The sequence below is a fragment of the Brevibacillus sp. YAE8 genome (assembly GCF_057543335.1).
Map to the genome: position 1 here is coordinate 284362 of NZ_BAAIYG010000003.1, position 113458 is coordinate 397819.

At 54.3% G+C, this 113458-nt stretch carries 115 protein-coding genes, 4 pseudogenes, 1 riboswitch and 3 other annotated features (2 of these 123 running past the window's edge); of the genes and pseudogenes, 40 read left to right on the plus strand and 79 right to left on the minus strand.

Translation table 11 applies throughout. The features are described 5' to 3' along the window. Positions 1 to 233: the start of a stalk domain-containing protein gene (locus tag AC27IT_RS06840; protein ID WP_025843704.1), read on the minus strand. The gene continues 1636 nt to the left of window position 1, outside the view; 233 of the gene's 1869 nt are visible here — the first part of the coding sequence; its start codon is at positions 231 to 233; the stop codon falls past the left edge of the window. A gap of 181 nt (positions 234 to 414) precedes the next feature. Continuing rightward, positions 415 to 1377, minus strand: coding sequence for a helix-turn-helix transcriptional regulator (locus AC27IT_RS06845; RefSeq protein ID WP_005827190.1), 963 nt, complete (start codon positions 1375 to 1377; stop codon positions 415 to 417). 146 nt (positions 1378 to 1523) lie between these two features. On the opposite strand from AC27IT_RS06845, the gene modA reads away from it, so the two are divergent. The 3 genes from modA to AC27IT_RS06860 are packed head-to-tail and all read left to right on the plus strand — an operon-like array spanning position 1524 to position 3762. Next, positions 1524 to 2336, plus strand: a complete 813-nt coding sequence (modA, locus tag AC27IT_RS06850; RefSeq protein ID WP_025843703.1) for a molybdate ABC transporter substrate-binding protein — start codon at positions 1524 to 1526, stop codon at positions 2334 to 2336. A 22-nt stretch (positions 2337 to 2358) separates the two neighbouring features. After that, positions 2359 to 3042, plus strand: coding sequence for a molybdate ABC transporter permease subunit (gene modB, locus AC27IT_RS06855; protein ID WP_005827184.1), 684 nt, complete (start codon positions 2359 to 2361; stop codon positions 3040 to 3042). A gap of 15 nt (positions 3043 to 3057) precedes the next feature. Continuing rightward, positions 3058 to 3762, plus strand: a complete 705-nt coding sequence (locus tag AC27IT_RS06860; protein WP_005827182.1) for a sulfate/molybdate ABC transporter ATP-binding protein — start codon at positions 3058 to 3060, stop codon at positions 3760 to 3762. Between the two features lie 90 nt (positions 3763 to 3852). Here AC27IT_RS06860 and AC27IT_RS06865 read toward each other — a convergent pair whose 3' ends face one another. Both AC27IT_RS06865 and AC27IT_RS06870 read right to left on the minus strand, forming a co-directional pair. Continuing rightward, complete coding sequence (locus tag AC27IT_RS06865) at positions 3853 to 4617, minus strand: LamB/YcsF family protein (protein WP_005827181.1); 765 nt, start codon at positions 4615 to 4617, stop codon at positions 3853 to 3855. Positions 4618 to 4777: 160 nt separating this feature from the next. Next, positions 4778 to 5122, minus strand: coding sequence for a YlbG family protein (locus tag AC27IT_RS06870; RefSeq protein WP_025843702.1), 345 nt, complete (start codon positions 5120 to 5122; stop codon positions 4778 to 4780). Positions 5123 to 5199: 77 nt separating this feature from the next. Here AC27IT_RS06870 and AC27IT_RS06875 point away from each other — a divergent pair, with 77 nt between their 5' ends. Next, positions 5200 to 5529, plus strand: a complete 330-nt coding sequence (locus AC27IT_RS06875; RefSeq protein WP_005827177.1) for a hypothetical protein — start codon at positions 5200 to 5202, stop codon at positions 5527 to 5529. 14 nt (positions 5530 to 5543) lie between these two features. On the opposite strand, the gene AC27IT_RS06880 is transcribed toward AC27IT_RS06875, so the two are convergent. Both AC27IT_RS06880 and AC27IT_RS06885 read right to left on the minus strand, forming a co-directional pair. Further along, the gene (locus tag AC27IT_RS06880; protein WP_005827176.1) at positions 5544 to 5999 is read right to left on the minus strand and encodes a YlbF/YmcA family competence regulator; all 456 of its coding nucleotides are present in this window, start codon (positions 5997 to 5999) and stop codon (positions 5544 to 5546) included. Positions 6000 to 6071: 72 nt separating this feature from the next. Continuing rightward, positions 6072 to 7985 (minus strand): hypothetical protein, encoded by a 1914-nt coding sequence (locus AC27IT_RS06885; protein ID WP_283859128.1) that lies wholly within the window; start codon positions 7983 to 7985, stop codon positions 6072 to 6074. A gap of 61 nt (positions 7986 to 8046) precedes the next feature. Between AC27IT_RS06885 and AC27IT_RS06890 the strand changes: the two genes are divergently transcribed. Further along, the gene (locus tag AC27IT_RS06890; RefSeq protein WP_025843700.1) at positions 8047 to 8496 is read left to right on the plus strand and encodes a protease complex subunit PrcB family protein; all 450 of its coding nucleotides are present in this window, start codon (positions 8047 to 8049) and stop codon (positions 8494 to 8496) included. 93 nt (positions 8497 to 8589) lie between these two features. Here the strand turns inward: AC27IT_RS06890 and AC27IT_RS06895 are convergent, their stop codons facing one another. Continuing rightward, complete coding sequence (locus AC27IT_RS06895) at positions 8590 to 9009, minus strand: hypothetical protein (RefSeq protein WP_005827170.1); 420 nt, start codon at positions 9007 to 9009, stop codon at positions 8590 to 8592. Between the two features lie 201 nt (positions 9010 to 9210). On the opposite strand from AC27IT_RS06895, the pseudogene AC27IT_RS06900 reads away from it, so the two are divergent. Then, positions 9211 to 9590, plus strand: a pseudogene (locus tag AC27IT_RS06900) (ribonuclease J); the annotation flags it as partial. 3 nt (positions 9591 to 9593) lie between these two features. Continuing rightward, positions 9594 to 9896, plus strand: coding sequence for a hydroxyacylglutathione hydrolase (locus tag AC27IT_RS06905; RefSeq protein ID WP_487091717.1), 303 nt, complete (start codon positions 9594 to 9596; stop codon positions 9894 to 9896). A gap of 53 nt (positions 9897 to 9949) precedes the next feature. Here AC27IT_RS06905 and AC27IT_RS06910 read toward each other — a convergent pair whose 3' ends face one another. The 14 genes and pseudogenes from AC27IT_RS06910 to AC27IT_RS06975 form a co-directional block, all read right to left on the minus strand. Further along, complete coding sequence (locus AC27IT_RS06910; protein WP_005827166.1) at positions 9950 to 10519, minus strand: manganese catalase family protein; 570 nt, start codon at positions 10517 to 10519, stop codon at positions 9950 to 9952. A gap of 20 nt (positions 10520 to 10539) precedes the next feature. Further along, positions 10540 to 10809: a spore coat protein CotJB gene (locus tag AC27IT_RS06915; protein ID WP_005827164.1), complete on the minus strand. Its 270-nt coding sequence runs from the start codon at positions 10807 to 10809 to the stop codon at positions 10540 to 10542. Then, positions 10799 to 11035, minus strand: coding sequence for a spore coat associated protein CotJA (locus tag AC27IT_RS06920; RefSeq protein WP_005827163.1), 237 nt, complete (start codon positions 11033 to 11035; stop codon positions 10799 to 10801). Before AC27IT_RS06920 ends, AC27IT_RS06915 begins: the two co-directional genes overlap by 11 nt. A 140-nt stretch (positions 11036 to 11175) precedes the next feature. Next, entirely contained in the window at positions 11176 to 12219 is a 1044-nt protein-coding gene (locus AC27IT_RS06925; protein WP_005827161.1) for a 2-hydroxyacid dehydrogenase, read from the minus strand. An 18-nt stretch (positions 12220 to 12237) separates the two neighbouring features. Continuing rightward, positions 12238 to 13092, minus strand: a complete 855-nt coding sequence (locus AC27IT_RS06930) for a class II fructose-bisphosphate aldolase (protein ID WP_487091694.1) — start codon at positions 13090 to 13092, stop codon at positions 12238 to 12240. Between the two features lie 31 nt (positions 13093 to 13123). Then, the gene (locus AC27IT_RS06935; protein WP_487091695.1) at positions 13124 to 15106 is read right to left on the minus strand and encodes a glucose 1-dehydrogenase; all 1983 of its coding nucleotides are present in this window, start codon (positions 15104 to 15106) and stop codon (positions 13124 to 13126) included. 150 nt (positions 15107 to 15256) lie between these two features. Continuing rightward, positions 15257 to 15835: a glycerol-3-phosphate responsive antiterminator gene (locus tag AC27IT_RS06940; protein WP_025843696.1), complete on the minus strand. Its 579-nt coding sequence runs from the start codon at positions 15833 to 15835 to the stop codon at positions 15257 to 15259. Positions 15836 to 15896: 61 nt separating this feature from the next. After that, the gene (locus AC27IT_RS06945; RefSeq protein WP_487091696.1) at positions 15897 to 16463 is read right to left on the minus strand and encodes an EAL domain-containing protein; all 567 of its coding nucleotides are present in this window, start codon (positions 16461 to 16463) and stop codon (positions 15897 to 15899) included. Continuing rightward, positions 16406 to 17386: a response regulator gene (locus AC27IT_RS06950; RefSeq protein ID WP_051353899.1), complete on the minus strand. Its 981-nt coding sequence runs from the start codon at positions 17384 to 17386 to the stop codon at positions 16406 to 16408. Before AC27IT_RS06950 ends, AC27IT_RS06945 begins: the two co-directional genes overlap by 58 nt. A gap of 232 nt (positions 17387 to 17618) precedes the next feature. Continuing rightward, complete coding sequence (locus tag AC27IT_RS06955; protein WP_005827149.1) at positions 17619 to 18362, minus strand: thermonuclease family protein; 744 nt, start codon at positions 18360 to 18362, stop codon at positions 17619 to 17621. 191 nt (positions 18363 to 18553) lie between these two features. Beyond that, positions 18554 to 19194, minus strand: a pseudogene (locus AC27IT_RS06960) (transposase). 4 nt (positions 19195 to 19198) lie between these two features. Next, positions 19199 to 19597, minus strand: a complete 399-nt coding sequence (gene tnpA / locus AC27IT_RS06965; protein ID WP_025843694.1) for an IS200/IS605 family transposase — start codon at positions 19595 to 19597, stop codon at positions 19199 to 19201. A gap of 448 nt (positions 19598 to 20045) precedes the next feature. Continuing rightward, positions 20046 to 21095 (minus strand): MerR family transcriptional regulator, encoded by a 1050-nt coding sequence (locus AC27IT_RS06970; RefSeq protein WP_005827143.1) that lies wholly within the window; start codon positions 21093 to 21095, stop codon positions 20046 to 20048. Positions 21096 to 21230: 135 nt separating this feature from the next. Next, positions 21231 to 21671, minus strand: a complete 441-nt coding sequence (locus AC27IT_RS06975; protein ID WP_005827142.1) for a CBS domain-containing protein — start codon at positions 21669 to 21671, stop codon at positions 21231 to 21233. A 176-nt stretch (positions 21672 to 21847) separates the two neighbouring features. Between AC27IT_RS06975 and AC27IT_RS06980 the strand changes: the two genes are divergently transcribed. Both AC27IT_RS06980 and ftsW read left to right on the plus strand, forming a co-directional pair. Beyond that, positions 21848 to 22192, plus strand: a complete 345-nt coding sequence (locus AC27IT_RS06980; RefSeq protein WP_005827140.1) for a YugN family protein — start codon at positions 21848 to 21850, stop codon at positions 22190 to 22192. Between the two features lie 70 nt (positions 22193 to 22262). After that, complete coding sequence (gene ftsW, locus AC27IT_RS06985) at positions 22263 to 23432, plus strand: putative lipid II flippase FtsW (RefSeq protein ID WP_007785222.1); 1170 nt, start codon at positions 22263 to 22265, stop codon at positions 23430 to 23432. 53 nt (positions 23433 to 23485) lie between these two features. Here ftsW and AC27IT_RS06990 read toward each other — a convergent pair whose 3' ends face one another. Together AC27IT_RS06990 and AC27IT_RS06995 are read right to left on the minus strand one after the other, a co-directional pair. After that, positions 23486 to 23821 (minus strand): Asp23/Gls24 family envelope stress response protein, encoded by a 336-nt coding sequence (locus AC27IT_RS06990; RefSeq protein WP_005827135.1) that lies wholly within the window; start codon positions 23819 to 23821, stop codon positions 23486 to 23488. Between the two features lie 74 nt (positions 23822 to 23895). After that, entirely contained in the window at positions 23896 to 25524 is a 1629-nt protein-coding gene (locus AC27IT_RS06995; RefSeq protein WP_283859123.1) for a thiamine pyrophosphate-binding protein, read from the minus strand. A 148-nt stretch (positions 25525 to 25672) separates the two neighbouring features. Between AC27IT_RS06995 and sleB the strand changes: the two genes are divergently transcribed. After that, complete coding sequence (gene sleB / locus AC27IT_RS07000) at positions 25673 to 26440, plus strand: spore cortex-lytic enzyme (RefSeq protein WP_007785218.1); 768 nt, start codon at positions 25673 to 25675, stop codon at positions 26438 to 26440. A gap of 68 nt (positions 26441 to 26508) precedes the next feature. Here the strand turns inward: sleB and AC27IT_RS07005 are convergent, their stop codons facing one another. Next, the gene (locus tag AC27IT_RS07005) at positions 26509 to 26769 is read right to left on the minus strand and encodes a hypothetical protein (RefSeq protein ID WP_005827129.1); all 261 of its coding nucleotides are present in this window, start codon (positions 26767 to 26769) and stop codon (positions 26509 to 26511) included. Between the two features lie 171 nt (positions 26770 to 26940). Here AC27IT_RS07005 and cax point away from each other — a divergent pair, with 171 nt between their 5' ends. Then, positions 26941 to 27984 carry a calcium/proton exchanger gene (gene cax / locus AC27IT_RS07010; RefSeq protein WP_005827127.1) on the plus strand — a complete coding sequence of 348 codons (1044 nt, stop codon included), beginning with the start codon at positions 26941 to 26943 and terminating at the stop codon, positions 27982 to 27984. Positions 27985 to 28069: 85 nt separating this feature from the next. Here the strand turns inward: cax and AC27IT_RS07015 are convergent, their stop codons facing one another. From AC27IT_RS07015 to AC27IT_RS07035, 5 genes are all read right to left on the minus strand, one after another. Beyond that, positions 28070 to 29410 carry a sodium-dependent transporter gene (locus tag AC27IT_RS07015; RefSeq protein ID WP_238500619.1) on the minus strand — a complete coding sequence of 447 codons (1341 nt, stop codon included), beginning with the start codon at positions 29408 to 29410 and terminating at the stop codon, positions 28070 to 28072. A gap of 56 nt (positions 29411 to 29466) precedes the next feature. Continuing rightward, positions 29467 to 29716: a binding site (T-box leader), on the minus strand. Between the two features lie 40 nt (positions 29717 to 29756). Next, positions 29757 to 29997 (minus strand) — a binding site (T-box leader). Between the two features lie 103 nt (positions 29998 to 30100). Beyond that, entirely contained in the window at positions 30101 to 30382 is a 282-nt protein-coding gene (locus AC27IT_RS07020) for an Fpa/YlaN family protein (RefSeq protein WP_005827123.1), read from the minus strand. A gap of 93 nt (positions 30383 to 30475) precedes the next feature. Beyond that, the gene (gene glsA, locus AC27IT_RS07025; RefSeq protein ID WP_005827121.1) at positions 30476 to 31408 is read right to left on the minus strand and encodes a glutaminase A; all 933 of its coding nucleotides are present in this window, start codon (positions 31406 to 31408) and stop codon (positions 30476 to 30478) included. A gap of 107 nt (positions 31409 to 31515) precedes the next feature. Then, positions 31516 to 32685, minus strand: a complete 1170-nt coding sequence (locus AC27IT_RS07030; RefSeq protein WP_347343226.1) for a MalY/PatB family protein — start codon at positions 32683 to 32685, stop codon at positions 31516 to 31518. 203 nt (positions 32686 to 32888) lie between these two features. Continuing rightward, entirely contained in the window at positions 32889 to 34418 is a 1530-nt protein-coding gene (locus AC27IT_RS07035; protein ID WP_005827117.1) for an AbgT family transporter, read from the minus strand. 277 nt (positions 34419 to 34695) lie between these two features. On the opposite strand from AC27IT_RS07035, the gene AC27IT_RS07040 reads away from it, so the two are divergent. Further along, entirely contained in the window at positions 34696 to 35199 is a 504-nt protein-coding gene (locus AC27IT_RS07040; RefSeq protein WP_005827115.1) for a hypothetical protein, read from the plus strand. 161 nt (positions 35200 to 35360) lie between these two features. On the opposite strand, the gene sda is transcribed toward AC27IT_RS07040, so the two are convergent. Together sda and AC27IT_RS07050 are read right to left on the minus strand one after the other, a co-directional pair. Beyond that, on the minus strand, positions 35361 to 35498 hold the full coding sequence (sda, locus tag AC27IT_RS07045; RefSeq protein ID WP_005827113.1) for a sporulation histidine kinase inhibitor Sda: 138 nt from the start codon (positions 35496 to 35498) through the stop codon (positions 35361 to 35363). A 275-nt stretch (positions 35499 to 35773) separates the two neighbouring features. Next, positions 35774 to 36985 carry an ornithine--oxo-acid transaminase gene (locus AC27IT_RS07050; protein ID WP_429776871.1) on the minus strand — a complete coding sequence of 404 codons (1212 nt, stop codon included), beginning with the start codon at positions 36983 to 36985 and terminating at the stop codon, positions 35774 to 35776. Positions 36986 to 37263: 278 nt separating this feature from the next. Between AC27IT_RS07050 and AC27IT_RS07055 the strand changes: the two genes are divergently transcribed. Together AC27IT_RS07055 and AC27IT_RS07060 are read left to right on the plus strand one after the other, a co-directional pair. Further along, positions 37264 to 38604, plus strand: coding sequence for a sigma-54 interaction domain-containing protein (locus AC27IT_RS07055; protein WP_206699438.1), 1341 nt, complete (start codon positions 37264 to 37266; stop codon positions 38602 to 38604). Positions 38605 to 38820: 216 nt separating this feature from the next. Then, positions 38821 to 40254 (plus strand): amino acid permease, encoded by a 1434-nt coding sequence (locus AC27IT_RS07060; protein WP_238500510.1) that lies wholly within the window; start codon positions 38821 to 38823, stop codon positions 40252 to 40254. A gap of 307 nt (positions 40255 to 40561) precedes the next feature. On the opposite strand, the gene AC27IT_RS07065 is transcribed toward AC27IT_RS07060, so the two are convergent. After that, on the minus strand, positions 40562 to 41779 hold the full coding sequence (locus AC27IT_RS07065; RefSeq protein WP_007785202.1) for an MDR family MFS transporter: 1218 nt from the start codon (positions 41777 to 41779) through the stop codon (positions 40562 to 40564). Positions 41780 to 41912: 133 nt separating this feature from the next. On the opposite strand from AC27IT_RS07065, the gene AC27IT_RS07070 reads away from it, so the two are divergent. Continuing rightward, positions 41913 to 42797, plus strand: coding sequence for a LysR family transcriptional regulator (locus tag AC27IT_RS07070; protein ID WP_005827103.1), 885 nt, complete (start codon positions 41913 to 41915; stop codon positions 42795 to 42797). 5 nt (positions 42798 to 42802) lie between these two features. Here AC27IT_RS07070 and AC27IT_RS07075 read toward each other — a convergent pair whose 3' ends face one another. Both AC27IT_RS07075 and AC27IT_RS07080 read right to left on the minus strand, forming a co-directional pair. After that, entirely contained in the window at positions 42803 to 43471 is a 669-nt protein-coding gene (locus AC27IT_RS07075; RefSeq protein WP_487091697.1) for a phosphatase PAP2 family protein, read from the minus strand. Next, the gene (locus AC27IT_RS07080) at positions 43455 to 43919 is read right to left on the minus strand and encodes a YaiI/YqxD family protein (RefSeq protein ID WP_005827098.1); all 465 of its coding nucleotides are present in this window, start codon (positions 43917 to 43919) and stop codon (positions 43455 to 43457) included. The genes AC27IT_RS07075 and AC27IT_RS07080 overlap by 17 nt, the downstream gene beginning before the upstream one ends. Positions 43920 to 43992: 73 nt before the next feature. On the opposite strand from AC27IT_RS07080, the gene AC27IT_RS07085 reads away from it, so the two are divergent. Next, positions 43993 to 44319 carry a hypothetical protein gene (locus AC27IT_RS07085; RefSeq protein WP_026557037.1) on the plus strand — a complete coding sequence of 109 codons (327 nt, stop codon included), beginning with the start codon at positions 43993 to 43995 and terminating at the stop codon, positions 44317 to 44319. A gap of 75 nt (positions 44320 to 44394) precedes the next feature. Here the strand turns inward: AC27IT_RS07085 and AC27IT_RS07090 are convergent, their stop codons facing one another. Next, a complete protein-coding gene (locus AC27IT_RS07090; protein ID WP_005827093.1) occupies positions 44395 to 45324 on the minus strand; it encodes a S8 family peptidase in 930 nt (309 codons plus the stop codon). A gap of 191 nt (positions 45325 to 45515) precedes the next feature. Here AC27IT_RS07090 and AC27IT_RS07095 point away from each other — a divergent pair, with 191 nt between their 5' ends. Continuing rightward, positions 45516 to 45755 carry a stage VI sporulation protein F gene (locus tag AC27IT_RS07095; RefSeq protein WP_007785196.1) on the plus strand — a complete coding sequence of 80 codons (240 nt, stop codon included), beginning with the start codon at positions 45516 to 45518 and terminating at the stop codon, positions 45753 to 45755. 89 nt (positions 45756 to 45844) lie between these two features. On the opposite strand, the gene AC27IT_RS07100 is transcribed toward AC27IT_RS07095, so the two are convergent. The 3 genes from AC27IT_RS07100 to rnz all read right to left on the minus strand — a co-directional run bounded on the left by AC27IT_RS07100 (position 45845) and on the right by rnz (position 48008). Continuing rightward, positions 45845 to 45934 carry a YjcZ family sporulation protein gene (locus AC27IT_RS07100; RefSeq protein WP_007785194.1) on the minus strand — a complete coding sequence of 30 codons (90 nt, stop codon included), beginning with the start codon at positions 45932 to 45934 and terminating at the stop codon, positions 45845 to 45847. Positions 45935 to 46064: 130 nt separating this feature from the next. After that, the gene (locus AC27IT_RS07105; RefSeq protein ID WP_025848460.1) at positions 46065 to 46721 is read right to left on the minus strand and encodes a YczE/YyaS/YitT family protein; all 657 of its coding nucleotides are present in this window, start codon (positions 46719 to 46721) and stop codon (positions 46065 to 46067) included. A gap of 327 nt (positions 46722 to 47048) precedes the next feature. After that, positions 47049 to 48008, minus strand: coding sequence for a ribonuclease Z (rnz, locus tag AC27IT_RS07110; protein WP_025848458.1), 960 nt, complete (start codon positions 48006 to 48008; stop codon positions 47049 to 47051). A 130-nt stretch (positions 48009 to 48138) separates the two neighbouring features. On the opposite strand from rnz, the gene AC27IT_RS07115 reads away from it, so the two are divergent. The 3 genes from AC27IT_RS07115 to AC27IT_RS07125 are packed head-to-tail and all read left to right on the plus strand — an operon-like array spanning position 48139 to position 50727. Next, on the plus strand, positions 48139 to 49131 hold the full coding sequence (locus AC27IT_RS07115) for an ABC transporter substrate-binding protein (RefSeq protein WP_283859120.1): 993 nt from the start codon (positions 48139 to 48141) through the stop codon (positions 49129 to 49131). A gap of 5 nt (positions 49132 to 49136) precedes the next feature. After that, positions 49137 to 49940 (plus strand): ABC transporter ATP-binding protein, encoded by an 804-nt coding sequence (locus AC27IT_RS07120; protein WP_005827083.1) that lies wholly within the window; start codon positions 49137 to 49139, stop codon positions 49938 to 49940. After that, positions 49921 to 50727 carry an ABC transporter permease gene (locus AC27IT_RS07125; protein WP_005827080.1) on the plus strand — a complete coding sequence of 269 codons (807 nt, stop codon included), beginning with the start codon at positions 49921 to 49923 and terminating at the stop codon, positions 50725 to 50727. Before AC27IT_RS07120 ends, AC27IT_RS07125 begins: the two co-directional genes overlap by 20 nt. 90 nt (positions 50728 to 50817) lie before the next feature. Here the strand turns inward: AC27IT_RS07125 and AC27IT_RS07130 are convergent, their stop codons facing one another. From AC27IT_RS07130 to AC27IT_RS07140, 3 genes are all read right to left on the minus strand, one after another. Further along, complete coding sequence (locus tag AC27IT_RS07130) at positions 50818 to 51207, minus strand: VOC family protein (protein ID WP_007785186.1); 390 nt, start codon at positions 51205 to 51207, stop codon at positions 50818 to 50820. Between the two features lie 170 nt (positions 51208 to 51377). Beyond that, positions 51378 to 52340, minus strand: coding sequence for a tetratricopeptide repeat protein (locus tag AC27IT_RS07135; RefSeq protein WP_007785184.1), 963 nt, complete (start codon positions 52338 to 52340; stop codon positions 51378 to 51380). 98 nt (positions 52341 to 52438) lie between these two features. After that, complete coding sequence (locus AC27IT_RS07140) at positions 52439 to 52813, minus strand: hypothetical protein (RefSeq protein ID WP_005827074.1); 375 nt, start codon at positions 52811 to 52813, stop codon at positions 52439 to 52441. Positions 52814 to 52987: 174 nt separating this feature from the next. Here AC27IT_RS07140 and AC27IT_RS07145 point away from each other — a divergent pair, with 174 nt between their 5' ends. Both AC27IT_RS07145 and AC27IT_RS07150 read left to right on the plus strand, forming a co-directional pair. Further along, entirely contained in the window at positions 52988 to 53425 is a 438-nt protein-coding gene (locus AC27IT_RS07145; protein ID WP_487091698.1) for a DUF2621 domain-containing protein, read from the plus strand. Between the two features lie 152 nt (positions 53426 to 53577). Then, entirely contained in the window at positions 53578 to 53823 is a 246-nt protein-coding gene (locus AC27IT_RS07150; protein ID WP_005827069.1) for a hypothetical protein, read from the plus strand. A 90-nt stretch (positions 53824 to 53913) separates the two neighbouring features. Here the strand turns inward: AC27IT_RS07150 and AC27IT_RS07155 are convergent, their stop codons facing one another. Then, positions 53914 to 54522: a DUF502 domain-containing protein gene (locus tag AC27IT_RS07155; protein WP_025848451.1), complete on the minus strand. Its 609-nt coding sequence runs from the start codon at positions 54520 to 54522 to the stop codon at positions 53914 to 53916. Between the two features lie 97 nt (positions 54523 to 54619). Here AC27IT_RS07155 and AC27IT_RS07160 point away from each other — a divergent pair, with 97 nt between their 5' ends. The 3 genes from AC27IT_RS07160 to AC27IT_RS07170 are packed head-to-tail and all read left to right on the plus strand — an operon-like array spanning position 54620 to position 56419. After that, complete coding sequence (locus AC27IT_RS07160; RefSeq protein WP_005827065.1) at positions 54620 to 55465, plus strand: sulfurtransferase; 846 nt, start codon at positions 54620 to 54622, stop codon at positions 55463 to 55465. After that, a complete protein-coding gene (locus tag AC27IT_RS07165; RefSeq protein ID WP_005827063.1) occupies positions 55462 to 56253 on the plus strand; it encodes a DUF817 domain-containing protein in 792 nt (263 codons plus the stop codon). Before AC27IT_RS07160 ends, AC27IT_RS07165 begins: the two co-directional genes overlap by 4 nt. After that, positions 56240 to 56419, plus strand: coding sequence for a hypothetical protein (locus AC27IT_RS07170; RefSeq protein ID WP_129552215.1), 180 nt, complete (start codon positions 56240 to 56242; stop codon positions 56417 to 56419). The genes AC27IT_RS07165 and AC27IT_RS07170 overlap by 14 nt, the downstream gene beginning before the upstream one ends. Positions 56420 to 56674: 255 nt before the next feature. Here the strand turns inward: AC27IT_RS07170 and AC27IT_RS07175 are convergent, their stop codons facing one another. From AC27IT_RS07175 to AC27IT_RS07185, 3 genes are all read right to left on the minus strand, one after another. Next, positions 56675 to 58618 (minus strand): AraC family transcriptional regulator, encoded by a 1944-nt coding sequence (locus tag AC27IT_RS07175; protein WP_081414681.1) that lies wholly within the window; start codon positions 58616 to 58618, stop codon positions 56675 to 56677. A 246-nt stretch (positions 58619 to 58864) separates the two neighbouring features. After that, positions 58865 to 59866, minus strand: coding sequence for an NADP-dependent oxidoreductase (locus tag AC27IT_RS07180; RefSeq protein ID WP_487091699.1), 1002 nt, complete (start codon positions 59864 to 59866; stop codon positions 58865 to 58867). A 95-nt stretch (positions 59867 to 59961) separates the two neighbouring features. Next, positions 59962 to 60285, minus strand: coding sequence for an ArsR/SmtB family transcription factor (locus AC27IT_RS07185; protein WP_221842753.1), 324 nt, complete (start codon positions 60283 to 60285; stop codon positions 59962 to 59964). 517 nt (positions 60286 to 60802) lie between these two features. On the opposite strand from AC27IT_RS07185, the gene AC27IT_RS07190 reads away from it, so the two are divergent. Then, entirely contained in the window at positions 60803 to 62776 is a 1974-nt protein-coding gene (locus AC27IT_RS07190) for a hypothetical protein (protein ID WP_025848438.1), read from the plus strand. Positions 62777 to 63304: 528 nt separating this feature from the next. Here AC27IT_RS07190 and AC27IT_RS07195 read toward each other — a convergent pair. Together AC27IT_RS07195 and AC27IT_RS07200 are read right to left on the minus strand one after the other, a co-directional pair. Next, positions 63305 to 64456, minus strand: a complete 1152-nt coding sequence (locus AC27IT_RS07195; protein WP_221842752.1) for an MFS transporter — start codon at positions 64454 to 64456, stop codon at positions 63305 to 63307. Positions 64457 to 64579: 123 nt separating this feature from the next. Further along, positions 64580 to 66178, minus strand: a complete 1599-nt coding sequence (locus AC27IT_RS07200; RefSeq protein ID WP_025848437.1) for a peptide chain release factor 3 — start codon at positions 66176 to 66178, stop codon at positions 64580 to 64582. 188 nt (positions 66179 to 66366) lie between these two features. Between AC27IT_RS07200 and AC27IT_RS07205 the strand changes: the two genes are divergently transcribed. From AC27IT_RS07205 to AC27IT_RS07220, 4 genes are all read left to right on the plus strand, one after another. Continuing rightward, complete coding sequence (locus AC27IT_RS07205; protein ID WP_007785163.1) at positions 66367 to 67887, plus strand: carboxypeptidase M32; 1521 nt, start codon at positions 66367 to 66369, stop codon at positions 67885 to 67887. Between the two features lie 186 nt (positions 67888 to 68073). Further along, entirely contained in the window at positions 68074 to 68217 is a 144-nt protein-coding gene (locus tag AC27IT_RS07210; protein WP_005835081.1) for a hypothetical protein, read from the plus strand. A 122-nt stretch (positions 68218 to 68339) separates the two neighbouring features. After that, entirely contained in the window at positions 68340 to 68918 is a 579-nt protein-coding gene (locus AC27IT_RS07215; protein ID WP_025848435.1) for a mismatch-specific DNA-glycosylase, read from the plus strand. A gap of 77 nt (positions 68919 to 68995) precedes the next feature. Next, the gene (locus tag AC27IT_RS07220) at positions 68996 to 69982 is read left to right on the plus strand and encodes a phosphotransferase (protein WP_025848433.1); all 987 of its coding nucleotides are present in this window, start codon (positions 68996 to 68998) and stop codon (positions 69980 to 69982) included. An 80-nt stretch (positions 69983 to 70062) separates the two neighbouring features. Here the strand turns inward: AC27IT_RS07220 and AC27IT_RS07225 are convergent, their stop codons facing one another. Both AC27IT_RS07225 and metH read right to left on the minus strand, forming a co-directional pair. After that, positions 70063 to 71928, minus strand: a complete 1866-nt coding sequence (locus AC27IT_RS07225; RefSeq protein WP_005835074.1) for a bifunctional homocysteine S-methyltransferase/methylenetetrahydrofolate reductase — start codon at positions 71926 to 71928, stop codon at positions 70063 to 70065. Positions 71929 to 71961: 33 nt separating this feature from the next. Beyond that, positions 71962 to 75414, minus strand: a complete 3453-nt coding sequence (gene metH / locus AC27IT_RS07230; protein WP_005835072.1) for a methionine synthase — start codon at positions 75412 to 75414, stop codon at positions 71962 to 71964. A gap of 116 nt (positions 75415 to 75530) precedes the next feature. Next, positions 75531 to 75632: riboswitch (SAM riboswitch) on the minus strand. A 210-nt stretch (positions 75633 to 75842) separates the two neighbouring features. Here metH and AC27IT_RS07235 point away from each other — a divergent pair. Further along, positions 75843 to 75950, plus strand: coding sequence for a YjcZ family sporulation protein (locus AC27IT_RS07235; RefSeq protein ID WP_005835070.1), 108 nt, complete (start codon positions 75843 to 75845; stop codon positions 75948 to 75950). Here the strand turns inward: AC27IT_RS07235 and AC27IT_RS07240 are convergent. Next, positions 75947 to 76225 (minus strand): hypothetical protein, encoded by a 279-nt coding sequence (locus tag AC27IT_RS07240; protein ID WP_025848430.1) that lies wholly within the window; start codon positions 76223 to 76225, stop codon positions 75947 to 75949. The genes AC27IT_RS07235 and AC27IT_RS07240 overlap by 4 nt on opposite strands. 213 nt (positions 76226 to 76438) lie before the next feature. On the opposite strand from AC27IT_RS07240, the gene AC27IT_RS07245 reads away from it, so the two are divergent. From AC27IT_RS07245 to AC27IT_RS07255, 3 genes are all read left to right on the plus strand, one after another. Beyond that, on the plus strand, positions 76439 to 76933 hold the full coding sequence (locus tag AC27IT_RS07245) for a hypothetical protein (RefSeq protein WP_005835067.1): 495 nt from the start codon (positions 76439 to 76441) through the stop codon (positions 76931 to 76933). Positions 76934 to 76976: 43 nt separating this feature from the next. After that, positions 76977 to 77237 (plus strand) — a binding site (T-box leader). Between the two features lie 76 nt (positions 77238 to 77313). Beyond that, positions 77314 to 79029, plus strand: a complete 1716-nt coding sequence (argS, locus tag AC27IT_RS07250) for an arginine--tRNA ligase (protein WP_007785153.1) — start codon at positions 77314 to 77316, stop codon at positions 79027 to 79029. A 336-nt stretch (positions 79030 to 79365) separates the two neighbouring features. After that, positions 79366 to 80637, plus strand: a complete 1272-nt coding sequence (locus AC27IT_RS07255) for an erythromycin esterase family protein (protein ID WP_221842748.1) — start codon at positions 79366 to 79368, stop codon at positions 80635 to 80637. Positions 80638 to 80839: 202 nt separating this feature from the next. Here the strand turns inward: AC27IT_RS07255 and AC27IT_RS07260 are convergent, their stop codons facing one another. From AC27IT_RS07260 to AC27IT_RS07285, 6 genes are all read right to left on the minus strand, one after another. Beyond that, entirely contained in the window at positions 80840 to 82027 is a 1188-nt protein-coding gene (locus AC27IT_RS07260) for a thiolase family protein (RefSeq protein ID WP_026557031.1), read from the minus strand. A gap of 28 nt (positions 82028 to 82055) precedes the next feature. Continuing rightward, positions 82056 to 82796, minus strand: coding sequence for an amino acid ABC transporter ATP-binding protein (locus tag AC27IT_RS07265; protein WP_327953527.1), 741 nt, complete (start codon positions 82794 to 82796; stop codon positions 82056 to 82058). An 18-nt stretch (positions 82797 to 82814) separates the two neighbouring features. Beyond that, positions 82815 to 83480 (minus strand): amino acid ABC transporter permease, encoded by a 666-nt coding sequence (locus AC27IT_RS07270; protein WP_025848420.1) that lies wholly within the window; start codon positions 83478 to 83480, stop codon positions 82815 to 82817. Positions 83481 to 83567: 87 nt separating this feature from the next. Then, positions 83568 to 84383 carry a transporter substrate-binding domain-containing protein gene (locus AC27IT_RS07275; RefSeq protein WP_007785143.1) on the minus strand — a complete coding sequence of 272 codons (816 nt, stop codon included), beginning with the start codon at positions 84381 to 84383 and terminating at the stop codon, positions 83568 to 83570. 40 nt (positions 84384 to 84423) lie between these two features. Next, complete coding sequence (locus tag AC27IT_RS07280; protein WP_007785141.1) at positions 84424 to 85086, minus strand: 3-oxoacid CoA-transferase subunit B; 663 nt, start codon at positions 85084 to 85086, stop codon at positions 84424 to 84426. Further along, the gene (locus tag AC27IT_RS07285) at positions 85086 to 85754 is read right to left on the minus strand and encodes a CoA transferase subunit A (protein WP_005832850.1); all 669 of its coding nucleotides are present in this window, start codon (positions 85752 to 85754) and stop codon (positions 85086 to 85088) included. Before AC27IT_RS07285 ends, AC27IT_RS07280 begins: the two co-directional genes overlap by 1 nt. Before the next feature lie 287 nt (positions 85755 to 86041). Between AC27IT_RS07285 and AC27IT_RS07290 the strand changes: the two genes are divergently transcribed. Further along, positions 86042 to 87466: a sigma-54 interaction domain-containing protein gene (locus AC27IT_RS07290; protein WP_005832852.1), complete on the plus strand. Its 1425-nt coding sequence runs from the start codon at positions 86042 to 86044 to the stop codon at positions 87464 to 87466. Positions 87467 to 87591: 125 nt separating this feature from the next. On the opposite strand, the gene AC27IT_RS07295 is transcribed toward AC27IT_RS07290, so the two are convergent. After that, entirely contained in the window at positions 87592 to 87993 is a 402-nt protein-coding gene (locus tag AC27IT_RS07295) for a hypothetical protein (RefSeq protein WP_005832854.1), read from the minus strand. A gap of 51 nt (positions 87994 to 88044) precedes the next feature. Then, on the minus strand, positions 88045 to 88887 hold the full coding sequence (locus AC27IT_RS07300; protein WP_005832855.1) for a deoxyribonuclease IV: 843 nt from the start codon (positions 88885 to 88887) through the stop codon (positions 88045 to 88047). Between the two features lie 151 nt (positions 88888 to 89038). Between AC27IT_RS07300 and AC27IT_RS07305 the strand changes: the two genes are divergently transcribed. The 3 genes from AC27IT_RS07305 to AC27IT_RS07315 all read left to right on the plus strand — a co-directional run bounded on the left by AC27IT_RS07305 (position 89039) and on the right by AC27IT_RS07315 (position 90170). Further along, on the plus strand, positions 89039 to 89632 hold the full coding sequence (locus tag AC27IT_RS07305; RefSeq protein WP_122952645.1) for a TetR/AcrR family transcriptional regulator: 594 nt from the start codon (positions 89039 to 89041) through the stop codon (positions 89630 to 89632). A 146-nt stretch (positions 89633 to 89778) separates the two neighbouring features. Next, positions 89779 to 89934 (plus strand): hypothetical protein, encoded by a 156-nt coding sequence (locus tag AC27IT_RS07310; RefSeq protein ID WP_238500504.1) that lies wholly within the window; start codon positions 89779 to 89781, stop codon positions 89932 to 89934. Between the two features lie 5 nt (positions 89935 to 89939). Further along, positions 89940 to 90170, plus strand: a complete 231-nt coding sequence (locus AC27IT_RS07315) for a hypothetical protein (protein WP_487091700.1) — start codon at positions 89940 to 89942, stop codon at positions 90168 to 90170. Between the two features lie 128 nt (positions 90171 to 90298). Here AC27IT_RS07315 and AC27IT_RS07320 read toward each other — a convergent pair whose 3' ends face one another. The 15 genes and pseudogenes from AC27IT_RS07320 to AC27IT_RS07390 all read right to left on the minus strand — a co-directional run. After that, positions 90299 to 91168: a universal stress protein gene (locus AC27IT_RS07320; protein ID WP_005832862.1), complete on the minus strand. Its 870-nt coding sequence runs from the start codon at positions 91166 to 91168 to the stop codon at positions 90299 to 90301. A gap of 150 nt (positions 91169 to 91318) precedes the next feature. Continuing rightward, on the minus strand, positions 91319 to 92380 hold the full coding sequence (locus AC27IT_RS07325; RefSeq protein ID WP_025848411.1) for an HD-GYP domain-containing protein: 1062 nt from the start codon (positions 92378 to 92380) through the stop codon (positions 91319 to 91321). A gap of 175 nt (positions 92381 to 92555) precedes the next feature. Further along, positions 92556 to 93185, minus strand: coding sequence for an HD-GYP domain-containing protein (locus AC27IT_RS07330; protein ID WP_235694763.1), 630 nt, complete (start codon positions 93183 to 93185; stop codon positions 92556 to 92558). Positions 93186 to 93262: 77 nt separating this feature from the next. Beyond that, the gene (locus tag AC27IT_RS07335) at positions 93263 to 94516 is read right to left on the minus strand and encodes a molybdopterin molybdotransferase MoeA (RefSeq protein ID WP_026557027.1); all 1254 of its coding nucleotides are present in this window, start codon (positions 94514 to 94516) and stop codon (positions 93263 to 93265) included. A gap of 5 nt (positions 94517 to 94521) precedes the next feature. Continuing rightward, entirely contained in the window at positions 94522 to 95529 is a 1008-nt protein-coding gene (gene moaA / locus AC27IT_RS07340) for a GTP 3',8-cyclase MoaA (protein WP_026557026.1), read from the minus strand. Next, on the minus strand, positions 95516 to 96337 hold the full coding sequence (gene fdhD / locus AC27IT_RS07345) for a formate dehydrogenase accessory sulfurtransferase FdhD (RefSeq protein WP_487091718.1): 822 nt from the start codon (positions 96335 to 96337) through the stop codon (positions 95516 to 95518). The genes moaA and fdhD overlap by 14 nt, the downstream gene beginning before the upstream one ends. Before the next feature lie 36 nt (positions 96338 to 96373). Further along, positions 96374 to 96724 carry a Na-translocating system protein MpsC family protein gene (locus tag AC27IT_RS07350; protein ID WP_005832873.1) on the minus strand — a complete coding sequence of 117 codons (351 nt, stop codon included), beginning with the start codon at positions 96722 to 96724 and terminating at the stop codon, positions 96374 to 96376. Further along, the gene (locus AC27IT_RS07355) at positions 96721 to 97143 is read right to left on the minus strand and encodes a phosphate-starvation-inducible protein PsiE (protein WP_005832875.1); all 423 of its coding nucleotides are present in this window, start codon (positions 97141 to 97143) and stop codon (positions 96721 to 96723) included. Before AC27IT_RS07355 ends, AC27IT_RS07350 begins: the two co-directional genes overlap by 4 nt. A gap of 44 nt (positions 97144 to 97187) precedes the next feature. Then, a complete protein-coding gene (locus AC27IT_RS07360; protein ID WP_005832877.1) occupies positions 97188 to 97667 on the minus strand; it encodes a helical membrane plugin domain-containing protein in 480 nt (159 codons plus the stop codon). Further along, complete coding sequence (fdhF, locus tag AC27IT_RS07365; protein ID WP_005832879.1) at positions 97667 to 100618, minus strand: formate dehydrogenase subunit alpha; 2952 nt, start codon at positions 100616 to 100618, stop codon at positions 97667 to 97669. The genes AC27IT_RS07360 and fdhF overlap by 1 nt, the downstream gene beginning before the upstream one ends. Positions 100619 to 100864: 246 nt before the next feature. After that, positions 100865 to 101878 carry a cytochrome d ubiquinol oxidase subunit II gene (locus tag AC27IT_RS07370; protein ID WP_007785108.1) on the minus strand — a complete coding sequence of 338 codons (1014 nt, stop codon included), beginning with the start codon at positions 101876 to 101878 and terminating at the stop codon, positions 100865 to 100867. Then, a complete protein-coding gene (locus AC27IT_RS07375; protein ID WP_283859101.1) occupies positions 101875 to 103203 on the minus strand; it encodes a cytochrome ubiquinol oxidase subunit I in 1329 nt (442 codons plus the stop codon). Before AC27IT_RS07375 ends, AC27IT_RS07370 begins: the two co-directional genes overlap by 4 nt. A gap of 193 nt (positions 103204 to 103396) precedes the next feature. After that, the gene (locus AC27IT_RS07380) at positions 103397 to 103609 is read right to left on the minus strand and encodes a heavy-metal-associated domain-containing protein (protein ID WP_283859100.1); all 213 of its coding nucleotides are present in this window, start codon (positions 103607 to 103609) and stop codon (positions 103397 to 103399) included. 24 nt (positions 103610 to 103633) lie between these two features. Beyond that, positions 103634 to 104128 carry a helical membrane plugin domain-containing protein gene (locus AC27IT_RS07385; protein WP_487091719.1) on the minus strand — a complete coding sequence of 165 codons (495 nt, stop codon included), beginning with the start codon at positions 104126 to 104128 and terminating at the stop codon, positions 103634 to 103636. 111 nt (positions 104129 to 104239) lie between these two features. Beyond that, a pseudogene (locus AC27IT_RS07390) lies at positions 104240 to 106377 on the minus strand (molybdopterin-dependent oxidoreductase); the annotation flags it as partial. Positions 106378 to 106679: 302 nt separating this feature from the next. Between AC27IT_RS07390 and AC27IT_RS07395 the strand changes: the two are divergent. Together AC27IT_RS07395 and AC27IT_RS07400 are read left to right on the plus strand one after the other, a co-directional pair. Continuing rightward, a pseudogene (locus tag AC27IT_RS07395) lies at positions 106680 to 107303 on the plus strand (hypothetical protein); the annotation flags it as partial. 88 nt (positions 107304 to 107391) lie between these two features. Further along, positions 107392 to 107631: a Ger(x)C family spore germination C-terminal domain-containing protein gene (locus tag AC27IT_RS07400; RefSeq protein ID WP_035422680.1), complete on the plus strand. Its 240-nt coding sequence runs from the start codon at positions 107392 to 107394 to the stop codon at positions 107629 to 107631. Between the two features lie 50 nt (positions 107632 to 107681). Here the strand turns inward: AC27IT_RS07400 and AC27IT_RS07405 are convergent, their stop codons facing one another. The 6 genes from AC27IT_RS07405 to AC27IT_RS07430 form a co-directional block, all read right to left on the minus strand. After that, positions 107682 to 107993 carry a hypothetical protein gene (locus AC27IT_RS07405; protein ID WP_025848392.1) on the minus strand — a complete coding sequence of 104 codons (312 nt, stop codon included), beginning with the start codon at positions 107991 to 107993 and terminating at the stop codon, positions 107682 to 107684. A 46-nt stretch (positions 107994 to 108039) separates the two neighbouring features. Continuing rightward, positions 108040 to 109557, minus strand: a complete 1518-nt coding sequence (locus AC27IT_RS07410; RefSeq protein WP_206699488.1) for a solute symporter family protein — start codon at positions 109555 to 109557, stop codon at positions 108040 to 108042. Between the two features lie 134 nt (positions 109558 to 109691). Continuing rightward, complete coding sequence (locus AC27IT_RS07415; RefSeq protein WP_005832888.1) at positions 109692 to 111218, minus strand: solute symporter family protein; 1527 nt, start codon at positions 111216 to 111218, stop codon at positions 109692 to 109694. After that, positions 111215 to 111565, minus strand: coding sequence for a DUF485 domain-containing protein (locus AC27IT_RS07420; protein WP_283859098.1), 351 nt, complete (start codon positions 111563 to 111565; stop codon positions 111215 to 111217). The genes AC27IT_RS07415 and AC27IT_RS07420 overlap by 4 nt, the downstream gene beginning before the upstream one ends. Positions 111566 to 111704: 139 nt before the next feature. Further along, positions 111705 to 112433, minus strand: a complete 729-nt coding sequence (locus AC27IT_RS07425) for a LytR/AlgR family response regulator transcription factor (RefSeq protein ID WP_005832892.1) — start codon at positions 112431 to 112433, stop codon at positions 111705 to 111707. Then, positions 112433 to 113458: the 3' portion of a LytS/YhcK type 5TM receptor domain-containing protein gene (locus AC27IT_RS07430; RefSeq protein ID WP_283859097.1), read on the minus strand. Its footprint extends 726 nt past the window's final position; the window shows 1026 of its 1752 coding nt (coding positions 727–1752); the start codon falls outside the window, past its right edge; its stop codon occupies positions 112433 to 112435. Before AC27IT_RS07430 ends, AC27IT_RS07425 begins: the two co-directional genes overlap by 1 nt.

The window sequence follows — 113458 nt, forward strand, 5'->3', positions numbered from 1 at the left end:
TCAGACGTATGTAATTCGGCTTGAATCTTGTAGACGGGATGCAAATCCTTCACGTAGGAAGGCAGCGGCGGATCGTATGAAAACGGATCGGCTCCGGTTTGTTCCGCGCCTGTCGCCTGGCTTGTCTCCAACCATTTGGAAATCGCTGGCCAATAGCTGATGATGCCGATAGAGCCAAACATGACCAGAATCGTTACACATACCAATAAACTCGTTTTTTGCAAAGTCTTCATGACAGCCCCCAAAAAATCGCTCGGCTGCAAGCGTTCATTTTTGTTCCATTGTAGCAAATAAAAAACAGAGTGAGTAGAAATTCAGGAGATTCTGTAGAGAAATCGCCATTTTTGTCGATCTGTTTTGCCGCAAATGAAAAAGCCGCCTCCCTGTCAGCAGCTTGGGCGAACGGCGAATTTCCTACCATGTTTCGTATATGATTTTTCCTGTCTGGCTCAGATCGTAGCCGCCGACTGCCTCCATCTCCTTTTGGAAAGCGGCAGAACGCAGAATGTCGAGGACGGCAGCAAGCAAGGCTTCGTTTTCTTTTGTTTTGAGCATAACGAGATCGTACCTTTCCTTCACCATCGGCACGAACTCCACCCCGACCAGACGCGCTGCCTTTTCGATCCCGACGCCTACGTCCGCTTCCTTGCGGGCGACGACTCCCGCCACCGCGAGATGGCTCGTCTCTTCGTGCTCGTAGCCGTTCACGTCGCGCCCTGCGATTTTCGCCAGCCGGAACTGTTCCTCAATCAGCGTCCGCGCCCCCGAGCCTTTTTCGCGATTGACCATCCGCACTCCCGGCTTGGTCAGGTCGGTCCAGGACAAAATATGTTTGGGATTGCCCTCCTGCACGTAAAAGCCGGCCCAGCGCGCCAGCATGTTGACGACGAGAAAGCGATGCCCGGTCAGGATGCGGCGAACGTATGGCACGTTGTACTCCATCGTCTCTCCATCGAACAAGTGGGTGCTGACGATATCGGCTTTGCCCGTGTACATGGCAACCAGGCTGTTCAGCGAGCCGGCGTAGGAGCGAAGCGGCCGCAGCGACAGCTCGCGCTTTTCCAGATGGCTCGCGAGCAAGTCCAGGCTGACATCCTGCCCGCTAATAATGACGTGGCGCGTCCCTGTCGATTGCGCCTGCTCTATTGTCTGTTGGGCTTGTCCCTGCAGCGGGGCGGAATATGCCGCCTGCGCCGGGCGATAGCCGCCTTTTGCCCGCGCCTTGTACGCCTCCAGGTCGCTTTTGTCTACGCGCATCTGCCTGCCGACACGGTAAGCGGGCAGCTCGCCTTTTTTAATCAGATCGTACACGGTCAACTTCGAGATGCGCAAAAGCTTTGCGATTTCTTCCGTTGTATAAGAATTTTCGTCAGTCATATTTGGCCTCCGTTCCGTTCTTTCCTTTCATTTTCTTTCCATTCTCCTAAATTCGCAATTGATTATTCGCAAGAAGCTACTATAATTCATTTATATCCAGTTATAATTAGTTATAACTAGACATAACAAATGGAGGTCAATTTCCAATGAAAAAGCAATGGCTCGCTCTATGCGCAGCATTCACCCTGATGCTCGGCGCATGCTCGACTTCACAACCCGCTCCGCAGGCGACTGAACCTGCCAAAACAGAAAATGCGCAGCAACAAGCGCCACAAGCGGAGCTGATGGTTTCCGCAGCGGCAAGCTTGACGGATGCCTTAAACGAACTGAAAACTTCTTTTGAGGCCGAAAACCCTGGCACGACACTCACCTTCAACTTCGGCAGCTCGGGAAAACTGGCTACCCAGATTGCCCAGGGCGCTCCTTCTGACGTCTTCCTGTCTGCCAGCCAAAAAGACATGGACGGGCTGGATGAAAAACAACTGATCGTAAAAGATACGCGTCAGGACTTTACCGGCAACGCGCTCGTGCTCGTGGCAGGCAAAGACAGCACGCTTGCCATCAGTTCTTTTGAAGAACTGAACAAGCCGGAAATCAAGCACATCGCAGTCGGCGAGCCGGAAACCGTTCCAGCAGGCCGCTATGCAAAAGAGTCGCTGGAAACGCTGAAACTGTGGGAGTCCTTGTCTGGCCGCATGGTATTCGGCAGTGACGTTCGCCAAGTGCTGACCTTCGTAGAGTCAGGCAACGCCGAAGTCGGAATCGTCTATTCCAGCGACGCGGCGATCTCCAAAGATGTGAAGGTGCTCGCGACAGCCAAACCGGAATGGCACAAGCCGATTGTGTACCCAGGAGCGGTCGTCAGCGCTTCCCAGCATCAAGATGCAGCAAAAGCTTTCCTTGCCTACTTGACAAGCGACAAAGGAAAGGCGATCTTACAGAAGTACGGATTCCAATAAGAAAACGGAGGTGGCGAGCGTTATGGAAACCAATTTGACACCGTTGATGCTCTCATTAAAGGTGGCTGCGCTATCCACCTCCTTTGTTTTTGTGCTCGGCATGCTCGGCGCGCGCTGGATGACGCAGAAGGAGTTTTGGGGCAAAAACGTGCTGGAGTCGTTTTTTTTGCTCCCGCTCGTCCTGCCGCCGACGGTCGTCGGCTTCGGCCTGCTATTGCTGTTCGGAAAAAATGGAGTTTTGGGCCAACTGCTGTTCCAATGGTTCGGCATCCAGGTCGTCTTCACGCTGACAGGCGCAGTGATCGCTTCTGTCGTCGTTTCGTTTCCGCTGATGTACCAGAGTGCGGTCGCGGCGTTTACCGGAGTGGATCGCCGCCTGGAAAATGCCGCGCGGACGATGGGGGCTTCCGAATGGCGGGTGTTCTGGACGGTCGCTTTCCCGCTCGCCTGGCCGGGGTTGTTGGCAGGACTTGTCCTGTCGTTTGCCCGCGGCCTGGGCGAGTTTGGCGCCACGCTGATGCTTGCCGGCTACATACCAGGAAAAACGGATACCATCCCGGTCGCCATCTACTTTGCTGTAGAGGCCGGGCAAATGGAAAAAGCGCTGTTTTGGGTCGTCATCATCGTATCGCTCGGCATGGGCACCACGCTTTGGCTCAACTGGTGGAGCCGCCGCAATGTGCGAAGGTACGCCAATCAAAAGTAAGGCAGGGGAACCTACATGCTTTCGGTAACGATTCAAAAGCGTTTGCCTGATTTTTTGCTCGACGTCTCCTTTTCCACGGAACAGGAGATCGTCGTCCTCTTCGGTCCATCCGGCTCAGGGAAAACCACGATCTTGAACAGTATTGCCGGACTCGTGCATCCTGATGAGGGCGAAATCGCGCTGAATGGTCGGACTTTTTACAGGCAAGGGCAAAAACCGCTCCCCGTGCAAAAGCGCAAGGTCGGCTATTTATTTCAGGACTACGCGCTGTTCCCGCACATGACGGTCGCCCAAAACATCCGCTACGGCTTGAAGACGGGCCATGAGCTGCATCTGGAGCCGCTCTTGTCTACGGTCGGGATCGATCATCTGCTGGAAAAGTACCCGCATCAGCTCTCCGGCGGGCAAAAGCAGCGGGTCGCGCTCGTCCGGGCGCTGGCCACCGAGCCGGATATTTTGCTTCTGGACGAACCGCTCTCCGCGCTGGACGCGGACACGCGCAGGCAATGCCAGGATGAGCTGCTCCGGCTCCATGCCATGTGGCACATCCCGTTTCTGCTCGTCACCCACGACCGGGAAGAAGCGGAAAAGCTGGGAGACACGATCCTGCTTTTGGAAAACGGAAAAATCGTCGAGCAAACGAAGCAAAACGGCCAAGACCGTTTTCCTCTCTTGTCGGGGGACAAACACGCTGACCGCATGCGGTCGCAGCCGCTTTGATGAAAAAAGCCAACGGCAACGTCCTCTTCCTGACCGGATTTGGCGTTGCCGTATGGCTTTTTATGCGGATTGCCTGGCACTCTGGCGAGCCTAGCGAGCGCTGATCGGCTCGATCTTCACATCGTTTTGCTTCGCCCATTTGTGCAGTTCACCCAAAAACTGCAAAATATCGTGGCTCTCGTGATGAACGCAAAGCGTATCTGCCGCCAGATCAATGTGCTGGCCGTTCACGGTCTTCACTCGCTGCTTCAGGACGAGCTGGCGCGTCTGCTCCATCCGCTCTTCCTTGCTGATGAGCACGCTGCCCTCCAGCTCGCGGGGAGCGAGACGGCCATTCGGCAAGTACGCCCGCTCGGCAAACACTTCCTCGGCCACCTGAAGCCCGTGCTCCAGTCCGGCCTCGACCAGCTTGCTGCCGGACAGGGCGTACAGGATCAGCTCCTCGTCGATGTCGGCTACCGCCTGAACCACCGCCTCGGCAAGCTCCGGCCGCTCCGCCGCTTCGTTGTACAGCGCCCCGTGCAGCTTGACGTGATGCAGCTCGCCACCGAGCGCCCGCGTCATGCCGGAGAGGGCTGCCACCTGATACAGCACCAGCTCATACACTTCGTTGACGGACAAATTCATCGAGCGCCGTCCAAAGCCTTGCACATCCGGGTATCCCGGGTGCGCTCCGATTTTTACGTCGTGCTTGAGCGCTGCCTCAATCGTTCTGCATATGAGATGCGGATCACCTGCGTGCATGCCGCAAGCAACATTGACGGAGGTGATCCATTTCATAATTCCCAAATCCTCTGATTGTCGTCCCCTGCTGAAGCCCTCGGCCATGTCGCAGTTAATGTCAAGATGAATCATGTATGTACGCCCCCACCTTTCCTCTCATGATCTATGTACGCGTGTTGAAAGCGCATTCATTGGCACTACTTCTGGTGTTTTCCTATTCCTCTAGCATACCATGTACGGTGGCCGAGCAAAAGGAAAAAAGCTGCCGAAAACTGGCAGCTTGGTGAACATCTTATGTCGAACCTACGGTCGCTGGGCTGCTCTCTTCTGCCATCAGTGTCTCTGCCAGCGCCATCACTTGATTTTTTTCCTGCTTGTAGTCGTATTCCTTCGCCTTGTCCGGTCTTGCGTTGTTGTACTCGACCGGAATCTCGTGACGATGGGAGCGCTCGATTTTGGTCACGAAATGCAGCTTCTCCATGATGCGGATCGTTTCATCCAACATATTCGCATCAACGTACATCGAAACGTAATTTAACCGTTTGGAGATGTAATGAATGGTGCCAAATTTGCGTAAATTTTTGGCCGCACGCGTGTTTTTTACCCACACCGCAACACCCAGACGTCGTTCTCTCATGTAAGCCGTTGGTCTCCTTCCCCATCATGGTATAATCACCTGTAAACGCCTGTTACAGAAAGGAACTGTGGTCTTTTATGCTGGCTACGTTTTATCGACGCTTCGAGGAAGCACTGCACCAGGAAGGCATCGTCACAAAAAGCGGCTGGCGCACCCATGCCGGCCAACGCTTCTTCTATGTAAGCAGCGCGCTCCCCGCTTCCAGCCTGACCGAACGGCTGATGGAAACGGGCGAGCGACTGACCACCGGTACCAAGCTAAAGCCCGAATGCATTTACGTGCGCTCAGGCGACGACCAGCACGTGTACCGCTTTCGCTTTCTGGTCCCCAGTGAAAAGCAGTTTTGCTGCGGCAACCTGTGCGAAGACTGTTTTCTGCTGCGGGAAAAATCTCCGCCGCAAAGCTAAGCCTCGCTTGCGAATCAGGAAGACTTTTTCACGCTGCAACCGCAGCTTCCGCCCGTGCCGCAACCGCTTCCTTGCGCTTCGAGAAACGGATTGTTGCTCGGCACCTTGATCGTGTCGGAGACAGAGTGGGCGATCGTTCTGCTCACCTGGTAGAGCAGTTCATCCAGCGCGTCCTCTGCCCGCTTGAAGGCTTGCACGGAATCGCGCAGCTCGATCGTCCGCTTCAGCTCGCGGACTTCTTTTGATATATGGTTGTAATCGGGATGGTACTTCCCGAACCGTTGGACATCCTCGTACTGTTCCTTTTTCTTTTCGAACAGCAACAGGAGGCGCTGCACTTCCTCGTCTGCCTCCATCCGGCGCTTGGCCTCCAAGTATTCCAAGACCTCGCGCGATTGGTTAATCATGGTGGACAGCTCGTGCGACTCCATAATAAGCTGTGCCATATCCACAGTCTCTACTGCTTCCATTGAGCGAGACCCCCTTTCACACTAAAGGCGTAAAGCTTTTAGTCCCTTCTGATTGTACCACGATCCACATTCTTAGTACAGATAGTCAGGCACCACAATGCGCACTCGGCCGATCTCGTCAAGCCTGTACGGACGCTTTCCGTGCGGCCCGCTGATCGTGACGAGCCAATAGCCCATTTCCAGCTTGACCTCCACGGGCAGCCCGCGCAGCTTCTCCTGGTTCGTCAACTGCACTTCCACTTCCAACTGCAGCTCGGTCGCGCGTTTCAACAGATCGCGCAGCGACTGCGGGTGATACGCTTGGAAGTGCTGCGTCCACATTTTGGGAAGCGTCGACAGTTGCGGCATGGCTTCGCTTTGGGCCGGAAACGTATTTTCGATGGCGTAGCCGTCCCACGGGCGCTCGATGACGAGCAGCCCTCTGTCGGACGATTGGGCGTCCTCGTGCGTTTCTTGCGTTTCTTTCGCTTCCGCGGACTCCGCGTGCAAGACGACGTGCGGCTCGTAGCCGTAATGCCTGAGCAGCTCGACCAACTGCCTTTTTTGCGGGAGCGGAATAAAAAACTCCGTCGGCGAGAGGACGTGCTGCAAAAAGGGCTGAAAGTCGGGGATTTGCCGCCATTCCTCCACGAATCCGGCATGTGCGGTCCTGACGCAAAAAAACGGCTCCAGTTGAATTTGCGTAGCCGTCTTCGCCCAATGCCCGATGACTTCGACGAGCCCCTCCGGCAGCGGATGGGCGCAGGCGACCCGCAGCTTTTCCATGACCAGCTCTTCGCTGCCGCCGGAAGCGAGGTACGTTTGCAGCAGCTTCGCTTGCAACTCTCCGCGAATCAGTTGCCCATCGAAGCGCAACTGACAAAACTCGCTGATCTCCCACACATCCCGCAGCGGAACGAGCGGCGGAATCGTCAGCGCTCCCGCCGGGTCTACGAACCAGCCCTCTTCCGCCGTCAGGTGCGGCAAGCTGTTCCACCGCCAGAACAGGCGCTCCTGCTCGTCTGCCCCAAGCTGCACCCAGCCCAGCCCGAGCAAGACGTGCAGCCACTGCTCCACAATCAGCCTGTCTGCCTCTTGCGGCAAGGCAAAGCCCGCTGTCTCTAGCATGCGCAATTGGCTGTCAACACAACACCATTGATCCAGCGGAACCTGTCTCATCATCTGGGCAAACGCATCCCACCAATCGCCGTGCGGCAAAAGCTGCTCCGCAACCAACTGGTACAGCTCTTCCCACCGCTCAGGCACCGACTTGTTCAGCCAGCGCCTGATCTGGAAGGAGTCGAGCGCCATGCTCTTGTCCTTGCGCACTACGAGCCCGAGCCGAAAAGCCAGATCGAGGACAACCGTCAGCGCGAGCCCCTCTCTCTGCTCTTTGTCCAGCGGCGCAAGAGTGACGCCCTGGACGTGCTCGTCTGTCATCGACAAGAGCGGAACCATTTTTTGCATCACCCTGCGGTGAATGCTTCCTTTTTGCGTCACCGGCACCTGATTGTCGCGGATGTACAGGAGAAGCCCAAAAAGATCCAGATGTATCCCCCTGCCGGCTGGTATATAATAAGGGAGCGTTTTGGACAAGGACACATACGCCGCGGATGAGTCCGGCAACAGTTGAAGCGTCAACTGCTCGCGAATTTCCTGCGGCATCACATAGCCTATTTCACTCCACATTTTGCGTACAGTCAAAATCAGTCCCAGTCGGCGCAGCTTCGTCAGGCCGACGGACAAGTGTCTGTGCTCTTTTGCCGTTTCGCGTTCCCAGGAACGCTTGCTGAAAAATCCTCTCGTCGCCTTGGTGATGAACAGCTTGATGACCGTTCGTTCCAGTTCGTCGGCCTGTTCCCACACCTGCTGCAAAAAGCGGGAATCCGCCAGCCTGGACGACAGCTCCTGATCTTCTGTTTCGATGCAAAACCGCTTTTGTTGTTCGTTCAGAATCGCTTGTCTCGTTGCTTCGGACAGGTATTCCAGCGAATCCTTCACACGCACTCCTGTCACCTCAGTTTTTATGATCTCATCACGATTACTTTTACCAATTGGAGGGAGATTGATGATGAATATATTCCCTGGCTTGTTGCTCGCTGCTTCCCTGTGTGTCACTGGCGCTACGTCCATGTCTCTTCCACATCCTACCGCATCTGCGCCCGCAGGAAAAGAGGTTGTACCGTCCGCTGTAGAGACTGTTCCATACGAAGCTGTCGCCGCTCCGTATCCGCCTGCTGTGACGGAAGCGTTGAAAAAAGTGCGAAAAAGCGGCGGACACACGGTCGTGCGCGCAAACGGCAAAGCTTATGTCGTCATCGGCGCGGGACAGAAGCCGACCGGCGGCTATCGCATCGTAACCGACCAGGTCAAACGGACAGGCCCGCACGGCTTTACCGTTCGCGTGCACGTGCAGCCGCCTGCTCCGGGTGCCTTGAAAACACAGGCGATCTCGTACCCGACGCTCGTCATCGCCTTGCCGGACCAGCAGGCACAAGTGAGCGTGCACATGCGCTAGCCGTTCCTGTTCATGATAAAAGCCGACAATTCGAGTGCCCATGGCGCTTTCCTGTCGGCTTTTTTCTATGGAATCCAATCGACTAGGCAAGCATCAAGGCTTGACCTCGATGCTGAAGCGCTCGGATACTCCATACGATTCATGGTTATTGTGGGCCAGTTCGACCGTGATCTCGTGCTTGCCACTCGGAATGTCTTTCAAGACATAGCTTGGTTCAAACACTTTCGCGATCTTTTTCCCATCCAGATACAAATGGACGTGGCCTTCGCCGTGCTTGTTTTCTTTCCCCATGTTCTCCAGGGAAAAGTTGAAATTCGTAACGGCCAGCTTGAGTTGCAGGTCATCCTGTTCAAGCGAGTGCGCGACTTTTAGTGTAGGCGCTTCCTGATGCGCCTCTGCCTGTTCGACAGCCACGTTCGTCTGCGTATCGTCCTTGGAGTAGACGAACCACTCGACAACCGCTGCGATCGCGATCAGCAGGAACAAGCGGAATATCAATCGTTTGCTTTTCACCGGGACGGCTCCTTTCCAAATTCAGTCATCCCACATTGTGCCCGATTGCTCCCGTTCTCATTCACGCTGCTGTGCTGTTGGCTTCCTCGCCGTTTCCCCGTCTGGCTTTCATACATAATCCTTCTTTCTCGCGCAAAAAGTAACCCATATCATCACATGGTTTTCGGGAGGTCATTGTTCGGTATGAGTACACAAAACGGCACGCGCCTGACGCTCGGACTGATTGAAATCAAGCTGAAGAGCACGGCTTGCTGCAGCAGGCAGAGCTGGTGCAAATCAACCGCAACGCCAAGCTCGCACTGGGCGCCATGACCGCCAGCTTTTTTCAGACGAACCACAGCATTCCTGATTGCCTTGGCGTCGTTTTCGACACGCCGGAAGGCAAAGTGGTATATACCGGGGATTTCAAGTTTGATCTGCCCCCTGTCCACAAGCAGACCCCCGATTTGCACGAAATGGCCGCCATCGGTCAAAGCGGCGTGCTCGTCCTGCTGTCGGAGAGCACGAATGCCGAACGCCCGAGCTTCACGCCTTCGAAAAAGCTGGTCGGCGATCATCTGCGCGAGGCGTTCGCGCTGGCCATTTTGCGCGACCGCAAGCATCTGTCTGAGGACGGCATTCTCGTCGTCGTCACGCGCAACAAAACAGACGGAAAAATCATTTCCGGTCCTGACCTCATCTCGCGCGGGTTTGTTTACGGCCCCGATTCGGAAAGGCTGATTGACGAGGCCACGCGGATCGCGGCAGCCGCGATTGAGGATTTGCAGGACGAGAGCATCACCCAGTGGAATCGCTTGAAGCAAGCGCTGTGCGAGTCGATCGGGCGGTATTTGTACGCGAAAACAAAGCGCAGGCCGATGATTTTGCCGATTATTATGGATGTGTAGCAAAAAAGAGAGCGCCAAGGCTCTCTTTTTTTGATCGGGCTTGACGTGCGCTGTTAAAAAATCGTCTTGCGCCCTTGTTCTTCTTTCAAAATCTCCACCGCTTCCCGGAAGCGCAGCGAGTGGACGATTTCCCGCTCGCGCAAAAACTTCAGGCTGTCCTGTAGGTCGACGTCGTCTGTCATGTCGATCAGCCATTGGTACGTGGCCCGCGCTTTTTCCTCTGCGGCGATATCTTCGTACAAGTCTGCGATCGGATCGCCCTTGGCCGCGATATAGGTAGCCGTCCAGGGAACCCCTGCCGCATTGTTGTAAAAAAGCGCCCGGTCGTGGTTGGCGTAATGCGCGCCAAGCCCGGCTTCCTCCAGTTGTTCGACCGTCGCGTCCTTGGTCAGCTTGTAGACCATCGTCGCGATCATTTCCAGATGGGCAAACTCTTCAGTCGCAATGTCGGTCAACAGCCCGATGACTTTGTTCGGAATCGTGTAGCGCTGGTTCATGTAGCGCAAGGCCGCCGCCAGCTCGCCATCGGCACCGCCGTATTGCTCCGTCAAGTATTTGGCCATTTTCACATCGCATTTGCTGACACGAACCGGATATTGCAGCTTTTTCTCATAAATCCACATCGTCTACGTCTCCCTCATTTCTACACTTGCCATGGCCAAGGCTCGTCGTTCCACTGCCACGGGTATCCGGAATAGCTCCGCCCGAAATTTTGCAAGGGGCCGTAATGCTTCTCGTACTCATTCGCCAAAGCCCAACGCTTTTCTGTCAGATCGTTGAACTGTTCAATCGCGTTGACATCGGTTGGATGCGTATCCAGGTACAGATTGAGCTCGACCAGGACAAAATCGATCTCCTGCAGTTGCTGTAACAGTGCGTAATATTCTTTGCCTCGCTGTTGACTATGTGCCATGGGAACCCTCTCTTCCTACGTAATCCTGCTGCGGATTGTAAGGACTGTACAGAGACGGCCACAATGTGCCTGCCCGCAATGCCTCGGCCGGGGAATACTGTGGCAGGTCTGGCGGCTGGAACGTGATAAACAACTGCGGAGGAACCGCGTATGTTTTGACCCGAATGGGCGGACAAGGATCGTATGGGCTGACGTAAGGAAACCAGATACGTGTTTGCGAGTTCAACAGATGCCCTCCTCCATGCGCATTTTTCTCGTTCGTCATGGTTACCATATGCCGCCCACCCAGCAAGCGTGATAAATGTCCCGCCATGAAAAAAAGCCTTTTGTTCATCAAGTTGCGATGAACAAGAGGCCAAGCGTGATCTACGGCAGCCGCGGCTGTAATCGGTTGACGATCGGCAGCTTTTCTTCGCCTCGCACGATCGCAGCCAGGTAGCCTGCCATCTGCTTGGGACTGTTCGTAAAAGCGTCTCTCGTGCTGCCCGCCATATGCGGGGTAATCGTCACATTGTCCAGTTGCAGCAACGGATCGTCTGCTGCCAGCGGCTCGTTGTCGAATACGTCCAGGGCGGCGCCTGCGATTCGCCCCGCTTGCAAAAATGACACCAACGCTTTTTCGTCAATCAGCCCGGAGCGTGCCGTATTAATCAGGACGGCGTTTGGCTTCATCAGCGCCAGCTCCGGTGCCCCGATAAAATGGTGCGTCTTTTCCGTGAGGCGCAAATGCAGGGAGACGACGTCCGCGCGCTGCAACAGTTCGTTCAGTTCCACCTTTTGACAAGGTTCGGGCACTTGCGCGATGTACTCGTCGTACACGAGGATGTGGCAGCCCATGGCCGTCAAAAAACCGGCGATCAGTTGCCCGACATTGCCATAGCCGATCAATCCTACTGTTTTTCCATACAATTCGGGAATCGCGTCGCTGTTCGGAAACGATTTTCGCCACTCCGCCTGTTTGAGTGCCGCGTGCGCGCGGGCGATGTTTCGCACTTCTGCGAGGATCAGCCCGAGCGTAAACTCCGCCACGGCCCGGGCATTTCGGCCTGGCGTATTCAGTACGCTGATCCCCCGTTCGTTGGCTGCCGCAATCGCCACATTTTCCGTGCCGCCGCGCAAAATCCCGATGACCGCAAGCTTGCTCGCCGCTGCGATGATCTTCGCAGAGACCGGCGCAAACTGCACGATGAGCACCTCGTACTGCTCGATTCCCGCAAACACGTCGTCCGGCATGGTCACCGCCTCCGGCCCGTGCAGCTCTACCGCGAGATTGTCTTTTTGCAGCTCTTCCAAAGAGGCGTGCTGCCATTCCCTGACCTCTACGTCCCAGCCCAGCTTTTCCAGCTCTCCAAGTCCTTCCGCCATCTCGCGTGCAGGAATAAACCGATCGGCAATCGCCAATACTTTCATCTCTCTCACTCCTATCCGTTACGCTCTGCCATTTGCGCCCAGCATGCGAATTTTTTGCTCCACCGTTTGCTCCAGCTCTTGTCTGATCGGCAAAAACATTTCTTCCGGCAGCGGGTCGATCCTGGTCATTTCCGCCGCAGCCCGCTTCAAGCCTTTTGCCATCGCGATCCGGCAGTCGGCGTACAGGTTCACTTTGCTGATTCCGTGCTGCACGACTTCCTGCACCTGGGCATCCGGCGTGCCCGAGCCGCCGTGCAAAACGAGCGGGACAGGGCTGACCAAATTGATCTGCCGCATCCGCTCTACGTTCAGCTTCGGCTCCGCCGTATAGACGCCGTGCGCTGTTCCGATGGAAACGGCCAGGGCATCGACACCTGTTCGCTCGACGAACTCCGCTACCTGATGCGGCTCGGTCAGTTTCGACTCGGTGCCGTACGTGCCGCCCAGCTCGTTGCCGCCGACGTGCCCAAGCTCCGCCTCCACGCTGATGCCGTGGGGGTGCGCCAACTCTACGACCTGTTTGGTCAGCGCTACATTTTCGGCAAAAGGCAAGCTCGATCCGTCGATCATGACAGATGTGAAGCCGTGGGCAATCGCTTGCTTGACCAACTCCATGTCCATCGCGTGATCGAGATGCAGGACGATCGGAATGCGATAGGCAGGGGCAACTGCCTTGATGTACTCTGCCAGGAAAATGAATCCGTTCGGCTCCTTCAGGTTGTGCTCCAGGCACATTAGGATGACGGGCGATTGCAGCCGCTCCGCCGTATCGAGAATCGTCCTCACCATAATATCGCCCACGCAGTCAAAGGCAGGGACGGCGTACTGATTTTCTCGGGCATCGTTTACGACTTCGTGCAGTGTGGTTAACATCTTTCTTCCTCCTATCCTTTCGTACAGCTCTTTATCTCATCAGCATGCCGCCGGTGGCATCCATCGTCGCGCCCGTAATGTAGTTCGCTTTTTCCGAGACGAGAAAAGCGGCGATATCGGCAATTTCTTCCGGCTTGGCGACACGGCCGAGCGGGATCCGGTTGACGTAGTAGTCTTTTTTCAGCTCCAGGTCGGCCTTAATCATGTCCGTCTCCACGATGCCAAGCGCGAGCGCGTTGACGTTGATTCCTTGCTTCGCGACCTCGCGGGCAAGCGAGACGGTAAACGCGACGACTCCCGCTTTGCTCGCGGCGTAATGCGCATGGCCTGTCGTCGAGCCGTGGAACGCCGCTTGCGAGGTCACGTTCAAAATTTTGCCGCGGCGTTTTTCGGCCAACAGGTGATGGACAAAGCTTTGGCAAGTGAGAAACACCGAGGTCAGGTTCACATCCATGGTGTGGTTCCACTCAGCAAGCGAGATGTCCGTCACCCAGTTTTTCGGCCACACGCCAGCGTTGTTGACCAAAATGTCGACGCTGCCGAAAGCTGCGGTCGCTTCCGCCATCAGCCGGTCGCACTCTTCCTTTTTGCCGATGTCCGCTTGAATCGTGATACACTCGCCGCCTTTTTGCCGGATCAGATCCGCTGCCTCATTCGCGCTGTCGGCGCTGCGGTTGTAGTTGATGACGACTTTTGCCCCTTCTTTCGCAAGCGCGAGAGCAATGGCCCGCCCTACGCCGCGGGAAGCTCCGGTAATGATTGCGCTTTTTCCTTTGATGCCGAAGTCCATGTCGATTCCATCCTTCACGAAAGTTTTTTCCACAGTGGCTGCAACGCTTCCAGCACTTCCAAATACGCTTGGTACTTCTGCTCGTAAATGGCCTGATGCTGTTCGTTTGGCGTGTACGTCTTGCTGATTTTCACCATCGACTGCGCCGCTTCGGAAAACGACGCGAAATGCTTCGTCGCGACCCCGGCGCAGATGGAGGCCCCGAGCGTGCCTTGCTCTGTTCCTTCCACCACCTCGACGGGCAACTGCAAAATGTCTGCGAACATCTGCATCCATTCCTCCGACCTCGTGGCCCCGCCAGCGAGACGCACAGCTTTTGGCCGGGAGCGGTGAACGAGCAGCTTGTCGATGTGCTGGCGATGGCCGAAAACGACTCCTTCGTACAAGGCTCTGACCATATGCGCTTTCGTATGCCAACCGTTCAGGCCGATAAAGCAAAATCATCGCAGGCAGCAGCACCATGACCGCCGCCACTTTTACACCGAGCGTCAAAATTTCGGCAATCCCGAAGCCCGCCAATATCCCGAGCAGAACGCCGAGAATCGTCCCCAAGGTGAGCGGCTCGCCCATCACTCCGTATTTTTTGGTGATTTCTTCCGGATCGGCTTTGATCGTCCGCAGGCCCGGAATTTTTTCGATGATCCAGTTCACTGCCATCCCGATCGGCACGTAAATGGCCGAAGTGGCATGCGCGAACGAGACGCCTTTCAGATCAAATTCCTTTTGGATTCGCGGGGCGGTGACGTCTGCGATCACGATGGCAATCAAAAAGTGGATCAGCGCCGCAATCGTTCCGACCACGACACTGTTGGTCGCCGCGTAAACCACGCCCCCGGTCAGCATGAAGTGCCAGTAGTTGAAAATGTCGATGTTGACCGTTTTCGTCCATTTAAACATAAGCAGCAAAATATTCAAAATTACGGCACTAAACACAACAAACGGAACAATCGGCGTCCCCCAGCCAATCGTCGCTCCGACCGGCCAGCCCGGGTCTACGACCGTCAGCGACAGGCCAAAACGGCTGACCATCGCTTCTGCTGCCGGTCCGAGCGTTCCGAGCAACAGGCCGATGACGAGGTTGATCCCGACAAACCCGATTCCTACCAGCATGGATGCTTTGAAGCCTTGCCCGACTCTCACCCGAAAGATCATCGCCAGAATAAAGAAAATAATCGGCATCATGACTGCTGGACCAAGCTGAATCAAAAATTGAATAACCGCCATTTACGTTTGCCTCCCCCATTTGTTTTTTGGCTTGCACAAGCAGCACTCGTCGGCTGCACCACCTCCTTTTTCGCAAACAAAAAACCCTACACAGAGCTAGCGCCTTTTCGCACTAACTCTCTGTAGGGTTTCGCATCTACACATAACCCGTTACTGTATTTTGTTGTACGTTGTATTCCACAAATCCCGCTTGCTCGTCGTCACGCCGTTAATCCCGGCGTCGAACAGCTCGTGGATCACTTCCACCGAATCGATAAAACCGCCCGCGAGAATCGGCACATTTTTGACCGCCCGAAACTGGTTGAGAAACGGTTTGGCGAACGGGCCGGGAAGAATCTCGATCGCATCGAGTTCGCTCATTTCAAGACCTCTCAAGCCGTTTTCCAGCGAGCGCGAGTCGAGCAAAAAGAAGCGATGAATCCCGATCAGGCCGACATCTTTTGCCCGATTGACGATCTTGGCATTCGGGGAGATGAGTCCGTCCACCTGAAACAAATCTTTGAGCAGCTTGATGCCGATTTGGTCTTTGTTCAACCCGCCGATCAAGTCTACGTGCACAATCACTTTTTTCCGCGCTTCGTGGCACTTTTGCGTCAAGCTCTTCAGATTGCCGATATGGACATCCGAGAGCAGGATGATGGGCGCCTCACTCTGCAATGCAAACTGAAAATGGCGCAGGTCCCTGACAGAAGGAATTGTGACGTGATTAGAAAAAAATGCATTCGCCATCTGGGAGGCCCTCTTTTGACATTTCGTTGTTGATTGTTAATTAAAGCGCTTTCGCCATTATTTAATAACAGAATTTTTGGTTTGTCAACCGTCTGTAATAAAAATCTTCCCACTTTTCTGCCCACAACCTTCGCCCCGTAAAAATCGAGGCCAACCCGAAATCACAGGTTGGCCTAAAGCGCACGGCAAACGCCCTCGTCGAAGTTTTTGCCGCTGAAAAGAAGCCGCCTGCCAGCCCAGCTACTTGCGGCTGTCCAGAAGGCGCGAAGGCATGAAAAACATTCCTCCACATCGTCCGCTGACAGGGGGCAGGCGAAGTAGTAGCCCTGGATTTTTTGCAGTCATTCTCCGTCAAAATGTCCAGTTGGTTTTTCGTCTCGATCCCTTCCGCAATGACGTCGAGCTTGAGGTTTTGCGCCATGGCGATGATCGTGGACACGATTGCCCGGTCGTTTTGGCTTTGCGAAATATCGGTAATGAACGAGCGGTCAATTTCTTCCGTGATGTCTTTGATGATGATGTGCGTCCCCATCAATTCTCCCGCGATGTCGACGGGAACCTTCATGACGCTCAGCTCGATGCTTCTCCCGTCCGGATGCAGCCAACGCGTTTCAAAGCTGTTCGGCAAGTCGCCGGAAGCCTCGTAAAACAGCTTTTTTGTTTTCTCCCGCTCTTCTTTTGGAATGTGCAAGCCGATCTGGGCAATATGCCGATGGATATAGTACTTCGGCACCGGGCGAGGCGATGGGCATGCTGCAAAAATTTTCCGCGAAGCCGGCTTCGTTCTGTTTCCGCCCATCGGTAATGGTGGTCCGCCAAATAGTCTCCCCTGTATTGCTGCGACAGCCGCAAATGCCCGTCCACGGTTTCGCCAGTCAGCTCCGGCGCGCCGTCGAGCGCTGCTTCCCATTCAGACACGTCCAGCCTCGTTCCGTTCATCTCCAGCAAATATCCTTCATCACAATTTACAATCTGGATCGCCAGTCCTTCTTCATTCAATGTTTTTCTGATTGGGTACACGGTCGTATAGAGCTGCGTAATGCCTTTCTTCCAGTCGATGTCCGGCCAGAGCTGGTCGAGCAGCACCTGCTTTTTGACGACCGTTCCCCGGTGATGCAGCAAAAAGGCGAATACTTCCTGCCCCTTGACCGTTTTCCAGCGAATCGTCACCGGCTCTCTTCCAGCCTGCTCCATTTGCAAGGAGCGAAAACAGCGAAGGAAGCCAGTCCCAGCCTGCAGGACGCTCGCTGGCTGAGGCGGCCGGCTTTTGAAAAGCCGCTCGATCGTTTTTTGCAGGCGGTCGTACTGAATCGGCTTTAACAAATAGTCCAAGGCGTTCAGCTCGAATGCCTTGATCGCGTATTCATCGTAGGCGGTGACGAAGATGATCGCGGTATCCGGATGCTCCTGCAAGATTCGTTCGGCCAATTCGATTCCGTTTCGCTCAGGCATCTGGATGTCGAGAAACACGGCCTGCGGGGGTGCTTGGACGATTTTATCCAGAGCCATCCGCGGCTCCCGGTACTGCCCCTGAATGTTCAGACCGCCCACGCGCGCGAGCATCCGGCCATATGGCGAAGAGCAAGCGGCTCGTCATCCACAATAATCACGTTCATAAAAATTCCCCACCTTCCCTGTCGGCAAACGAATCAGAAATGCGCTTCATCCAGCGCCCCGCTCATGCGGTATGTCGGCGAACTGCTCTTGCCTCTCTTCGGGCGCCTTGCTGGATGGTCGGGGACATCCGCTCGCTCCGGCAGCCCCTCGCAGACAGCAAACCCGCCTAGCGTTTGGGAGCGCGAAACCCAGCAGCTTGCGCCTCTTCTTCTGTTGCGAACCACATCTCGGCCTTCGTCTGCTCGTAGCTGGCGGAGCCGGGGACGTGATAAATTTTTTCGCCCTTGGCGTTGATGTTGCCTTTGATCGCTTTGCCTTCTGGCGGCGTATCGCGGTCACTGTCCGTTGGTTTGCCAGGCTTCGCGGCGGACTTGCCCGTTTCTTTGTCTGCTGATTTTTTGTCCGCTGGCTTTTTGCCCGCGTCCTTGCCGTCAGGATCTAGGCCCCACAGCCCGCGATTGGCTTCCCGCGCCTCGCGCTCCGCTGCCAGAAACACATCGGCCTTGGCGACATTCGGCGGAATCGTCATGATGCGCGCGTAGCCGTCCCGCACCAGCTTTTCATTGACGAACGTCCCGTCTTCCATATACACATAAGCGAGCAGCCGCTGATATTTGTCGTACGGCTCCACGTCAAACTTGAGCGTCACTTTTTTCCCTGTCAAAAGCTCTTTGGTGTAGTTGCTGGCTTCCTTGCCATATGGCTCGACCGGATGGTTAGGCTTGACCGTCTCCGGCGTGTCGACTCCAATCATTCTCACCTTTTCCCCGCTCGCCAGCTCAAACGTGTCGCCGTCCACCACCCGTTTGACCGTAGCGGTCATCTCCCCGTTTGCCTCGGGCTGTCCCGAAGCGGAACAGGCGGCCAAGAGAAGCGCCAGAGCGAACAAGTAAAGTACGATTCGTTTCATTGATTCTTCTCCTCTTCTTTGTTGCATTGATTCTCAGATTATTGAGATTCCCACTCCTAAAGGGGCAAGCTGACACCTTTGGTACCAGTGGGATTCTTGGGTGGTAGTCGGAAGTGCATTTCTGCTATCCGTAGTTCCCCCAAGTTCAGGGCTGTCTCATCAGCCCGTCCTAAGACAGTGCGTCTAGCATCTTAGGCTGACAGACTGTTACCATCTGCCACAGGTTGACGCATGATATTGATGGCTCCAACCCGATCACGATGCGTGTTGAATCCGCATGAACATTCGTACTTTCTGTCTCTCGCTTTGTTCTTCTCCCCACAGACAGGAAAGAGTTGAGAAGTATAGGCTGGATTCACTTCCACAACTTGTATCCCAACAAGATTTGCTTTGTAGGAGATGAATTGCTGAAGCCTACCGAAATTTGAGCGTACCATTTCCCTGACTTTTCCATGATACGCATCAACCCACATTTTCCTTTGCGTAACCGTTCCCGATCTCGGCTCGTCATCCTAGCATCAAACGCTGTTTTCTTCGTCTTTCCATCTACCACGTTTTGATTGTTGACGAAATAGACAGGTTTTTTTCAGAATGGGGCGAGTACCCAACTTCTTGATTTTTCGGTATACACTCTTGGCATCACGTATGGCTTGATTACAGACGGCTGATGGTAGAATGGTTTCTACATTTTTCGTCGTTGTCTTTGGAAACGTACCAAGTTGTTCAGCTTGTTCCGTTAGCTGATTGACTACACGAATATATTCCTTTCCTAAATGACGAAGAAGATCTGGTGATCAGGAGATAGGCGAACCGTAACCGTTAAAGCTTGCATGTGTTCACCCCCTTTTCTTTTGTTCTTCCACATAACGCTTTACGGTTTCGCTTGATACGTTTCCTGCTGTACTTACGAAAAAAGAGCGTGTCCACAGACTCGGCAAATGAGCAAGATGCTTGAACTCCTGCCTTATGATTCGAGAGGTCACTCCTTTCACTTTTGCCATGATGTCTGATGGAGAATCGGTGGGAAGACAGTTCAGGAGCAGATAGACATGATCTGGCATCACTTCCATGGCTACTATATGCCAGTCATTCTCTTGACATATTTTTTCAAGTAGTTCCTTGAATCGAATTTCCACCTGGTTCACTAATACTTTTCTTCGATAACGAGGGCAGAAAACAAAATGATAGTGGATGAGAGATACTGTGGTAGCTGTACGTCTATATTCTTGTCCCATAGGGTCATTGTATCAGTATAAAAAACAAACTTCAACGATGAATAACAAAAGAAAAACACTCGCACATGTGCTATGTGTTTCGTAAGTCCGCCGCTGCCTGCGCAGCTTGACGGCCTCGTCTTTTCGCTCGTTCCGCACGCGGCTTTGCGTGAAGCCCCGCCAAAAGAACAGATTCTGGCGACAGAAGTTTTTTTCGCCTAAACCGAAAAAACGACCTTCCACAAGGTCGTTTTGTCTATACGTACAGACTTAGTCACGATCGGCGCTAAACAAGAACAGCAGAACGACCACGACAATGATAATCCACAGAAACTCCTCGTTATCGCGATCAAAAAAGCTATCGAACAGACCCATAGTGGAGTCCTCCTTTCCTTCTCGCTACAGCCTATGCAGAAGGCTAGGCACGTGTCAGCGTTTGGAAGAGCCCAAAAGTAAAGGAATGTTCTTCTTATTTCAGCCTCGCGACGATCATATGCGTGTACGTGGTGAGCTGTCGCGCCTCTGCGGCGAATCCGAGCGCCGCAAGCTCCCGGAGCAGCCGCGAGCGGTCGGCGTAAAAGCGGTCCTCAATTTGCGCAATCGCCTCGTTCTTCCCGTCTCGGGCCAATGCAGCGAGATGCGCCTGTCTGGCAGCCTCGTCCACAAACATCAAATCCGCAATCGCCAGGCGTCCCCCCGGCTTCAGCACCCGGCGGCATTCGGCGAGCGCGAGCAGCTTCTGGTCGTCATCGAGAAGGTGCAGCGCATAGCTCGTCGCCACAAAGTCAAAGCGATCCTCGAGAAACGGAAAGGCGAAAAAGGTTCCGAGCTTCGTCTCCATCCCGGGCAGCTTGCTCCGGCAGCGCTTCAACATTTGCGGCGACTGGTCGAAGCCGCTCATGCTCGCCCCCTGGCGGACGAGACGGCTCGCCAGGTTGCCCGTGCCTGTGCCTGCGTCCAGCCCGCTCTCGCCTTTCACGGGACCGAGCGCGGCGACGACTTCATCCAGCACCCGCTCGTACGCTTGATGGGCGTTCGTGCTTTGCGACTCTCGCTGCACCCACTCGTCGTAACTGTCTGCCATCTGGTTGAAATTCCAGCGATCCACCCAGTTGTCGCGCGTTTGCCGCAGCCGTTTGTTCGCTTCTGCCAGCTCGAACAGCTCGCCCGGGTCGATCGTCTGGCTGTTGCCGATGCGCTCGATCATCGCCTCCGTCGTCTGGATGACTTTGGCCATCTCCACCCATCTCGTGTACATGAAAGAGCGCTGCAGTTCCAGGTAATGCAGCAAGGTACCTTCGTGCTCCTTCATCTGCGCCAGCAGCTCGCGAATATCGTCAATCGACATTCCGACCTCGCGCAGCGTCATGATCGTTTGCAGCCGCCAAACATCTTCTTCGGTAAACTGGCGATATCCGGAATCACCTGCCTTCGCCGGCCGGATCAGCCCTTTTTCCTCATAATAGCGAATGGCTCGCGGCGTGATTTGCAGCCTGCGCGCCATGTCCTTAATCAGCATGCGTGTCTCTCCCTGTCAGCTTCTTTATCGGTATCATATACCTTACCGCTGCGTCAATGTACAGAGAAAAAACGAAAAAGCTGCCCGGCGTTGCTTCCGGCAGCTTTTCATGCGTGCTTTTGGTTCAGGCAGCCATTAGTGATGAGCAGGCTCGGAAATTTCTTGGAGCGCGTCGCTCGCCTCGTCGTGGTGCACTTGCCGGATCGCCATGTCTGCGAGGGCGACAATGCCGACGAGCTTGCCGTTTTCCACCACAGGCAGGCGGCGGATTTGGTGCTGGGCCATGATCTTCGCCGCTTCATCGACTGTCATGCCCGGCTGGCCGAGAATGATGTCCTTGGTCATGACTACTTCTGTCGCCGTGGAGCCTTCATGCTTTTCCGCAAGTCCGCGAATGACGATATCGCGGTCGGTGATGATCCCGATGACGTCGTTCTTTTCGTCGACGACAGGGATGACGCCTACGTTCCAGTCACGCATTTTGCAAGCTACTTCGTACACATTATCCTTAAGCGTCACGGTTGCGACATCTTTGGTCATAATTTCGCGCAGGGTACGGTTTTCCACTTTGGCCATTTCGTTCTCCTCCTTTTGCTAATTGAACGATTGTAGTTTGTCCTCTCCGCTATCCTTTCATTCGCGAGAAAGGGCAAGCTAAGATCGCGGCCGAAATGGAGTTATGCATTGCGCTTCTTCCAAAAACAGACTATCATTAATAAGTGAAAATCTCACCATTTGTAGGAGGAAAAAGAATGGTTATCAAGGACACTGGGCTTAGCACGAAAGAAGTCTTTTTCGCCGATCTGGAGCATTACATGAGCGAGCTTGGCTTTGATCGTGGCGCCTGGGATTACAAGCACGCTACATACGATTATAAGATCCAAGATAAAGGAAACGTCTTCTACCTGCGCATCGAAGCAAACGTGATCGAAGGCAAGCTGGAAGACACCCATGCCGTCCTGAAGCTGGAAGATCCGTACATGGGCAAACACCTTTTCCCGCACGGACTGGATTACGACTATCCGATGCCTGAATCCGTTGTCAAAACGGCGAAGCTCAAGCTGCAAATGCTTGGCGAAAAGCTTTCCTCGCACTAATTCCAAATGAAAACGCACTGCGGTACAGAGAGGTATCCCCTCTCTGTTTCACGTAGAAGGGGGTATTACCGTGAAGACTAGGGGCGTACCTGACTTCCTGCTCCTGTTTTTAACCGCCCTGATCGTCGGGTTTGGTATTACCATGGTGCTTAGTGCAAGCTCCATTTTCGCCCTGACCAGCTTCACTAGCAATGGCTGCTCTTATTGCAACGGGGACGAGCTGTATTTCGTGAAGCGGCAAATCCGCTTCCTGCTGATCGGAATCGTCGGCATGCTGGTCGCCATGAATATTCCCTTCTCCTTTTACAAGCGCAATTTCTTGCTGATTGCGTTAGGAAGCTTCATCATGCTTGTGCTCGTGCTGATTCCGGGAATCGGGGAGGATGTGAAAGGAGCGCGTTCGTGGTTCAGGATCGGATCATCCAGCCTGCAGCCCGCAGAGTTCGCCAAGCTAGGTCTGATCTTGTACCTGGCGGCGATTCTCGCGAAAAAAGGAGAGGGGGTACGCAAACTCCAGTCTGGTTTGCTTCCCCCGCTCATGGTTACCGGTTTGTTTTTCCTCCTGATTGTCGTGCAGCCCGATCTCGGGTCAGCCGCCATTCTTCTGGGCAGCGCCTTGATCGTGATGATCTGCGGCGGAGCGAGACTTCGTCACCTGATTGGCCTCGGCGGCCCGGTTGTGACCGTGGCTTTTCTCGGATACATCACGTTGAAGCCGCATGCCTTGAATCGCATTAACTCCTACATCAATCCATGGAACGATCCGAGCGGAACCGGGTACAACATCATTCAGTCGTGGATTGCCATCGCCCACGGAGGACTGTCCGGGACGGGCTTCGGGAAGAGCATCCAAAAGTATTTGTACTTGCCGGAGATGCACACCGACTTCATTTTCTCCATCATTACGGAGGAGCTTGGGTTTATCGGTTCTTCTCTGTTCCTGCTGGTCTACCTGCTGTTCCTGTTGCGCGGCATCCACATATGTCTGCGCGTCAAGGACACCTTTGCCAGCCTGGCCGGGATCGGGGTCGTCAGCATGATTGCCCTGCAAGCGATCTTAAACATCGGCGGCGTGACAGGACTGATTCCGCTCACGGGCGTACCGCTTCCTTTCATCAGCTACGGGGGCTCTTCCTTGCTCGTTTGCTTGATCTCGACAGGCTTTTTGCTGAGCGTGTCGCGCGAGGTCAGCCGCCAGAAGCTGGAGGAGCAGCTCAAGAAGCAGCCTTATTCAATGTAGCATCTCGCTTTGCCCAGAAGCAAAAAAACGGCCTGCCGATGCGCAGGTCGTTTTCATTTGCCAAGCTCGATTGTCTCTACACGCACATTGACCGCTTCCACAAACAGTCCAGTCAAGCTCTCGACGGCTTCCTTCACCTTTTCCTGCAACGTGTGGCACACGCGATGAATTTGCGCGCCATAGCGGACTGACACGCGCATGTCGACGATGACTCTGTCCTCTGTGACCGCCACGGTGATTCCTTTCGCCCCGCCATTCAGCTTTTTCGCCAAGTCCTGATACAGCCCACCCGACCGCACCGTAACGTCCAGCACTTCCTCCACGGCTACGGCAGCAATGATCGCGATTACTTGATCGGCCACTCTGATCTCGCCAAGTCTGTCAGCCATCAGGATGCCCTCCTCTTCGACCGAATGATATCTGCTCCCCCGTTTTATCTGAGTTTTCTTTCATTATAAACAACTCATGCTTGGGCTTGGAAGGGAATTTGTTTTTTTCTCTCGGATAATGTCGGCGCTGTGCAATGGATGTCAAGCAATGTCAAGCGCTCGCCCGTGAGCGCTTGCCGCAAGACAGGCTCCAAGGCCGCACCCGTGCGCACCACCTGGGAGTCCACCCCGCACGCCTTGGCCCACAGGGCAAAATCCGGGTTGTGCAGTTGCACGCCAAACGGGCGAAACCCTTCCTGCTGCATTTTCAGTTCTTCCAAACCGAGCGTCCGGTTGTTCACGACCACGACCGTGATCGCGAGTTGCTGTTCGGCTGCCGTCATCAGCTCCGCGAGATTCATTTGCAGGCCGCCGTCTCCGGTTATGCAGACCACTTGCCTGCCCGGAAAAGCGAGCTTGGCCGCAATCGCCGCTGGCAAACCGAAGCCCATCGTGCGCCACTTCCCGGAAAAGAGCGGCTGCTGTCTGCTTGCGCGAAACGCGCGATTGAACCAGATCGTATGCTCGCCGGTATCGAGCGCGACAATCGCATCGTCTGCCACCACCTCGCCCAATGTGTGCATCAAGCTTTCCGGCCTCACTGCCTCGTCAGGCGACTGCGCCTGACTGCGCTTTGCGTTTTCCGCCCAAAACCTAGCATGCCAGCTCTCTACGCTCTTCTCCCAAGCATCGCCTGGCGGACGGGTTTTTAAACGGTGGCTCCACATCGGCAGGACGTCCAGCAGATCGGCCGTGACAGGCAGAAGCTGCGAATGCGCATGCATGGATGCCGCCGCGTGATCGACCTGGATGATCGGCAACTGCTTCGGAATGAACTCCTTCGGAAACCAGCTTGCGCCCAAAATGACGAGCAAATCGGCCTTTTCCAGCGCTTGCAGGGAAGCCTCGCTGCCGCCTTCGCCCAAGCCGCCGAGCACCAGGCGATGCGACTCGTCGATGGCCCCTTTTGCCCCGAGCGACAACAAAATTCCCGCGCCCAACTGCTCCACGAACCGTAAACACAAAGCTGCCGCCGGACGCGCTCCTGTGCCAAGCAGGATGAGCGGCGCTTTCGCACGCATGATCTGTTCTGCGGCGGATTCGATCTCCACCCGGTCGCCGAGCAAGCGCGGGATGCGCGGCAGTTGCGGCAGCACGGCCGCTTTCGTTTTTTGCGCAAACACGTCCTTGCAAATCGCCAGATGCGCCACGCCTTTTTGCTGGGCAGCCGTCACGAAGGCGCGGTGCAAAGCTTCGCCCACGGCGTCCGGGTGACTGACGGTCGTCTGGTAGGCGCTGATCGGCCGAATCATGTCTTCCTGGGCGACAAACTGCTTGTAGCCCCCGCCTAGTTTGTGCGTCTCGACCTGTCCGGCGATAGCGATGACGGGAACGCGGTCTGTATGCGCATCCGCCAGCCCGTTCAGCAGGTTGACGAAGCCCGGTCCCATCGTCGCTGCGCACACGGCCGGCTTGCCCGTCAGCTTCGCTTCGGCGCTCGCCATCATCGCCGCCGCAGACTCGTGCCGGCACGAAATGTACTGAATCTCCGACTGTTTCCCCAGCGCGTCCAGCCAGGCGAAAATGCCGTCCCCGGCCACGCCGTAGACGCGTTTTACGCCCCACTCTGCCAGTTGTTTCGTCACGTATTGCGCCACTCTCATTTGCTACTCCTCCATTCAATCTACAGCCATGAAAAAGTCAATGGTAGTGTACGCATTCTCCAGTATTTTACTAGGGCGTTGTGTAGAAAGTTGGAGAACCTAACAATTATCATCAGTTGATTAGCACATTTCCAAAGGAGGAGCAAAAATGAAGCAGCCTGTGAAATGGCTGATAGCACTGGCAGCAATAGCGCTCGTTGTCACAACCGCGATCATGATCTCTCCCATGCGCTCCGATGCGTTCAGCCAGCAAATCGTCAAAGTGGGCGCAGAAGGGAGCGACGTCCGGGAAATGCAGTATCGCCTGAAGCACCTCGGATTTTATACCGGGACGGTAGACGGGATCTTCGGCTGGCGTTCGTACTGGGCACTGCGCAACTTCCAGTACGAGTTCGGACTGCCTGTTGACGGCGTGCTCGGAGCGAAAACGAAATTGAAGCTGTACAACGCTACGAAAAACTACAAGCCGACCGCGGCAGACTTGGGCGTGTCGCCATCAACTCCGAGCGCACCTGCGGCGCCGAGCAGTCCGAAAAAAGAGACGTACCACGCCGCCAACATCTCGGCCAACGACCTGCGCCTGATGGCAAATGCGGTTTACGGGGAAGCCCGCGGTGAGCCGTACATCGGGCAGGTAGCGGTGGCAGCGGTCATTTTGAACCGGACGAAAAACCCCGCCTTCCCGAACACACCTGCCGGGGTGATCTTCGAGCCGCGCGCTTTCACCGCTGTAGCAGACGGGCAAATTTGGCTGACGCCAAACGAGCAGTCGAAAAAAGCGGTCAACGACGCCTTGAAAGGTTGGGACCCGACCGGAGGGGCAATCTACTACTTCAACCCGGATACGGCTACGTCCGGTTGGATTTGGAGCCGTCCGCAAATCAAAAAGATCGGCCGCCACATCTTCTGCCGATAAGGTTTGCAAAAAAAGAACAGGCACAACAGTCGAGCAGACTGCGTGCCTGTTTACGTTTTCCCGTCCTGTCAGGTGGAGCGCTGGGACTGCATATGCTGCGCCATCTTGACGAACCGCTCTTCCGATTCGGTCGTGCCGCATACTCCGCACTGAATCATGTAGGATTCGCCCTTGTACGGCTGATGAAACAAGTCCAGTTCCTCGCTGCCCATCTGCTGGACGACTTCTCCCGTTTGCGGGTCCAGCCGTATGTAGCGCGGGATTTGTTCGATAATGGTAAAGCGCATCCGGTTTGACTTGCACGTGGGACACAACAAAGGCTTGGTCATAGTAGCACCTCCCTGTCTTCTTTCATCGTTTAGTTTCTGCCAGAAGAGGAACTCTATACCTATCGTCCTGGTTTCCAGGAGAGCGTCAATTTTTTGGTACAAAAAGGAAGACTTTGCTGGTATGATTCAATAGGTAGGTAACTAATGGATATTTGCAATTGAGGTGATCGCATGAATTTACGACTCTTTTTTTCTCTCGTCGGGGCCTCTGTGCTCTTGGCGGCTTTTGCGCACTACTTTACTGATAACGAATTTTTCCAGTTCGCGACCTCTGCCCTGGCCATCATCTTTCTCGCGGCCTGGCTCGGCAAATCGACGGAAAGCGTGGCTCATTATGCGGGAGACCGGATTGGCGGCTTTTTGAATGCCACCTTCGGCAACGCCGCCGAGCTGATTATCGCGTTTTTTCTCGTCAAGGAAGGCTTGTTCGACATGGTCAAGGCGTCGATCACCGGGGCGATCATCGGCAACATGCTTCTCGTGCTCGGGCTAAGCGTGCTCTTGGGCGGACTGAAGTACAGGGAGCAAAACTTCAACAGCCGACTGGCTGGGCACAACGCCTCGCTGATGACACTCGCGATCGTCGCCCTGTTTATTCCGGCTGTCTTCATGAGGGAGCTGCCGCCAGTCAAAATTGAGACGCTGAGCATCGTCATCGCGATTTTGCTGATCGTCGCCTACATCCTCTGGCTGATTTTCTCCATGATTACGCACAGCGACTTTTTGTCCGACATCGAGCCGCACGGAAGCGACGCTGTCTGGTCGAAAGGCGTCTCGATCCTGATGCTCGCCGTCTCGACCGTGTTTGTCGCGGTCGTCTCGGAATGGCTCGTGCACGGCGTCCAGCATGTGTCGCACTCGCTCGGCTGGTCCGAGCTGTTCGTCGGTGCGTTCGTCATCGCCATCATCGGGAACGCCGCCGAGCACAGCGCAGCGCTTTTGCTCGCGATGAAAGGGCGGATCGGCGCTGCCGTGGAAATCGCCATCGGCTCGAGCTTGCAAATTGCGCTGTTCGTCGCTCCTACGCTCGTCTTGGTCAGCCTGCTGCTCGGCAATCCGATGGACATCGTGTTCACGCCTTTTGAGCTGGCAGCGATCGGGGTTGCGACCTTCATTACGATCTCGATCACGAAGGACGGGGCGACCAACTGGTTTGAAGGGGTTCTTCTGCTCACGGTCTACATCATTCTCGGAACCGCCTTCTTCTTCGCCTGATCCGCTGCTTTGGGAAAAAGCAAAAAGGAGCGCCGCGGCAGTCGTTGCCGTTGCACTCCTTTTTTAGTTGGCCGGCTCGCTGCCGCTACCAGATTCCGAGCATCTGCATGAAGACGAGCACGATCGCCAGGGGCGACACATATTTCAGCAGCAACAACCAGACGACGAACAGACGCTTGGCGAGCGGCGATTGGTCGGCGCGCAGTTCTTCGATCAGCACTTCCCGCTTCATTTTCAGCGGCACAAAAATGGCAATCAGCAAAGCTCCGAGCGGCATCAAAATGTTGCTGACGAGATAATCGAATGCATCGAAGATCGACTTTCCAAACACGGTCACCTCGCTCCAGACGCCAAACGACAAAGCAGACGGCACGCCGACGACGAAAATGAGCAGGCCGACGATCCACGACAGGCGCTTGCGCTTTCCTTCCTCTCCTTTGGCCAAGGAAGCGACGATGATTTCCAGCATGGAAAAAGCAGAGGTCAGCGTGGCAAACAGGAACAAGGCCAGGAAGATGAACAGGAACAGTCCGCCGAGCGCAATTTTTTCAAAGACAGACGGCAGGACGATAAACAGCAGGCCAGGACCAGCCGTTGGCTCCAAGCCGAGCGAGAAGACCGCCGGGAAGATGGCCAGTCCGGCGAACAGGGAAACGAGCAGATTCAGGCTGACAATCGAGCCTGCGGAGCGCACCAGGCTTTCGTTTTTCGCCAAATACGAGCTGTACGTAACCATGACCGATACGCCGACGCTGAGCGAGAAGAACGACTGGCCGAGCGCGTACAGGATCGCTTCTGCACTCAGTGCGGAAAAGTCGGGCCGGAGGAAGAAGGCGACGCCTTCCATCGCCCCAGGCAACGTCAAGGAACGGAACATCAACACGAGAAACAGAATGAACAAGGCCGGCATCATGTATTTGTTCGCCGATTCGATCCCGCTCTGCACACCGCGGGCCACCACCCAGGCCGTAATCAGCATGAACACAAACTGGGCAGCGACTGCGCCTACCGGAGCGGAGATGACCTCTCCGAAAAGCTGCTCATACTGCGCACCGATCAACTGTCCCGACAGGCCACGCATCAGGTAAGTGAGAATCCAGCCTCCGACCACACTGTAAAACGACAACAGCAAAAAGCAGGTCACGACGCCAAGGCGGCCGATCCAGTGCCACATCGTCCCCGGTGCAATCGCCCGGTAGGCGCTGATCGCTTCTTTTTGCGTGCTGCGGCCAATCGTAAACTCGCCTAGCAACAGCGGCAGCCCGATGACGAGCGTAAAGATCAGGAACAGGCAAAAAAACGCGCCGCCCCCGCTCGTCCCTACCATATACGGAAATTTCCAGATCGCTCCCAAGCCAATGGCGGAACCTGCTGCGGCCAAAATAAAGCCGAGCCGGCTCGTCCACTGTTCTGCTTGATTTTTCATCATGATTCACTCCTCAACTATACAGATTGCTGCCACACATAAAAAAACCCGCCCCAAAAAGGGACGAGTTGTTCGTTTCTCGCGGTACCACCCTAGTTAAACATCGCCTTTGCTTATAAAGACATGTCTCTCCTCGTCATTGATAACGGGTATGACCCGGACTCTCTTACTTGCGGCGCCTTGCGTTCAGAGGTCAGCTCCAGAGGGAATTCGACGAAGGCTGTCCTGCGGCTGCTCTCAGTCTATGGCAGCGGCTTCCCTGTCAGGCAGCACATTTCGTTTACTGGTCTCTTTCGTAGCTATTTTCCTATGCAGGGAGGCAGGCGAATAAAAAAACCCGTCCAAAAAAAGGGACGAGTCTGTTCGCGGTACCACCCTGATTAAGCACCAGGAACATTCGCGCTCCCGGCACTTCACTTGCTCATCGTTAACGGAAATGACCCGTTTCCTCCTAGTTGGCTCTGCCGTTCAGAGGGCTGCTCCGGAGGGAATTCCACGGTTCGCGCTTCAAAGCTGCTTGCAGTCTGGGGCAGCTTCTCCCTGTCAAGCGGTGTCTTCCGTGTACTGGTCTCCGTCATCGCATTTTCGCTTATATCAAATACTTGTGTATAAATTTAATATATACAACACAAATAGGCAAGACCTTTTTCAAAAAAACGAAAAGCGAGGATAATCGCCGCTCTCCTCGCCTTACTTTTGATTGAACAGTTCATGGAGAGTCGCCAGTTTGCGTTCCAATGAACCCATGATTTCACGACCAATTTCTTCCGCAATCAGTCCAAGGCGAACTGCATACTCTACTTCCCGAGAAAGCCCGAACATTTGGGTATCAAGCACTTCTTCATACAGTGGGCACTGCGGCATGGTCAGGTTTTCCATCTGTACGTCGATGAGCTTGTAAATCTTGTCTGCGTCTGCTTTGAGCAGTGCTAGCGCTTTCTGTTCCAGATCAGGAACTTTAATTTCTGTCAAAACCTATCCCTCCGTTTGCCTCCATCCTTATCATACATAGTACGCGATTCTGGGCCATTTGAAAAGGGGAGAAGCTGGATCAACTGCAAGAAGCTAAAAGATAGCAAGATTCCATTCCTTTGCGAGAAGCTCAAGCAGCTTGACTCCGGCGACCGAATTTCCTTTTTCGTCCAGAGCAGGACCGAAGACCCCGATCCCCATCCGCTGCGGAACCGCAGCCATGATCCCTCCGGCTACGCCGCTTTTCGCAGGAATCCCGACGTCAATGGCAAACTCTCCGGAAGCGTTGTACATGCCACAGGTCACCATAAAAGTTTTACAGATGCGGGCGACCTCTTGCGGGATCACTCTCTCGCCCGTCTCGGGAATCACGCCGTCGGCGGCAAGCACCATGCCCAATCTCGCTACCTCTTTGGCTGTGACCTCAATCGCGCAATGCCGGAAGTACAAATCAAGCGTCTCTTCCACGTCTGTCGCAAGAACCCCGCTGTCTTTCAAAAACCAGGCGAGCGCCCGGTTGCGGGCAGCCGTTCGCTTTTCCGAGCAGTAAACCGCTTCATTGATGGACAGCGCGGGATTTCCTGTCATTTTGCGCAGCAGGCTAAGCACTGCGTCCAGGCGCTGCTCCACTCCATTGCCCTGAATCATCCCCGCGACGGCAATCGCCCCGGCGTTAATCATCGGGTTCAGAGGCTTGTGCGGCTTGATCGTCTCCAGCTTGATAATCGAATTGAACGGGTCCCCTGTCGGCTCCTTGCCTACCCGCTCAAACACATGCTTCTGTCCGTTTTGGCACAACGCGACGATCAGCGAGCATATTTTGGAGATGCTTTGCAATGTAAACGGAACATCTGCATCTCCCGCCGACAAAATCGTCCCGTCGGGCAGGCAAACCGCGGCCCCGAGCATGCGCGAATCTACTTTTGCCAGCTCGGGAATATACGCCGCCACCTTGCCTTGTCCTGTATAATCGCTGGCCGCTTTCACTGCTTCGGCCAGTTGAATCGACGCTCGCTCGATCTCCATCTGCTATCCCCTCTATCCATATTCACGATGTATATGAATAGATTGTAGATTTGAATACGGTGGCTGTCAAATTGTGGGACGCATCGCCACTCTTTTTGCCACCCGCCCTACTCCGTAATGGCCCGCTTCAAACGCTCCATCGCTTCTTCGACGACAACGCGCGGGCAGGCAAAATTGATCCTCTGGAAGCCTTCCCCTTCCTGTCCGAACACGACGCCGTCCTGAAACCCGAGCTTTGCTTTTTCGCGAAGCAGGCGATTCAGCTCCGGCTGTTTCAGGCCCAGACGGCGAAAATCCATCCAGCCCAAATAGGTTGCTTGCGGCACAGGCATACAGACGCCCGGTACATGCTCAGACAAATAGCGCTGGATGTACGTCGCGTTTTGCTGCAAGTACATAAGCAGTTCGTTGAGCCATGGCTCCCCGTGCCGATAGGCCGCGATGGTGGCTTCCATGCCGAACAGGTTCAAGTTTTCGTAGCCCATCCGGGAAGCGGTCGCGGTAAAATCGCGCAGCAGTTGCCTGTTTTCCGTCAGCAGATAAGACGTGAACAGCCCTGCCAGATTGAACGTCTTCGAAGCCGCCAAAAACGTCACGCTCTGTCTGGCCAGCTCCGGGGGAAGCGAATAGTACGGGGTGTGGCTGCCTTGCTCGTAGACGAGGTCGGCGTGGATTTCGTCAGCCACGACGATTACGCCATGCTCTACGCACAAGGCTCCGAGCCGCTCCAGCTCCTGCCTGGTCCATACTCTGCCGACAGGATTGTGCGGGCTGCACAAAAGCATCAGCTTCACTGCGGGGTCGCTCAGCTTTTTGGTCAGGTCGTCCCAGTCCATCTCATAATGGCCGTCTTGCTCGCGCAACGAGCTGCGCACGACTTGCCGTCCCCGGTTTTCAACCGCATGGAAAAACGGATGGTACACCGGCGTCTGAATCAGGACGCGCTCCCCTGGTGATGTATATGCCTCAATCGCGACATGGATGCCAGGAACTACACCCGGAATGCCCGCCATCCAGCTCGTTTCCACCTCGACTCCAAACCGTTTGCGAATCCACTCCTGCAAGCTCGCAAAAAAAGCGGCGCTCTTCAGCGGATAGCCGTAGATCGGGTGCGCCGCCCGCTGCACAATCGCTTCCGTCACTTCCGGCGGGCAGGCAAAATCCATGTCGGCCACCCACATCGGCAGCATGCCCTCTCCGTTCACCTTCGGATTGTCAATGTCCCATTTTACGCTGTCCGTTCCTCTGCGCTCGATTCTCGTCTCAAAGTCGTACATGGTTTTCCCTCCCGCGATTTCCAAAGCTTCCGGCAGCCTGTCCGCCCTGTTCCCGCTCGCTCCTGTTGTCCGTCTCCAGGCCAAGCCAAGCTTTCCTCTCTATCGTTCAGCATAACCGCTTCGTCGGCAATTGTCCAAGGCTGCGCCTGCTTTTTGACGCACAAAAAGCCGCGACGAAGTCAGCGGCTCTTTGGCACCGTTTGTTAACGCGGATAGACACCTGGCCCGACTGGCAAGCCTGCGTAATACCAGATCGCCATCTGAATGAGCCAGATGACCAAAAAGACGATCGCATACGGCATCATGGTGGAGAAAATCGTCCCCATCCCCGCGTTCTTGTTGTACTTCTGGTAAAAAGCGAGGATGAGCGGCAAATAAGGGTTCACCGGAGAGATCGTGTTCGTGGCCGAATCGGCAATCCGGTAGGCCACCTGAATGAACGCCGGGTGGTAGTCAAGCAGCATCAGCATCGGCATGAACACGGGAGCCAGGATCGCCCACAGCGCGGAGCCGCTCGTGATGAACAGGCTGCAAATGCCTGTAAACAGGCTGAAGGCAATCACAACAGGCAGCCCGGTCAGCCCGACGCTTTTCATGAACTCTGCGCCGTTTACCGCCATCAGGATGCCGATGTTGCTCCAGTTGAAAAAGGCAATGAACTGAGCGGCTGTGAACGCGAGCACGATGAAGCCGGACATGTCCTTGATCGCCTCTGACATGTAGTGCGGCATGTCCTTCGACGTCTTCATTAGCCCCATGGCTCGTCCGTACACATACGAGACGGTGACGAAGAACAGCAAAATGATCGGAATGATTCCTTTTAAAAACGGCGAGGTCAGAAAATCGCCTGTCTTCGGATCGCGCAACAGCGCTCCTTCCGGTACCACGAGCAGGGCGAGAATGACGACAAAGACGAGCGCGGCGATCCCCGCGTGACGCAGCGCCTTGTTTTCCTGCAAAGTCAGCTCGTCGAACTGGACGTTCCGATCCCCCTGGTATGTGCCGAGGCGCGGCTCGATGATTTTGTCGGTAATCCAGCCTCCGGCAAAGGCGAGGAAAAAGACGGACGCCGACATGAAAAACCAGTTGTCCACCGGAGTGACGACGGCATTCGGATCAATCGTCCGCGCTACCTCTGTACTGATCCCCGACAGGAGAGCATCGGTTCCCGCGATAAACAGGTTCGCGGTAAAGCCCGAGGATACACCCGCCATCCCGGCGGCAAATCCTGCGATCGGATGGCGCCCCATCGCCAGAAAAACAAGCCCGCCAAGCGGCGGAATGATGACCATCGCCGCATCAGACGCGAGATTGCCGAGAACGCCCACGAATACGACCGCGTAGCTGACAATCGCCTTTGGCACACGGGCCATCATTTTTCGCAACACGGAGGTCAACAGCCCGACTTTTTCCGCAAGGCCGATCCCGAGCGTCATCGCCAGCACCAGTCCGAGAGCCGGAAACTCGATGAAGTTTTTCAGCATGCTCGTCAAAATCCAGTGAATGCCTTCGACGCTGAGCAGGCTTTTGACCGCGACTGCCTCTCCTTTTCCGGGATGCACGACGGACAAGTTCATCGCGGACAAAATCGCCGAGATGACCATGAGTGCCAAACAGAGGATGACAAAGAGCATGAACGGATGCGGCAGCTTGTTGCCGACGGTTTCGATCCATTTGAGAATGCCTCTTTGCTGCTCCAGTTGCGGTTTCAGATTTGTTGCCCCATTTGCCATAGTATGCCCCCTCATGATGTCCAAGTTTTTTGACCTGAACGTGTTAGCGCGTCCAGTCAGGCGTCCGTTCAAAACCGCGGCTCGTTCCTTCCCCTGCCGTCCTGCGCCAAATATCTTACTTATAAGAATATTTTAATATAATTATATAAATTCAAAAATGTGTGTCAATAATTTTCAGACTGATTTATGAAATTTTCGTTATTTTCATTGTTTGCCCTTTCGCGAACAGGTATAGTAAAATGCTAGATGATGTTGAAAGATTACGGAGGTATGCTTCATGTCTGATGTTATCGTGTTCAAAGGGGCTGTCACGTACCCGATCACTTTGGACCCGACTGTCTGGGTTTTCGACGAGCGCAAGTTTGATTTGAACACGTATGCGGGCGAAGAAGACCCGTCCTTGTCCAAACAGATGCAATATTTGCAAGGAACAGGAACGCAGTGGGACAAGGAGCTGAAGGAAGGCGCGCAACTGCCGTCCGAGCGAAAAAGCCTGGCAGAGGAGCGCAAAGTGCTGGACGGCGACTACGGGATTCGGCTGGATCCGTTTATTACGAATGCGGCACCGCTGCCAGAGGCGACACACGTCCGGCTGCATCGCGAGAACGCGGACCCGGTCGTCCTCCCTATTTCCGAAGCGAGACGGGCCATCCTGCAGTTTTCCAAAGCCGGCAAGCCGATCAAGGAAGACGGACCTGTCTACTTTTACTTGCCGGAAACTTTGCTGAAAAAAGAAGCGCCGATTACGGGAATCACGGCGTTGGAGTTTTTCACGGCCTGATCTATGGATTTGGGCAGCATGGAAAGCGGTCAAACAAACGAACGACAGAAAAAGCCATCCTCTAACTGAGCGGCCCCTTCCCATTGTCAGGAGAATCTGACAATCCGGAGCTGTTCGTCGCCAAGGATGGCTTTTGTCGTTGGTTCTTATGTGTGTTGCTCTTAGGCGCTGGCCTGTGTGATGCGAATGTTGCGTGTCTGCAGCTCTGCGCGAAGCAATTCAATAAAAGCGGAATCTAGCTGAAGGTCGACAGCACGATGATATACTTCTATCAGCATCTGGTCACTCAAGTATTTCACCCTTGCTCACCTCCATCCTCTCGTATGCGTTCATTGTACCAGATGATAGAGTATCGAACAACCGTTCTGATATCCACAAACGATGTGGAAATGCTGTGAGTAACTTGTGGGCAATCTGTGTGTAACAACAGAAAACGCCGCTATACGTATGTGGATATTTATTCCACTTTTATCCACAGACAGTCGAAATTTGTCGAACGATTGCGACTGCTCTTTCCTTTTTCCCTTTCAAACAAAGAAACAGCCCTCCTGAATCGGAAGGCTGTTTGTGTTTGTTACGCGTTTGCTGTTTCGGAAACGTGCAATACTTGCTTGATGCGCTCGATCGCCCAGTCGAGGTCTTCCTTGCTAATTACGAGCGGCGGTGCAAAGCGGATGGTCGTTTCGTGCGTTTCCTTGCACAGAAGACCCAGCTCTTTCAGCTTCTCGCAGTAAGGACGGGCAGCAGTCGTCAGCTCCAGGCCGATGAACAGGCCGCGGCCGCGAATTTCCTTGATGATCGGGTTGTTGATTTCCTTCAGTTTTTCCATGAAGTACTCTCCCATCTCCAGGGAACGTTGGACAAGACCTTCGTCAGCGAGAACGTCCATCGCCGCTACGGCTACAGCGCAGCCGAGCGGGTTTCCACCGAAGGTAGAGCCGTGGGAGCCTGGTTCGAACACGCTGAGAATTTCTTTGTCCGCTGCAACGGCAGAGATCGGGAATACCCCGCCGCCAAGCGCTTTCCCCATAATGTACATGTCTGGCTTGACGTCTTCCCAGTCGCTTGCGAACAGTTTGCCTGTACGTCCGAAGCCGGTCTGGATTTCGTCGCAGACGAGCAGGACGTTGTTTGCTTTACATACTTCTTGCGCTTGTTTCAGGAAGCCCTCTTGCGGAATGATGATCCCCGCTTCGCCCTGGATCGGCTCGAGCATGAACGCGGCTGTATTTGGCGTGATCGCTTGCTTCAGCGCCTCGATGTCGCCGTAAGGGATGATTTTGAAGCCAGGCGTGAACGGTCCGAAGCCGCGTCTGTACTCTTCTGCGGAAGAGAAGGACGTAACAGTCACGGTGCGGCCGTGGAAGTTGCCTTCACAGACGATGATTTCCGCCTGGTTTTCCGGTACTTTTTTCACGTCGTAAGCCCAGCGACGAACAGCTTTGAGAGCGGTTTCCACTGCTTCCGCGCCTGTGTTCATCGGCAAGATCATCTCTTTGCCTGTCAGTGCGGACAGCTTCTCGTAAAATTCGCCCAACTGATCGTTGTAAAAAGCGCGGGAGGTCAGCGTTACTTTGTCTGCCTGATCTTTCAGCGCCTGGATGATGCGCGGATGGCGGTGTCCCTGGTTCAGAGCGGAGTACGCGCTCAGCATATCCAAATATTTATTGCCTTCCGGGTCTTCTACCCATACGCCTTCTGCCTTGGAGATGACGATCGGTAGTGGATGGTAGTTGTGTGCGCCGTATTTTTCGGTTTGTTCAATGACAACTTTTGTTTTCGTCATGCTGATAGCCTCCTTCGATTTCACTTGCTAATCTTATCCAAGCAAGAATGATGCCAATGTAAAAAACAAAGGAAATGACGGGGAACGGGCCGTTTTGAGCAAAAAAATTTTGCAGGTCCTTCCCGTATTATTTTGCAGGTGCATAATCATTTTGCACGCAGTCGTTTGTATGATATGATACTGTCACGAAGAAAGGCTGGTGAACCATTGTGTCGTCTTCAAGGCAAGAAAACTCCCTCGAAACGCTACTTCGCATCTACGAGCATATCCTAGACAGAATGAATGAGGGCGTCCACGTGATTGACGCCACCGGAACGACGATCGTGTACAACCAGAAAATGACCGAGCTGGAGTCGATGGCACGCCAGGACGTCCTGCACAAGCCTCTGTCAGAGGTGTTCCAGTTCCACAGCGGACAGGAGAGCACGCTGCTCACCTGCTTGCGGACAGGAAATAGCATACGCAATACGCGGCAAACGTATTTCAACGACAAGCAAAAAGAAATTACGACCATCAACAATACATACCCGATCATCGAAAACGGGCAAATCATCGGCGCGATGGAGATCGCCAACGATGTGACAAAGATGGAGCGGCTCATCCGCGAAAACTTGCTTGCGAAAAACGGCTCCCGCTACACGTTTGACCAGATTATCGGAAAAAGCGGAGCGATTCTCGACGTGATCGAAAACGCCAAGCGGGCAGCGCGCACCTCCTCCTCCGTGCTCGTCGTCGGCGAAACCGGAGCAGGCAAAGAACTGTTCGTGCAAAGCATCCACAATGCCAGCCTGCGCTCATCCGGCCCGCTCATCTCGCAAAACTGCGCGGCGCTTCCCGACAGCCTGATTGAAGGCTTGCTGTTTGGCACGGCCCGCGGCGCTTTTACCGGAGCGGTGGAAAGACCGGGCTTGTTCGAGCAGGCAGAAGGCGGCACGTTGTTTCTTGATGAAATCAACTCGCTTAGTATGCCTCTCCAGGCCAAATTGTTGCGCGCCCTGCAGGAGAAGTCGATCAGGCGCATCGGCGACACGAAGGATCGGGCGATTGACGTGCGCATCATCGCCGCTATCAACGAAGACCCGGTAGAGGCGATCGCCAATTCTCATTTGCGAAAAGACTTGTACTACCGCCTTGGCGTCGTCACCCTGTTCCTGCCTCCGCTGCGCGAGCGCAAGGAAGACATCCCGATGCTCGTTTCGCATTTTATTGAAAAGTACAATGAGCTGTTTCAAATGGAAGTGACAGGTGTCGCGAGCGACGTCCTGCAATTTTTTCAGGAGCACGACTGGCCCGGCAACGTCCGGGAACTGCAGCATCTCATCGAAGGGGCGATGAACTTGATGGTGGACGAGACGACGATCCGCTACGAGCACTTGCCGCTGCACTTTTTGCGCCGCTCCCCTGCCAGCGCGACCGCAAGCGAGCAAGCGTCTCCCCGCTCTCTTCCGTTTATTGTGGAAGGTAAATCGCTGAAGGAAACGATGCAGGAGTTTGAAACCGCCTATATTCATCACGTCGTAGACCGCTACAACGGCAACATCTCGCGCGCGGCCAAGGAACTGCAAATCAGTCGGCAAAGCTTGCAGTACCGCCTGCGCAAATTGGGAATCAGAGGATAAGCGGCTTGCTTCTTCATTTTACGACGCCAAAATTTTTGGCGTTTTTTTATTTTTTTTGCACAGAAACGCCCATTTTCTTTGCACTCTTCTCCATAATCTACCTGACAAAGATGATTTGCTTGCGCTGATACTTTTGGTATCATTCTTGCAAAACATATAGCACGCCTGAAAACGCATTCATCAAATCAATATTTCTCGCGTGAAGGAGAGGGTTTTATGACACCAAGCAGCAACGAACAGCACAATGAACTAAAACGCAGTATGAACAGTAGGCACCTCTTCATGATTTCTCTTGGAGGCGTGATCGGGACCGGACTGTTTCTCGGTTCTGGCTATACGTTAAGCCAGGCTGGACCCGTTGGCACGATCCTTTCTTTTCTGGTCGGCGGCTTTATCATGTATTTGACCATGCTCTGCCTTGGCGAGCTGACTGTAGCGATGCCGGTAGCTGGTTCGTTCCAAACGTACATGACCCGGTTCGTCAGTCCGTCCCTTGGCTTCGGCGTAGGCTGGCTGTACTGGCTCGGCTGGGCCGTAACCGTCGCCCTCGAGCTTTTGTCTTCCGGTCTGTTGATGCAGCGCTGGTTCCCTGACTCTCCGGTCTGGATGTGGTGCGCCATCTTCGGTGTCCTTCTGTTCCTGTTGAATGCGCTTTCTGCCCGTGCGTTCGGTGAGTCCGAATTCTGGTTTTCCAGCATTAAAGTAAGCGCTATCATCCTGTTTATCATCTTGGGTGGAGCGGCTATGTTCGGCTTGATTGACATGAAAAATGGACAACCTGCTCCGATGTTCTCCAACTTCACCAGCAGTCCGCTGCTTCCGTTTGGCATTACCGGCCTGTTGATGACGATGATTACGGTGAACTTCTCCTTCCAGGGTACCGAACTGATCGGTATCGCGGCCGGCGAGAGCAAGGAACCGGAGAAAACGATTCCGAAGTCCATTCGCGCTACCGTGTGGCGCACGCTCGTCTTCTTCATTTTGGCGATTGCCATCGTGGCCGGGATGATTCCGTACCAACAGGCTGGCGTGATCGAAAGCCCGTTTGTCGTCGTGTTTGACAGCATCGGTATCCCTTATGCAGCAGACATCATGAACTTCGTCGTCCTGACTGCGCTGTTGTCTGTAGCCAACTCCGGCTTGTACGCCGCTACGCGGATGCTCTACTCCTTGTCCAATGAGCGAATGGCTTCCCGCAAGCTTGCGATCGTCAACCGCAAAGGCATTCCGATGAATGCGTTGATTATTACTTTTTCCATCTCTCTGCTCTCGCTTCTGTCCGGCTTTTTTGCAGAAGATACCGTGTTCATGGTGCTTCTGTCCATCGCTGGCCTGGGTGCTCAGGTAGGCTGGATCTCGATTTCCGCGTCCCAGCTCGCTTTTCGTCGCCACTACCTGAAAAATGGCGGCAAGCTGGAAGACCTGAAGTTCCGTACGCCGCTGTACCCTGTACTTCCATTGGTTTCGCTGATTTTGAACCTGAGCGTCCTCGTCAGCCTGGCCTTTGATCCGGAGCAGCGCATCGCTCTCTACTGTGGCATTCCGTTCATGCTCATTGCGATTCTGATCTACCAGCTTCGCTTCAAAAACAAGCTGGAGCCGCAGCCAGACACTGAACTGGGCTCCTATCGCAAAGCGAACAATCTGTAAGCAAATATAAAAGAAAAGCTTGCACTCCTGTTCAAAGGAGGCAAGCTTTTCGCTTTATGGTCATGATTTTTTGGCCATGCTACAGGGAGATTCGCACAATTTCCGTTATGACTACCATGGCAAAGACGGCAAATCCAAGGGAACTCGTCACCAGCAACATCCGTTTCAGCTTTTTCATATCTTCCATATCAGATTCCCTCACTTTCCTAACGCCCATCGTTTTCGTTTCTATCGTTATATACGCACCACCCATGGAAAATGTTTCAATGGGCGCCCAATAACATTTCGTGTTTTCTCGTCAAAAAGCTTACGGTTGCGCGATTTTTGTCAAATCGTTGCCGAGCTTGAACGTGTCTTGCTCCATCAAATGGAGCATCCAGGCAACCAACAAGCCTACGGCGAGACAGATCGTCCACGGAAGCCACGCCGCCTGCAGCTTCAGCCCGACATCGTACACCCAGCCGCCTGCGACCTGGCCGAGCGAGCCGCCGATGGCAATCGAGTATCCGTTGAAGCCGTAATAGGCTCCTACCAAATCTTTTGGCGCAAAACGCGGAACGACATCTACCAGATTCGGCACGGCGATCATCGTGCCCAGCGCGAACAGGAAGACGTCGATGAGCAGCATCCACAGCGAATCGGCAAAGGTAAACAGGAACAGCCCCACGCCCATGACCAGCGTGCCGATGCCGATCAAGGTCAGCCGATGCGGATATCCTTCCAGCCATTGCGTCACCTTCATCTGGAAAAGAATGACGAACAGCGACATCGCCGACAGGACAATCCCGACAGAAGTTTTGCTGTGTGTCACATGCTCCACGAGCAGCGGTATGGTCAAAAATACTTGCATATTCAAGTAATAATAGCCCATCAGGATGAACGTGAAGCGGACAAAACGCTTGTCCCGGATCACCGTGAACATGCTCTCCCAAATACTGTGCCGTGTATTGGTGGCACTGATCGGGGACAGAAAAAAGAAGGAGACAAGCGCGTTCACGCCAAAAATCGCTCCGGCAAACAGCGACAAGTACGTAAAATCAACGGCCGAGAGTGCGGTGCCGACGATTTGCGAGCCGACTACCGCAATATTGCCGAGTACATTGCGAAAGGCAAACACTTCTTTGCGAATGGAATCCGGCGTCAAAATCGCAAACGCAGCCGAGCCAGCCGGGTCAAACAGCGCCCCGCCGAGGCCAGACAAAATCGCTGCGATAAAAAAATGCCACGTCTCTGTACAGAATGCGAACATCGCGAACCCGACAGCCCGCACGGCCATGCCGAGAACCATCGCACCTTTGTAGCCAAAGGCGTCGGCCATCACTCCGCCCAAAAACGCAAAGCCTTGCTGGGAAAACTGCCGCACGCTGAGCACGAGTCCCGCCATCGCCAGCGTCCATCCAATACTGCCCGTCAAGTACAAGGTCAGATACGGAATCAGGGCATAAAAACCAAGGTTCATCATAAAGGATGTCGTCAAGAGCAGCTTGACAGAAAACGGTGTTTCTTTCCACATTTCCCTCTTCATTTGATACCCCTCGCTCTCCCGCTATCTCTCATGATTTGGGGATATCCCCAGCTTAAAGAACAGGGTATAATTTGGGAAACGAACGTTTTTGTATATGGTTATCAAATATTTAGATAAGAGGGAAACACACGCTATGGACTTCGAACAACTGCGCGCCTTCTACACGTTGGCACAGACGAAAAACTTCACCAAGGCTGCGGAAATGCTCCATCTCGTTCAGTCTACGGTGACGATGCGAATCAAGCAACTGGAAGAAAAAGTCGGGAAGCCGCTGTTTATCCGCGACAAGCGGAGTGTGGAAATTACCCAGGCTGGCTTGACGCTTTTGCCCTATGCCGAAAGAATCCTCAAGCTGTCTCACGAGGCACTGAGCGAAGTCGCTTCTCTCCAGCCTTATGAAGATTACTTGTCCATCGGCAGTCTGAACGCCATCTGGACCTCTACCCTCGAACCGATCTTGAAAGAGTATCATTACCGTTATCCGCAAATTGCCATCAGCACCAAAACCGGGCATTCCTCCGACGTCATCCAGTATTTGCTCGACAACGTCATTCAGATCGGAATCGTATATGTGCCGCCGTCTTTGCCGAACTTTGAGGTCATTCCCACCTGGGACGATGAAATCGTCCTCGTCTGCTGTCCGCAGAGCAGCTTCGCCCAGTCGACTCATGTGGACTCGCGCGAGCTTCGCAACCTGCCGCTGCTCTACATGAACTGGGGACCGCCCTTCAACGAATGGATCAGACAGACGCTGCCGCGCAACTACGTGCCCAAGCTGACCGTCGACAAGGCGGAGCTGGCCATTGATTTGATTAAGGAAGGGCTGGGCGTCAGCCTGCTGACCCGCTCCGCCGTCAAGTCGGAGCTGGCTGCCGGAACGCTCAAGGAACTGCCGATTACAGGAAACAAGCCTCCGAAGCGCTCCGCCTACATCGTCCTGCCGAAAGACAAAAAAAATAAACCCAGCGTGGAAAAATGGCTGAGTCTCATGAGTGAATTAGGTTATTCTACCACTTAGCGAATCTAGCGCGATTGCGGTATGGGGTCGACGACGGAATCTCGTCTCCCCAGCCTTCTTTCATAGCCCCAGCGGACGAGAAAATACCAGCACAGCGACAGGCAAAATCCCGTAAGCACGTCGCTCAAATAATGCACACCGAGGTAGACGCGGCTTGCCGCGAGCAACACCACGACGACGAGCGCAATCGGCTGTATGTACGCCGACCAGCTTTTCTCCTGATACCAGCGCGCAATCAAAAGGGCGAGCATGAGGTAAAAGCAAGGAGCGATCATGGCGTGGCCGCTCGGGAACGAAAACGAATCCGGCAGCTCGATCAGATTAAAGCCACTAGGCCGGGGACGGGCAAACATCAGCTTCAACAGTTCATTGGCGCCCTCGCTTACCCCCAATGTCAGCAGGACGACGACCGTCTCCAGCTTGTGCCCTTTGAAGAAAAAGGCTGCGACCAGCACGACGCCGAGCGGCGCTAAGGTCGTTGCGTTCCCCAAGAGCGTAAGCATCTGAAAAAAGGTCGTTGCCGCCTCCGAGCGAACGTCTGCGAAAAACGCAAAGGCCGCCTGATCCATCCCCGCTACCTCACCTGCTATGTACTGGCGAAACATCCATGCTCCAAGCACCGCAAAGACGAAGCCGCACACAATCAATCCACTTTCCTTAGCCGTCCACTTCATACGTTTCTCCTCTCTCCAACAGCGAGCGCAGCGCAGCCGCAAAGCGCTGGTCATCTTCGCGCGTACGCGCCGCCGGGCCTCGCGTTCTTCCTCCCCCGCGACGATAGCGGGCTTTTTCGTTTCGCTCCTCCAGATGAAAAGCAATTCGCTCCGGCTCAAAAACAAGACCGTGCGGCGTCAGCGGCCGCGCCTTTTTGCCGAGGATGAGCGCAGCCAGTCCAATATCTTGCGTCACGACCACATCACCCGGACGGGTTTCGTTGGCGAGCTTCATATCGACCGCCTGTGGCCCTGCATCTACCGTTACGTGATGTTCAGAGCCGATCTGATGATTGTAGCTGGCAAAAGTCAGGCAAAGCCACCCGAATTCCTTGCACAGCTCCTGTGCGATGACGAGAGCCTGTCGTGGGCAGGCATCGGCATCGATGAGAACGCGTCCTTTTTCCATTCGCCACTTCCTTTCGTGCGCTTTTCTCTCTCCCCGCGCTGCTCCGTTTTTGGTATGATGGAAGTGGAGAGGAGTGAGATCACCTTTGCGCAATTATTTTATTTTCGATGAACGATTAGGTATTCGCCTTCCTGCATTGGATATGCCATGGGAGGAGTATTCACATACGGAACGAGCCGACATTTTGATGGAGTGGGAGGAAATCCGCGCGACCATCCCGGATCAGATCCAACGGGTGGAAGCTGTCATCATCGAAAAAACAAGGCAGATGTCGGAAGAGGAAAATTTCGCCCGTTCTTGTGAGCTGAACAGCGAGATCCATGAATTAGCAAGCGTCATTAATGATCTTAATATATGGTTTCGCGTCCAGCAAGACCATGACACCAAAGTCCATCAATAATTTTCCGATGGAAGGAACACGAAAAAGCTCCGCGGCTACCTCGCTGCCATGGAGCTTTTTTTCGTCCTCTTCGGACTATTTCTTTTTGTTTCGCTTTCGCCCGATTTCGAGCGCCATCAGACCAGAAACGTGCGGGGCAGCCATGGAGGTTCCGTTCAACTTTTTGAACTGGTTTCCGGGCCATGTTGACAAAATTTCCACGCCAGGCGCTTTCATGTTGGCACCTTTGCCGCGCGCGCTAAACGACGCCAGTTTGCCCGACTGATCGATCGCGCTTACCCCCATCACGCCTTTGTACCTGGCCGGATACTCTACTTCTCCCCCGCTATTTCCCGCAGAAGCTACCAGGACGATGCCGTGCTCGTTCGCCTTTTCCACCGCTCGCGCCAGCGCCTCACTGTACTGCGGCATGCCGAAGCTCATGTTGATGACATCCATTTGATTGGCAATCGACCACTGCAAAGCCTGCAAAATCGTCGACAGCGACGATTTGCCTTCGTGGTCAAAAGCACGCACGTCGTACAAGTGGGCTTCGGGAGACACACCGACAATCCCGCGCTGGTTCATCTCCGCGACGATGATCCCGGCCACGTGCGTGCCATGCCCGTTTTGCTTGCCGCGCACAAAATTGACGCCGCCTTTGATCCGTCCCTTCAAATCAAAATGATTGCGGGAGATTCCCGTGTCAATGACAGCGACCTTCACGCCCTCGCCCCTGCCTTTTCGCCACAGTCGCTCTGCTCCGACGTAGCGGACACCCCACGGGATTTCGTCCTCGTTCTCGGTCTGTGCATGCACGCTTACCGTCACGTTCTCCTCTACCATCGCCTCATACCTGCGAAAATGTTCGCAGTGCTGCTCGTATATGTTTTCCTTGATGCACAGGCAAGACCAGTCGTCGTAACAACGCCAAGGAAGTCTCTCCGTTTTGGTCATTACTTTTTTCTGCAAATCGGTCAAGATTTCGTGAAACGGCATCCCCCGCTGAAAGCTGATGATTTTCAACCCGCTAGCCTCCTGTCATGCATGGCGTTGCCACATCCTATGTCACATCCGCCTGTGTCTGCTTGGGCATTCGCACATCGCCCGGCAAAATAGGCGAATAGCCCGGTCGATCTGTCCAAGCGAACAGAAGGCTTCTCCCATATATTTGCAAGGGGCAGGCGTAAATACATTTGGAGAGGAGCGAGTGCTGCATGGCAAAAGCAAAAGGAAAGAAAACGAGCGATCTTCTGAAAAAAATCAACCAAAAGAGCAAGAAGAAATGGAAAATGGACGATATCAAGTCACTGGCGAAAGGGATTACGAAAAAGGACCTGAAAGATGACAAAAAGCTTGCCGACCTGATTAAAAAGGTCAGCAAAGCGGTCGGGGTCAAACTGTCCGACAAGCAAATGGCAAGCGTCAAAAAGCAGGTGCATGAAAAGCTCGGCTGACGCCGCTGACAAAACAAAAACAGCAAAAAGGGAGAGCAGCTACGCTCTCCCTCTTGCTATTGCCAACCTATGCAGCCGGTGTTACCTCGTTAGTCGCAAGAGCAAGCAACGATTGTCAGCAATACGAACAACACCAGAATCAAAGCAAAATCGTCGAATCCTCCGTTGAACAGACTCATTCGCTTTCCCTCCTTTGTCAGCAACTAATCATACTGTATGTGCGAATAGCCAATCTTGATTGGACGCTCGCCCAGTCCGTGCCCATTTCTGGTTACGTGTGTAGTTGCTGTGAGGAAAAACAGCGGCAGATCAACTCGCCCGCCGCTCGATCGGCTCCATCATGCCGTACTGCTTTTTCATGACCGATTGCCAAAACGGAATGGTCCTCTGGATCATCGGCCCCGTCAGCAGGGCGATCAGCACCGTCCCGATGGAAACGGGTCCGCCCAATGCTGCCCCGGCAATCAGGACCGCGACTTCAATAATCAGCCGAACCTTCTGAATGCTCCAGCCCAGCCGCTCGTTCATCGCCAGCATGAAGCTGTCGCGCGGCCCGGCTCCCAGCCGAGGCGACAAGTACATCCCGATCCCGATGTTCATCACCACAAGGCCCAGCAAAAACATCGCCAATCGCGACCAAACGGACGACAGCTCCGGCACGATATCGAGCCACAAAATCAGATCGAGAAAGCTCCCGAAACAGACCATGTTCAAAAACATGCCAAAGGTCGGCTTGATTTTGGCAACCAGATACGATGACAAAATCACGGCCAAGCCGACGATCTGCGACCAGATGCCAATCGTTAAGCCAAACGTTTTTTGCAAGCCGATGTGGAACGTATCCCACGGCGCCACTCCCAGGTTTGCCTTGATCGCGAGCACACAGCCAAATGCCCCGATAAACAGCCCGAGAACAAACATGGCGTAGCGCACGACAATCGACCTGCTGACCCGTCTACCGGACACAGTCTTTCACCTTTCCTCTCCCGTTGCGCTCTCTCTTTTTTCCCGGCGAAAACGCCGCCCTGGCGAACAAAATGCCAGGGCTTGCCTCGACGAGCCGGTTACTCTCTTTCCAGCAATCCGTTCTTTGCAGTCATGCCTCTTAGGCTTTGCAAAAGTTACATGCAGCTTCCTGCCTCGGCAAGCTGCCGTCTCGTCCCGATCCGCTGACGCTTTCCCGGCTGACTGCTTCTGCCTCCCAGGGACAACCGCCTTCCCGTGAGAGGGGCAACGTCATTCGCTGCATGCTCCTCCTCTTTCCTAAGTAATAATTTATTCATTATAGCAGGGTTACTCGGTTTCTCCCACCGTTTTTCGCACTCGCTTTACCGCGATACTGCCCAAATCCTCCGCGAGCTGCGTCTCCGGAAAAATCGCCTGCGCTTCCGCCAGCAGGTCGGCCATGGAAAAATCGCCATCCTCGTCTTCATAGCGCGGGCTGAAGTGCGTCAGACAGAGCGCCTTCACGCCTGCCCGCTTCGCCAGCTCGGCGGCCTCCTTCGCCGTGGAATGCCCGCTGCGCACAGCCAGCTCCTTGTCGCGATCCGCGTAAGTAGCCTCGTGTACCAACAAGTCAGCCCCTGCTGCCAGCTCCTCGACACTTTGGCACGGCTCCGTATCGCCGCTGAAGACGATTTTGCGGCCAGGCTGCGGAGCGCCGACGAAGTCTTTGCCATCCAGCACGCGCCCGTCTGGCAGCATGACCTGCTCGCCCCGCTTCAACGCGCCGAACAGCGGTCCGGACGGCACCCCCGCTGCTTTCGCCCGCTCGACCAGAAACGCCCCCGGCTTGTCTTTTTCCAGGACGCTGTACGCGAACGAAGGCACCCGGTGCTTCGCCTTGCGACATGTGACGATCACGTCCTCGTCTTCGTACACGATGCCTTCGCTGACGATGCACAGATCCAGCGGGTATTGCAAATGCACCGGGCTTATGTCCATGATCGCGCGAAAATAGCGGTCCAGCCCCGGCGGCCCGTACAGCGCAAGCGGAGGCGCCTCCCCGTTACGCAGCGATCTGGAAGCGAGCAAGCCGATCAGTCCGTACAGGTGATCGCCGTGCAAATGCGTAATGAAAATTTTGTCCAACTGGCTGATTTTCATCGGAGAGCGCAGCAGTTGATGCTGTGTCCCTTCCCCGCAGTCAAACAGCCACCATTTTCCTGCTTGTAAAAAGCGAAGCCCGATTCCGCTCACATTGCGGCGGGTAGTGGGCGCACCTGATCCAGTCCCTAAAAATGTCACGATCACGACTATTGCACCTCTCCTTTGGCGGAGCTTCCCACAAGCGTGCCTGTCACGGTCTGTAGGCATTCACCCTTTTTTGTCTGGGCGCATAACTTACAACAAACAACAGCCTAGCAAGGAGGGACTCCCGATAATGAAACGATTTTTTGCGCTGGGGCTGGCTGCCTGTCTGGCTCTGTTCGCCGCTTTGACCGGCTGCTCCAGCACTTCTGAAAAAATAAGAATTGGCGAAGTAACCCGCTCCCTTTTTTACGCTCCCCAATACGTTGCGCTGGAAAAGGGATTTTTTAAGGAAGAAGGCCTGGACGTGGAGCTGTCCACGATTCCCGGCGGCGACAAGGTGATGTCTGCGCTCCTGTCCGGCGGGATCGAGGTCGCTCTGGTCGGTTCGGAAACGAGCATCTACGTCTCGCAGCAAGGGGCGGCAGACGTCGTCGTCAACTTCGCCCAGTTGACCCAGACAGACGGTACTTTCCTCGTCGCACGCAACAAAACGGACTCGTTTTCATTTGAACAGCTCAAAGGCAGCGTCTTCCTCGGTCAACGCAAGGGCGGCATGCCGCAAATGGTCGGAGAGTACGTGCTGGGAAAGCACAATATCAATCCACAAAGCGATCTGGAGCTGATCCAGAATATCGAGTTCAAAAACATTGCCTCTTCCTTTGCTTCCGGAACCGGCGAGTATGTACAGTTGTTCGAGCCGGAAGCGTCCCGCTTCGAACAGGAAGGGATCGGCCACGTCGTCGCCTCATTCGGCAAGGAGAGTGGCACCGTCCCTTACACCGTCTACATGACGAAACAAAGCTATATCGACAGCAATCCTTCGGCTATCCAAAAGTTTACCAATGCGGTCTACAAAGGGCAACAGTGGGTTGCCAGCCACAGCGCCAAGGAAACGGCTGAAGTCATCGGAAAATACTTCGAGCAGATCGACCCGCAAATTTTGGAGAACGCCGTACAGCGCTATTTGGAGCAAGGTTCCTACGCCGCCGATCCAGTGTTGGACGAACAGGAATGGAACCAGCTTCAAGAAATTATGGATGCGGCAGGTGAGTTGAAGCAACGGGCGGATTACACCAAGCTGGTCAACACCACCTTCGCCAAACAATCCAAGGAAGGGAATTAATCGTCATGAACCAGATTCCTTCTACGCCGGCCAAGATTGAACTTTCCCACGTGACCCATCTCTATTTATCTACGACCAGGGCGTTCATGGCGGTGCAGGACATCAACCTGCGCGTGGAGGAAGGCGAGTTCATCTGTATGGTTGGCCCTAGTGGTTGTGGCAAAACGACACTGCTCTCCCTCGTTGCGGGACTGGAGACGCCGACTGCCGGAAACGTGCTGATCGATGGAAAACCCGTTCGCGGAACGTCCCGGCAGGTCGGCTACATGCTCCAGCAAGACTATTTGTTCAACTGGCGCTCGATTGAAGACAACGTTTTTCTCGGACTGGACATCCAGGGAATCCGCACCAGGGAGACGGAACAATACGCCTTGCATCTGCTCGATGAAATGGAGCTTGCCGACGTGCGCAAAGCTTCCCCGCAGCAGTTGTCCGGCGGCATGAGACAGCGGGTCGCCCTCGTCCGCACCCTTGCCTGTCAACCGGATGTGCTGCTTCTCGATGAACCGTTTTCCGCTCTGGACTATCAGACGAAGCTGAAGCTGGAAGACCTGATTTTTTCCACCTTGCGCAAGCATAAAAAAACCGCGATCCTGGTGACGCACGACCTGTCCGAATCAATTGCCATGGGCGACCGCATCTACATTTTTTCGCGCAACCCGGGCCGGGTCAGCAGCGAGCTGGCCGTCCCTGCCGCGATTCGCGACTCTCTGCCATTCGACGCCCGCAACCAGGATGGCTTCCAAGACTTGTTCCATCGCGTCTGGAAGGAGATGGAGGTGGTATCCGATGCAGCGAAAGGACATTGAAGCCATCCACCGCAACTACTTGAAGCAGGAGGCGACGGGCCGCTACTGGGTGTTTTCCACGCAATGCCTGCTGTTTCTCGCCTTTCTCGGCTTGTGGGAGCTGCTTGCGCGCACGAACACAATCAATGCGCTCATTTTCAGCTACCCTTCCAAAATCTGGGCACAGTTTTGGTCCCAGCTACTGGACGGCAGCCTGCTTCCCCACGTAGGCATGACGGTATGGGAAACGGTCATCGGCTTTCTTTTGGGCACGCTGCTCGGGGCGGTCATCGCGACCGTCATCTGGTGGTCCCCGTTTCTGTCGCGCGTGCTGGAGCCGTATCTCGTGATCGCCAACAGCATGCCGAAAGTCGCGCTCGGCCCGGTCTTCATCGTCGGCTTCGGGCCGGGGCTGATGTCTGTCATCGCCATGGGCTGCGCGATCTCGATCATCATCACCACGATCAACGTCTACTCCGGCTTTCGCGAGGTCAACCAAAACTACGTCAAGGTCGTCCAGACGCTCGGCGGCAACAAACGGCAAATTTTCCGCCTCGTCATTCTCCCTGCGACGATTCCGACCTTGCTTGCCACGTTGAAGGTAAATGTCGGCCTTTCCTGGGTGGGCGTCATCGTCGGCGAGTTTCTCGTTTCCCAGCAAGGGTTGGGCTATCTGATTATTTACGGATTCCAAGTGTTTAATTTTACCATGGTCATGATGAGCCTCGCCATCATCGCGGTCGTCGCCACGCTGATGTACCAGGGCGTCGCCTTTCTCGAGCGGCGGCTCACCAGCCAGTTTAAATAGATGGAGGTACGAAACAGCGCGATCATCATCCGGGGATGGTCGCGCTGTTTCACTGGTTGTGTGTCTTGCCGGGGCGCTTTCGCCACTCTCTTACTCCGGCGCTACGATCTCCACCTTGATCCGATCCGGGTCTTCGCAAAACAGCGCGTAATGCTCCCGGCCGCCCGCGTGTGGATAGCGGTCCTCGTAGAGCAGCGGCACGCCTCGCCGCCACAGCTCCTCGCGAATCGCCTCCACCTGCTCCCGGCTGCGCGCGTGAAAAGCCAGATGGTTCAATCCGACGCGACAGCGGTGATACGGCACATCGAGAAACCGTTCCTCTGCCTGCACGAACACCAGATACGTGTTGCCGTGCTTCCAACTGATCCCGCTCGCCCATTGCTGGTAGCGCTCATAGCCGAGCTGTTCCTCCAAGAGCCACCCCCAAAACTCCGCGGATCGCTTCAAATCCGCTACATACAACTCCAGATGGTGCAGCATGCTTCGTCCTCCTTTTTGCTCGCGGTCTTTTGGCGCTGGCGGCCCCGTTCGCTCGCGGCTTTTGCGCCAAGCGCGCGTGGCTGTCCCCTGCCGTTCGCCGCACAGGCTGTTGCAACCGCATAGAAAAACGCCCGACAGCCAGATGTCGGGCGCTATGTACGCGTTTTCGGCTACTTCCAAAACTTCCACCAGCTCTTTTTCGCCGCCTGATCGCCAGGCTGGCTGTTGGCTGCCACTTTTTGCTGCGCCGCCGCTTCCACTTCCAGCGCACCGGGCACCCGGGCGAGGAAATGGTCGACCATCGGCTTGTAGTTGTCCGGCAGATGCTCCTGCATCGTGCGCAGAATCGCAATCGCCTTTTCCTTCTGGTCGGTCGCCAACAAGGCGTTGGCATAGTTGAAACCGGCATACGGATACGGAAACTCCGGCGTCCAAAACTTCTCACAGATTTGGATCAGTTGATACACATAGCCTGCCTGTCCCAGCTCGCCCGTTACCGTCATGACCACTTCGAAGCGGTCTTTGGCTCCTTCGATAGCCACCGTGTACCATTTCATCGCGTTCAGCAGATCGTTTTCGGTCAGAGCGAGGCGGGCCAGATGCAACTGCGGCCTCCAGGCGCCTTCCTTGACACAGAGCGCTTCCAGGCGAGAGCGCAGCTCCTCGCGCTTGCCGCTCTGCAAAAAGCTCTCGACGTACATGTTCAGGCCGTTTTCCTGGTTCGGGTCTTTGTGCAGGCCCGTATTCAAGATTTCGAACGCTTTGTCTTCTTCTCCCTCATACGCGTAAATCTTCGCCAGATTGGTGCAGGCCGTCCCCGACGAAGGGAAGCGCTCCAGGCAATCGGTCAGGATCGTTTTCGCCCGCTCAAATTCTCTCGCCTGCATGTGAACAACCGCGCGGAAAATGAGCGCAGACTCAATTGGCCCGTACAGCTCAAGCAGCCTGTCCGCCGCAACAGCCGCCTGCTCATGAAATTGCTCCTTCACCAACTCCATCGCAAAGTCACGAAGCTTTTCTTTTTGGTCCCAATACATATCCAGATTGTGCGGAATCACTTTTTTCTGGTAGTCCTCCCGGGACATCTCGATGGTTTGACCAAATTCATTGGTAAACGTCACAAATTCAGACATGAAACAGCCTCGCTTTCATTTCCTTCACAATAGTATCAAGGGACAAGCCCCGTCCTGCAAAGAAGAACGATTTTCCCCAAAAGGAAAACCGCAGATCGTTATATCCAGGCTTTCAGATTTACTTTACGGATAAAATCCTCCATTGATTCCTTCGCTGGTTCGTCATTTGCCTCTTCTGCATCCGACATGCCCATCAGTTGCCTGAAGAGGGCTTCGTTGCGCGTCGCCAGAGCGTAATCAAGCAAAGCTTCCTGCGAGACACGCTGCGCTTCCTCCTCCAGCAGTTTTTCTTCCAGGGCGATGTCTTCTTCTACCACTGGAATATGCTTATCTATCTTGGGTATGCGAATGACCCATGCAAACGCACTGTCCGGGTTGCGGTCGCGTGCGATCAAATACCCGTATTCGCCTATCGGCAAGCCTTGCTCGAAGGAGTCGGCAACAATGACGACGCGTTGTCCAAGCTTGAACATGAGCGTCCACTCCCAATAAAGATTAATTCTAATCATACTAAATTGTATGTGTACTTGGGAAGAGAAAACCAGCAGGATGGGCAAAAGCACAAAAAGTTTGTTGCTCGACTGAAAATAAGGTACACTTTACCTATATGCGCATTTTTATGGATTACGGTTACGAGGTGTACGCACATGAGTGAAATTTCGACAGGGTTTTCCCTGTTTATTGTCGGGTGGACGTTTGTGCTTGTCGGGTTGATGGGGATCGGCGGCTACTTCATGTTTCGCAAATTCCTCAAGTCCATGCCGAAACAGGACGGGAAGTCCGATCTCGACTGGCAGGACTACTACATCGAGCAGACGCGCTCGCTGTGGACAGAAGAAGGCCTGACGCTGCTCAACGAGCTGGTTGAGCCTGTTCCGCAGCTATTCCGCGATGTGGCAAGACGCTCGATCGCAGCCAAAATCGGGCAGATCGCCCTGGAAGAGAAAGCGACCTCGATTACGACAGAGCTGATCGTCAAAGGATACATCGTCGCTACTCCCAAGCGCGACCACAAATGGCTCATCGCCCACTTGCAATCCAAGCAAATCGACTACACCCCTTACGAGAAATATTTGAACGCGTAAAGGCAGCAGGCACTGCCCCGCCTGCCCGAAAGCCGGCTTGCTCCGTCTGAAACTTCCTCTCTGCCCATCCGTAAGAATACTTATACGGATCACTGGCCTGCGCAAAAAGCTTTTTCAACGCGAAACGGGCTGGGCAAAAGGAGACGATGCAGATGTCAGTCATACTGACCATTTTGGGGATCGGGTTCGTGCTGTTTGTTGTCGCGGTCATCATTGTCGTGGCTCTGTTGAAAAAAGGCGCGCGGTTTTTTTGGAAAATGGGCGGGCGCGGCTACCGCAAATACAGCAGCAGCGATTATCGCCATCGCGGACCGCTGTGGAAGCTCGGTCACAAAACGTATGGCCATCGCTACTATCGTCGCAAGCATTCCAGCCACAGCGGTTTTTTCAGCAGTTAATGGACGCAAAAAAAGAGCAGGGCAGCTACTGGTCGTAAAGCCGGAAGCTGCCCTTTGTATGTTCCATAGAAAAAAAGACGAAAAGCTGCCTCATGCCTGGCAGCTTTGTTCGTTTTCGGCCTTGGGGGTCGCCTTTTTGCCGGATACCCCGCCCGAGACGAGAAACGCCATCACCTCGGCGCTGTCCATGTCGAGCGGCTGCACCTGCTCGCTCGGAAAGAGCAGCAAATTGCCCGCAAAGTTGTACGACTGCGGGAGATAAACGGCGACGTGATCGGCAAGCCCGTATGTATCCATGCTTTCTTTTGTGATGAAGCCGATGACTTTGGCTCCCGAATCCTTCGACAGCGTCACCAGAACCGGCTTGTCGAAGCTTTTTTTGTCGCCGACGAACGCCCCGATCAAGTCCTTGATCGCGGTATAAATCAGCTTGATGAACGGCACTTTTTCAAAAATGCTGTCCACGACGGCCAACAGGCCGCGCGTCAGCACGTTGGAGGCCAAAAAGCCGACAATCGTAATCCCCACAATTGTAATCAGCACTCCGACGCCGGGAAAATGGAGATGGAACCGGTTGCTGGCCAGATTGTAAAACCAACTGTCCACCGTCGTAAAAATGGTGTATAAAATGTAAATCGTCACAGCCAGTGGAATCACGTACAGCAAGCCTTCCAAAAAGTATCGGATCACACGCTTCATCCCGTTGCTCCTCTCTTCCGCCACTTTTTAGAAATATTGTACCCCATCGGATAGTCATCTGCTATGATGAAGAAAAAATCAGAAAGCAGGGTGAACCATGCAAGCACTTGTCACACCACAATGGCTCCGCGATCATTTGCACGACGAGCGGATCGTCATCGCCGATTGCCGCTTTGCGCTGTCCGCTTCCGAACAAGGCGCGCAAGAATACGAAGTCGATCATATTCCAGGGGCGCTCTACTTTCATCTGAATCGCGACCTGTCCGGTCCAAAGGGCGAGCATGGCGGACGCCATCCCCTCCCGGATATCAACGCTATCGCTGCCCTTTTTTCGCGCGCAGGAATTGATGAGCAGACGACCGTGATCGCCTACGATGACCAGGAAATGTCGATGGCTGGACGTCTCTGGTGGCTTTTGCGCTACCTCGGTCACGACCGCGTCGCCGTGCTCGATGGCGGATACGCCGCCTGGAAAAAGGCTGGCTACGAGGTGACCGCTGACGTGCCGACACCGCAGGCGCGTACGTTTGTCCCGCGCCCGCGCCCGGAGATGCTGGTCGGCATCGAAGACGTGCAAAAGCGCACGCCTGAAACCGTGCTGCTCGATTCGCGGGCAGGCGAGCGCTATCGCGGCGAACAGGAGCCGCTCGATCCGAAGGCCGGACACATCCCTGGCGCCCGCCATTTCTTTTACAAGGACAACCTGGCAGCGGACATGACCATGCTTCCGCCCGAGCAGCTCAAGGCTCGCATCGCCGACTTTGCAGACCGGGAAATCATCGTCTATTGCGGCTCGGGAGTCACAGCCTGCACCAACCTGCTCGCCTTGCACCAGGCAGGACGGGCTGACGCCAAGCTGTACGCAGGAAGCTGGAGCGACTGGAGCTCCTACGATTTGCCTGTCGCCAAAGGCCCTACTCCTGCCGAAGGAATCGAAGAATGATCCGCTTCATTCGCCTCCTGCTGCACTTCGGGTATCAGGAGGCCATGTCTTGCCTGTTTCCCGTCTTCATCTTCGCTTCGCTCGCGGTATCCAAATTCGTCGCGATCCCTGGCCTGCCCAGATACGACTTGCTTTTGCTGCTCTGTTTGGCTTTTCAGGTGTTCATGGTGAAAAGCGGGCTGGAGTCGCGGGACGAGTTGAAGGTAATCACGGTCTTTCACCTGATCGGACTGTGTCTGGAAATATACAAGGTGCACATGGGCTCCTGGAGCTATCCCGAGGCCGGGTACAGCAAGGTGTTTGGCGTTCCGCTCTACAGCGGCTTCATGTACGCGAGTGTCGCGAGCTATTTGTGCCAGGCGTGGCGTCGCCTGGACGTCAGCCTGACCAACTGGCCGAAGCCGATCTGGGTGACCTCGCTCGGTGCGGCGATCTACCTCAATTTTTTCACCCATCACTTCATCTGGGACCTGCGCTGGGTGTTAATGGTGCTCATGTTCATCGTGTTCTGGCGATCGAAAGTGTACTTTCGCGTCACCCACGAGCGCTTTTCCATGCCGATCCCGCTCGGCTACTTCCTGATCGGCTTTTTCATCTGGATCGCGGAAAATATCGCCACCTTTTTCGGCGCCTGGGCGTACCCGAACCAGCGCTCCGGCTGGGAGCTGGTGCATCTTAGCAAAATCAGCTCGTGGTTTTTGCTCGTCATCGTCAGCTTCATCATCGTGGCGGAGTTGAAGCATGTAAAAGCGCGACGGACAGGCGGCAAGTCGGTTGAGACAAAGTGAGCAGGCGGGCAATAGCAAAAAAGGCAACGGTAGGTTCGTTGCCTTTTTGCGCTGGGAATCTCTCTACTTTTTCGCTTCCGCGACCAGCCAATCCGCCAGAAGCTCTGCCTGCGACAGCACGGCGATCGGGTCCTGGAACCACGAGCTTTCCTCGCCCCAGATGTAGACCCGCCGTTTTGGACCGCCTGCAATCTGCCCCAGATCGGGTCTGCCTGGTAGTCCGCCAGCTTTTTCGAGTCGCTCGTCAACACGAGGTAATCGCCATCGTACTCGCCCAGCGTTTCCAGCGAGATCGGCTTGTGGGCTGCCAGAAACAACTGGCTATCATTATAAGTGATAACTATTCTCAATGATAGACGGCAATAAAAAATCCCAAACCGCCGCCCGCTTGCTGCGCACGATGGTTTGGGGTGTGAGTGACTTATTGTTTCAATACGTTTTCCAGCACGTTCTCGATCATCTGGCGGTTGGCGATCACGCCTGTGTACAACCAGCTTGATTCTGTCGTAAAGTCGTAGACATGTCCGTTTTTCACCGCAGGGATATTCGCCCAGACCGGCTCCTTCAGAAACTCGTCCTTGGACACGCCTTTGCTGTTTACGACAAACAGGTAGTCGGCGTCAAGCTGTGCCAGCTTTTCCAGAGACACGGAGTTCCAGTTGGCATCGCCCGACTTGGAAATTTCCTGGACGACAGCAGGCACTTTGAACCCAAGGTCTTTGTACAGCACGTCCCCGCTGGACAAGTCCTGACGCGCCATGTAGACGGCTTTCGCCGTTACCCACAGTGCCGCCGCCGATTTTTCGCCAATGCCCTGCTTCAGCTTTTCTTTGCTTTCGGCCACGTACGTATCGTAATCGGCCAGTACCTTTTTCGCTTCCTCGCTCTTGTTCAGGACCTCGCCCACGATCAGAAGCTCTTTGCGCCAGTCGCTGTTCTTTTCTTTGCCAATCGTGTACGTCGGCGAAATTTTGGCGTACTGGCTGTATTTGTCTCCCGCTACCAGTTCTGCATTGTCCATGATAATCAAGTCGGGATTGTAGCTCATCACGACTTCAGGCGGCAGGTCATACGGAATCGCCGGGATTCCTGCCAAATCTTTTTGCAGATACCCCTGCACGTCGCCTTTGCCTACCGACCACTGGGCGACCGGCTTCACGCCCAGCGCCACCAGATGGTCTTCCAGATAAGAAGCGATGATCCGCTGCGGATGCGCAGGTACGGTCACTTTGTTGCCCAACCCGTCTGTCAATTCGCGCTGGGCCGCTCCGGCTTGCTCCTGTACGCTCCCCTCGGCTTGCGGTGTCGGACTTGCCGTGCCGGAGCACGCGCTCACGAGCAGTGCGAGACTGACCATGAAGAGAGTTGCCATGTGGCGCGTTGATTTTTTGTTCATGCGAACGATCCCCCCAAAGCTTCGTTGATAACGATTATCGTTAACACTATAGCTTTCCCCCTTCTCGTCCACAATAGATAATCCGGGCTTTCCATATAGACGATCCGGAACTGGAGGCGCGGCCAGGGCATGCTTGGAAAAGGCGCTCGGCGTCATGCCTGTATGCTTTTTGAACAGCCGACTGAAGTAGAGCACATCCTGGTATCCGACAGCAGCCGCTACTTCCTGCAGCTTCGCGTCCGTCCGGGCCAAAAGCTCCTTCGCTTTTTCCATCCTCAGTGAGATGACGTAATCAATCGGGCTGTGGCCTGTCTCTTCCTTGACCAGTCGGGTCAAGTAGCGGGCGCTGTAGCAAAACTGCTCAGCGAGGCTCTCCAAAGAAATCCGCGTTGTGTAATGCGCTTCCAGGAAGCGGACGACCTGCTTGGCGAGCGGCTGTTGTTCTTGGTGAAACCCGTGCTGAATGAGCTGCTGCATGACCTCGTGGACAAACTGCAAAAACGTGCCTTTTGCCCGAAGCCGCTCCTGTGCGTCCCATTCGCGGGCCATCGTTGCGGCCAGATGGTACAGTCCGGTTGGCTCATGCGGCACAAGCGCATAAGGCAACTGAAACGGCTCTTTGCCGCCATCGTTTAGCAACGCATGGTCGGCAGGGCGCGGCAGCAACGTTTTTGCTTTGTACAAGATCAGGTAAAACGCGAATAGCTCGTCGTCTGTCAGCTTCACGTCGAGCACCATGCCTTTGCCGCCGTGAAGCAGCAAGAAGCGGTCTGCCGCATATTCGCGCCCATCCAGTCGAACCGTGGCCTGTCCCTTGCAAGCGTAAAAATAGCTGGAGGCCGGAAGCCGGTAGCTGTTCCACGACTCTTGCGCCTGCAACACAAAATGCCGAACGTCGATCACCTGAACAGCCGCGTGCGTCCAATGTGCCAACAAGTCATGGATTTTCTTTTTTTCCTCTTCCTTCATCCGAGCACACCTGCCTGTTTTTGCGCAAGAAGCGTTGATTTGTTTGATTTTTATGAGAATGATTATCACAAAAATACATCGGTATTATAAGGGAATTTGGGGGCCAGATCAACCTGCGGAAAATTCCAGTTCGGGGTCTGGCCCGTGCAAGTTCGCGAGCATTCCAAAAACGTCGGCAGCATGGCAGGGAAGCGTTCCTGTTTCAATTCATGCGGAGCGGTTGCCTTTTCTTCCTTGCATTACTGTTTACTTTACTTTTGCGATTACCTTTCCTTTGGCCCTTCCGCTTTCCAGGTAGTCGAATGCTTGCGCGGTATCTTTCAACTGGTACACCTTGTCAATTACAGGCTTAATCTGGCCTGCTTCGATCATTTCCGTCAGGATCTTCAATTGCGCGCCGCTCGCTTTCATAAAAAGGAAGTGATATTTCGTTTGGGTCTTCCGCTCAAGCGCTGTGATTTTACGGCTCACGATGGACAACATGGCCGTTTTCATCCAACCCAAATTGGCTTCTTTTCCGAATCTTGCGTTTGGCATGCCCGAGACGGAGACGATTTGTCCGCCTGGCTTGAGGATGCGGAACGATTTTTCCAGGACGTCTCCCCCTAGCGTATCAAAGACAGCGTCATACCCGGTAAGCATTTCCTCAAAGTTCTCTTTTTTATAATTAATGATGAGATCGGCCCCCAACGATTTGACCAGTTCATACCCTTTGTCGCTTGCTGTTGTCGCCACGAAAGCGCCCATCCTTTTGGCCAGTTGGATGGCGAAGGTGCCTACGCCGCCCGAACCTGCGTGAATCAAGATTTTTTGGCCTTTTTGAAGATGCAAAATATCGGAAAACGCCTGGTAAGTCGTAAGTCCAACCAGCGGTATGGACGCCGCTTCTTCAAAGGTCAAATTTTGCGGTTTCAGCCAAATATCATCCTCATGCACAGCAATGAATTCGGCCAATGTGCCGATCCGGCTTTTGCGGGGCCTGCCGTAAACTTCATCTCCGGGTTTAAACGCCTTCACCCGTTCGCCAACCTTGACGACAACTCCGGAGAAATCGTTGCCCAAGATCAGCGGAAACTTGTAACTCAACAGGAATTTCACTTTTCCTTCTTTAATTTTAAAGTCGATCGGATTTAAGCTGGCAGCATGAATTTCCACCAGCACATCATGTTCTCCGATACTGGGCATTGGCTGTTCTGTCAATACTAATGGAGCATTTTTTCCATAATTCTCAATGACGATGGCCTTCATGTACGATCACTCCTGTTTATGATTATTGGTTTAAACAAACGAACCAATTGTGCAAAACAATTTCGCTACCACATTTCTCTTGCATCTCTAGGTAGTCACTGCGACCCATTGCACTCGGCTTCCACGGCGGTAATTAATGCTTTGAGTTGTTCAAGCGGTTTGCGGACAGTCAATACGTAATAATTTTCTACGCCTTTTTTTTCGGATGTGATAAAGCCGGACTGCTTCAACACCTTCAAATGATGGGAGACAGCCGGTCTGGACAAATCTATATGGCTCGCGATCGCATTGACGTTCATTCCCGATTTGTTCTGTGCCAGCAGCATAATAATCGCTTGCCGATTTTCATCGGTCAGCACTTCCAGCAGAGGAATGCAGTCTTTAAATTGTTGCAGCACATGCTCGGTTCGCTGGCTCATGCGGTTCATCCTTTCGTTCGTTCATTGGTTCTTTGGTTTAATCGTTTAAACGTAATTATAACCACTTGTTTTGTAAATGCAAGTGGGAGGTGGAGGTTTTTGCAGATGCAAGCCCGTTGTTTTACTTTCTTACTTTGAATCTTTGTCTCTACCAGCAGCAGCTTCCATTTGCCACTGAATAAGTTTTTATTTACTGCCAAATGTGCCCCTTCCTGAGTTCCCTCTTTCATTCATTTTTTCGGTTGCCCGCTTTTCTATGTATCCTCCTGCCACTCGCTAGTTATAGGGAAACGGTTCCCGCTACAATGTTGTTAGAATGAACGTCTGTTTGCCCATAGCCATTCATGCGGAGTAGAATATACACTCGACTTCTTCTAATGACACTTGCAATTGTTGGCTGACATCATATATTCCCACATTCTGCGCTTGTGTATCTTCGGGGGTACTCTTGCAATCAACAGGAAAAACATGGTAGATTGTCTTTTGAAGTCTTATGTATGTTTGGAGGCATGGTAATTTGAAGATCACTAGCATCCGTAAATTATTATTTAATGAAAAATCTTTCAACCCATTTAGTGACAATTACAACCCAGAGCAAATTCAACTTATCTTAAAAGAGTATCTAAAATCGGAAAAGGAAGATACATCACAAATTAAAGATAAGGAAAGTGATATTGACGCCGTTAGAATAGCTGTGCAAACGCCTGTATTTAATTACTATTACAAAGAACTGTACGAATATATGAAAAAAACTTTAAGTGAACCAGGAATTAATGTAATAAACGTTATCCAATACTTAATTGCGATTGTAAATCATGATACAAAAATGATTGAGATGTCAATAAATAAAATGATTCAATCAACTAATCAATTAAGACTTGAAGAAATGGCAATGCTCAAAATTGATGAAAAAAATTTCAAAAGTAATGCTGTAAATTCTTATGAGTTGCAAACTGATCTTTTAAATCTACTATTAAATTACTTAAAATATTTTCACAAAGAAGATTCTCGGCATGATAATGCTGTACCAGCAAGAATTCATGAAGCTTCTAGTAAAATGTATAGAGCTTCGAACCTGCTATACGTAGTTAAAGATGCTTTTGATCGTATGGTATGGGAGAACGGAACGATCATTGAAAAAAATGAAGAATTATATCTACGTTACATTGAACCGGATTCCCAAATTCTTCTTCAACTTGGTATGTTCAGAGTGCAAAGGAATGCGCTTGCATACTCTATAACTATTTACCAGCACTTAAAGGAAAATCCGATTTACTTACGCTTTTTATCAGAAACGAGAAAAGGGAAGAACATTTCAAATATCCGTATTAACTCGAGAGGATATATTCGCTATTCAGTTCAAAACGAGGGGCCGAATGCTTTACTACAATCAGAGTTGGTACAAGGATTGGCTTTTATTGCAGCATTCTACCCACATTTCACAAGAAAAGAACTTGAAAAATTAGGAAAGCTAACTGTGGATGATTTAATGGTTTTACACAGTGAGCTAGTTCATTTAACCGAAAAAGTTAAGGATTGCTTACCTGAAGTAAATGATGCGACAGATATAAAAGACTATATGGTTAGAATTAGAAAAAAAGATTTAATGAATTATTTTATAGATACAACGACATACACAACTACTCAAATTGAATCTTACATAAATCTAATACAAAGCGACATTCTCCAAATGGAAAGAATAAATCTATGGAAACGCCCTTTAGTAAAAGATCAAGATGTATTCTATCTTTCTATACCATCCATATTATCTCCCAATTATCTGCAATTGATCGATGAATGGCTTGAAGGAGCTGGATTTAATTTAAATGAGAGGGGTTTTGCACTAGAAACTTTCATTAAAAATGATTTAAAATCCAAGTTAGTCTCTAAAGGTAATTTTACTATTCCTTCACTAAGCGATTTTCAGATTTCAAAGAAAGTTTCTGAGGAAATTGACCTTATCGTTTCATTCGATGATTTTATCTTTATTGCTGAAATAAAAAATGTAAAGTATCCAATGGAGCCAAGGGATGTCCATAATGCCATCAAAAGATTATCTGATGGAGCCCTACAGTTAAAGAGAAAAATAAACTTTGTACAAAAACATAATGATTACTTTTCTGAAATACTAAATGGTGTAGAGGGGAAACCAATTTATTCTGCTGTTATTTGTAATTATCCCCACTTCACAGGAATGAAATTGCATGACGTTCCAATTATTGATTTTATGGCACTAGCAACATATTTTGGCCATGGGTCTATTACTGACCTTCGCTCTGAGAATATTGATGCTGAATCACAAAAAGTAAGAGAACTCAGGTTATGGAACAATCGGAAAGAGTTCGCTGACAATTTCCCCAATTACCTTATAAAACCAACTGTCGTTGATGACTTGAAACACAAATTTAAAACAAAATTTCATCGAATAACGCTAGAGACCGCTAATCCGCAAATGCACTTACAAGTCGCAGAAATAATTGAAACAAATTAGTCTGTAAAGTATTCTGTCTAAACACTCAATCTTCCCCCCTACTTTTAACTATTTGCTTTTTATAATGACTGGATCACCAAATTACCCAGTTTACACTGGACTTCATGTAGTTTAATAGTGCCAATCGTGGAGCCAGCCCCCATAAGGTGTGCATATTACAACACACTAGTATCATGGACACTAGTTTTGTCTACTGTTTGGGAGGCTTGCTTCACTCTGGAGCACAGAAACTAGATCTACAGTATTTCGCCTCGCTTGTGTCTACTTGAATTCCTCTGAAAATTACTCTGGCAGACTAAGGAAAACCAAAGAACAGTGTAACTGCAGTACTAAACGAAGATACTTGCATTTCTAGAAACTGTCCCAACATTTTCTCTCGTTAAAGACCATGAATCATACTTTCGTTAATAGCTATTATTATCAATAAGGCATTTTCGGTCGCCCCCCTCATTTCTGCTTTTAAAAATGTCGATATACCCCGCACACAAAAAAAGAGTTCCCCCGCCCCAGGAAAACTCTCTCCACCCCCTACCGCGGAACCCCGCTCAACAACAACCGATGCAACACGCCGATCAAACACACCCCTGCCGTCACGAAGAACGCAATAAAGTACGAATGATGCCAATTCCCCAACAAGCCCGCGATGACCGGGCTCAGCACCGCCCCGACAGACAGCACCGCCGAGTAGATGCTGAACACGCTGCCGTACAGCTCGCGCGGCGAGTGCACCGTCAGGATCGTGGCAAAAGCCGGGAACAACATGCCGAAGCAGGCGCCGAACAAAAACATCATCACCTGGATCGGGATCGCCACGCCGAGCGCGAGCATGTACAAAAGCGCGCTGAGCACTCCGAGTCCGGCAAAGCTTCGCGTCTCCACCGGGACTTTGTGCAGCCAAAACTGGCAGAGAATCGCCAGCGCCCCCAAACCTTTCAAACTGAACAAAATGCCGGTCACGGCTGGCGACATCCCTTGCTTTTGCACGAGCAGCGGCACCTCGTAGATGATCGTCCCTTGCGCGTAAATGATCGCAAACCCGCCCAAAAAGGCCGGATACAGCATGCGATTTTCCAGAATCGTCAGCAGGCTTTGGCGACCTGCCGCCTTGGGCAATAGCTTGGCAGGCATGCCGCCGCCATCCACTTTGGCCGGGAGCACGAGCCAGGAAAACACGCCGGCTACGATCATGATGTAGCCGAGAATGACAAACGATTGGCCGTAGCCGAACTGAACGGCAAAAAAGCTGCCGACCGCTGGCGACACAATCCCCGCTGTCGTGAGCACCAGTCCTTTTTTGCCCATGATCTCGCCTTGTTCGAGCGCCGTCTTGCCCGTCTCGCCCAGCATCGCCGAGCAGGCGGGAGAGACGAAGGCCATGACAAAGCCAAGCATGAGCCGAAAAGCAAAAAAACCGCCCGTATGCGTCACGACGCCTTGACCAATCAGCATGAATCCGGCCAGAATCAAGCCTCCGGCGATAAACCACTTTTTCGGAAACCGATCGAGAAAAGGACCCGCGAAGAGATTTCCGGTCAGATTGCTTACTGCATAGCCGCCCAGCACAAAGCCGATCATGGCAGCCGACACACCCAAAATATTCAAGTACGGCGCCAAAAGCGGCGTCTGTGCGTGCATGTCGAAGGCAACGAGAAACAACACGACCAACAGCAGAACCCTCAAAGCATTCCCTTCCTCTCATCCCGCCAGTCTTTGTCCCAGTATATGAGGGGAGTCGTCCAAGTAGGATAGGAAAAGCAAAACAGGACCCCGCCACTGCTCAAGAGGTCCTGTTCTTTTCATCACTTATGACTGCGTCGCTTTCAATCCGAGCGAGCTTTCGTGGAACTTGATCGACGAATACTTTTCCATGGCGACCCGCAGTTGATACTCGCTTTCAAACAGCATCACCGGGCGGCCATAGCGGTCGGTAACCGTTTTGTTTTTCACGGCGTCGAGCGCCGCCTTATCGCCTTCCAGCCAACGCGCGATCTGGTACGGCATTCTCGTCAGCATGATTTCGACACCGTACTCGGCCTTCAGGCGGTATTCCAGCACCTCGAACTGCAGGACGCCGACTACACCCAAAATCAGCTCTTCCATCGGATAGGTGCGGAACAACTGCACCGTCCCTTCCTCTGTCAGTTGCATGATGCCTTTTTGGAACTGCTTGTGTTTCATCGCGTCTTTCACCATCACCTTGGAGAAAAACTCCGGCGAGAAGTGCGGCATTTCCTCGTACTCAAACGATTGGCCGACACAGAGCGTATCGCCGATCTGGAAAATGCCCGGGTCGAACAAGCCGATGACGTCACCGGCGAACGACTCCTCGACGATTTCGCGATCTTGCGCCATGAACTGCACAGGCTGGGCCAGCTTGATGTCTTTGCCGAGACGCACGTGCTTCACGGACATGCCCCGCTCGAACTTGCCGGAGCAAATGCGCAAAAAGGCGATACGGTCGCGGTGGGCAGGGTTCATGTTGGCCTGGATTTTGAAAATGAAGCCGGAAAACGGATTCGTGTACGGATCGATCAGGCCGATATTGCTCTTTTTCGCAGAAGGCGCTGGCGCCATTTGCAGGAAGTTGTCCAGGAAGGTCTGCACGCCGAAGTTGTTGATCGCACTGCCGAAAAATACAGGCGTGAGCTGTCCTTGGGCGATCAGCTCGGGATCAAATTCGTCCCCGGCGACATCGAGCAGGGAGATTTCGTCCTGCAACTGCTGCCACAGCTCCTGACCGACGCGCTCGCCGATCATCGGGTCCTCTGCGCCCTTGACCGGGAAAAACGAAATTTCCTCGTGCTGCGAGTTGTTCTGGTACAGCTCGACGCGGGATTTCATCCGGTCGTAGACGCCGCTGAAGTAGCTGCCCATGCCGATCGGCCAGTTCATCGGGTACGAGCGGATGCCCAGCACGCGCTCGATTTCTTCCAGCAGTTCAAACGGGTCCTTCCCGTGGCGGTCGAGCTTGTTGACGAACGTAAAAATCGGGATGCCCCGCATCCGACAGACTTTGAACAGCTTGATCGTCTGCGCCTCCACCCCTTTGGCCACGTCGATAATCATGACAGCGGCATCGGCGGCGGTCAGGGTGCGGTATGTGTCTTCGCTGAAGTCCTGGTGACCAGGAGTGTCCAAAATATTGATATGGTGCCCTTTGTATTCAAAGTCCATCGCACTGGACGTCACGGAGATTCCGCGCTTTTTCTCGATCTCCATCCAGTCGGATGTGGCGTGCTTGGCGTTTTTCCGGCCTTTGACCACCCCTGCCTCACGAATGGCTCCACCGTAGTAGAGCAGCTTTTCCGTCATCGTTGTTTTACCCGCATCCGGGTGGGAGATGATGGCAAAGGTGCGGCGTTTTGCTATCTCATTTTCCCATTGGGGATTGGTTTGACTCATCTTCATTCTCCTGTCGTCGCGAATAAGGTGCCAGATTGTTTTCCTATACGATTATACCGACAAATGCGCCCTGCATCCACCTAGTAATTTTTCTCCAAATCGTTATAATATTTAGTAGTAAAAATTTTTTGACTGCATGATGTACATATTGATAACATGGCTATGCACAATTACACAGGAGGGACTTCATGACGACGAATCTCGAAACACGCGCGGCCGATTTTCGGGCCTATGTGAAAAAAATGACCAGCTACAACCAGGCACTCGCCGTCCTGCATTGGGACAAAGCTACACAAGCTCCGCGCAAAGGGATGGATGCCCGCTCCGAGATCATCGGCGTGCTGGCTGGCGAACAGTTCAAGCTGGCGACGTCCAAGGAAATGGAAGCGTTTCTCGCCGAGCTCGGTGAACCGTCCGCCCTGGAAGCACTCGACGAAATCACCCGCCACAGCGTCCTCGAATGCAAAAAAGAGTTCGACCGCAACAAGCAAATTCCGGCTGCCAAGTATCAGGAGTTTGTCGTGCTGACCTCCCAGGCGGAAACCGTATGGGAAGAAGCCCGGGCGAACAACGACTTTTCCATGTTCCAGCCGTACCTGGAGAAAATCGTCAACTTCCAGCTTGAGTTTATTGAATATTGGGGACACGACGGCAAGAACAAGTACAACACCTTGCTCGACCTGTACGAGCCGGGCATGACGGTCGATCAGCTCGATCCGATCTTCGCCACCTTGCGCGAAAAAACCGTCAAGCTGGTCAAAGCGATCGCCGACTCCCCGAACAAGCCGGACACGTCGTTTTTGCACAAAAACTTCCCCATTGCCGAGCAGGAAGCGTTCAGCCGCTATATCCTGGAGAAAATCGGCTACGACTTCAAGGCAGGCCGGATGGACAGAAGCGCGCATCCGTTCTGCACGACCTTCAATCCGGGAGATGTCCGCATCACGACGCGCTACGCCGAAAATGATTTCAACTCCGCCTTGTTCAGTTGCATTCATGAAGCGGGCCACGCGATGTACGAGCAAAACATCAATCCGGAGCTGCTGTTTACCCCGCTGTGCGACGGCACCTCGATGGGCATTCACGAGTCGCAGTCCCGCTTCTGGGAAAACATGATCGGGCGCAGCCTGCCGTTCTGGAACCACTTTTTCGCGGATTTGCAAAAAGCGTTCCCGGCGCAGTTCGCAGGCGTGACGGCCGAAGACCTGTACCGCGCTGTCAACTCCGTGACCCCGTCGTTCATCCGCACCGAAGCAGACGAGCTGACGTACAACCTGCACGTCATGATTCGCTACGAGATCGAAAAAGGGCTCATTAACCAGACGATCCAGGTTGCCGATCTGCCGCAAATCTGGAACGAAAAGATGAAGGAATACTTGGGCATCGAACCGCCAACCGACACGCTGGGCGTCCTCCAGGATGTGCACTGGTCCGGCGGCAGCTTTGGCTACTTCCCAACCTACTCGCTCGGAAACGTGTACGCCGCCCAGTTCGCCCATGTGATGAAAAGCGAGCTTAGCGGCTTCGAAGACCTCGTGGCGAACGGCGACTTCGCTCCGATTCGCGCCTGGCTCAAAGAAAACATCCATCAGTACGGCAAAATGAAAAGCCCGCGCGAACTCGTGCAAGCGATTACCGGGGAAGGCACAAACGCCACTTACCTGATGGATTACCTGGAGAAAAAATATACCGACATCTACAAACTGTAACAGGTTGTACCCTCAGCGTTCCCGATCCGGGAGCGCTTTTTTCATCTGTGGCTGTAATCGCTTCCTTTTTGTTCACGTTCTATCCACCATTTCTTCACGCCTTATTCACAGATCCCCAACCACAAACCAACAAAACAGGAGTATGATGAGCATGTAAAACATTACCACCAAGTGAGGAGAATCCTTATGATTCAATCGTTGTCGCGCTGGTTGTGGGGCAAAGAAGAACACGAAGCCGTTCCATTCGAGACAAAAAAATACGTCCGCAATGAAATGGAACAATTCATCATGAACGAGCCGGAGCACATGCTGCCGTACGCTCAACTGTAATTTCACTACCGAACCGATCGACCTTTTACCGATAAGCTGCCAGCCGTCTGGCGGCTTTTTTTGCTTGTTGCTGTAAGCGCTCTCGGGTGTGCTACAATGTGAAAAAAACGGAGGGAATCGCATTGGTCGACTTTACGGAAAAATGGCTGCCGACTTACATCCGCCGCGATCTGGCGGTTTTGTTTTGCGGCATCAATCCCGGGCGCGTCTCGGCGTCGGCAGGCTTCCACTACGCGAACCCGGCGAATTTGTTTTGGCGCGGCCTGTTCGAAGGCGGGCTTACCCCCCGGCAACTGCGCCCGGAAGAAACCGCCCTGCTGCTTGAATACGATTACGGCATTACCGATCTCGTCTCGCGCCCTACCCGCTCGTCGCAGGACCTCACCCGCGACGACTTCGCGACAGGGGCCGAGCAGTTCGTCCAGATGATCCAGACCTATCGCCCGCGCGTCATCTGCTTTAACGGGATTACCGCCTTTCGCCATGCCACGGGCCAGAAGAAGGCGGCTGTCGCTCTCGGCTTGCAGCCGGAAAAAGCATTTGCCACAGATGACTGGGCTGGCAGCTATCTGTTTGTGATCCCGTCCACGAGCGGAGCCAACGCTTCCTTCACGCGCGCAGAAAGAATCGCCAAATTCGCCGAGCTCAGCGCCTTTTTGCGGGAAAAGAACTGGCATCCGCTGCCCTTGCCGCCCGGCTGAGCATTTTTGTGTCAACTGCTGTCTCTCTTGGCGTACTATAATCGTACGATCTTATACGCAAGGGAGGCGCAAACCGGATGGACGACCTCATCCGCAAGATCGAGCAAAAATACGCCCTGACTGTCATCCAGCACGAAAAGCTTAGGGAAACGCCCAAGTCGCTCGTCGTTTTTTTCGATACTTCCATCGGCAAGTTCATCGGCAAAGTATCGTATTTGCCCAAAGAGCGCCAGCATTTTATCCTGAACGCCGAAGCGCACCTGCGCAAACAAGGAATCCTCATCCCCGGTATTCAGCGGACGAAAAACAGCAAACGCTATATTATTTGGAAAGACAACCTGTTCGTCCTCCATCAGTGGCTGTCCTGGCCGAAGCTCGCCTACAACTCGCCGGGCAAGCTGGAGCAGGTCGGCGCTTTGCTCGGGCAGTTTCACAAAAGCTCGCTCGGCTTTACCTCCAAGCACGGCGAACTTTACAACGGCGCCAAAAAATGGTCGGAAGAATACAAAACGGACCTGGCCGCGCTGGAAAAATGGGAGCAACGGCACGCAGACAAGCAGAAGCCGCATTTCTCCACCATCGTCGAGTACCTCCCGTATTTTCGCCAGGCTGGACAGACGGCGCGCAAGCAACTGAATACGTCCGCCTATTTTGCCAAGTGGAAAAAAGCGCCGCTCAGCAAGCACTTCCTCTGCCACGGCGACTTCAACAACGGCAATTTGCTTGTGCGCAACAAACGAATCGCGATCATCGACTGGGAAGATGTCCGCTACGACTTTCCTTCCAAAGACATCAGCCGTGTGCTGTCGCTTGCCATGCGCAAGGAAGGGGCATGGAACAAGCAACTGTTTGCCTACCTGTTGCGCGGCTATTTGCGGGAAAACCCGCTGTCGGCCGAACAGCTTCACCTGCTGTTTGTCGACCTCGCCTTTCCGCATATAATGGAACGCTTTTTGCGCATGAAGCAGTACGAGCAAATGGATGCGGCGCACATCCAGCAATTTTGCACACGCGAATCCTTAAAGACTGCGTACATGCTGGACGAACTAAAAGCCCTCGCGTAAACGACAAAGGCTGTAGCCTGTCTTTTACGCGAGGGCCTGTTGGCATGTCGACAGAGAGTGGGCTTGGCGAGCGAAAGCCGTTACGGCTGCGCCGTTTTGACCAGCGCGCTCTGCTGGCGCACGTAGGCGATCAGCTCCGCTGCCATCTCGTAGTAGTTGAAGGGCGTAATCAGGTAAATGCCGTTGAAATAGCGGACAGCCGTATCGAGCAGCTCTTTCGCAATGGCGATCCCTTCCTGTCTGGCGGCCGGACCCTGCACCTTTTTCATTCGCTCCAGCGCTTCCGCCGAAAGCTTGATGCCCGGCACCTCGTTGTGCAAAAACTCGGCGTTGCGCGAGCTGGTCAACGGCATGATTCCGATAAAGACGGGAATCCCGATGTGCTTGGTCGCCTCGTGCACCTGCCGGATCGATTCGACGTCGTACACCGGCTGAGTCATGATGTAATCGGCCCCGGCCTCGACTTTCTTTTCCAGTCGGGCGACGGCTGCCGCCATGTTGCGGACGTTCGGGTTGAAGGCCGCGCCGACGATAAACTGGGCTTTTTGCTTCAGCGGACGTCCCGAGAACGAGACGCCTTCGTTCAGTTGCTTCACCATGCGGATCAGATCGAAGGAAGTAACGTCAAACACCGAGCTGGCCCCCGGCAAATCGCCGAAGCGCGACGGGTCGCCCGTGATGACGAGAATTTGGTCGATGCCGAGCGCGTGCAGCCCCATGAGGTGGGATTGCTGGCCGATCAGATTGCGGTCGCGGCAGGCGATGTGCAGCAGCGGGTCGATCCCGTGCCTGTTTTTCATCAGCGCGCCGAGCGCCATGTTGCTCATCCGCACAGTGGCGAGCGAATTGTCCGCCAGGGTGATCGCATCCGCCCCGGCCTTGTGCAGTTCGCAGCAACCGTCCAAAAACTGCTCGGCGTCGAGATCGCGCGGCGGATCAAATTCGACGATGATCGTCGTGCCTGTTTTGACCCGCTCGACAATGCTCGGCTTTTCCCGCTCGTGGGTGCTTTGCACGGAAATGTGCGGGCGCTCGACCAGGGCAACGGGCGGATTGACGCGGGCTTTCGGCTGTTGCGAAGCGAGCGCGTCTGCCATCGCCTTCACGTGCGCAGGAGTCGTTCCGCAGCAGCCGCCGATCAGGCGAACTCCCTGGTCCCTCAGGCGCAAGGCGCTTTCGGCAAAGTATTCGGGAGACGACTTGAAGGCGTACTCCCCGTCCGTCATGCCCAGCCTTCCTGCGTTTGGAAACGCCGACAGCAGCGAATCGTCCGGGAAGATCGTCCCTTCAAAAGAGCGCAAAATTTCAGCCGGACCCAAACGGCAGTTCAGGCCGATGATGTCAGCTCCTGCCTTTTTCAACTGCGGAAAAGCGTCTGTCAACGAGTAGCCGTCGCGCGTCCGCCCGACTTCGAGCGTCGCAAGCTGGGCGATGACCGGCACATCTGTCAACGGACGGATGACCTCAATCGCCAGCAATAGCTCCTCCAGATCGAGAAACGTCTCCAAAATCAGCGCGTCTGCGCCTGCGTGCAACAGGGCGATTGCCTGTTCCTCGTACTGGTCGCGATATTCATCCAGTACCTTTTTCTTGACCCGTCCGGCCAAAATCGAGCCGATGCTGCCCGCTACATACGCATCATCCTGTGCCGCCTCGCGGGCGATCGCCACAGCGAGACGGTTGATCCGCGCTACCTTGTGCTCCAGGCCGTAGCGGCTGAGCGCGTCGCGGTTCGCCGAAAACGTATTCGTCTCCAAAAGGCGCGCCCCCGCCTGATAGTACGAGGCATGAACCTCATGCACCACGCGCGGATTGGATAAACACAATTCTTCAAAGCTGACGCCAACCGGGGCACCCAGCGCATGTAGCTGGGTCGCCATGGCTCCGTCTCCGACCAGCAGGTGATCTTGCAAATAGTCCCGTAAGTCTTTCTTGCTCGTCGTCAACTCAATCCCTTCTCTCCCATTTCATTAGACGATCTATACTTCAAACACCGACGGACCCGCGTTAAAGTAGCGCGCTTCCGGGTGGGCAAATACCATCGCGGAGACAGATGCTTCCGGCTCCATCATGAAGCCTTCTGTCAACTGAACGCCGATATCCTCTGGCCGCAGCAGACGGAACAACTGCGCCTGGTCCTCCAGATTCGGGCAAGCCGGATAGCCGAACGACACGCGAATGCCTTGGTAACGGGCACCGAAGCGCTCCAGCATGGTCATCTCCGCCGGATCGGGAATCCCCCAGACGTCGCGCATCATGTGGTGAATCCGCTCGGCGAACGCCTCCGCCAACTCCAGAGCGAGCGCCTGCAAGACGTGCGAGCGCAAATAGTCGCCGCGCTCCTTCAGTTCCGTCGAACGCTCGCGGATACCGCCCCCTGCCGTCACAGTCAAAAAGCCGACGTAATCCATTTCCTTGCTCTCGACCGGGCGCAAGAAATCAGACAGACACAGATGCGGTTCCTCCGGCTGGCGCGGGAACGAGAAGCGCTCCAGCACTTTGCTGTGATCGTTTGGATCGTAGACGATAATATCGTTGCCGTCCGCTTGCGCCGGGAAAAACTGGTACACGCCGTGCGCAGTAATCGTTCCGCGCTGCTTCGCTTCCTTTAATAGTTCCTCGACCACGCCGTACAGCTCCAGCACTTTTTCGTCGCCCGCTTCGAGCAGCTTTTCCACATTGCCGCGCACGCCCAGATGCTTGCCGAGCAGCATGCGCAAGTTCAAGTACGGCTGCAAGTGGCTGATCGGGTATTGGCGCAGCACATGGCGGTCGCAATCCGGCGGCAGGTGGATCGGAACGGTTCTGCTGATGGCCGAACGCGCCGGGAGCGGAGCTTTTTTCTCCTGCACGACAGGCTGTGCAGCAGCGGCAGCAGCCGCTTCGGCCAAATCCTGCTGTTCCGCGATCAGCCGCTCGCGCTCCTCCGGGTTTTGCAGACGGTTGACGAGATCGAGGCCGTCCATCGCGTCTTTGGCGTACAGCACAACCCCGCGGTATTCAGGCGCAATCCGGTTGGAGGTGAACTTGCGGGTCAACGCCGCCCCTCCGACCATCATCGGCACGTCGATTCCCGCCGCACGCAAGTCCTGTGCGGTAATGACCATCTGCTGGGCCGACTTCACCAGCAGCCCGGACAGGCCGATCGCATCCGGCTTCTCTTTGCGGCAGGCGGCAATCAGTTGCTCAGGCGGCACTTTGATCCCCAGGTTCACGACGTTGTAGCCGTTGTTGGCCAAAATGATCTCCACCAGATTTTTGCCGATGTCGTGCACGTCGCCTTTGACGGTCGCCAGCAAAATTTTGCCTTTCGACGCGGAATCGCTCTTTTCCATGAACGGCTCCAAAAACGAGACGGACGCTTTCATGACTTCCGCGCTTTGCAGCACTTCCGCAACGATGAGCTGGTTGCCGTTGAACAGCCGGCCGACCTCTTCCATCCCGGCCATCAGCGGACCGTTAATGATTTCCAGCGGCGTGTACTTTTCCAGTGCCAGCTTCAAATCGTCGACCAGGCCGTCCTTCGAGCCTTCCACCACATAGCGGGCCAGCCGCTCTTCCAGCGTCAGCGAGGAAGCTTCCACGCGCACTTCTTTTTTCTTCTGGCGGTAAAACTCCGTAAAGGCTGCCAATGTCTCGTCGTTTGTTTCAAACAGCAGCGCTTCCGCCAGCTTGCGCTCGTCCTCCGGGATCGAAGCGTAGCGCTCCAGCTTCTCCGTATTGACGATGGCAAAATCAAGTCCGGCGAGCGTCGTATGGTACAAAAACACCGCGTTGAGCACTTCGCGTCCCGCTGGCGGCAAACCGAAGGAAACGTTGCTGACGCCAAGAATCGTCTTGCACTGTGGCATCGCTTCTTTAATGAGGCGAATCCCCTCCACCGTCTCCCGCGCGGAGCCGATGTACTGTTCATCTCCCGTCCCTACCGGAAAGACGAGCGGGTCAAAAATGATATCCTGCGGCGGGATGCCGTACTGGTTGACCAATATGTCATAGGAGCGCTTCGCGACCTCAAGCTTTTTCTCGCGGGTGATCGCCATTCCGGCTTCCTCGATCGTCCCGACGACGACGGCCGCCCCGAACTTGCGGATTAGCGGAGCCACTTCTTCAAAGCGCTCCAGTCCGTCCTCCAGGTTGATCGAGTTGAGAATCGCTTTTCCCTGGGAATAACGCAAGCCCAGCTCCATCACTTTCGCGTCTGTCGAGTCGATCATGAGCGGAGCCTTGACCTTTTTCACGACGAACTGCAAAAACTTTTCCATGTCCGCATACTCGTCGCGATCCGGGTCAGCCAGGCAAATGTCGATGACGTGCGCCCCGCGCTTCACCTGGGCGCGGGCGATGTCGGACGCTTCCTCGTACTGCCCTGCTGCGATCAGATCGCGGAATTTTTTCGAGCCGATGACGTTCGTGCGCTCCCCGACCAGAAGCGGGCGATTGTCGTCCTCGACGTAGACGACCTCGATGCCGGATACGGCACTGACCGCCTGCTCTGTTGCCTGGCGCGGCTTGCAGTCTTTGAGCGCCTCCGCCATTGCCCGGATGTGGTCAGGCGTCGTTCCGCAGCAGCCGCCTGCCACGTTCAGCCAGCCTTGCTCGGCAAAAGCGCGCATTTTCGCAGCAAGTCCTTGCGGCGTCTCGTGGTAGTGCCCGTTTTCGTCCGGCAGCCCGGCGTTTGGATAGCAGCTTACCCCACATTGGGCCAAGCCGGACAACGTGCGCAGATGGTCGCGCATAAATTCCGGCCCTGTCGCACAGTTCAGGCCGATCGTCACGGGCTTCAGGTGCTCAAGCGAGATGTAGAACGCTTCAATGTTTTGCCCCGCCAAAGTCGTACCCATCGGCTCGATCGTTCCGGACAGCATCACCGGCAGTTCTACGTTCAGTTCTTCAAACGCCTGGCGAATGCCGATCCCGCCTGCCTTGACGTTCAGCGTATCCTGCGACGTCTCCAGCAACAGGACGTCCACCCCGCCGATAATCAACCCTTTTGCCTGGCGGTAGTACGACTCCACCAGTTCCTCGAAAGTGACGCCGCCTGTCAGTGCCAGCGTTTTCGTCGTCGGCCCCATCGCCCCCGCCACGTAGCGCGGCCATTCGGCTGTGGAGTAGGCATCGACTGCTTCCTTCGCCAGACGGGCAGCGGCGATATTGATTTCCAGGTCCTTGTCCGCGACATCGTATTCGGCCAACACGACCGAAGTCGCCCCGAATGTATTGGTCTCCACGATGTCCGCTCCCGCTTCCAAATATTTTTCATGGATGGAGCGAATCACATCGGGCCTGGTCAAATTCAGCAGCTCGTTGCAGCCGTCGTACGCTTCGCCGCCAAAATCATCGGCGGTCAGGTTCGCCTGCTGCAGCATGGTGCCCATCGCACCGTCCAGAATCAGAATTTTCCGGGAAAGCTGTTCGCGAAAAGTGGGTTTCATTGACGTGCTCCTTTTCTCCCTTGCGTCGGTTTATTCTCAGCCGTTTTTTGCATCAAAAAATCCTCTTCTTTGAAAGAAGAGGATTTGTCCGCGGATACACTTGCGCCTGAACCATCCTCTCATCTTTCAAAGCACGTAGCTTTGCTGGAATTGGCACCGGATTTTAACCGGTTGCCGAGGCTTCATCAGGCCAGTCCCTCTGCCTCTCTTGATAAGAGTTGTTACTATGCTATTCATTTTTTGCTTTCAGGTTTGATGTTTGAAAGTATCTTAACACCGCGAAAAGTCTTCGTCAATTGAGAATTTGTCTATTCTTTACACTCTTCCCGCTCTTCTGCGCCCATTTTTGCGCATACCGGGCATTCGCCCACGCCAATCTGTGCGTTCGTGTATAGACTGTAGCATAACGGAAAGGAGGGGGAACAAACGTGAGTACATCTTACTGCGGACACGGCATCTTTGGAGACAGCTTCGCATTGGTGCTCGTACTGTTTATCCTGCTGGTCATTGTCGGGTGTTCGAACGACGACTGCTAAGTAAATGACAGGAAGAGGCTATCCCCCTTGCCTTGGCTTGAAGGGATAGCCTCTTTTTTCATGTCATGGACAGTGCGATCGCAGCCAGACCGCCTGCCGTAAAAGGCGACGCGCTCACGCTTGTCCACCTGGACGGTCAGGACGTCATACGGGACAGGCTTGCCGTTTTCCATCCGCTGGTCGCTGACGTTCATCCACGTTCCGTTGCGCCAATGCTCATCCGCATAAACCTCTGTCGCCTGGCGCTCGTAAACGTCGGCTTCTTCCCCCACCATCGTTTTCCAAAAGGCTTGCGCGACTTTTTCTGCTGCCGCAGGCGCGACCGTTGCCTTCTCGCCGCCATTGATCCAGCTACGGGCTTTTTGTGAGAAGCATCGTTAGTTAACTTTTTTCAACAGGATGGCACTTGACCGCTCTGCCTTCATTGTCAGAGCGAAACGCTTTTGCTATCATGAGGCTACCCAAACCGATGAAAGGAACGATCGACAATGGACGCTCTGCTCGCGCGTGAAAAGGACGAATTTCTGTCCTGTATAGAAACGATAAAAGAACTGGAAAGCTCCGAATTTGAAAGCTACTCCATCGTAAAGCATACCGAAACAGGAGAACATTATTTGCGCTACTTTTTGTCCCATATCAACCTGTCGGAAGGGGGCCGCAGGGACAACTACGATCACTTCCTGCCGATTGACTCCGATGACGTCCTGGGACTGATGTTCGGCGAGCAGCCGTACCGCTTCCCGGAAAACTGGCGCTCCCCCTACCTGCGCAGCGGCAACGACAATCGGCTCATTCCGTTTGATCCATCCGAAAACTACGATCTGGACGAGGAGGCGGCGGCCGAGCTGGCGATGGTGGAGCAACTGGAGCTTTACAAGCAGCAGTGGATGAACGCGGAAACTATGAGCGCGGAAGAAAAAGAAAAGCTGACGAAGCAATATTTCGCCGAGCTCGACAAGATTTTGAAAAAAGCCGAAGAGTAAGTTGCATCCTGGCACCAAAAACGGCTATAATGCTAGAGAAACAAGCGAATCGTTGATGAGGAAAGTACTCCTGGAATGAGGCTGTAGCGAGTCGGGGATGGTGGAAGCCCGATGCCGAACCACGCGAGGAAGCGCCCCTCGGAGATGCGGCCTGAACATCCGGCGAAGCAAATCGCGCCCGGATCGCGTAGGGTTTTGCCGGGTCTGCCCGTTACAGCAGCACAAAGCGGTTTTTGCCTGATGCACGCATGCAGGCGAAAACAACAAGAGTGGCACCGCGGGAGCACAACCTCTCGTCTCTTTTATCCAGGAGACGCGGAGGTTTTTTTGTTTTCTTTTGCGTCCCTTAAGCTTTTTCCCATTTTGAAAGGAGAATCACAATGAGCTACAAGCACCAAGTCGCGGAAAAAATCGCCGCTGCCCTCACCTCTCTCGGTGTGGACACCTTCCCAACAGAAACAGTTTACGGCATGCTGGAAACGCCGCCAAACCCTGCGATGGGAGATATCGCCTTCCCTTGCTTCCAGCTCGCAAAAGCGCTCCGCAAAGCGCCACCGATGATCGCCACAGAGCTTGCCGAAAAAATCGAAGGAGCGCCACTGCGCTCTGCCCAAGCGGTCGGCCCTTACGTCAACCTGTTTCTCGATCAGGAAAATGTGGCGGCGCAAGTGATCGGAACGATCCTTGAGCAAGGCAGCGCCTACGGCAGCAGCCAGGTAGGCCAGGGCCGCAAAGTGCCAATCGACCTGTCCTCGCCGAACATCGCCAAGCCGTTTTCCATGGGCCATCTGCGCTCTACCGTGATCGGAAACGCGATTGCGAACATCATGGAAAAACGCGGTTACCAGCCTGTGCGCATCAACCATTTGGGCGACTGGGGCACGCAGTTCGGCAAACTGATCGTCGCCTACCGTCTGTGGGGAGACGAGGAAAAAGTAAAAGCCGAGCCAATCAAGGAGCTGCTCAGCCTGTACGTGCGCTTCCACGAAGAAGCGGAAAAAGACCCGACTCTGGAAGACCAGGGCCGCGAATGGTTCAAAAAGCTGGAGGACGGCGACGCAGAAGCACAGCATCTGTGGAAATGGTTCCGCGACGAATCGCTCAAGGAGTTCATGAAAATTTACGAGCTGATGAACGTCTCCTTCGACTCCACGCACGGCGAAGCTTTCTACAACGACAAGATGGATCGCGTCGTCACCTTGCTGGAAGAAAAAGGACTGCTGACCGAATCGGACGGCGCCTTGGTCGTCAACCTCGACGAGTACAACATGCCGCCGTGCCTGATTAAAAAATCGGACGGTGCGACGCTGTACGCGACGCGCGATCTGGCTGCCGCCCTGTACCGCCACGAGACGTACGACTTCGCCAAAGCGCTCTACGTCGTCGGAAACGAGCAGCGTCTCCACTTCCAGCAACTGTACAAGGTACTGGAAAAAATGGGCTACGCCTGGTCCGCCGACATGCACCACATCCCGTTCGGCATGATGCTCAAGGACGGCAAGAAAATGTCCACCCGCAAAGGAAAAGTCGTTTTGCTGGAGGAAGTATTGGCACAAGCGATTGCCGACGTGCAAAAAGTGATCGAGGAGAAAAACCCGACGCTCGCGAACAAGGAAGAAGTTGCCCGCCAGGTTGGGGTCGGCGCTGTCATTTTCCACGACCTGAAAAACTACCGCCTGAACGACATCAACTTCTCCTGGGAAGAAATGCTCACCTTCGAGGGCGAAACCGGACCTTACGTGCAATACACGCACGCCCGCGCCTGCTCGCTTCTGCGCAAAGGCAACTACCAGCCGCAAACGACAGCGAGCCTCGTACCAGGCGCTTTGGACAGCAAGGAAGCATGGGCGGTCATCACCTTGCTGAACGGCTTCCCTGAGGTGATCGAACGGGCCAGCGACAACTTCGACCCGTCGCAAATCGGCAAGTACGTCATCGACCTCGCGCAGTCGTTCAACAAATTCTACGCCAACGTCCGCATTCTCGCGGAAGAAGAAGACGTGAAAGCTTCCCGCCTCCAGCTCGTGGCAGCGGTGGTGGCCGTGTTGAAAGAAGGGCTGCGCCTGCTCGGACTGGCAGCGCCAGAGGAAATGTAGGAAGCGCCGTTCTTTGACGCATGATCTGACCCAAAAGCCGGAAGCCTGCCTTGGCAAAAGGTGGCCCCGGCTTTTGCTTTTGGATGAAAAGCGCCTCGCGGGTAGTTGACTCATTTGTTTCGTGCCCTTTTTTCCAGCCTGTGCCATAATAGGAGAGGAAAGCAAGAAGGATGTGGCAAATACGGGCAACGGGCAGATTCCTTCCGTTTGACACCCCGGCTTAAGATAGCGGCTCCCCCGCAGGAACGCCTTGGCTCCACTCGGCAACAAACACATCCCGCTGTTCACACCTGGTCGCAAACAGGCGACCTGCTACAGAAAGCGAGACGGTAAACGATGAAAAAATTTCTTTTGCTCGCCACAAGCTTGCTGCTCGTGCTGAGCGTATTGACAGCCTTCGAGGCGAAGGCGGCAAGCGCACTGCCATCGTCTATGAACAAGCATGTCGTTCCCGTATCGAAAATGGAGCTGCCCCAAAAAACGGTTATCGGCTTTGGCGAAGCGACCCACGGCAACAAACAATTTACGACGCTCAAGCTGGACGTGTTTCGGCAACTGGTAGAAAAGCACGGCTACCGCGCCTTCGCCATCGAAGCCGACTTCGGCGGCGGCCAGAAGGTCGACGCTTACATATCCGGCGGAAGCGGGACAGCGCAAGAGGCGGCAAAAGCGCTCGGCTTTGCGATCTACAACACCGAGGAGATGGCAGCGCTGTTGTCCTGGATGCGCGCGTACAACGAACAGCGCGCTGACCACGACCGCATCCGCTTTTACGGCTTTGACATGCAGCGCTACGACCAGAACAAACAAGCGCTGTTCGCCTATTTGCAAAAAGTCGATCCGCCCCTCGCCGCAACCTATGAAAAAGCTTTGGCAGCTTTGACCGATCAAACGCTGTCCGAACAACAGCCAGCCAAGGAAGGGCTTCCCCACATCCAGAGCTTGCTCGGCCGGATGAAAGCAAACAAAGCCGCCTACACCGCCAAAAGCTCCGAAAAAGACTACGAGCTGGCGTTAGCCTTTGCCGAGTCGATCAGACAAAACGCGATCCTGCACGGAACGAACGTCAACTACGGCAGCGCCCGCGATCGCTACATGGCGGAGCGCGTCATGTGGATTCTCGCGTTTGAAAAGAAACATTACGGCCGCGAGCGCCTGTTCATCACCGGACACAACGGACACATCGAAAAGACGTCCACGACCACGGGTCTTGCAACCTGCATGGGGGCGTATTTGGCGAAAGCGCTCGGCGACCAGTATTACGCAATCGGCAGCGAATTTTATGAAAGCGCCTTTCTGGCCAAGGACGCCACTACCGACGAACGCAAGCTGTTTGCTGTCAAAAACGCCGGGGATCACCGCCTCGCCGTGCTGTTCGCGCGCACCAACCTGCCGGACGGCTTCCTGGACTTCGCCAAAACGCGGCAGGATGCCGATTTTTACGCCTATGTGAATCGTCCGCAGCCGATCAGCGCCATCGGCGACGTGTTTAGCGGCTGGTACGCGAGCATCGAGAACATGTACACGCTGCAAATGGTCCCGGCAAAAGCGTTTGATGCGCTCGTGTTCGTGCGGACGGCGACTCCTTCTGTCATGCTCGCGGACTGACGGCGTGCGAACGAAAACGTGCACCGGAACCATCCGCCTGCTTTCCGGTCGCTTGTGCGCAAAGCGCAAATGGCTCCGCTCCGCCCCAAGACGTCGCCCCGGATCACCAGCAAAAGAAAGCCCCGCCAGACCGCCACGAGCCGAGATCGACGTGGCCCTCTGACGGGGCTTTTCCTGTGCTGTTCTTTGTCCGCCGAAAAGCTTACGAGGACAGCGTCAAGTTTTCATAAATGACAGACAGGCCCATTCCCCCTGCCATGCAAAGCGTCACCATGCCGTACTTGACGCGGCTGCGCACCATTTCGTTCATCAGGCTGACGGTCAGCTTCGCGCCGGTGGCACCGACCGGGTGGCCGAGCGCGATCGCGCCGCCGTTGACATTCACCTTGGCCGGGTCCAGCTCCAGCCCTTTCATCACCGCCAACGCTTGCGCGGCAAACGCCTCGTTCAGCTCGATCAGCCCGATGTCGTCCAGCGTCAGCCCTGCTTTTTGCAGCGCTTTTTGGGTGGCCGGCACAGGCCCGATCCCCATCACGCCCGGCTCGACTCCCGCGCTGGCAAACGCCTTGATTTTGACCAGCGGCATAAGCCCCGCTTCCTCCGCTTTTTCGCGAGACATCATCAACACTGCGGCTGCGCCGTCATTCATCGGACACGCATTGCCTGCCGTGATCGTTCCGTCTTTTTGGAATACGCTTTTCAGCTTCGCCAAGTCTTCGAGGCTAATCTCGTGGCGGACCGACTCGTCCTGATCGAACACCCGCACTCCTTTGCGCTCATGGATGGCAATCGGCACGATCTCGCTGGCAAACTTGCCTGCGGCTATGGCAGTCGCCGCCTTTTTGTGGCTGTCGTAGGCGAAGCGGTCCTGTTCCTCGCGGGAAATACCGTACTGCTGCGCAAGCCGTTCAGCCGTGTTGCCCATGTGCTCGCCTTCCAAGGAACAGATCAAGCCGTCAGACAAAAGCGCATCTTCCATCGTCAAGTTGCCGAACTTGCTGCCCCAGCGGTTTTTCATCAAATACGGCACGTTGCTCATGCTCTCCACGCCACCCGCAACCACCACGTCCTCTTGCCCGGCCATGATCGCAAAAGCGCCGCTGCCAATCGCTTTCAAGCCCGAGCCGCACGCCTTGATGATGATGTGCCCGTACACATGGCGGGGAAATCCGGCCAACTGCGAGCTGATGCGCGCCGCGTTCAGCCCGCCTCCGTGCACGTAGCCGTTGCCGAAAATCACTTCGTTCACTTCCTGCTTGGGAAAAGCCGCCTTTTCCATCAGCCCTTCCAGCACTTGCCGTCCCAGCTCCGTTGCCGGGACGTCGCGCAAGCTTTTGCCGAATGCGCCGACCGCGCTGCGCACGCCGGCGACAATGACTACCTCTCTCATCGTTACGCTCCCTTTCGTTTTGCCCTCGTTACAAGACCCGGTTCAAAAATTCGCGCGTCCGCTCTTCCTGCGGATTGTTGAACATTTCTGCCGGGCGGGCCATCTCCACGATCTTGCCCTGGTTCATGAACGCGACCCAGTCCGCCACTTCTTTGGCGAAGCCCATTTCATGCGTCACAATAATCATCGTCATCCCGTCCTGGGCGAGCTGCTTCATCGTCTCCAGCACTTCGCCGACCAGCTCCGGGTCGAGCGCGGAGGTCGGCTCGTCGAACAGCATGATCTCCGGCTTCATCGCCAGCGAACGGGCGATCGCTACCCGCTGTTTTTGTCCGCCTGACAGCGAGGATGGATAGACGTTTGCTTTTTCGGACAAGCCTACCTTCTGCAACAGTTGCAGCGCTTCCTGCCTCGTTTGCTCCTTGTCCGCCCTTTTCGCGATCAGCGGCGCTTCCATGATGTTTTCCAAAACCGTTTTGTGCGGGAACAGATTAAAGTGCTGGAACACCATGCCGACCTTTTGCCGCACCTTCGTCAAGTCGTCCTTTTTCGGATCGATGCTCTTGCCTTCGATGAAAATCTCGCCGCCGTCCTTGATCTCCAAAAAATTGATGCAGCGAATCAGCGTGCTTTTTCCCGAGCCGCTCGCCCCGATCAGCACGACGACTTCGCCCTTTTTCACCTGTAGCGTCACGTCTCTCAGCACCTCCACGGCGCCGAAGCTTTTTTTCAAATTTTGCACGCGGATCATGACTTGCTTGTCTTCCATCGTTCTCCCTCCCCTCTTCTATACGTCACCTTTGGCCAACCGCTTTTCCATCACATGGACGATATACGTAAAGATCATGACAATCACCAAATAGTACAGGGCCACGATCAAAAAGTACGTCATCTCATCAAAGGTTTCCGCAGACAGGCGGCGCGCCAGCGAGAACAGCTCATCCATCGCGATGAAAGCAGCCAGCGACGACTCCTTCAGCGACAAAATAAACTGGTTGCCGAGCGGCGGAATGGAGCGCTTCATCGCCTGCGGCAAAATGATCCGGCGCATCGTCTGGCCGGTAGACATCCCGAGCGACAAGCCTGCCTCCATCTGTCCCTTGTCGATCGACTGGATGGACCCGCGGAAAATTTCCGCGATGTACGCCCCGCTGTGGATCGCCAAGGCCAAAGCCGCTGACCAAAATTGACCGAGATCAATCACCTTGTAAAAACCGAAATAGAGGACAAAAATTTGCACGATCAAAGGCGTTCCGCGAATGACCATAATATAGACGTTGGCAACAATTTGCCCGAGCTTGAACTTGGAGACTTTCAACAGGGCGACGAACAGCCCGATGATCGACCCTGCGATGACGGAAGCGATCGTCAGCTCAAACGTCAAGAGCAGCGGCTTCCAAAAAAACGGCAATGTGCGGAAAAACTCTTCTGTCAAATGGGCAATACTGGGCACTCGATGCCACCCCTCGCTGATAAAATGTCCCTGTCACCCGCCGCTTTCCTTGCGCGGATGACAGGCGGCCTTACACAAACGTCAACCTTATTCGTTCTTGCTGATGTCGCGATTGAAGTACTTTTCGCTCAGCTTCAGATACGTGCCGTCTTCGTGCATTTGCTTCAGCACCTCGTTGATTTTGTTCAACAGCTCGCTGTTGCCTTTGCGCACGGCGATTCCGTGTTGAACCTCAGACAACGGCGCGCCGCTTTTCTTGATTTTCAAGCCTTGGGCAATCGCGATCTCGCCGACCACACTGTCCGTAATGACCACGTCATGCTTGCCTTGCTCCAGCGCGCGCAGGGCCGTGACGTCGCTGTCGTACGTCTTGATGTTGTCGGTGTACTCCCGCGCCATTTTTTCATGCGTAGTGCCCAAGGCGACTGCGACTTCCTTGCCCTTCAGCTCTTCCAGTGTGGAAGTCGTGCCGTCGGGACGAGTGAACAGTTGGCCGCCGGACAAGTAGTACGGATCGGCGAAATCAATTTGCTGCTTGCGCTCTTCCGTAATCGCGTGACTGGCAATCGCCGCATCGTAGCGCCCTTCCTTGACCCCCGCGATAATCCCGGAAAACGGCGAGGTGACGGGCTTTGGCTGCAAATTCAGCCGTTTGGCGATCTCGTTGCCGATTTCGATGTCAAACCCGGTAAGCTGCCCATCCTTGAAATAGCTGAACGGCTGGTACTCGCCGGAAGCGGCAAAGACGAACACACCTGGCTCCTTCGTCATCGCGGACGCATTTCCGCTGGCTGCGCCTGCCTGTCCCCCGCCATCGTTCGTCGAAGCCCCCTGGCTACATCCTGCTACGAGAAGCGACAGCGAGAACAATACGCCTGCAACGGCTTTGAGTGATTTTTTCATGTTGGTAAGCCCCCTTATCTTTGTGCAGAAAAATTTTTCATTACTCCACCATTTGCAAATGTTCTGAAATCAACAACGGCGCTCCGGTATGGTAAATGACATCCTGCAAGGAGTACGGATACATGACCTCTGTCAGCATCAGCCCCTGCGGCGTGACCTCGATAACCGCCCGCTCTGTGACGATCAGGTCGACACAGCGCTTCGCGGTCAGTGGAAACGTACACTCCCTGCGGATTTTCGGCTCGCCTGTCCGCGTCACATGGCTCATCAGGACGATCACCTTTTTGGCGTAATAGGCCAGCTCGGCTCCACCGCCGATGCCATGAACGCGCGAGCCAGGGACGATCCAGTTCGCCAAATCTCCCCTGCGATTGACCTGCAAGGCCCCGATAAAAGCGACATCGAGCTTCTTGCGCCGAATCATGCCGTAGGCAATCGTGCTATCGAAGTAAGAAGCGCCCGGAACTACGGTAACGGGCGCTCCCCCCGCGTTGGAGATATGCTGGTCTTCTTCGCCCTTGATTGGCGTGGGGCCTACCCCGAGAATGCCGTTCACGGAATGAAACATCACGTGCCATTCGTGCGGGATAAAGTCCGCGACCAGCTCCGGTATCCCGATCCCCAGATTGACGGCCATCCCCGGTTCGATTTCCTTGGCGGCGCGCCGCGCGATCATGTTTCGCTGATCCATCGTCAGTCGCATCAGCCGTTCCCCCCGCCGCTGCGATTCACCATGTAATCGACAAAAATGCCGGGTGTCACGATTTTTTCCGGGTCCAGCTCTCCTGCCGGAACGATCTCCTCCACTTCGGCAATGGTGATGTCAGCAGCCATCGCCACCAGCGGATTCAAGTTTCTCGCCGACTTGTCGTAGATGAGATTGCCGTACGTGTCCGCCTGTTTCGCATAGACGATGCCTACATCGGCCGTCAGCGCCGGTTCCATCCAGCACGGCTTTCCCCCAAAAACCACCGCTTCCCCTCCTTCTGTCGCTTCTCCCCACATTTGCGCATCGACAACAATACCGGGAATGCCTACGCCCCCTGCGCGAATTTTTTCCGCAAAAATTCCTTGGGGACAAAACGTGACCTGGAGCCGTCCGTCCATCATCTGTTGACCAGCTTCCGGATTGGAGCCGATATGCGTCGTCATCAGCTTCCTCACCCGCCCGTGGCTAATCAGCTTGCCGATCCCGACCTGCGGATACCCCGCGTCGATTCCGATCAAGGTCAGGTCGCGCACCCCTTTTTCCAAAATCGTGTCGATCAAAAGAGCCGGGGAGCCGATCGTTCCGAAACCGCCGTACATCAGCCGGACACCGTCTCGTACACATTCCGTCGCTTGTTCGCGCGTCACCAGTTTCGCTAGCATCGCATGCCATTCCTTATCTCTCTTGTTTATTGAGCAAAGTCGCTTACGTCCCGCTAACAGTAGCAAGTCCTGTGCCAACACCCAAAAAGCTGGATGGTAGCGAAAATTGCCGAAACTGCGTCTTTTCTGACGAATCGAAGTAGAATCACTTTTGAGTCGAAAGGGAGAGAAACGCACTCTTTTCAGGTGAATCGAAATCGACTCGAGTTTTTTCAAATCCGACTCACTATACAATCGGCAGTCACTTCCTGTACAATCAGGTCAAAAATGAGGGGAGCGTATCAAGCGTGGAAAAAGATGCGGAGATTTTGGCCTTGTCGTCTGTAGATCGGTTCATCGACATATTGAACTCGCTTGCGGACGGCATTTTTATATCGGATGCGCAAGGAACCACACTGTGGCTGAACAAGGCGAGCGAAAACTTGTGCGGCATCCCGAAAGCCGAGCTGATTGGGCAAAACGTGACCGATCTGGAGGAAATGGGCATTTTCAGTCCTTCCGTGACCCGGCTTGTCCTGGAATCGGGCAAGCCGACGACGACCATCCAGCTTGTGAACAGCAAAGGAAAATTTCTCGTGACAGGCCATATTATCCCGGACGAAGACGGAAAGCCGGAGCTGATCGTCGCCCACTCCCGGGACATTACGGAGGCGGCACGGGCCAGCTCGCAGTTGGAGGAAACGGTCGCGCTATTGAAGCGCTACAGCGAGGAACTGCAGCTCATGAAGCGGGAAGCGAACCAAAGCTCGTCGCAGACGCTGATCGGCAACAGCCGCTCGTATTTGGCGCTCATGGAACTGATAAAAAAAGTCGCGCTGGTCGACACGACTGTGCTCATCACGGGCGAAACCGGGGTGGGCAAAAGCCATCTCGCCGAGCAAATCCACCAGCTTAGCGAGCGAAGCGCAGGGCCGTTCGTGCATGTAAACTGTAGCGCCATCCCCGAAACGTTGATCGAATCGGAGCTGTTCGGCTATCACAAAGGGGCGTTTACCGGGGCGAACCACTCGGGGAAAATCGGCCTGGTCAAAATGGCGGACAAAGGGACGCTGTTCCTCGACGAAATCAGCGAGCTGCCCTACCATTTGCAGTCGAAGCTGCTGTTGCTTTTGCAAAACAAGACGTTCATGCCGATCGGCGGCACCAAAACTTACACGGCGGACATCCGCATCATCGCCGCGACCAACACCAACCTGCAGGAGCTGGTGCGCCAAGGGAAGTTCCGGCACGACCTGTACTATCGGCTCAACATTTTGCCGATCAACGTCCCGCCCTTGCGCGAGCGCAAAGACGACATTTTCCCGCTGTTGCACCACAATTTGCAAAAATTCAACGCCAAGCACCACCAAAAACGCCGTTTCACATCTGACGTGCTGGACGTGTTGCACCAGTATGACTGGCCAGGCAATGTGCGGGAGCTGGAAAATTTGGTCGAGCGCATCGTCATCACGTCCAAGTTCGACGAGATTTCCGTCACCGATTTGCCGGAGGAACTGCGCAGCATTCGCGAGCTGGAGGACGGCATCCTCACGCTCGGCTCCCTTTCCTTGACGGAGCGGATGGAAAAAATCGAGGTCGAATTTATCATGCAGGCGCTGCGCATCCACAAAACGACGCGCAAGACCGCGGCGGCGCTCGGCATCACCCAATCGCTTCTGATGCGGCGGATCAAAAAGTACGACATTCAGCTTGAGGACGAGACGGCCGAATGATCTCGGTACTTGCCGCTCCCAGCCTTCGCCTGTTCCTCGTCACGAGCGACTACATCCTGCGATTTTTTGCGCGAAAAAAAAGGAGCGCTACCACTCGCAGCGCTCCTTTCCCTGTTCTTGTCCGACTATTCCTCGACCTTTTTTGGCGCCTTGCCAAACCAGGTCTTCGCTACCAGCTCGACGACTTGCTTCGGCAGCGATTGCGGCGGCTGCACTTCCTGGCCTGACGCGTCGACGCTGCGATACAGCAGCGCTGTGTCGTCTGCCGGATCTGACTTCGTTTGCAAAGTCCACTCGCCGATTTGCCCGGCGTTGGTCCATTCCTCGATCATGAGCTGGTATTCGCCCGGTGCCAGCTCAATGTAGTCGTCCTCTGTCACATCAATGACAGCGTAGCCGTCGTGCTCGATTTCGGCATCGTATGTATTCCCGTTGGCTGCTTCGTAAAGAGCCAGCTCTTCCGGGTTGTTCAAATTCTCTTTCAGCGTCGCAAAATCGTGAATCGTCACTTTGATCCGTTTTGCCATTGGTACCCCTCCCTCGTTGACAACATCCTCTCACACTGTACCACAATCCGGTCAAGCCTGCCAATTGTTCGCCAGACGCCGGACGTGCCTGATTTCTTCGCGATGCCCCCCGCTTGACCCTCGCGCTGTCTCCAATACAATCGGCAAGCCTTGAAGCTGCGGCGTGCGCAACAGCTCGGCAAAAGCATTGTCCCCGATCATCCCTTGTCCGATGCGCGCATGCCGATCCCGAAACGAGCCGCTCGGGTAAACCGAATCGTTCAAATGCACGGCGGACAAATACGGCAAATAGTCCAGTTCTTCCATACGCTGTATGACCGCGCCCCAATTTTTCCCGTCCCACAGCCCGCTGGCAAACGCGTGGCACGTATCGAAGCAAAACCCGACCTTCTGCGGCTCGGCAAGCAGTTGCCGCACCTGTGCCAGCTCCTCCAGCGTCGTGCCCATCCGGTTGCCCTGTCCGGCGTTGTTTTCGATCAGCAGCTTGGCCTGTCCGGCCCAGCCGTCCACGATTCGATTCGTCAGCAAAATCATCCGCTTGTAGCCGGCAAGCACGTCCGTCCCTTTGTACTGCCCGAAGTGGACAACTACGCCAAGCGCTCCGCACGCCTCGGCAATCTCCAGATCGTTGCGCACCGATTGCACCGTCACCAGAGCCAGCTCGTCGTCTTCCACGCACAAGTTGACCGGATAAGCCGTATGGGCAATCGACGCCAAGCCGTGTTCCTCGCAAAAAGCGCGGCAAGCTGCCGCATCGGCCGGATCAAACTGCTTGACCCCCAGGCTGCGCGGGTTTTTCGGGAAAAACTGATAAGAGGCGGCTCCTTCCCGCAGAGCGGTTCGCGCCGCCTCTGCATAGCCGTGGCGGATGCTGATGTGACACCCGATTTTCATGCGTTCCTCGCCCCCTCACTCGCTTTCCCCATTTTTCCCCTGACCGTCCATTCTCAATCGCCTTGCGGGAAAGCACTTGCGCTTCTTTCTCCCATCCGGTAGACCGAAATTAAACCGAACGTTCAGTCTATAAAAAGGAGCCTTGCCTTTCATGTCCAAACGTCGCCTTGATGGGGAGAAAACCAAACAACATATCGTCGAGAAAGCAACCGAGCTGTTTTCCCAAAAGGGCTACTTCGCCACATCGATCGAAGACATCTGCCAAGCGACCGGAGCGAGCAAAGGGAGCCTTTACTACCATTTCAAAAACAAGGAGCAGCTTTTTTTGCACCTGCTGGAAAAGCAGTATAACGAGTGGACAGAGCTGTGGAAGGAAAAAGAGAAGCAGTACGCCACTTCGGTGGAAAAGCTGTACGCCTTGGCCGCTTTTCTGCTCGAAGACTTTTTGTCCCACCCGTTGAAACGAGCCGGAGAAGAGTTTTCCGGCAGCCAGCTCGCCGATCCGCTCATTATGGACCAGGTGCTTGCGATGCTCAGCTCCTCCTACACGCTGTACACGTCGATTTTTCAGGAAGGAATGGCGCGCGGAGAATTTGCCGAGGCCGATCCGGAAGAGCTGGCGATGATCCTCGAAGGGTTTGTCAACGGCCTTATCAATGTCGGCTTCAAAATGGAGGAGGAGCGCCTTCATGCCTTGATGAAGCGGGGGATTGATGTTTTGCTGCATGGCATTGTCGCCAGGTAGCTTTTTTTTCGAAAGTTTATAGACCGAACGTTCGGTTTAATTAATCGCAGGAGTGTGCAAAATGAAGCCACTAATGGGGAAATCGCGTCTTTCTCACCGTCTTTGTCTCCGATACGCTGGAAAACGTCGGGATTTGGATACGCAACATGGCTTTGCTTTATTACGTGATGGAGACGAGCGGAAACAATCCGGTTGCCGTCTTCGCTCTCTCCATCGTCGTCGAGGCGCTCTCTGTCTGGCTGATCGTCACCGCTGCCATGCGTTTTTCACCGGAGTGGGGCTTGCTTTTCTGGAAATTGTGATCGGAATGCGGATGATTACGCTTGTCGAAGAAGCGTACGTCGGCCGGGTAAACGGGACGATTGCGCCGCTGCTCGTCGGGCTGATGATGCTCGGTTCGTTTGTGGCCGGGCCGCTGATGCAGTTGACCGCGCTGATTTATGTCTTCGTCATCGCAGGCGCGGTCGTGCTCGTTGCCGCCTGGGGAAGCTCCCGCATCAACTCGGCGTCCGGCGCTGAGCGTGCCCTGGAGCATTAGAAAACTTGGCTGCGCCAAGCCATTGGCACAGCCTTCGTTGCACTTTCCGCTGGATAAATTCTTATCCAACCTTATCTGCACAAAAAAGCTGCCCGGAGTCCGGACAGCTTGCCTGTTCACGAATGAGCCTATGATTTGACGATCAACAGCGGCGTTTTGGTGCGATGAATCGTTTTGAAGGTCACGCTGCCGAGCAGAGTGCCCGCGATGCCGCCAAGCCCGTGGTGACCGAGCACGATCAGACCTGCTTGCTCCTCTTCGGCGGTCTGGCGAATCACTGTCGCCGGATCGCCAATCACTACCTTGCTCTCGTAAGGAATTTGCGCCGCTTCCAGCACTTCTTCGCAAGTGCGCACGGTTTCTTTTCCCCAGTTTTCCAGCGTCGCTGTGTCTTCCCAGCCTACGCCGTACACTCCGGCATAAGCGACAGGAGGCGTCACGACACTGAGTAGCAGGTAGGAAACGCCCGGAATGTCCTGGCTCAAGGCAATCGCTTTTTGCGCTGCGTTTTTCGCCTGCTCCGAGCCGTCGACGGCGATCAGCACTTTTTGCCAAGGGAAGCGGCTGGCATCGGTCTCCTCGGAAATGAGGAAGACAGGAAGCTGGGCGTCGTGAATCGTCGGGTAGCTGACGCTTTGCAGCAGGAATCCGGTGATCCGGCCGTATCCGTGCGTCCCCATGACGATTGCGGCGTACTCGCCTTTTGTCGCGTGCTTGGCGATCACTTCATGCGGCTCGCCGAACTCGATTTCCAATTCGTAAGTGACTCCTGCCTCTTCGACAATCGTGAGGAACTTTTTCAAGTCTTCTCTCGCTTCATCCAATTGGAAATCTTCCACGCTTTTTTGCCCGAGCTTGCGGACGACGTTGCGCGATGGAAACGGAGGGATGGCATGAAGCAGAGTCAGTTCATGCTTATCTTTGGCGTACGCAAGAGCAAAGCGAACCGCCTGAATAGACTGTGCAGAGAAATCTACTGGTACTAGAATACGGGACATAAGGACACGTCCTTTCCTCTTTCATCGTCGCAAAAAGTCGATTTTTGAGACTTTTTGCCTGTTTTCATTGTAGACTGACACCCTCATTATGTATGTAGGGGAATTCCCTGATCTTGGCATCGAAAAAACCCTTAGGTCTAGTTTCTCTCTCTATTCTAGTACTCCTGTAATAAAAATGGTGGGCTCTGCGCCGAGATCAATATCGCAAATCTCGTGATCTTCTGCCATCCGCCGATTCGCCTGCTGCTCCCGCCTGATGACCCGCACGACCGGACGGGCTGGCAGGCCGCGGTTTTGGTCGATCACGACGCCGACTTCGCCTGTGCTCAGCTTGAGCGACGTGCCGATCGGGTACAGCGCGATCGAGCGCAGGAAGTGGATGACCATTTTGTGGTCGAAGCGCTTTTCCGCAAGGCTCATGATTCGCTCGCACGCCTCGTAGGGAGGCAGCGTCTCCTCTTCCTCGGAAAGCGGCGAGATCAGATTGTCGTAGTAGTTGCAGATCGCGACGATTTTGGCGAACTCGTGAATCTCGTCGCCGCTTAGTCCGCGGGGGACTCCGGTTCCGTCGACCCATTCATGGTGCTGGAGCGGCACGTGCGCAGACACGATGCTCATCTCGTGTTTTTTTCGCAATATTTCAAACCCTATCCAGGTATGATGATTGGTCCTGCTGTTTTTCTTGTAGGCTGGCGCTTCCTTGTCCACCGACAGCTTGCCGATGTCATGCAAAAGCGCGCCGATTGCCAGCTCTTTCAGTTGCGTGGTGTTGTAGCCAAGCCCGACGCCCATCACGGTCGCCATCATGCAGACGTTGAGCGAATGGATGTACAGGGCGTTGTCCTTGGTGCGAATTTCCCCGAGATTTAACAGCACCTTGCGATTGCGCAGCGTCTCTTCAACAATGTTGCCGACAGACTTTTGAATGCCGCGCACGTCGAACTCCTTGCCGGACTGGACACACGAAATCGCGCCTGACAGATTGCGAATGGCATCTTTTCGCGTCGTCTCTGTGACTACCTCCTGTTCCTTCACCTCGTCGAAAAAAGGGTCCTTGATACTGAGCATCGTCACCCCAAAGCGCCGCAGTTTGTTTATCATTCCGACGGTCAGTTGCACACCCGTCTGCAACAGCGTCAAGCCCTCGCTCGTATAAATGCTGCGAGCCAGCACATCCCCAGGCTCAACTTGATCTACGCTCACATATTTCATGGGGTCAATCCTCCTGATTCCTTCTCCCCTGATGCTTTTTCCCTATCTTAGCATTGGAAAAACATGTTTCGCAGATGTTTTTATGAACAATCCGGCAAAAAAGGACCTTTGCAGCAAAAAAGCACCGGATGATCCGGTGCTTTTCGCACAAAAGACGGCGCTGTTTCTTTTGGCCTTACAGTCGCGCTTTTTCTCTGCGGCTGGCCATCGCCTCCAGGAACACGTCGACGACGGTCGGGTCAAACTGGCTGCCTTTTCCGTCCAGCAACTGGTCGACAGCCTTCCCGTAGTCCAAAACAGGGCGGTAAAGCCGCGCTGATGTCATCGCGTTGAAAGCCTCGGCGACAGAGACAATTTTTGCGCCCAGCGGAATCTCGGCAGCGAAAAGGCCGTGCGGATAGCCTTTGCCATCCAGCCGTTCGTGATGGTACAGCACCGTCTTGGCAATTCCTCGCTGTTGCAAGGGAGCAATCCGTTTTACAATCGCGTAGCCGATCTCTGGATGCTTTTTCATGATAGCCAATTCTTCCGGTGTGAGCGACCCGTTTTTCCTCAGGATCGAATCCGGTGTGCCAATGATCCTGATGTCGTGCAGCAAGGCGCCGATATACACATTGGCACATTCTTCCTCGTCGAGCTGAAGTTGGTTGGCGATTACCCAGACGTAAAAGCCAACGTTGACCGAATGCTGATACGTATAAGGATCACGGGCGTTCACGCATGAAACGAGCGAGTGGATCGTTTCGACCATGTGATTCGTAGCCGCACGGTTACTATGCAGCATCGTCGTTAACAGTTTTTGCAATGGTGCCTCCCCGGCCATGTCATCCCGCTCTTTTCTCTCAAGCGAAATTTACGAAATGTAGCGCCGCAACGTTTTCGTCATTCTCGGAGCAGCAGAGCAAAGACAAGCTCTCCTTGCTGCACACCCTTCCCGCCAGGGGGAATCTTAATCAAGCAGTCGGAATCTTTAATCGACACGGTTACGCTTGACTGGTCCATTCCGACAGGCTTTACGAACAGTTTGCCATCTTGCACATACGATTTTCCGCGGACATAGCGCGGATACGCATTGACCTTGGCAAACGCCTCTCCTAAAAAAGCCGTGCATTCCGGTCTGTATTTGTTTTTGCGCCCTTGCATCCCCAAAATCGCCGGGCGGACGAACAGCTCGAAGCCGACAAAGCACGCCCCCGGATTGCCTGACAGGGCAAATAAAAAGGCGTCTTTCCACACCCCTGCCGTCGTCGGGCTTCCGGGCCGCATCGCTACTTTGTTGAACAGCAGCTCCCCTTCCCAGTTTTGGAAAAGATCGACGAGAATATCGTAGTCGCCTACCGATACGCCGCCTGATGTGATGACAAAATCCGCGGTGGAAAACGCATCGAGAATAACCGCTTGCGCTTTGTCCGCTTCATCCGGGACCGCGTTCATCAACAGCGGAATGCCCCCCGCTTCCCGAACGAGCGCTGCCAGCATGTAAGAGTTGCTGTTTCGGATTTTCCCCTGGCACAGTGGCGCGTCCACAGGCAGCAGTTCGGAGCCTGTGGCGAATATCGCGACGGTCGGGCGCTTATATACGTTGACACGAGAAAAGCCGAATGTAGCCAGCAGCGCCGTCTCGCCAGCGCGAATTTCGCTTCCTTTTTGCAGGACGCATTCGCCTTTGGCGAGTTCGTGGCCGATCGGAGTCAGATTTTTGCCGGGCGGCATCTCTTTTTTGATGGACACGAACGTTTTGCCCTGCTTCTCCACGTTGTCGGTCATTTCCAGCATGATAACCGCGTCTGCCTGTTCCGGCACCATCGCTCCGGTCATGATCCGCGTAGCCGTATTAGGCGATACGGCTTTAGTCGGAACTAAGCCGCACGGAACATGCTCGATCACTTCCAGCAGGACGGGCGATTCCGGTGACGCTCCCTTGGTAGCGCTCGCCATGATCGCAAAGCCATCCATCCCGGAACGGCGGAAATGCGGCATCGGCTCGGGCGCCGTCACCTCCTCTGCCAACGTGCGGCCGCAGGCATCTTCCAGCGAAACCTCCTCCACGCCAAGCTGGCGCAGATGCTGTTCGATTCTGCGCTGCGCTTCCTCCACCTGAACAGTCTGTCGGCGAAAACGATTTGCGTTTTCCATCTCGCTTATCCTCCAATTTGCGACATGCGCCTTGCCGTCGGTACATGAGATTGGCTTTCATCTGCCAAAGCCTTGGCCATTTCGTGATTCATCGGCTTGATGCTCAACGCTTTGAAAAAAAGCTGGCGAATCGCTTCATCGTCTCCGATATGCTTGCGAACGTTAAACTCGTCTGCCCAATACAGGCACGGCTTGATGTTGCCATCCGCCGTCAAACGCAGCCGGTTGCACGTTTCGCAAAAATGATCGCTCACCGGGTGAATCAACCCAAAGCTGCCTTTGGCCCCGGCAATCCGAAAGGTCTTGGCGGGACCGTTGCCGCGCACGTCATGGCTTTCCTCTGTTTCCCAGCCAAGCTGCTTACATCGCTCCAAGACGGTCGACAGCGGCAAATACGACTGTTTCCAGCGCATGTCGTTGTGGCCGATCGGCATGTACTCGATAAAGCGGACTTGCACAGCGCCGTCCAGCGTCAGCCGCAAAAAATCTTCAATCTCGTCGTCGTTGATTCCCTTCATGAGAACGACATTCAGCTTGATCGGCCAAATCCCGGCTTGTTGACAGGCCGCGATACTGTCCAAAACGCGCTGGACATCGCCGCCGCGGGTGATAAGCGAAAAACGGTCGGCCTTCAATGTATCCAGGCTGATGTTGACGCGCTTCAAGCCCGCTGCTTTTAATTTCGCCGCCTTTTTCGCCAAAAAAATGCCGTTGGTCGTCAAGGCAATGTCTTCGATTCCCGGTGTTTCCGCTATCGCTGCGACCAGTTCTTCAATGCCTTTGCGGACGAGCGGCTCCCCGCCCGTCAGCCTTACTTTTTTCACGCCCATTTCGGCCAACACTCTGACAACCTCGGTAATCTCGTAAAAAGACAAAATGTTTTCGTCCGGCTCAAATTCCATCCCATCCGCTGGCATACAGTACACACAGCGCAAATTGCACCGATCGGTTACGGAAAGGCGCAAATAGTCGTGAACGCGGCCAAACGAGTCCACTAATTCACTTGGAATCACTGGACGTCCCCCCCTCGGCCTGTTCGATTCGCTCAGGCCAGGTGTACACGTTGAACGACTGGTTGCGAATAAAGCCAACGGTAGTAATGCCAAGCTCCTGCGCCAGCCGCAGGGCCAGCTCGGTCGGCGCCGATTTGGACAACACGATGCTGCATCCGATCTTGGCTACTTTCAACAGTACTTCTGACGAAATCCGGCCGCTGAACACCATGATTTTGTCTTCTACCGGCACGGAATGCATCAGGCAATGCCCGTACAGTTTGTCGAGGGCATTGTGCCTGCCGATGTCCATTCGGGAGGCGACGATCCCGTTTGCATCGCACAGGGCAGCATTGTGAACGCCGCCCGTGTCCTGAAAAAGCTTCGCTGACTGCTGCATCGCCTGCATGAAGCGAAAGCAATCCGCGCTTGAGATCGTCACGCCTGTCGTTTCCAACTTTTTCACCGTGCGCGCGTCGTTGTAAAAGTAAAAGCTTTGGCGGCTTTTCCCGCAGCACGAAGTGACGTACCGTTTCGAGTGGAACATCTGGTTGTACCTGTTCACTTTTTCGGCGCGGACGTAGGCGTACCCAGTGGTTTCGTCCACAAACAGGTCAGTCACATCCGTGTATGCCTGAATTACCCCTTCAGACGCCAAAAAGCCAATGACAAGCTCTTCGATGTATTCCGGGCTGCACACTAACGTCGCAAACTCTTCCTCGTTCAACATGATCGTAATCGGCGACTCTGTAACGATGGAATCTTCTACTTCCTCCAAAGCGCCATTTTCATAGTGCAGGACAGGAGACAAAATAGACACGGGCTGAATCACGATTGTTTCCCACCTTTCCTTTGCTGCTGCTCGTTATGAAATGGATCGGTCCAGTACATATACGGTCATGGCGATGTCTTCTTCCAGGCTGATATCGGAAAAAATCCGCAAAATTTTGGCGTCGATAATTTCCTCCAGCTTCGCTACTACCGCCGGATCATTGTAAATGTTCTTCACCAGCTTCGTACGCGCATCGTGAACCATTCGTCTGCCGTCTTCGGACATAATCATGAACTTTTCTACGTTGGTCAAATTGCCTTTCATCTCGCAAATGACCCACGGCCCGCAAAACCGAGTGAGGATTTCGCGCGGACCGTTTCCAACGTATTCCTTGCGTATCTCGCGCACAAGCATGCTGAATTGGTGCTCAAGACTTTTTGTCATTCGATATTCTCCTTTAGCTCCCCGACCTTGTTCTGACGGGGAGCCAGCATAATATAGCTGATGACCAGGATAAAAATAACGAGCGATAAAATCAGATTGTTCATCGCATCATCCCGATTGACGATGATAAAACGCACAGTGCCTGTGATCCCGATATAGATCAGATAGCGCAACGGAAAGTGATACGCTTCGTGGAAATACTTGACGATCATCGAAACGAAGACAAAGTAGAGAAAAAAGGCCAAGACTTTTTCCAAAATATCATGGACGTTATTATTTCCTTGAAGGGCATCCAGAACAATGGCATACAGTTCGCGTACAAGGTAAAAGCTCAAGACCAACCCGAGAATGATGAGCGAAGTATTTAGCATGAGTTGATAAAAGCGCACGATTGTCAATTCGTTGTTGCTTTTCGTCATCCAACTAGCTGACCTCCTCTTCAAAAAGCTTGCTGCCTGTTTCATCAGTCTTTCAATCCTTCCCCGACTCCTTTCAGCAGGTTGATGCCAAATCCCATCGCCCGGTTGATGTCCGGATCGCGCAACGCTTTTATCAAATCGAACACGCCGACCTTTGCTCCCGACTGCAAAGCTTCATCCGCTCTTTGCAGCCCTTTGGTAACGCCGGCCATCAGCTTTTTGGTCATTTCCGGATCGAGCTCTGTCAATCCTCCCGCCGCCGCCATCGCATTGTTAATCATGTTCGTGACGGGCGGACGAACCATTTGTCCGACGACGATTTTGGCGATATCTTCTTTCGCTTCGACAGCGGCGTTGAGCGCCCCCAGTATGCCGCTGTCATGCAACTCCTGCAGCAGCTTGATCGTCGCCTGAATCCCCTCCGGATTTTCGGCCAGGGATTGCAGGACGCGATCGACTGTTTGCGCTTGTTTTTGTTCTTCGCTAACCTCTGGTTTCACTACTTTCGTTATCGGTCTTGCCATTATTTTTCTCCTCCCGCAACGTTAACTTCTGCAATCGGCACGTAATCTTCTCTCGCCCATTTCCGCTCTACCTGGACACCCAGTTGCGGGTTTCGTTTCGCGTAGCGAGGATTGTACATAGGCAGCGGGGTCATGCCTTTTTCTTTGAGCAGCTCCATGCGCACCTTCGTCTGTTTGTACGCAGGGGTTTGCGTGCGAACGTCGCCCACGCTGCCTGTCAGCAGGTTGATCGCATTTTCATGGCTGACGGAGTGCATCGGTACGTACAGTTCGTTGCCGCTGACCCGATCGGTCACGAGCACCCGCAGCTTGATCGCTCCGTACGGCGAGACGAGGCGAACCAGGGAACCGTCTTGCACGCCGCGTTCGCGGGCAAGTTCAGGCGAAACCTCCACAAACACTTCCGGCAGTTTGTACTGGATTCCTTTTGACTTGTTCGTCATGTTTCCTTCGTGGAAATGTTCCAGCAATCGACCATTATTCAAAGTAAGGTCAAATTCCGATGGATATTCCACAGGCGGAATGTATTCCACGAGCGAAAGTCTCGCTTTGCCGTCCGGGAAGTTGAAGCGCTCCTGGTAGAGAAGCGGTTCGTCGGTGCCGTCTTTTTGTACCGGCCAATGCAAGCTGTTCCATCCTTCCAGACGGTCGTAGGACACGCCTCCGTAAAGCGGCGCCAGGCTGGCGATTTCGTCCATGATTTCGCTCGGATGCTGGTAGTTCCAGTTGGCTCCCATGCGTTGCGCGATCATCTGGATGATCGCCCAGTCCGGCTTGGAATCGCCAAGCGGTTCCAAAACTTGATACAAACGCTGGATGCGTCTTTCGGTGTTCGCGAACGTACCGTCTTTTTCCAGCGATGGCGACGCTGGCAAGACGACATCGGCAAATTGCGCCGTTTTGGTCAGGAATACGTCCTGGACGACGAAGAAGTCTAGCTTGCTGAGCGTGTCGTGCACGTGGTTCGCGTTGGAATCTACCCACGCCATGTCTTCGCCCATCAGGTACATCGCTTTCAGTTCGCCTTTTTCGACGGCTTCCAGCATTTCGATATTGGTCAAGCCCGGTTTGTTGGAGATGGTGACGCCGTACGCTTTTTCAAATTTCGCTCTCGCCGCATCATCGGTAATATGCTGGTACCCTGGCAGCCAGGTAGGCAGCGTGCCCATGTCGCAAGCGCCCTGGACGTTGTTGTGTCCGCGCAAAGGATAAGCGCCCGCTCCTGGACGGCCGTAGTTTCCTGTCACCAGCAGCAGGTTGGAGATCGCCGCCGATGTATACGAGCCTGCGACGTTTTGCGTGACGCCCATTCCCCACAAAACGCAAGTGCCGTCCGCTTCATGGATCATTTTGGCGGTCTGGATCAGTTGTTCTTTGCCGAGTCCGGTAACTGCTTCGGCGTAGTCCAGCGTGTATTTTTCCAGCATGGCGCGATATTCGTCAAACTGGTTCACCCGCGCCCGGATATACGCCTCGTCATGCCAGCCCTGGTCGATGATGTACTTCGCAACGGCCGTCAGCCAGACAAAATCGGTTCCTTGTTTCGGGTGCAGGAACAGATCGGAGCGCTCTGCCATCTCATGCTTGCGCAGGTCGGAAACAATCAGTTTTTGCCCGTGCAATTTTTTCGCCCGTTTTACGCGGGTTGCCAAAACGGGATGGCCCTCTGTCGGGTTCGCCCCGACGATGATGACCAGTCCGGCGCTGGCGATATCTTTAATCGTGCCTGAGTCTCCGCCGTATCCGACAGTTGCGAGCAGTCCGTCGGTTGCGGGCGATTGGCAATAGCGGGAACAGTTGTCGATGTTGTTCGATTCAAAAACTTGGCGCGCCAGCTTTTGCATCAGGTACGCATCTTCGTTTGTCGTTTTCGACGAGCTGACAAAGCCAAGCGCTTCGCCTCCGTAGGTTTGCTTGATCGCACCCATCCGCTCGGCAATCAGCGTCAGCGCCTCATCCCACGTCGCCGGAACGAAGGCGTCGTCTTTGCGAATCAGGGGCGTAGTCAAGCGCTGGTCGCTGTTGACAAAATCCCAGCCGAACTTCCCTTTCACACATGTGGAGACGCTGTTGACCGGAGAGTCTTCCGTTGGCTCCACTTTCAAAATGTGGCGGCCTTTGGTCCATACTTCAAACGAACAGCCTACGCCGCAGAACGTACAAACCGTTTTCGTTTTTTTGGTTCGCGTCTCCCGCATCGCCGCTTCGACTTCTGAAATCGCAAAAATGCTGCTGTACCCAGGCTCGACTTCTTTAATCAGATCGATCATCGGGTTCAGCAGGTCTTTTTGAATGCCTGACATGAATCCTGCCTCGCCGAGCATCGATTTTTCCATCAGCGCATTGCACGGGCAAACGGTCACGCACTGACCGCAAGATACGCACGAGGAGTCGTTAATCGATTTGTTGTCATCCCAAATGACTCGCGGGATTTCCCGCTCCCAGTCGATGGTCAGCGTTTCGTTTACTTGCAAATCCTGGCATACTTCGGTACAACGTCCGCAGAGGATGCATTGATCGGGATCATAGCGGTAAAAAGGATGCGACATGTCCACTTCGTAGTTTTTGCCGCGGAACGGACGCGTTTGGTGGTCGATTTCGAGCAACTCTGCCGTGTTGTGCACCCGGCAATTTCCGTTGTTGTTGTCGCAGACGGTGCAATACAGCATGTGGTTTTCCAGGATGCGGTCCATCGCTTCGGTCTGCGCGCCTTTTGCCCGCTCGGAGGAAGTGAGAATCTTCATCCCGTCTGCAATCGGCGTCGAGCACGCCCGCATAATTTTTCCGTCCACTTCGCACATGCACGTATCACAAGTTTGAACTGGGCCTAAAATGGGTGAGTAGCAGATATGCGGATGCTCGATGTCGTGTTGCAGCAGGTAGTCCAGGATGTGGGTCCCTTCTTCCGCTTCGTGCTTCACGTTGTTTAGTTCAAACTTTACCTTTTTCATTTCCCAAAAACCTCCAGAATCATAATAAAAGCCCACCATAAAACAATTCGGGCATAACGCATGCACAAATTGTCTTATGGTGGGCTAATGACTAAGCATCAATTGATACCAGTTATCCATCCCATTCGTATGGAGGAGATCAGGATGCGTTGGCTATACGTGATGACCAACCATCAATGATCGACTATAGCTTCATTATAGCACCAAAACCGCCCGAAAATCCAACTCTTTTTGTTGAAGGATTGCTCACACCTTGCCTTTCACATATCTTGCGTTAAAAATGAACAGCCGCATCAGCAAAAACAGCGACGGAATAAGCAACACCATCCCGCCGATGAAAGCCGCGACCAAAAACTTGGCCATCGTCGGATTCGTGACGCTCGTATGAAAGGAGACGTACGGGTAGAGCAAATACGGCAAATGGGACTTTCCGTACCCCCAGAACGCCGTGAAAAATTGCAGCATGACGGAAATGAACATCCAGCCGTATGCCCTTTTGACGATCAATAAGCGCAGCGCATTCAAGAAGAAGCCAAACGACAAAATAAACCAGATGCTATGGTCCATGAGCGAAGAAAAATGCTCAGGATTATGCTTCCACAAGGCCATAAAGACGAGCAAAGACGCAAAAATCGTCGGCAAGCTGTTAAACAGCGCCCATTGCCGCAGCACGCCCTCTGCCTGCGCGTCCTCCGCCCGATTCGCGTAATAGGTCAAAAAGCTTGCGCTGATAAACAGCACACTCACGAGAGCCAAAAACACAACGGCCCAGGAATACGGGCTGTAAAAAAGGTTGCCGGGCAAAAAATGCGGGACGCCGCCGTCCATTTCGATAAATCCCCCTTCCGATATCGTCAGGACGGTGGAAAAGGAAGCCGGGATCAGGACGCCTGTTGCCGCGTACAAAAAATGGTACAGGTGGCTGCTCGGATTGCCGTATTTGCTGAAGGCGTAAAAAGAGCCGCGAATCGCCAGCAAGACCAGGGCGACGCTCGCCGGGACGAGTAGCGCTGTCCCGTAGAAATAGCCTGTCTCCGGAAAAAAGCCGACGATGCCGACGAAAAAGAACACGAGAAAGACGTTGGTCACTTCCCAGACCGGCGACAAATAGCGGGTAATCACTTTGTTGATGATTTCTCCTTTGCCTGTGATCCTTCCGTAGTAGGAGAAAAAGCCCGCCCCGAAGTCAATCGAAGCGACGATGATATAGCCGTACAAAAACAGCCAGAGGATGGAGATTCCAAGCCCTTCCGTCGTCACGTCTGCTCACTCCTCGCATCCAGTAGCGGCTCCACCGGATTTCTGCGCGCCATTCGAACCAGCACATACACGGTCAATATGCCTAAAAGAGCGTAAATCACACTAAACAGGACAAGCATCGACCCGACGTCTGGCGATGTTGTCGCCGCCTCTGATACGATCATATACCCGCGCAAAATCCATGGCTGCCGCCCTACTTCAGCAAAAATCCAGCCAAATTCGATCGCAAGCATCGACAACGGGCCTCCGAGCACGATCAGGCCGAGCAGCCAGCGGTTCCATTCCAGTTGCGGCTTCCAGATCCGGCAAGCGACAAAGATACAGGAAAGCACAATCATGAAGCTTCCAATCCCTACCATCAGGTCGAACCAGTAATGAATGATTAAGGGAGGCCAGTTTTCTTTCGGAATGTCGTTTAAGCCCGTGACCTCTCCCTGAAAGCTGTCGGTTGCCAAAAAGGAGAGCATGCTTGGCAATCGGAGGGCGTAGTTCACCTCGTTCGTCGTTCTGTCCAAGGTTCCCCCTACCAGAAGGTCAGCGTGCGTTTTCGTCTCGAAATGCCATTCCGCCGCAGCCAGTTTTTCCGGCTGGTAGGCAGCGAGAAACTTGCCCGACAGATCGCCCACCACGGCCGTCGCCACTGCAAAAATCAGTCCTACCGTCATGCTCAGTCGCAACGCCTTTTTATAGTACTCGTTGCGGTGGCCCCGCAAAATAAACCAGGCCGCAATGGCGGCGATCACGAAAGCCGTTGTCATGTACGCAGACGTGAGTACGTGCGCTACCTTGGTCGGCGTCGCCGGGTTGAACATCGCTTTTAACGGCTCGATGTTCGCAATCGCTCCGTTTTCGATCGTAAACCCTTGTGGCGTATTCATGAACGCATTTACCGTCGTTATGAAAAAGGCGGACAGGCCAGAGCCAATCGCGACCGGAATCAAGACGAGCAAATGAAAGAGCGGCTTTTTAAACCGGCTCCACGTGTACAGGTAAATCCCTAAAAAAATCGCTTCAAAGAAAAAGGCAAACGTCTCCATAAATAGCGGCAGAGAAATCACTTGCCCCGCGATTTTCATAAACCCCGGAAACAGAAGGGACAATTGCAGGCCGATGATCGTCCCCGTCACGACGCCAACCGCAACCGTGATCGAATACCCTTTGGCCAGCCTGCGCGCCAAAAGCCTGTACTGCTGGTCTTTTTTCACAATCCCCATCGTTTCAGCCAGCAACAGCAACAACGGCATTCCCACTCCGATGGTGGCATAGATGATGTGAAACCCTAACGTAAGTCCGAATAAAATTCTGCTTTGCAACGCCAAATCCATCCGCTTTCCTCCTTAGCAGCATTCGGTCGTCCCTGCTCGTCTGCCGGTCGGCAATGCAGCTTTCGCACACATGGAGAATCGTCATCTGCTGCGCGGCTCGGGTATCCGCCTCTTGCTCCTTGGCAGCCTCTTCTTCTGCGCGTCCGCACACTTCACACAGTCTGGACATGCGATCAGCCTCCCAATTTCCTGTTTATTTCCCGGCTACTTTATAGCCCAAATCGCGAATCACCTGTTGAAAATCTACCAGCGACGCTGCCTTTTCATCGTAGGAAACGAGCGCTTCGCCTTTCGCCAGGCTCACCTCCGCCTGCTGGATGCCCCAAACGCGGTGCAGGGCAGCGCTCACTTTTTCCGCGTCGTTTTCATCCTTCATTCCCTGCACGGGGATTTTGTCTGTATGCATTCTCGCGCCTCCTTGCTGTCGCGGTCAATGAACGTGCTTCTCGGCTTCCTGCATGCCTTCGCCCATTCCGCGCAAAAAGTTAATCATGGAGCCAAGCGCGAGGGTGACGTTCGGCTCCATCATCGCCCTGCCCATTCCCATCAGGCCCATCGGTTTCTCGCTTTTCGTGTCCGTTAACCGCACGATTCCATGATCGACGGCGTTCAAGATGTTTTGCAGCTTGCCAGGCTCCAGATTGCCCAAAAACTGTAGCGCGTTCATCCCGTTTTTCATGATCCGGTGCATGCCGGGCTGGTTGAGCTGGGACACGGCGATAACCCCGATGTCATGCCGATTTTTCAGCGCTCCCTGGACGATGTCCAAGACGCCAATCTCCTGCAATTCCTTCACGATATCGAGCAACGTAATCAGCGCCTGGTGGTTTTCGCTCACCGCATCCAGCACCTGATGGATCGCCTTTTGCTTTTCTTCCTCCGGCGTGGGAATGTACCGTTCAATGTTTGTAATCGCTTTGGCCATCGGCTTGCCCTCCTGTTCCGAGTAAATCGGGGATGGAAATCCAGTCGTCACGCTTCCGTCCTTGATGTCTCGTTCTTCGGCCAGCTCCGGCGAAACCTCCAGCCACGGATTCGGAACCTTGTGGGTAATTCCCGTCGCTTTATACGTCATGTTTCCTTCATGGAAATGCTCCAGCAGGCGGCCGTTGTTCAGATGCAAGTCGAAGTCCTTCGTCAGCTCGAACATCGGCGGCAGCCAGTCAACCTGAATCAGTCGTGCCTTTCCATCCGGGAACGGGAACCGCTCGGTAAAAAGCAACGGCGTATCCTCCCCGTCAGGCTTCACTGGCCATAGCTGGCTGTTCCAGCCTTCCAGCCGCTCGTAGCTGACTCCGGCAAACATCGGAGCGAGGCTGGCTGCTTCCACCATGATTTCACTTGGGTGCGTGTAGTTCCAGTTTGCGCCCATCGTGTTGGCCAGATCGCGAATAATCATCCAGTCCGGCCTGGATTCGCCCAACGGCTCAAACACTTTGTGCAGCCGCTGAATCCGCCGTTCCGTGTTGACGAACGTCCCGTCTTTTTCCAGACTCGGCGATGCGGGCAGCACCACTTCGGCAAACTCGCCCACAGGATGCACGTGCCGTCGGCTTCGTGAATCATCGTCGCCAGCTTTATCAGCTCTTCTTTTGTCAACCCGGTCACTTCTTCGGCATATTCAAGGGTGAACTTTTGCAGCGATTGGACGAACTCTTCGTAGCCGTTTACCCTTGCTTGAATAAATTCTTTTGCTTCCCAGCCCTGGTCGATGATGTATTTCGTAATCGCGGAAATCCAGACCAGATCGGTTCCCGGCTTCGGATGCAGATGCAAATTCGCTTTTTGCGCCAATTCGTTTTTCCGCAGATCGACAACCGCGAGCTTTTGCCCAAACAGCTTGTGCGCTCGCTTGATCCGGGTCGTCAGCACCGGGTGGGATTCCGCCGGATTGGCCCCGACCACGATGACCAGGCCGGCGCTGGCGATGTCCTGAATCGTTCCCGAGTCGCCGGAGTAGCCAACCGTCCGCATCAACGCCATGGAAGCAGGCGACTGGCAATAGCGGGAGCAGTTGTCGACGTTGTTCGTCTGGATGACAGAGCGGGCGAACTTCTGGAAAATGTAATTTTCTTCATTGGTGCATTTGGAGGAAGCGATGAAGCCGATCGAATCTGGCCCGTACTTTTCTTTCAGTTCGTTCAGTTTCTTGCTGATAAACCCAAGCGCTTCTTCCCAGCTCGCTTCGACGAATTTGTCGCCTTTGCGAATCAACGGCCTGGTCAAGCGTTCTTCGCTGTTGACGAAATCCCAGCCCCATTTCCCTTTGACACAGGTGGAGATGCCGTTTACGGGCGCTACTGGCTGCGGCTCGATTTTCAAGATTTTGCGGCCTTTCGTCCATACCTCGAAGCTGCAGCCTACCCCGCAATACGTACAGACCGTTTTGGTCCGCTTAATCCGGGTTTTGCGCATGCTGGCCTCGATTTCGGATACGGCAAAAATTTCTTTGTAGCCAGGTTCCACTTCTTTGGTGATGTTAATCATCGGCTCCAGCACATCGGCGGGAATCCCTGTCATATACCCGGCTTCGCCGAGCATGGATTTTTCCATTAACGCGTTGCATGGGCATACGGTGACACAATGCCCACAGGAAACACAGGAAGACTGGTCGATCGGCACATCGTTGTCCCAGATTACGCGCGGATTTTCGCGGTTCCAGTCGATGGAAAGCACTTCACTGACTTGCAGATCCTGGCATGCTTCCACACAGCGGCCGCACAGGATGCATTGATCGGGTTCGTAGCGGTACATCGGATGGGATAGATCGGGGGGATACGGCTTCGGCTTGAACTCGTATTTTTGATGCTCAATTTCCAGGTACTCGGCGGTGTTGTGGACGACGCAGTTTCCGTTGTTGTTGTCACAAACCGTACAGTACAACTCGTGATTGCGCAAAATGCGCGACATCGCCTCCAACTGCGCTTCTTTGGCCAGCTCCGACTTTGTGTTGACGATCATTCCCGGCTCGCTCCCCGTTGCACAGGAGCGAACCAACTGGCCGTTCACTTCCACCATACATGTATCGCACGTCTGAATCGGCATCAGATTGGGATGTTTGCAGATATGAGGAATATAACAATCATGGGATTCTGCCACATCCAAAATCGTTTGCCCTTGCACGGCGGGGTACATTTCGTCGTTGATTTGAATCGTGTACGATCGCTCGTCCATTTTGCCATCCCTCCACAAAATAAAGAACATTCTGGTATGTACACAAAGCAAACAAAGGTAAATAAAATGCCTGTACCCTTTCTATTCTGAAGTTATTCTGTCGTAACGCTGGGGGATTATACATTTTTACGCAGACGCTGTCCGGGCGCACGAGCTGCAGCTTTACACCCCGCCTGCTCACGTTGGCAACAAAAAACCCAGGGTGTTTGCCCTGGGTGTCGTGCCGGAGAATCGCGTATAGAGAGCGGTATGACGGCGCGATTTTATCGTTGGCACTCGGCCCGATCATCGGGGACATCCTCATGTACATCTTTACCAGCTCGATGCTGACGTTTCGCGGCCAAGGGTTGCCGGAAATCTTGCGGCACGCGTTGCCCAGGGCCATTGCGATTCCGGCGCTGCTGCTTCTGGGCAGCGCGTCGTTTATATCGGGAGCGCTCGTATTGATTAACTACGCCTTCATCGTGTCCCGCTATTTAAGCCCGGAGACTCCGGTGTACGTACTGTTGATTCTATTTGTTGCGGTAGCGAGCTTCGGCGCCTTGCAAGCTTCGAAAACGGTGCTGTACAGCACGGAGCTGATTCTGATTTTGAACGTGCCGCTCCTGCTGTTTTCAATTGTCAAGGCGTACACGAACCCAAACATGAACTTCGACGAAGTAAGGGCGATGATTGATTACACGTGGATTTTTCCCAGTTGGAAAAGCCTCGCCGTCTCGACGTATGCGGTGACGGGATACATCAGCCTGTCGATTTTCAACCGCGCGTTTTCCGGTGTCCAAATACTCAAGCACCGCTGGACGATCCCCTGTATCGGGTTCAGTATCCTGTTTACCGCGTTTTTTGTCCCGATCGGCATTTTGGGAACGGACGGCGTGAACAACTATATTTTCACATGGGTTTCCACTGCGGATGCGATTCGCTTGAAATACGCCTTTATCGAACGGGTCGTGTATATTTTTCTGCTCATTTACTTGGGCATTTCCTATTTATTCGCCATGATTACATGGCGCCTTGTTCGGGATCGGGACCGTAATCGTCGGAAGCTGGCTCAGCGAAGGGACAAAGCGCTATCACCACGTGCTGCGAAAGCTGCAGACGCTTGGCGTCGATCCGATCGGGTTTGGCTTGCGCTATCGGGCTACCCACTACGAGCGGGAAAAAGACTGGGAGAGATGGAAAGCGATCTATCCCCGGCTCGACTGGCAAATCAAGGTGAACATCGACCTCGTCGGATCGGGCGGAATCAAATGACACAGCCGCCCACAAAGACAAAACGACCCTCTGCACGGGGTCGCCAGTTTCTACTCTTCTTTTTTCATGACGCTGTACTCGTCGCGCACCATGGAGACGTCATCGCCTTGCTGGGTCATCTCCAGCTTGTACAAAATGTCGGAAAGCACCGAGGCGACGATCAAGGTCAGATCGCCCGTATTGACGGGTTGGCGAAAATAGTGCCCGATCATCTCGTAGCCTTTTCGCTTGAACGATTCGGTGTCGTCCTCGCCCAAGGCATCACACAATTCTGCGATCAACTCGTTCAACGCGATTCGCGCCCGCTCGTACACGTCGGGCTGATCGGTGGAAACGGCATCTGCTTCCTTTTTCTGGCCCAAATTGTCTCTCCTCCTTCCCCCTATAGGGTGGAGCAGGAACAAATTTTTATGCAGAATCCGCTTGGCGTGCTGTCCGCGCCTGCGAAGTGCGGATGCCCGTCAATGCCTGGAGCAGCACGCGGTCGTAGTGCGCTTCAGCGTCAGGCTTGCGGGAATCGAGCAGCGTGCCGAGCACAGCGCCCAAAAACCCGAGCGGAATCGAAATCAAGCCGGGGTTGGTCAGCGGAAAAATCGGCTCGGCCAAAATGAAGCCAGTCTGTGGATTCATCACGGTCGGTCCGGCCACGACGAGTACGACGGAGGCGATCAGCCCCGTCAACACGCCGCAAATCGCCCCGCGCACGGTAAAGCGGCGCCAGTACAGCGTAAACAACAAGAGCGGCAAATTGGCCGAGGCGGCGACGGCAAAGGTCAGACCGACGAGAATCGCGACGTTCATCTTTTCCGCGCCGATAGCCAGCCAGATGGAAGCGAATCCGACGGCAACCGACGAGCATTTGGCCATCGCGACCTGTTCTTTTTCCGACGCCAGCCCCCGCCGGATCAGATGGCTGTAGACGTCATGGGCAAAAGCGGACGAGGCGGACAGCACCAGCCCGGTCACCACGGCCAAAATCGTGGCAAAGGCGACTGCAGCGATGTAGGCCATCAAAAATTCGCCGCCGAGCGCATCCGCGAGCAGCGTCACGGTCAGATTGCCGCCAAAGCCGACATTTTTCAGCGCCTCATAGCCGACGAAGGCGCTTGCGCCAAAGCCGAGAAAAATCGTCAGCAAATAAAACGCGCCGATCACCCACGTAGCCGTGTAGATCGAGGAACGGGTGGTCACCGCATCCTTGACCGTAAACAGGCGGGAAATGATGTGCGGCAGCCCGGCGGTGCCGAGAATCAGGGCGAGATGCAGCGAGATCGTCTCCAGCGGATCGTTCAACTGGTTGCCCGGATGCAAAAATTGCTCCTGCAACGGCGTAATCGTGCTGACGTGGGAAAACATCTCCGACAGGCTCCAGCCAAATCGCGAAAAGACGATCAGACTGAGGATGAGCGTCCCCGTCAGCAGCAAAATCGCCTTCACAATCTGCACCCACGAGGTCGCGACCATCCCGCCGAAGACGACGTAAAACGTCATCAGGCTGCCGACGATCATGACCGCCGTATCGTAGTGGACGCCGAGCAAATAGTGGATGAGCGCCCCTGCCCCGACGAGCTGCGCGATCATGTAAAAAATCGTAATCAACAGCGTCGTACACGCGACCACCCCGCGCAGCCACAAGCTGTCGAAGCGGACGGCAATCGCGTCGGCGAGCGTATAGCGCCCGAGGTTGTGCAACGGCTCCGCGATCAGAAACAAAATGATGAGATAGGAGACAAAAAAACCGATGGCGTACACGAAGCCGTCAAAGCCGTACATGGCAATCGTCCCGGCGATGCCGAGAAACGAAGCCGCGCTCATGTAGTCGCCCGCAATGGCAATGCCGTTTTGCAGACCCGTCAGGCGGTTGCCGGCGGCGTAAAAATCTCTGGTCGTTCCCGTCTGCTTGGCAGCCGAATACGTAATCGCCATCGTCCCGATTATGACAGCCAAAAAGAAAATGATCGTCGTCACGGACCCGCTCTCCTTTCCCCGCGCCAAACGAAAAAGCCCAGGGATCACCCTGAGCCTTTTTGCCTGGCAGGAGCTTCCTTGCGTATTTGCTTCTACGCCGAGTCCTTTATTCCTGTGTTCGCCCGCACCAAAATTTCGTCGTACTTCGCGTCGTTGCGCGAGCTGGACAGCAGCGTGCCGATCCAGGCGGCCAAAAACCCGAGCGGGATAGAGACGATTCCCGGATTCGGCAGCGGGAACAACGCTTCTCCGACCAAAATCGCTTTTCCGGCAACCGGATTCCAGACGTTGGGGCTCAAAGCCACGAGAATCAGCGAACTGAACAGCCCGACCAGCATGCCGCTGACCGCCCCTGTTGTGTTAAACCGTTTCCAGAAGATCGTGAACAAAATGACGGGCAGGTTGGCGCTGGCCGCAACGGCGAAGGCAAGCGCGACGAGAAACGCCACGTTCAAATTTTGGGCAAACAGCGCAAGTGCGATGGACACGACCGAAACCCCTACCGAAGCCCATTTCGCCATCTTCATTTGCTCTTTTTCCGTCGCTTTGCCCTGGCGGATGACGTGGCCGTAAAAATCGTGGGCAAACGCCGAGGCTGCGGTCAGCACCAATCCGGCCACGACGGCGAGAATCGTCGCGAAAGCAACGGCGGATACAAAGGCAAAGAGGAAGTTGCCGCCGAGTGCCTGGGCGAGCAGCGGAGCGCCCATGTTCCCGGCCGCATCCATGTTTTCCGCTCCTACAAACGCCGCTGCGCCAAAGCCGAGGAAGATCGTCATGATGTAGAAGAGGCCGATAATCCAGGTGGCGTAGACGACGGACTTGCGGGCAGTCGTCGCGTCTTTTACCGTAAAGAAGCGAATCAGGATGTGCGGCAGCCCGGCCGTTCCGAGCACCAGCGCCAGGTTGAGCGAGATCGTATCCAGCCCGACCTTGAACTTGTTGCCCGGATTGAGGAACTGCTCCCCGAGCGGCGTCGCCGTTTTCATCTGTTCAAACATCGTCATCAGGTTGAAATCAAACTTGGCAAAGACCATCAGCGAGATGATGAACGTGCCGACCATGAGCAGCACGGCTTTGACAATTTGCACCCACGAGGTTGCCGTCATGCCGCCAAACACGACGTAGACCGTCATCAGCGCCCCTACAATCAAAACAGAGGTCGTGTACTCCAGCCCGAGTAATAGCTTAATCAACGCCCCCGCCCCTACGAGCTGGGCGATCATGTAAAAAATCGAAATGGCGATGGAGTTCAGTGCAGCCACACCACGTACCTGCTTATTGTCAAAACGCGCAGCGATCATGTCCGCCATCGTGTATTTGCCGAGGTTGCGCAAAGGCTCCGCTACCAAGTAAAGCACGACGAGGTAGGCGACGAGAAAGCCGATGCTGTAAAAAAAGCCGTCAAACCCGCTTAATGCAATCATTCCGGCAATCCCGAGAAACGAAGCGGCAGACATGTAGTCGCCCGCAATCGCCAGCCCGTTTTGCCACCCTGTCAGCCCACCGCCCGCGGTGTAAAACTCGCTGGTCGTATTCGTCCGCTTGGAAGCGTAATACGTAATCACCAGCGTAAGCACGACAATTCCTAAAAAAAGTAAAAATGCCGTTACATTCATTTGCCCCCGCCCCCTGTCTCCCGCTTGATTTTCTCCACCAGCTCGTCAAAGCGCGCGGCCCGTTTGGTGTATAAAATACAGAGGCCCCAGGTCATGATGAATTGGGCAAAGGCGAACACCCACGCCCACGAAATCGCTCCAATCGCCGGCTGGTTGAGCACGGTGAAATAGGAGGTCAAGATCGGCAAAGTAAAGTAGAAGACAAAGAAGAAAATGGAAGATGGCAGGATGAACGCCCGTTTGCTGCGCAACAGCTCCTTGAAAGTGTCTGATTGGATGATCGCTGTGTAATCACTGCTATCCTGCTTCTGGCTCTGTGCTTTTGGCACCGAAAGCGGCTTGCTCATTGGAACCTCCCCCTCTACAAACAAAAATGTAAGCGCTTCCTCTATTGTAGGGAATCCGTTTTTGTTCGTGTGGCTTTTCGCGCAAGATGTCTGGGGGCGTGCGCCAACGGCCGATTTTGCATCGCGATCTGCAAGCGCCTCATTCTTCGAGCCGTCTCAGCAAATCTTTGGCCGAGGTTCGGGACACCGGGATGCGCGTCTTCGCCTCTCCTTTCAATAGCAGGTTGTAGGCGCCGTTGAACCACGGCTCCAGCTCGCTCACATAGTGCAGGTTGACCAGGTAGCTTTTGTGCGTGCGAAAAAAATCGTAGCCGGCAAGCTTTTCCATGAGCTGGGTCAGCGTCATCCGCGTGGAATACGTGTCGGTCTGGGTAATGATGCGCACGAGCCTCTCTTCTCGCACAGCGTAGACGATCGTGGCCGGATCGATCACGACCAGCCTGCTGTTGTCCTCCACGATCAGCTTGGAGCGCTTGGGAGCAGCCGGCTCCTGCCTAGGCTTGACCAGCCGCTCGCGGATGCGCTGCATCGTTTCCACCAGCCGCTTCGGCTCCGTCGGCTTCAGCAAATAATCGACGGCGTTCAGCTTGAAGGCGTCTACGGCAAACGTCTCATACGCCGTACAGAAGACGATGAGCGGCTGCGGCTTGCGGGCGGCCAGCATTCTCGCGGCCTGTGCCCCTTCCAGCTCCGGCATTTTCATATCGAGAAAAACGACGTCCGGCTCGTGCTCGTCGACCATTTCCAGCAACTCCCGGCCGTTGGTCGCGTAGGGAAGCAGCTCGACATCCCCTTCCTGTTGCAACAAATAGCTCAACTCTTCACGTGCAAGTCGTTCGTCTTCTGCAATCATGATACGAATCGGCATCAGGCACTCACCTCTTTTTTGATTGGAATCGCAAATGTGATCGAACTGCCGCCTTCTGGCCTGTTGGCAAAATGCAGTTGCGCATCCGGGCCTTGCAAACTGATGAGCCGCTGGTTGACGTTGTGGACCCCGATGCCGTTTCCGTCCTTGCGCTCCATCGGAATTTTGCCCAGGAGCGGAAGCAGTTCCTCCGGGAATCCTCGGCCGTTGTCCTCGATCGTAAACACGATGGCATGGCCTTGCCGCTTTACGCGCAGGCTGATTTCCCCGCCTGCCCCCATGTCGCGCAAGCCGTGGTGAATACAGTTTTCAATCAGCGGCTGCAAGGTGCCGGGCGGCATGAGCGCGTCTTCCACGCCGGGATCAACGGACGTATGCACGGCGAACTGCTCGGAAAAGCGGATGCGGATAATCTCCAAATAAGCGTGCAGATGCTCCAACTCCTGGCCGACCGTGACCAGCGTGCTCGACGTGAGCTTCAGATTGAAGCGCATGAACACGCTAAGCTGAATGGTCATATGGCGGGCGAGCTGCGGGTCGATCCGGATCAAGGTCACGATCGAATTGAGCGTGTTGAACAAAAAGTGCGGGTGAATTTGCGCCTGCAGCATTCGCAGCTCCGCGTCCTTCATCAGCCCTTTCATCTGCTCGGCGAGCGACAGCGTCAACTGGTTGGAGATGAGGTTGCCAAGCCCTTTTGCCAGCGCCTCCTGAACTTTGCCGATTTGCTGGGGACGGCGAAAATACAGCTTGATTAAGCCGACGACGCTTCCCCCTTCTTTGATCGGAACGAGTATGGCGGCTTGCAGTTGGCATTGCTTGCGCTTGCAGCCGAGCATCTCCCGGCCCACGCCCTTGTCGATCGAGCCGCTGGCCAGCACGCGCTGCTCCAGATCGCTCTGAACCGTTTCTCCGGGCAAGTGATGGTCGGCCCCGGCGCCGACGTGGGCCAGTACGCGCTCCCGGTCCGTCACGGCTACTGCGATCGCTTTCGCCTCGCGTTGCAGCACGAGCGCCGCTGCTTG

Coding starts and splice junctions, on each gene's coding strand:
- AC27IT_RS06845 (WP_005827190.1), bottom strand. CDS start 1,377: ATGACTGACGAAAATTCTTATACAACGGAAGAAATCGCAAAGCTTTTG.
- modA (WP_025843703.1), top strand. CDS start 1,524: ATGAAAAAGCAATGGCTCGCTCTATGCGCAGCATTCACCCTGATGCTC.
- modB (WP_005827184.1), top strand. CDS start 2,359: ATGGAAACCAATTTGACACCGTTGATGCTCTCATTAAAGGTGGCTGCG.
- AC27IT_RS06860 (WP_005827182.1), top strand. CDS start 3,058: ATGCTTTCGGTAACGATTCAAAAGCGTTTGCCTGATTTTTTGCTCGAC.
- AC27IT_RS06865 (WP_005827181.1), bottom strand. CDS start 4,617: ATGATTCATCTTGACATTAACTGCGACATGGCCGAGGGCTTCAGCAGG.
- AC27IT_RS06870 (WP_025843702.1), bottom strand. CDS start 5,122: ATGAGAGAACGACGTCTGGGTGTTGCGGTGTGGGTAAAAAACACGCGT.
- AC27IT_RS06875 (WP_005827177.1), top strand. CDS start 5,200: ATGCTGGCTACGTTTTATCGACGCTTCGAGGAAGCACTGCACCAGGAA.
- AC27IT_RS06880 (WP_005827176.1), bottom strand. CDS start 5,999: ATGGAAGCAGTAGAGACTGTGGATATGGCACAGCTTATTATGGAGTCG.
- AC27IT_RS06890 (WP_025843700.1), top strand. CDS start 8,047: ATGATGAATATATTCCCTGGCTTGTTGCTCGCTGCTTCCCTGTGTGTC.
- AC27IT_RS06910 (WP_005827166.1), bottom strand. CDS start 10,519: ATGTGGATTTATGAGAAAAAGCTGCAATATCCGGTTCGTGTCAGCAAA.
- AC27IT_RS06915 (WP_005827164.1), bottom strand. CDS start 10,809: ATGGCACATAGTCAACAGCGAGGCAAAGAATATTACGCACTGTTACAG.
- AC27IT_RS06925 (WP_005827161.1), bottom strand. CDS start 12,219: ATGAAAGTATTGGCGATTGCCGATCGGTTTATTCCTGCACGCGAGATG.
- AC27IT_RS06930 (WP_487091694.1), bottom strand. CDS start 13,092: ATGTTAACCACACTGCACGAAGTCGTAAACGATGCCCGAGAAAATCAG.
- AC27IT_RS06935 (WP_487091695.1), bottom strand. CDS start 15,106: ATGGCGGTTATTCAATTTTTGATTCAGCTTGGTCCAGCAGTCATGATG.
- AC27IT_RS06940 (WP_025843696.1), bottom strand. CDS start 15,835: ATGGCGAATGCATTTTTTTCTAATCACGTCACAATTCCTTCTGTCAGG.
- AC27IT_RS06955 (WP_005827149.1), bottom strand. CDS start 18,362: ATGAAACGAATCGTACTTTACTTGTTCGCTCTGGCGCTTCTCTTGGCC.
- tnpA (WP_025843694.1), bottom strand. CDS start 19,597: ATGGGACAAGAATATAGACGTACAGCTACCACAGTATCTCTCATCCAC.
- AC27IT_RS06970 (WP_005827143.1), bottom strand. CDS start 21,095: ATGCTGATTAAGGACATGGCGCGCAGGCTGCAAATCACGCCGCGAGCC.
- AC27IT_RS06975 (WP_005827142.1), bottom strand. CDS start 21,671: ATGGCCAAAGTGGAAAACCGTACCCTGCGCGAAATTATGACCAAAGAT.
- AC27IT_RS06980 (WP_005827140.1), top strand. CDS start 21,848: ATGGTTATCAAGGACACTGGGCTTAGCACGAAAGAAGTCTTTTTCGCC.
- AC27IT_RS06990 (WP_005827135.1), bottom strand. CDS start 23,821: ATGGCTGACAGACTTGGCGAGATCAGAGTGGCCGATCAAGTAATCGCG.
- AC27IT_RS06995 (WP_283859123.1), bottom strand. CDS start 25,524: ATGAGAGTGGCGCAATACGTGACGAAACAACTGGCAGAGTGGGGCGTA.
- sleB (WP_007785218.1), top strand. CDS start 25,673: ATGAAGCAGCCTGTGAAATGGCTGATAGCACTGGCAGCAATAGCGCTC.
- AC27IT_RS07005 (WP_005827129.1), bottom strand. CDS start 26,769: ATGACCAAGCCTTTGTTGTGTCCCACGTGCAAGTCAAACCGGATGCGC.
- cax (WP_005827127.1), top strand. CDS start 26,941: ATGAATTTACGACTCTTTTTTTCTCTCGTCGGGGCCTCTGTGCTCTTG.
- AC27IT_RS07015 (WP_238500619.1), bottom strand. CDS start 29,410: ATGAAAAATCAAGCAGAACAGTGGACGAGCCGGCTCGGCTTTATTTTG.
- glsA (WP_005827121.1), bottom strand. CDS start 31,408: ATGGAGATCGAGCGAGCGTCGATTCAACTGGCCGAAGCAGTGAAAGCG.
- AC27IT_RS07030 (WP_347343226.1), bottom strand. CDS start 32,685: ATGTACGACTTTGAGACGAGAATCGAGCGCAGAGGAACGGACAGCGTA.
- AC27IT_RS07035 (WP_005827117.1), bottom strand. CDS start 34,418: ATGGCAAATGGGGCAACAAATCTGAAACCGCAACTGGAGCAGCAAAGA.
- AC27IT_RS07040 (WP_005827115.1), top strand. CDS start 34,696: ATGTCTGATGTTATCGTGTTCAAAGGGGCTGTCACGTACCCGATCACT.
- AC27IT_RS07050 (WP_429776871.1), bottom strand. CDS start 36,985: ATGACGAAAACAAAAGTTGTCATTGAACAAACCGAAAAATACGGCGCA.
- AC27IT_RS07055 (WP_206699438.1), top strand. CDS start 37,264: ATGAATGAGGGCGTCCACGTGATTGACGCCACCGGAACGACGATCGTG.
- AC27IT_RS07060 (WP_238500510.1), top strand. CDS start 38,821: ATGACACCAAGCAGCAACGAACAGCACAATGAACTAAAACGCAGTATG.
- AC27IT_RS07065 (WP_007785202.1), bottom strand. CDS start 41,779: ATGAAGAGGGAAATGTGGAAAGAAACACCGTTTTCTGTCAAGCTGCTC.
- AC27IT_RS07070 (WP_005827103.1), top strand. CDS start 41,913: ATGGACTTCGAACAACTGCGCGCCTTCTACACGTTGGCACAGACGAAA.
- AC27IT_RS07075 (WP_487091697.1), bottom strand. CDS start 43,471: ATGAAGTGGACGGCTAAGGAAAGTGGATTGATTGTGTGCGGCTTCGTC.
- AC27IT_RS07080 (WP_005827098.1), bottom strand. CDS start 43,919: ATGGAAAAAGGACGCGTTCTCATCGATGCCGATGCCTGCCCACGACAG.
- AC27IT_RS07095 (WP_007785196.1), top strand. CDS start 45,516: ATGGCAAAAGCAAAAGGAAAGAAAACGAGCGATCTTCTGAAAAAAATC.
- AC27IT_RS07100 (WP_007785194.1), bottom strand. CDS start 45,934: ATGAGTCTGTTCAACGGAGGATTCGACGATTTTGCTTTGATTCTGGTG.
- AC27IT_RS07115 (WP_283859120.1), top strand. CDS start 48,139: ATGAAACGATTTTTTGCGCTGGGGCTGGCTGCCTGTCTGGCTCTGTTC.
- AC27IT_RS07120 (WP_005827083.1), top strand. CDS start 49,137: ATGAACCAGATTCCTTCTACGCCGGCCAAGATTGAACTTTCCCACGTG.
- AC27IT_RS07125 (WP_005827080.1), top strand. CDS start 49,921: ATGCAGCGAAAGGACATTGAAGCCATCCACCGCAACTACTTGAAGCAG.
- AC27IT_RS07130 (WP_007785186.1), bottom strand. CDS start 51,207: ATGCTGCACCATCTGGAGTTGTATGTAGCGGATTTGAAGCGATCCGCG.
- AC27IT_RS07135 (WP_007785184.1), bottom strand. CDS start 52,340: ATGTCTGAATTTGTGACGTTTACCAATGAATTTGGTCAAACCATCGAG.
- AC27IT_RS07140 (WP_005827074.1), bottom strand. CDS start 52,813: ATGTTCAAGCTTGGACAACGCGTCGTCATTGTTGCCGACTCCTTCGAG.
- AC27IT_RS07145 (WP_487091698.1), top strand. CDS start 52,988: ATGAGTGAAATTTCGACAGGGTTTTCCCTGTTTATTGTCGGGTGGACG.
- AC27IT_RS07150 (WP_005827069.1), top strand. CDS start 53,578: ATGTCAGTCATACTGACCATTTTGGGGATCGGGTTCGTGCTGTTTGTT.
- AC27IT_RS07155 (WP_025848451.1), bottom strand. CDS start 54,522: ATGAAGCGTGTGATCCGATACTTTTTGGAAGGCTTGCTGTACGTGATT.
- AC27IT_RS07160 (WP_005827065.1), top strand. CDS start 54,620: ATGCAAGCACTTGTCACACCACAATGGCTCCGCGATCATTTGCACGAC.
- AC27IT_RS07165 (WP_005827063.1), top strand. CDS start 55,462: ATGATCCGCTTCATTCGCCTCCTGCTGCACTTCGGGTATCAGGAGGCC.
- AC27IT_RS07175 (WP_081414681.1), bottom strand. CDS start 58,618: ATGAAGGAAGAGGAAAAAAAGAAAATCCATGACTTGTTGGCACATTGG.
- AC27IT_RS07180 (WP_487091699.1), bottom strand. CDS start 59,866: ATGAAGGCCATCGTCATTGAGAATTATGGAAAAAATGCTCCATTAGTA.
- AC27IT_RS07185 (WP_221842753.1), bottom strand. CDS start 60,285: ATGAGCCAGCGAACCGAGCATGTGCTGCAACAATTTAAAGACTGCATT.
- AC27IT_RS07200 (WP_025848437.1), bottom strand. CDS start 66,178: ATGAGTCAAACCAATCCCCAATGGGAAAATGAGATAGCAAAACGCCGC.
- AC27IT_RS07205 (WP_007785163.1), top strand. CDS start 66,367: ATGACGACGAATCTCGAAACACGCGCGGCCGATTTTCGGGCCTATGTG.
- AC27IT_RS07210 (WP_005835081.1), top strand. CDS start 68,074: ATGATTCAATCGTTGTCGCGCTGGTTGTGGGGCAAAGAAGAACACGAA.
- AC27IT_RS07220 (WP_025848433.1), top strand. CDS start 68,996: ATGGACGACCTCATCCGCAAGATCGAGCAAAAATACGCCCTGACTGTC.
- metH (WP_005835072.1), bottom strand. CDS start 75,414: ATGAAACCCACTTTTCGCGAACAGCTTTCCCGGAAAATTCTGATTCTG.
- AC27IT_RS07240 (WP_025848430.1), bottom strand. CDS start 76,225: ATGGTGGGGGAAGAAGCCGACGTTTACGAGCGCCAGGCGACAGAGGTT.
- AC27IT_RS07245 (WP_005835067.1), top strand. CDS start 76,439: ATGGACGCTCTGCTCGCGCGTGAAAAGGACGAATTTCTGTCCTGTATA.
- argS (WP_007785153.1), top strand. CDS start 77,314: ATGAGCTACAAGCACCAAGTCGCGGAAAAAATCGCCGCTGCCCTCACC.
- AC27IT_RS07255 (WP_221842748.1), top strand. CDS start 79,366: ATGAAAAAATTTCTTTTGCTCGCCACAAGCTTGCTGCTCGTGCTGAGC.
- AC27IT_RS07260 (WP_026557031.1), bottom strand. CDS start 82,027: ATGAGAGAGGTAGTCATTGTCGCCGGCGTGCGCAGCGCGGTCGGCGCA.
- AC27IT_RS07265 (WP_327953527.1), bottom strand. CDS start 82,796: ATGGAAGACAAGCAAGTCATGATCCGCGTGCAAAATTTGAAAAAAAGC.
- AC27IT_RS07275 (WP_007785143.1), bottom strand. CDS start 84,383: ATGAAAAAATCACTCAAAGCCGTTGCAGGCGTATTGTTCTCGCTGTCG.
- AC27IT_RS07280 (WP_007785141.1), bottom strand. CDS start 85,086: ATGCGACTGACGATGGATCAGCGAAACATGATCGCGCGGCGCGCCGCC.
- AC27IT_RS07285 (WP_005832850.1), bottom strand. CDS start 85,754: ATGCTAGCGAAACTGGTGACGCGCGAACAAGCGACGGAATGTGTACGA.
- AC27IT_RS07295 (WP_005832854.1), bottom strand. CDS start 87,993: ATGGCAAAACGGATCAAAGTGACGATTCACGATTTTGCGACGCTGAAA.
- AC27IT_RS07300 (WP_005832855.1), bottom strand. CDS start 88,887: ATGAAAATCGGGTGTCACATCAGCATCCGCCACGGCTATGCAGAGGCG.
- AC27IT_RS07305 (WP_122952645.1), top strand. CDS start 89,039: ATGTCCAAACGTCGCCTTGATGGGGAGAAAACCAAACAACATATCGTC.
- AC27IT_RS07310 (WP_238500504.1), top strand. CDS start 89,779: ATGGCTTTGCTTTATTACGTGATGGAGACGAGCGGAAACAATCCGGTT.
- AC27IT_RS07315 (WP_487091700.1), top strand. CDS start 89,940: ATGCGGATGATTACGCTTGTCGAAGAAGCGTACGTCGGCCGGGTAAAC.
- AC27IT_RS07320 (WP_005832862.1), bottom strand. CDS start 91,168: ATGTCCCGTATTCTAGTACCAGTAGATTTCTCTGCACAGTCTATTCAG.
- AC27IT_RS07325 (WP_025848411.1), bottom strand. CDS start 92,380: ATGAAATATGTGAGCGTAGATCAAGTTGAGCCTGGGGATGTGCTGGCT.
- AC27IT_RS07335 (WP_026557027.1), bottom strand. CDS start 94,516: ATGGAAAACGCAAATCGTTTTCGCCGACAGACTGTTCAGGTGGAGGAA.
- AC27IT_RS07350 (WP_005832873.1), bottom strand. CDS start 96,724: ATGACAAAAAGTCTTGAGCACCAATTCAGCATGCTTGTGCGCGAGATA.
- AC27IT_RS07355 (WP_005832875.1), bottom strand. CDS start 97,143: ATGACGAAAAGCAACAACGAATTGACAATCGTGCGCTTTTATCAACTC.
- AC27IT_RS07360 (WP_005832877.1), bottom strand. CDS start 97,667: ATGGCAAGACCGATAACGAAAGTAGTGAAACCAGAGGTTAGCGAAGAA.
- fdhF (WP_005832879.1), bottom strand. CDS start 100,618: ATGAAAAAGGTAAAGTTTGAACTAAACAACGTGAAGCACGAAGCGGAA.
- AC27IT_RS07375 (WP_283859101.1), bottom strand. CDS start 103,203: ATGGATTTGGCGTTGCAAAGCAGAATTTTATTCGGACTTACGTTAGGG.
- AC27IT_RS07380 (WP_283859100.1), bottom strand. CDS start 103,609: ATGCATACAGACAAAATCCCCGTGCAGGGAATGAAGGATGAAAACGAC.
- AC27IT_RS07385 (WP_487091719.1), bottom strand. CDS start 104,128: ATGGCCAAAGCGATTACAAACATTGAACGGTACATTCCCACGCCGGAG.
- AC27IT_RS07410 (WP_206699488.1), bottom strand. CDS start 109,557: ATGGCGATTACGTATTCGGCTGCCAAGCAGACGGGAACGACCAGAGAT.
- AC27IT_RS07415 (WP_005832888.1), bottom strand. CDS start 111,218: ATGAATGTAACGGCATTTTTACTTTTTTTAGGAATTGTCGTGCTTACG.
- AC27IT_RS07420 (WP_283859098.1), bottom strand. CDS start 111,565: ATGAGCAAGCCGCTTTCGGTGCCAAAAGCACAGAGCCAGAAGCAGGAT.
- AC27IT_RS07425 (WP_005832892.1), bottom strand. CDS start 112,433: ATGCCGATTCGTATCATGATTGCAGAAGACGAACGACTTGCACGTGAA.